At 43.7% G+C, this 115343-nt stretch carries 106 protein-coding genes and 1 pseudogene (1 of these 107 running past the window's edge); 60 read left to right on the top strand and 47 right to left on the bottom strand.

Annotated features, from left to right (window positions below; genetic code table 11):
- Positions 1 to 62: 62 nt before the first annotated feature.
- The 4 genes from EHO59_RS17715 to EHO59_RS17700 form a co-directional block, all read right to left on the bottom strand.
- Entirely contained in the window at positions 63 to 1334 is a 1272-nt protein-coding gene (locus tag EHO59_RS17715; RefSeq protein WP_135589764.1) for an LIC11270 family surface protein, read from the bottom strand.
- Positions 1331 to 2176: a hypothetical protein gene (locus EHO59_RS17710; protein ID WP_135589763.1), complete on the bottom strand. Its 846-nt coding sequence runs from the start codon at positions 2174 to 2176 to the stop codon at positions 1331 to 1333. The genes EHO59_RS17715 and EHO59_RS17710 overlap by 4 nt, the downstream gene beginning before the upstream one ends.
- Complete coding sequence (truA, locus tag EHO59_RS17705; RefSeq protein ID WP_135589762.1) at positions 2173 to 3000, bottom strand: tRNA pseudouridine(38-40) synthase TruA; 828 nt, start codon at positions 2998 to 3000, stop codon at positions 2173 to 2175. Before truA ends, EHO59_RS17710 begins: the two co-directional genes overlap by 4 nt.
- Before the next feature lie 77 nt (positions 3001 to 3077).
- Complete coding sequence (locus tag EHO59_RS17700) at positions 3078 to 3959, bottom strand: DUF2225 domain-containing protein (RefSeq protein ID WP_135589761.1); 882 nt, start codon at positions 3957 to 3959, stop codon at positions 3078 to 3080.
- A gap of 134 nt (positions 3960 to 4093) precedes the next feature.
- On the opposite strand from EHO59_RS17700, the gene EHO59_RS17695 reads away from it, so the two are divergent.
- The 8 genes from EHO59_RS17695 (at position 4094) to lsa25 (EHO59_RS17660) (ending at position 13035) form a co-directional block, all read left to right on the top strand.
- The gene (locus EHO59_RS17695) at positions 4094 to 5209 is read left to right on the top strand and encodes an LIC11274 family protein (protein ID WP_135589760.1); all 1116 of its coding nucleotides are present in this window, start codon (positions 4094 to 4096) and stop codon (positions 5207 to 5209) included.
- 150 nt (positions 5210 to 5359) lie between these two features.
- Positions 5360 to 6157, top strand: coding sequence for a lysophospholipid acyltransferase family protein (locus EHO59_RS17690; RefSeq protein ID WP_135589759.1), 798 nt, complete (start codon positions 5360 to 5362; stop codon positions 6155 to 6157).
- Positions 6154 to 7629 (top strand): acetyl-CoA carboxylase biotin carboxylase subunit, encoded by a 1476-nt coding sequence (locus tag EHO59_RS17685; protein WP_135589758.1) that lies wholly within the window; start codon positions 6154 to 6156, stop codon positions 7627 to 7629. The genes EHO59_RS17690 and EHO59_RS17685 overlap by 4 nt, the downstream gene beginning before the upstream one ends.
- Complete coding sequence (locus EHO59_RS17680) at positions 7626 to 8102, top strand: acyl-CoA carboxylase biotin carboxyl carrier protein subunit (protein ID WP_135589757.1); 477 nt, start codon at positions 7626 to 7628, stop codon at positions 8100 to 8102. The genes EHO59_RS17685 and EHO59_RS17680 overlap by 4 nt, the downstream gene beginning before the upstream one ends.
- A gap of 237 nt (positions 8103 to 8339) precedes the next feature.
- Positions 8340 to 9860, top strand: a complete 1521-nt coding sequence (gene omp85, locus EHO59_RS17675) for an Omp85 family outer membrane protein (protein ID WP_135589756.1) — start codon at positions 8340 to 8342, stop codon at positions 9858 to 9860.
- An 11-nt stretch (positions 9861 to 9871) separates the two neighbouring features.
- The gene (lsa25, locus tag EHO59_RS17670; protein WP_135589755.1) at positions 9872 to 10540 is read left to right on the top strand and encodes a surface adhesin Lsa25; all 669 of its coding nucleotides are present in this window, start codon (positions 9872 to 9874) and stop codon (positions 10538 to 10540) included.
- 297 nt (positions 10541 to 10837) lie between these two features.
- Positions 10838 to 12355 (top strand): Omp85 family outer membrane protein, encoded by a 1518-nt coding sequence (gene omp85, locus EHO59_RS17665; RefSeq protein ID WP_135589754.1) that lies wholly within the window; start codon positions 10838 to 10840, stop codon positions 12353 to 12355.
- 11 nt (positions 12356 to 12366) lie between these two features.
- Complete coding sequence (gene lsa25, locus EHO59_RS17660) at positions 12367 to 13035, top strand: surface adhesin Lsa25 (protein WP_135589753.1); 669 nt, start codon at positions 12367 to 12369, stop codon at positions 13033 to 13035.
- 12 nt (positions 13036 to 13047) lie between these two features.
- Here the strand turns inward: lsa25 (EHO59_RS17660) and nadB are convergent, their stop codons facing one another.
- Positions 13048 to 14664, bottom strand: coding sequence for an L-aspartate oxidase (gene nadB / locus EHO59_RS17655; protein WP_135589752.1), 1617 nt, complete (start codon positions 14662 to 14664; stop codon positions 13048 to 13050).
- A gap of 45 nt (positions 14665 to 14709) precedes the next feature.
- A complete protein-coding gene (locus EHO59_RS17650; protein ID WP_210413098.1) occupies positions 14710 to 16521 on the bottom strand; it encodes a S41 family peptidase in 1812 nt (603 codons plus the stop codon).
- 106 nt (positions 16522 to 16627) lie between these two features.
- Here EHO59_RS17650 and EHO59_RS17645 point away from each other — a divergent pair, with 106 nt between their 5' ends.
- Entirely contained in the window at positions 16628 to 17578 is a 951-nt protein-coding gene (locus EHO59_RS17645) for a hypothetical protein (protein ID WP_246053035.1), read from the top strand.
- Positions 17579 to 17633: 55 nt separating this feature from the next.
- Here EHO59_RS17645 and EHO59_RS17640 read toward each other — a convergent pair whose 3' ends face one another.
- Complete coding sequence (locus tag EHO59_RS17640; protein ID WP_135589750.1) at positions 17634 to 18389, bottom strand: pyridoxine 5'-phosphate synthase; 756 nt, start codon at positions 18387 to 18389, stop codon at positions 17634 to 17636.
- A gap of 126 nt (positions 18390 to 18515) precedes the next feature.
- On the opposite strand from EHO59_RS17640, the gene EHO59_RS17635 reads away from it, so the two are divergent.
- The 8 genes from EHO59_RS17635 (at position 18516) to EHO59_RS17600 (ending at position 25467) form a co-directional block, all read left to right on the top strand.
- Positions 18516 to 18950, top strand: coding sequence for a TIGR02300 family protein (locus EHO59_RS17635; protein ID WP_135589749.1), 435 nt, complete (start codon positions 18516 to 18518; stop codon positions 18948 to 18950).
- A gap of 17 nt (positions 18951 to 18967) precedes the next feature.
- Positions 18968 to 19846 (top strand): tRNA (adenosine(37)-N6)-dimethylallyltransferase MiaA, encoded by an 879-nt coding sequence (gene miaA, locus EHO59_RS17630; protein WP_167882144.1) that lies wholly within the window; start codon positions 18968 to 18970, stop codon positions 19844 to 19846.
- A gap of 13 nt (positions 19847 to 19859) precedes the next feature.
- Positions 19860 to 20111, top strand: a complete 252-nt coding sequence (gene hfq, locus EHO59_RS17625; RefSeq protein WP_008592014.1) for an RNA chaperone Hfq — start codon at positions 19860 to 19862, stop codon at positions 20109 to 20111.
- Entirely contained in the window at positions 20112 to 20990 is an 879-nt protein-coding gene (locus EHO59_RS17620) for a hypothetical protein (RefSeq protein ID WP_135589747.1), read from the top strand.
- A 3-nt stretch (positions 20991 to 20993) separates the two neighbouring features.
- Positions 20994 to 22055 (top strand): mannose-1-phosphate guanylyltransferase, encoded by a 1062-nt coding sequence (locus EHO59_RS17615; RefSeq protein WP_135589746.1) that lies wholly within the window; start codon positions 20994 to 20996, stop codon positions 22053 to 22055.
- Positions 22056 to 22336: 281 nt separating this feature from the next.
- Positions 22337 to 23068: a hypothetical protein gene (locus EHO59_RS17610; protein ID WP_135589745.1), complete on the top strand. Its 732-nt coding sequence runs from the start codon at positions 22337 to 22339 to the stop codon at positions 23066 to 23068.
- Between the two features lie 9 nt (positions 23069 to 23077).
- On the top strand, positions 23078 to 23542 hold the full coding sequence (locus EHO59_RS17605; protein ID WP_135589744.1) for a chemotaxis protein CheW: 465 nt from the start codon (positions 23078 to 23080) through the stop codon (positions 23540 to 23542).
- Positions 23539 to 25467 carry a hypothetical protein gene (locus EHO59_RS17600; RefSeq protein WP_135589743.1) on the top strand — a complete coding sequence of 643 codons (1929 nt, stop codon included), beginning with the start codon at positions 23539 to 23541 and terminating at the stop codon, positions 25465 to 25467. Before EHO59_RS17605 ends, EHO59_RS17600 begins: the two co-directional genes overlap by 4 nt.
- Here the strand turns inward: EHO59_RS17600 and EHO59_RS17595 are convergent.
- The 3 genes from EHO59_RS17595 to EHO59_RS17585 form a co-directional block, all read right to left on the bottom strand.
- On the bottom strand, positions 25464 to 25967 hold the full coding sequence (locus tag EHO59_RS17595) for an LIC_12238 family plasminogen-binding lipoprotein (protein ID WP_135589742.1): 504 nt from the start codon (positions 25965 to 25967) through the stop codon (positions 25464 to 25466). The two genes, EHO59_RS17600 and EHO59_RS17595, sit on opposite strands and share 4 nt — an antisense overlap.
- Positions 25964 to 26149: a hypothetical protein gene (locus EHO59_RS17590; RefSeq protein ID WP_135589741.1), complete on the bottom strand. Its 186-nt coding sequence runs from the start codon at positions 26147 to 26149 to the stop codon at positions 25964 to 25966. The genes EHO59_RS17595 and EHO59_RS17590 overlap by 4 nt, the downstream gene beginning before the upstream one ends.
- 288 nt (positions 26150 to 26437) lie before the next feature.
- Positions 26438 to 26878: a CBS domain-containing protein gene (locus tag EHO59_RS17585; RefSeq protein ID WP_135589740.1), complete on the bottom strand. Its 441-nt coding sequence runs from the start codon at positions 26876 to 26878 to the stop codon at positions 26438 to 26440.
- Between the two features lie 341 nt (positions 26879 to 27219).
- Between EHO59_RS17585 and EHO59_RS17580 the strand changes: the two genes are divergently transcribed.
- The 3 genes from EHO59_RS17580 to EHO59_RS17570 all read left to right on the top strand — a co-directional run bounded on the left by EHO59_RS17580 (position 27220) and on the right by EHO59_RS17570 (position 31008).
- The gene (locus EHO59_RS17580) at positions 27220 to 28716 is read left to right on the top strand and encodes an ATP-binding response regulator (RefSeq protein ID WP_135589739.1); all 1497 of its coding nucleotides are present in this window, start codon (positions 27220 to 27222) and stop codon (positions 28714 to 28716) included.
- 103 nt (positions 28717 to 28819) lie between these two features.
- Positions 28820 to 29875 (top strand): class I fructose-bisphosphate aldolase, encoded by a 1056-nt coding sequence (locus tag EHO59_RS17575; RefSeq protein WP_135589738.1) that lies wholly within the window; start codon positions 28820 to 28822, stop codon positions 29873 to 29875.
- 152 nt (positions 29876 to 30027) lie between these two features.
- The gene (locus EHO59_RS17570) at positions 30028 to 31008 is read left to right on the top strand and encodes a cysteine synthase A (protein WP_135589737.1); all 981 of its coding nucleotides are present in this window, start codon (positions 30028 to 30030) and stop codon (positions 31006 to 31008) included.
- On the opposite strand, the gene EHO59_RS17565 is transcribed toward EHO59_RS17570, so the two are convergent.
- The gene (locus EHO59_RS17565) at positions 31005 to 32000 is read right to left on the bottom strand and encodes an LA_0442/LA_0875 N-terminal domain-containing protein (protein ID WP_246053033.1); all 996 of its coding nucleotides are present in this window, start codon (positions 31998 to 32000) and stop codon (positions 31005 to 31007) included. The genes EHO59_RS17570 and EHO59_RS17565 overlap by 4 nt on opposite strands.
- 152 nt (positions 32001 to 32152) lie before the next feature.
- On the opposite strand from EHO59_RS17565, the gene EHO59_RS17560 reads away from it, so the two are divergent.
- On the top strand, positions 32153 to 32437 hold the full coding sequence (locus EHO59_RS17560) for an LIC_11321 family protein (RefSeq protein ID WP_246053031.1): 285 nt from the start codon (positions 32153 to 32155) through the stop codon (positions 32435 to 32437).
- A gap of 82 nt (positions 32438 to 32519) precedes the next feature.
- Here the strand turns inward: EHO59_RS17560 and EHO59_RS17555 are convergent, their stop codons facing one another.
- From EHO59_RS17555 to EHO59_RS17525, 7 genes are all read right to left on the bottom strand, one after another.
- A complete protein-coding gene (locus tag EHO59_RS17555; protein ID WP_246053029.1) occupies positions 32520 to 33470 on the bottom strand; it encodes an LIC11086 family outer membrane transporter in 951 nt (316 codons plus the stop codon).
- 41 nt (positions 33471 to 33511) lie between these two features.
- A complete protein-coding gene (locus tag EHO59_RS17550) occupies positions 33512 to 34375 on the bottom strand; it encodes a hypothetical protein (RefSeq protein ID WP_246053027.1) in 864 nt (287 codons plus the stop codon).
- 193 nt (positions 34376 to 34568) lie between these two features.
- On the bottom strand, positions 34569 to 35717 hold the full coding sequence (locus EHO59_RS17545; RefSeq protein ID WP_135589734.1) for a methanobactin export MATE transporter MbnM: 1149 nt from the start codon (positions 35715 to 35717) through the stop codon (positions 34569 to 34571).
- 44 nt (positions 35718 to 35761) lie between these two features.
- Positions 35762 to 36715: an MbnP family copper-binding protein gene (locus tag EHO59_RS17540; protein WP_135589733.1), complete on the bottom strand. Its 954-nt coding sequence runs from the start codon at positions 36713 to 36715 to the stop codon at positions 35762 to 35764.
- Between the two features lie 140 nt (positions 36716 to 36855).
- Positions 36856 to 37308 carry an LIC_11090 family protein gene (locus EHO59_RS17535; RefSeq protein ID WP_135589732.1) on the bottom strand — a complete coding sequence of 151 codons (453 nt, stop codon included), beginning with the start codon at positions 37306 to 37308 and terminating at the stop codon, positions 36856 to 36858.
- Positions 37305 to 37616 (bottom strand): hypothetical protein, encoded by a 312-nt coding sequence (locus EHO59_RS17530; RefSeq protein ID WP_135589731.1) that lies wholly within the window; start codon positions 37614 to 37616, stop codon positions 37305 to 37307. Before EHO59_RS17530 ends, EHO59_RS17535 begins: the two co-directional genes overlap by 4 nt.
- A gap of 68 nt (positions 37617 to 37684) precedes the next feature.
- The gene (locus tag EHO59_RS17525; protein WP_135589730.1) at positions 37685 to 41053 is read right to left on the bottom strand and encodes a methylmalonyl-CoA mutase family protein; all 3369 of its coding nucleotides are present in this window, start codon (positions 41051 to 41053) and stop codon (positions 37685 to 37687) included.
- Between the two features lie 240 nt (positions 41054 to 41293).
- Between EHO59_RS17525 and EHO59_RS17520 the strand changes: the two genes are divergently transcribed.
- From EHO59_RS17520 to EHO59_RS17510, 3 genes are read left to right on the top strand one after another with little or no spacing between them, the layout of a single operon-like run.
- On the top strand, positions 41294 to 42265 hold the full coding sequence (locus tag EHO59_RS17520; protein ID WP_135589729.1) for a phosphatase PAP2 family protein: 972 nt from the start codon (positions 41294 to 41296) through the stop codon (positions 42263 to 42265).
- Between the two features lie 3 nt (positions 42266 to 42268).
- On the top strand, positions 42269 to 43564 hold the full coding sequence (locus EHO59_RS17515; RefSeq protein ID WP_135589728.1) for an oligosaccharide flippase family protein: 1296 nt from the start codon (positions 42269 to 42271) through the stop codon (positions 43562 to 43564).
- Positions 43561 to 45015 (top strand): hypothetical protein, encoded by a 1455-nt coding sequence (locus EHO59_RS17510; protein WP_246053025.1) that lies wholly within the window; start codon positions 43561 to 43563, stop codon positions 45013 to 45015. The genes EHO59_RS17515 and EHO59_RS17510 overlap by 4 nt, the downstream gene beginning before the upstream one ends.
- Here EHO59_RS17510 and EHO59_RS17505 read toward each other — a convergent pair.
- From EHO59_RS17505 to EHO59_RS17490, 4 genes are all read right to left on the bottom strand, one after another.
- Positions 45012 to 45911 (bottom strand): ATP-binding response regulator, encoded by a 900-nt coding sequence (locus EHO59_RS17505; protein ID WP_135589727.1) that lies wholly within the window; start codon positions 45909 to 45911, stop codon positions 45012 to 45014. The genes EHO59_RS17510 and EHO59_RS17505 overlap by 4 nt on opposite strands.
- Before the next feature lie 101 nt (positions 45912 to 46012).
- Positions 46013 to 47380 (bottom strand): PDZ domain-containing protein, encoded by a 1368-nt coding sequence (locus EHO59_RS17500; RefSeq protein WP_135589726.1) that lies wholly within the window; start codon positions 47378 to 47380, stop codon positions 46013 to 46015.
- A complete protein-coding gene (locus EHO59_RS17495) occupies positions 47377 to 48861 on the bottom strand; it encodes a S1C family serine protease (RefSeq protein WP_135589725.1) in 1485 nt (494 codons plus the stop codon). Before EHO59_RS17495 ends, EHO59_RS17500 begins: the two co-directional genes overlap by 4 nt.
- A complete protein-coding gene (locus tag EHO59_RS17490; RefSeq protein ID WP_210413097.1) occupies positions 48854 to 49750 on the bottom strand; it encodes an LIC11113 family protein in 897 nt (298 codons plus the stop codon). The genes EHO59_RS17495 and EHO59_RS17490 overlap by 8 nt, the downstream gene beginning before the upstream one ends.
- Before the next feature lie 184 nt (positions 49751 to 49934).
- Here EHO59_RS17490 and EHO59_RS17485 point away from each other — a divergent pair, with 184 nt between their 5' ends.
- The 5 genes and pseudogenes from EHO59_RS17485 (at position 49935) to EHO59_RS17465 (ending at position 55609) form a co-directional block, all read left to right on the top strand.
- Positions 49935 to 50786: a sulfurtransferase gene (locus EHO59_RS17485; RefSeq protein WP_135589723.1), complete on the top strand. Its 852-nt coding sequence runs from the start codon at positions 49935 to 49937 to the stop codon at positions 50784 to 50786.
- Between the two features lie 62 nt (positions 50787 to 50848).
- Positions 50849 to 52999 (top strand): annotated as a pseudogene (locus EHO59_RS17480) (alpha-glucosidase); the annotation flags it as partial.
- 135 nt (positions 53000 to 53134) lie between these two features.
- A complete protein-coding gene (locus EHO59_RS17475; protein ID WP_135589721.1) occupies positions 53135 to 53554 on the top strand; it encodes a thiol-disulfide oxidoreductase DCC family protein in 420 nt (139 codons plus the stop codon).
- A gap of 413 nt (positions 53555 to 53967) precedes the next feature.
- Positions 53968 to 54780, top strand: a complete 813-nt coding sequence (locus EHO59_RS17470; RefSeq protein ID WP_210413103.1) for a M23 family metallopeptidase — start codon at positions 53968 to 53970, stop codon at positions 54778 to 54780.
- 4 nt (positions 54781 to 54784) lie between these two features.
- Positions 54785 to 55609, top strand: a complete 825-nt coding sequence (locus EHO59_RS17465; protein ID WP_135589719.1) for an HAD family hydrolase — start codon at positions 54785 to 54787, stop codon at positions 55607 to 55609.
- Between the two features lie 134 nt (positions 55610 to 55743).
- Here EHO59_RS17465 and EHO59_RS17460 read toward each other — a convergent pair whose 3' ends face one another.
- On the bottom strand, positions 55744 to 56586 hold the full coding sequence (locus EHO59_RS17460) for an SDR family NAD(P)-dependent oxidoreductase (protein ID WP_135589718.1): 843 nt from the start codon (positions 56584 to 56586) through the stop codon (positions 55744 to 55746).
- A gap of 33 nt (positions 56587 to 56619) precedes the next feature.
- Positions 56620 to 57336 (bottom strand): RluA family pseudouridine synthase, encoded by a 717-nt coding sequence (locus tag EHO59_RS17455; RefSeq protein ID WP_135589869.1) that lies wholly within the window; start codon positions 57334 to 57336, stop codon positions 56620 to 56622.
- A gap of 95 nt (positions 57337 to 57431) precedes the next feature.
- Here EHO59_RS17455 and EHO59_RS17450 point away from each other — a divergent pair, with 95 nt between their 5' ends.
- Positions 57432 to 58046: a helix-turn-helix domain-containing protein gene (locus tag EHO59_RS17450; protein WP_016544611.1), complete on the top strand. Its 615-nt coding sequence runs from the start codon at positions 57432 to 57434 to the stop codon at positions 58044 to 58046.
- The gene (locus EHO59_RS17445) at positions 58027 to 59037 is read left to right on the top strand and encodes a hypothetical protein (RefSeq protein WP_425460252.1); all 1011 of its coding nucleotides are present in this window, start codon (positions 58027 to 58029) and stop codon (positions 59035 to 59037) included. Before EHO59_RS17450 ends, EHO59_RS17445 begins: the two co-directional genes overlap by 20 nt.
- 38 nt (positions 59038 to 59075) lie before the next feature.
- On the opposite strand, the gene EHO59_RS17440 is transcribed toward EHO59_RS17445, so the two are convergent.
- Positions 59076 to 60551, bottom strand: a complete 1476-nt coding sequence (locus tag EHO59_RS17440; protein WP_135589867.1) for a sodium:proton antiporter — start codon at positions 60549 to 60551, stop codon at positions 59076 to 59078.
- 228 nt (positions 60552 to 60779) lie between these two features.
- Between EHO59_RS17440 and perRB the strand changes: the two genes are divergently transcribed.
- Positions 60780 to 61232 carry a peroxide-responsive transcriptional repressor PerRB gene (gene perRB, locus EHO59_RS17435; protein ID WP_135589717.1) on the top strand — a complete coding sequence of 151 codons (453 nt, stop codon included), beginning with the start codon at positions 60780 to 60782 and terminating at the stop codon, positions 61230 to 61232.
- On the opposite strand, the gene lpdA is transcribed toward perRB, so the two are convergent.
- Complete coding sequence (gene lpdA, locus EHO59_RS17430; protein WP_135589716.1) at positions 61233 to 62651, bottom strand: dihydrolipoyl dehydrogenase; 1419 nt, start codon at positions 62649 to 62651, stop codon at positions 61233 to 61235.
- 72 nt (positions 62652 to 62723) lie between these two features.
- Positions 62724 to 63467 carry a class I SAM-dependent DNA methyltransferase gene (locus EHO59_RS17425; RefSeq protein ID WP_135589715.1) on the bottom strand — a complete coding sequence of 248 codons (744 nt, stop codon included), beginning with the start codon at positions 63465 to 63467 and terminating at the stop codon, positions 62724 to 62726.
- A gap of 67 nt (positions 63468 to 63534) precedes the next feature.
- On the opposite strand from EHO59_RS17425, the gene EHO59_RS17420 reads away from it, so the two are divergent.
- From EHO59_RS17420 to EHO59_RS17405, 4 genes are all read left to right on the top strand, one after another.
- The gene (locus EHO59_RS17420; RefSeq protein WP_135589714.1) at positions 63535 to 64659 is read left to right on the top strand and encodes a hypothetical protein; all 1125 of its coding nucleotides are present in this window, start codon (positions 63535 to 63537) and stop codon (positions 64657 to 64659) included.
- Positions 64650 to 65162, top strand: a complete 513-nt coding sequence (locus EHO59_RS17415; protein WP_135589713.1) for a chemotaxis protein CheX — start codon at positions 64650 to 64652, stop codon at positions 65160 to 65162. Before EHO59_RS17420 ends, EHO59_RS17415 begins: the two co-directional genes overlap by 10 nt.
- A gap of 52 nt (positions 65163 to 65214) precedes the next feature.
- Entirely contained in the window at positions 65215 to 66240 is a 1026-nt protein-coding gene (locus EHO59_RS17410; protein ID WP_135589712.1) for an alpha/beta hydrolase family protein, read from the top strand.
- A gap of 251 nt (positions 66241 to 66491) precedes the next feature.
- The gene (locus EHO59_RS17405; RefSeq protein WP_135589711.1) at positions 66492 to 67982 is read left to right on the top strand and encodes a flagellar assembly protein A; all 1491 of its coding nucleotides are present in this window, start codon (positions 66492 to 66494) and stop codon (positions 67980 to 67982) included.
- Between the two features lies 1 nt (position 67983).
- On the opposite strand, the gene mtnA is transcribed toward EHO59_RS17405, so the two are convergent.
- Complete coding sequence (gene mtnA, locus EHO59_RS17400) at positions 67984 to 69063, bottom strand: S-methyl-5-thioribose-1-phosphate isomerase (RefSeq protein ID WP_135589710.1); 1080 nt, start codon at positions 69061 to 69063, stop codon at positions 67984 to 67986.
- A 162-nt stretch (positions 69064 to 69225) separates the two neighbouring features.
- Between mtnA and EHO59_RS17395 the strand changes: the two genes are divergently transcribed.
- Both EHO59_RS17395 and EHO59_RS17390 read left to right on the top strand, forming a co-directional pair.
- Positions 69226 to 70245: a rhomboid family intramembrane serine protease gene (locus tag EHO59_RS17395; protein ID WP_135589709.1), complete on the top strand. Its 1020-nt coding sequence runs from the start codon at positions 69226 to 69228 to the stop codon at positions 70243 to 70245.
- Positions 70246 to 70383: 138 nt separating this feature from the next.
- A complete protein-coding gene (locus tag EHO59_RS17390) occupies positions 70384 to 70821 on the top strand; it encodes an LIC11177 family protein (RefSeq protein ID WP_135589708.1) in 438 nt (145 codons plus the stop codon).
- Between the two features lie 149 nt (positions 70822 to 70970).
- Here EHO59_RS17390 and EHO59_RS17385 read toward each other — a convergent pair whose 3' ends face one another.
- Together EHO59_RS17385 and EHO59_RS17380 are read right to left on the bottom strand one after the other, a co-directional pair.
- The gene (locus EHO59_RS17385) at positions 70971 to 71960 is read right to left on the bottom strand and encodes an HpcH/HpaI aldolase/citrate lyase family protein (protein WP_135589707.1); all 990 of its coding nucleotides are present in this window, start codon (positions 71958 to 71960) and stop codon (positions 70971 to 70973) included.
- 99 nt (positions 71961 to 72059) lie between these two features.
- Entirely contained in the window at positions 72060 to 72992 is a 933-nt protein-coding gene (locus EHO59_RS17380) for an ornithine carbamoyltransferase (RefSeq protein WP_135589706.1), read from the bottom strand.
- Positions 72993 to 73287: 295 nt separating this feature from the next.
- On the opposite strand from EHO59_RS17380, the gene EHO59_RS17375 reads away from it, so the two are divergent.
- Positions 73288 to 74913, top strand: a complete 1626-nt coding sequence (locus EHO59_RS17375; RefSeq protein ID WP_135589705.1) for a peptide chain release factor 3 — start codon at positions 73288 to 73290, stop codon at positions 74911 to 74913.
- A 328-nt stretch (positions 74914 to 75241) separates the two neighbouring features.
- The gene (locus EHO59_RS17370) at positions 75242 to 75856 is read left to right on the top strand and encodes a CsgG/HfaB family protein (protein WP_135589704.1); all 615 of its coding nucleotides are present in this window, start codon (positions 75242 to 75244) and stop codon (positions 75854 to 75856) included.
- A 185-nt stretch (positions 75857 to 76041) separates the two neighbouring features.
- On the opposite strand, the gene EHO59_RS17365 is transcribed toward EHO59_RS17370, so the two are convergent.
- Together EHO59_RS17365 and EHO59_RS17360 are read right to left on the bottom strand one after the other, a co-directional pair.
- Complete coding sequence (locus EHO59_RS17365; RefSeq protein ID WP_135589703.1) at positions 76042 to 76323, bottom strand: hypothetical protein; 282 nt, start codon at positions 76321 to 76323, stop codon at positions 76042 to 76044.
- A 262-nt stretch (positions 76324 to 76585) separates the two neighbouring features.
- The gene (locus EHO59_RS17360; RefSeq protein WP_135589702.1) at positions 76586 to 78667 is read right to left on the bottom strand and encodes a heterodisulfide reductase-related iron-sulfur binding cluster; all 2082 of its coding nucleotides are present in this window, start codon (positions 78665 to 78667) and stop codon (positions 76586 to 76588) included.
- Between the two features lie 212 nt (positions 78668 to 78879).
- Between EHO59_RS17360 and mqnC the strand changes: the two genes are divergently transcribed.
- Positions 78880 to 79980: a cyclic dehypoxanthinyl futalosine synthase gene (gene mqnC / locus EHO59_RS17355; protein WP_135589701.1), complete on the top strand. Its 1101-nt coding sequence runs from the start codon at positions 78880 to 78882 to the stop codon at positions 79978 to 79980.
- 31 nt (positions 79981 to 80011) lie between these two features.
- A complete protein-coding gene (locus tag EHO59_RS17350) occupies positions 80012 to 80422 on the top strand; it encodes an LIC11299 family lipoprotein (protein WP_135589700.1) in 411 nt (136 codons plus the stop codon).
- Here the strand turns inward: EHO59_RS17350 and EHO59_RS17345 are convergent.
- The 3 genes from EHO59_RS17345 to EHO59_RS17335 all read right to left on the bottom strand — a co-directional run bounded on the left by EHO59_RS17345 (position 80358) and on the right by EHO59_RS17335 (position 83411).
- Positions 80358 to 81620: a GGDEF domain-containing protein gene (locus tag EHO59_RS17345; protein ID WP_135589699.1), complete on the bottom strand. Its 1263-nt coding sequence runs from the start codon at positions 81618 to 81620 to the stop codon at positions 80358 to 80360. The two genes, EHO59_RS17350 and EHO59_RS17345, sit on opposite strands and share 65 nt — an antisense overlap.
- Positions 81621 to 81847: 227 nt before the next feature.
- Positions 81848 to 82684, bottom strand: a complete 837-nt coding sequence (locus tag EHO59_RS17340; RefSeq protein WP_135589698.1) for a GerMN domain-containing protein — start codon at positions 82682 to 82684, stop codon at positions 81848 to 81850.
- 55 nt (positions 82685 to 82739) lie between these two features.
- Positions 82740 to 83411 (bottom strand): HAD family hydrolase, encoded by a 672-nt coding sequence (locus EHO59_RS17335; RefSeq protein ID WP_135589697.1) that lies wholly within the window; start codon positions 83409 to 83411, stop codon positions 82740 to 82742.
- A gap of 98 nt (positions 83412 to 83509) precedes the next feature.
- Between EHO59_RS17335 and EHO59_RS17330 the strand changes: the two genes are divergently transcribed.
- The 3 genes from EHO59_RS17330 to EHO59_RS17320 are packed head-to-tail and all read left to right on the top strand — an operon-like array spanning position 83510 to position 86582.
- Positions 83510 to 84781 carry a KamA family radical SAM protein gene (locus EHO59_RS17330; protein ID WP_135589696.1) on the top strand — a complete coding sequence of 424 codons (1272 nt, stop codon included), beginning with the start codon at positions 83510 to 83512 and terminating at the stop codon, positions 84779 to 84781.
- On the top strand, positions 84781 to 85908 hold the full coding sequence (locus tag EHO59_RS17325; RefSeq protein WP_135589695.1) for a D-alanine--D-alanine ligase family protein: 1128 nt from the start codon (positions 84781 to 84783) through the stop codon (positions 85906 to 85908). The genes EHO59_RS17330 and EHO59_RS17325 overlap by 1 nt, the downstream gene beginning before the upstream one ends.
- Positions 85905 to 86582, top strand: a complete 678-nt coding sequence (locus EHO59_RS17320; protein ID WP_135589694.1) for an iron-containing redox enzyme family protein — start codon at positions 85905 to 85907, stop codon at positions 86580 to 86582. The genes EHO59_RS17325 and EHO59_RS17320 overlap by 4 nt, the downstream gene beginning before the upstream one ends.
- On the opposite strand, the gene EHO59_RS17315 is transcribed toward EHO59_RS17320, so the two are convergent.
- The 5 genes from EHO59_RS17315 to bfr form a co-directional block, all read right to left on the bottom strand.
- Positions 86579 to 86926 (bottom strand): DCC1-like thiol-disulfide oxidoreductase family protein, encoded by a 348-nt coding sequence (locus EHO59_RS17315; RefSeq protein ID WP_135589693.1) that lies wholly within the window; start codon positions 86924 to 86926, stop codon positions 86579 to 86581. The two genes, EHO59_RS17320 and EHO59_RS17315, sit on opposite strands and share 4 nt — an antisense overlap.
- Positions 86923 to 88107: an acetylglutamate kinase gene (locus tag EHO59_RS17310; RefSeq protein WP_135589692.1), complete on the bottom strand. Its 1185-nt coding sequence runs from the start codon at positions 88105 to 88107 to the stop codon at positions 86923 to 86925. The genes EHO59_RS17315 and EHO59_RS17310 overlap by 4 nt, the downstream gene beginning before the upstream one ends.
- Positions 88108 to 88125: 18 nt before the next feature.
- On the bottom strand, positions 88126 to 89040 hold the full coding sequence (locus EHO59_RS17305) for a THUMP domain-containing class I SAM-dependent RNA methyltransferase (protein WP_425460251.1): 915 nt from the start codon (positions 89038 to 89040) through the stop codon (positions 88126 to 88128).
- Positions 89041 to 89258: 218 nt separating this feature from the next.
- Complete coding sequence (locus tag EHO59_RS18220) at positions 89259 to 90212, bottom strand: hypothetical protein (protein WP_167882122.1); 954 nt, start codon at positions 90210 to 90212, stop codon at positions 89259 to 89261.
- A 286-nt stretch (positions 90213 to 90498) separates the two neighbouring features.
- On the bottom strand, positions 90499 to 90966 hold the full coding sequence (bfr, locus tag EHO59_RS17300) for a bacterioferritin (RefSeq protein ID WP_135589691.1): 468 nt from the start codon (positions 90964 to 90966) through the stop codon (positions 90499 to 90501).
- A gap of 131 nt (positions 90967 to 91097) precedes the next feature.
- Here bfr and EHO59_RS17295 point away from each other — a divergent pair, with 131 nt between their 5' ends.
- The 4 genes from EHO59_RS17295 to EHO59_RS17280 all read left to right on the top strand — a co-directional run bounded on the left by EHO59_RS17295 (position 91098) and on the right by EHO59_RS17280 (position 95217).
- Positions 91098 to 92222, top strand: a complete 1125-nt coding sequence (locus EHO59_RS17295; RefSeq protein ID WP_135589690.1) for a thiolase family protein — start codon at positions 91098 to 91100, stop codon at positions 92220 to 92222.
- Positions 92219 to 93247, top strand: coding sequence for a lipopolysaccharide heptosyltransferase II (waaF, locus tag EHO59_RS17290; RefSeq protein WP_135589689.1), 1029 nt, complete (start codon positions 92219 to 92221; stop codon positions 93245 to 93247). The genes EHO59_RS17295 and waaF overlap by 4 nt, the downstream gene beginning before the upstream one ends.
- A gap of 2 nt (positions 93248 to 93249) precedes the next feature.
- Complete coding sequence (locus EHO59_RS17285; RefSeq protein ID WP_135589688.1) at positions 93250 to 94539, top strand: aminopeptidase P N-terminal domain-containing protein; 1290 nt, start codon at positions 93250 to 93252, stop codon at positions 94537 to 94539.
- Positions 94540 to 94749: 210 nt separating this feature from the next.
- A complete protein-coding gene (locus EHO59_RS17280) occupies positions 94750 to 95217 on the top strand; it encodes a hypothetical protein (RefSeq protein WP_135589687.1) in 468 nt (155 codons plus the stop codon).
- Here the strand turns inward: EHO59_RS17280 and EHO59_RS17275 are convergent.
- Positions 95214 to 96392, bottom strand: a complete 1179-nt coding sequence (locus EHO59_RS17275; RefSeq protein ID WP_135589865.1) for a M20 metallopeptidase family protein — start codon at positions 96390 to 96392, stop codon at positions 95214 to 95216. The genes EHO59_RS17280 and EHO59_RS17275 overlap by 4 nt on opposite strands.
- A gap of 135 nt (positions 96393 to 96527) precedes the next feature.
- On the opposite strand from EHO59_RS17275, the gene EHO59_RS17270 reads away from it, so the two are divergent.
- On the top strand, positions 96528 to 97748 hold the full coding sequence (locus EHO59_RS17270) for a PQQ-dependent sugar dehydrogenase (RefSeq protein ID WP_135589686.1): 1221 nt from the start codon (positions 96528 to 96530) through the stop codon (positions 97746 to 97748).
- 2 nt (positions 97749 to 97750) lie between these two features.
- On the opposite strand, the gene EHO59_RS17265 is transcribed toward EHO59_RS17270, so the two are convergent.
- Entirely contained in the window at positions 97751 to 99325 is a 1575-nt protein-coding gene (locus EHO59_RS17265; protein ID WP_135589685.1) for an FAD-dependent thymidylate synthase, read from the bottom strand.
- A gap of 205 nt (positions 99326 to 99530) precedes the next feature.
- On the opposite strand from EHO59_RS17265, the gene EHO59_RS17260 reads away from it, so the two are divergent.
- Together EHO59_RS17260 and EHO59_RS17255 are read left to right on the top strand one after the other, a co-directional pair.
- Positions 99531 to 100520: an aldo/keto reductase gene (locus tag EHO59_RS17260; protein WP_135589684.1), complete on the top strand. Its 990-nt coding sequence runs from the start codon at positions 99531 to 99533 to the stop codon at positions 100518 to 100520.
- A gap of 4 nt (positions 100521 to 100524) precedes the next feature.
- Positions 100525 to 101124: a TetR/AcrR family transcriptional regulator gene (locus tag EHO59_RS17255; RefSeq protein ID WP_135589683.1), complete on the top strand. Its 600-nt coding sequence runs from the start codon at positions 100525 to 100527 to the stop codon at positions 101122 to 101124.
- Between the two features lie 3 nt (positions 101125 to 101127).
- On the opposite strand, the gene EHO59_RS17250 is transcribed toward EHO59_RS17255, so the two are convergent.
- From EHO59_RS17250 to EHO59_RS17235, 4 genes are all read right to left on the bottom strand, one after another.
- Complete coding sequence (locus tag EHO59_RS17250; protein ID WP_135589682.1) at positions 101128 to 104433, bottom strand: efflux RND transporter permease subunit; 3306 nt, start codon at positions 104431 to 104433, stop codon at positions 101128 to 101130.
- 125 nt (positions 104434 to 104558) lie between these two features.
- Positions 104559 to 105287, bottom strand: a complete 729-nt coding sequence (locus tag EHO59_RS17245; RefSeq protein WP_135589681.1) for a class I SAM-dependent methyltransferase — start codon at positions 105285 to 105287, stop codon at positions 104559 to 104561.
- Between the two features lies 1 nt (position 105288).
- Positions 105289 to 106593, bottom strand: a complete 1305-nt coding sequence (locus EHO59_RS17240; protein ID WP_135589680.1) for an adenylate/guanylate cyclase domain-containing protein — start codon at positions 106591 to 106593, stop codon at positions 105289 to 105291.
- Positions 106594 to 106690: 97 nt separating this feature from the next.
- Positions 106691 to 107959, bottom strand: a complete 1269-nt coding sequence (locus EHO59_RS17235) for an MptA/MptB family glycosyltransferase (RefSeq protein ID WP_484177326.1) — start codon at positions 107957 to 107959, stop codon at positions 106691 to 106693.
- Here EHO59_RS17235 and EHO59_RS18215 point away from each other — a divergent pair.
- The 4 genes from EHO59_RS18215 (at position 107958) to arsS (ending at position 110125) form a co-directional block, all read left to right on the top strand.
- Complete coding sequence (locus tag EHO59_RS18215; RefSeq protein ID WP_167882133.1) at positions 107958 to 108119, top strand: hypothetical protein; 162 nt, start codon at positions 107958 to 107960, stop codon at positions 108117 to 108119. The two genes, EHO59_RS17235 and EHO59_RS18215, sit on opposite strands and share 2 nt — an antisense overlap.
- 38 nt (positions 108120 to 108157) lie before the next feature.
- On the top strand, positions 108158 to 108643 hold the full coding sequence (locus EHO59_RS17230) for a DUF4395 domain-containing protein (protein WP_135589678.1): 486 nt from the start codon (positions 108158 to 108160) through the stop codon (positions 108641 to 108643).
- A 77-nt stretch (positions 108644 to 108720) separates the two neighbouring features.
- Positions 108721 to 109062 (top strand): arsenosugar biosynthesis-associated peroxidase-like protein, encoded by a 342-nt coding sequence (locus EHO59_RS17225; RefSeq protein ID WP_135589677.1) that lies wholly within the window; start codon positions 108721 to 108723, stop codon positions 109060 to 109062.
- Between the two features lie 19 nt (positions 109063 to 109081).
- Entirely contained in the window at positions 109082 to 110125 is a 1044-nt protein-coding gene (gene arsS, locus EHO59_RS17220) for an arsenosugar biosynthesis radical SAM (seleno)protein ArsS (protein ID WP_135589676.1), read from the top strand.
- On the opposite strand, the gene EHO59_RS17215 is transcribed toward arsS, so the two are convergent.
- Positions 110122 to 110715, bottom strand: coding sequence for a TetR/AcrR family transcriptional regulator (locus EHO59_RS17215; protein ID WP_135589675.1), 594 nt, complete (start codon positions 110713 to 110715; stop codon positions 110122 to 110124). The two genes, arsS and EHO59_RS17215, sit on opposite strands and share 4 nt — an antisense overlap.
- Positions 110716 to 110821: 106 nt before the next feature.
- Between EHO59_RS17215 and EHO59_RS17210 the strand changes: the two genes are divergently transcribed.
- The 4 genes from EHO59_RS17210 to kdpB all read left to right on the top strand — a co-directional run.
- Positions 110822 to 111535 carry a nitroreductase gene (locus tag EHO59_RS17210; RefSeq protein ID WP_135589674.1) on the top strand — a complete coding sequence of 238 codons (714 nt, stop codon included), beginning with the start codon at positions 110822 to 110824 and terminating at the stop codon, positions 111533 to 111535.
- A gap of 151 nt (positions 111536 to 111686) precedes the next feature.
- Positions 111687 to 111770 (top strand): K(+)-transporting ATPase subunit F, encoded by an 84-nt coding sequence (kdpF, locus tag EHO59_RS18405; RefSeq protein ID WP_135589864.1) that lies wholly within the window; start codon positions 111687 to 111689, stop codon positions 111768 to 111770.
- Between the two features lie 9 nt (positions 111771 to 111779).
- Complete coding sequence (gene kdpA, locus EHO59_RS17200) at positions 111780 to 113456, top strand: potassium-transporting ATPase subunit KdpA (protein ID WP_135589673.1); 1677 nt, start codon at positions 111780 to 111782, stop codon at positions 113454 to 113456.
- Positions 113457 to 113470: 14 nt separating this feature from the next.
- Positions 113471 to 115343: the 5' portion of a potassium-transporting ATPase subunit KdpB gene (gene kdpB, locus EHO59_RS17195; protein WP_135589672.1), read on the top strand. The gene runs 218 nt beyond the window's last position; the window shows 1873 of its 2091 coding nt (coding positions 1-1873); it begins with the start codon at positions 113471 to 113473; its stop codon lies off the right edge, out of view.

Below are 115343 nucleotides of genomic sequence, written 5' to 3'. Positions count from 1 at the left end.
TAAAACAAAAAGGCCGAGTATGAAACTCGGCCTTTTTTATAAAGAAATCATTCAATCGGATATCAAGGGCAGGAATAAGTAAGAGAAATCGTTCCCATATTTCCGTTTTCCGGAGCAGAGAATGTGAGGGGAGTTCCGACGATAGTGTCCGGAAATCCGTCCACATAGGCTGTATCCGCCAAGCAATACATTGTATGCAATCCTGGATTGATATATTTGAATTTAACCACTCCGTTCCTCGCAGGAGAAGCGATCAAAGGAAGTTTTTTGAGAAGATCTGCATGAGGTTCCGCAGCTCGATAGATCGCAAGATAATGAGTTAAACTTCCTGTTCCGTTCGTGACTTCCAAAGAAGAGGCGCTGCTCGGATAAATTGTTCTGGATCTAGATAAAAGTCCTCCTCCTATATCGGATTGGCCTGCGTGATTCGTATGCCAGTCGCTGATGGAGATTAGAGTTGCAGCATTCGATCCATCCGTTGCAGCGATGGAATGGATCATTAAGTTTTCCTTAAGGTTCATTCTTACTTCGAAGATATAAGGCTCATATCCAGGCTTGAAATCCATATCTGCCTCTCCAGTTTGCATGGAATACAAAAGAGGAAAGATCAAAGGATAGGTGGACTTATCTACTGTGCCAGCAGGATACGCTAATCTAGGCACAATATTGAATCCGTTGATCCCATAGTTATCGAAGAAGGTTACAGTGGAAAGAGTCACCCCTGGAGAATTTCCCCAAACAGTGACTAGATTTCGGATATATGTTCCTGTATAATAATACTGGCTCGGCTGCCCGTCGCTTGTTCCTGCAGTCGGATCGTTAGAAGGATACTCGGCTCCTTCTCCATTTAGGAATTGGATCATTTTATAGATCCCATTCTGCTGGCTACAGGTATTGGAGTTCAATGTATAAGGCTGAGTACAGAACACCTCTCGGTTGGGTGCGATATAATTCCAGAATGCCTTTGCTTGTGCAGCAGTTCGGATCTGAGAGAGGCCTCCCACTCCTTCTTGTAGTTTGGAGGAGATACGCACCTCACCTATATCGATATAGATAGGTAAGTTATACGCCTTTGGAAGACCAGCCAAATTGAACGCTGGATCTCCGGAAGGATCCTTATAAAAAGTACCTGTCCCATTATTATACTCCGTGAAATCCAAAGGATTATCCGTAGCATAAGTTCCTTTCATCAGTAAAAGCATTCTTGTATTGAATAAGGTACTGACCACAGGATCGCTGGTGGCATTTCCCATCCAATGGCCTACTTTGCAATTCGCCCCGTAAGCGATAGTGAGGAGATACAAGAATAGAAGTTTCAGACTCTTTTGCTTCATAAGAATACACTCACCATCAAACCAAAATGAAAGAACTCAGTATTTACCGTTTTATAATAATAAGGATCGTTTAACCTGGATTCTACGGTTGGACCCACATAAGGATACTTGGTACCTGCAGGAGCATTCAAGTCGGATTCATAAATTTTATTATAGTCTACTCGGACACCAATTCGAATTTTCTTTCCGGCAATAAAACTCGCCTCAAAGCCAGCATACATCATGTGGTCCCAACGAGACGTATTGGCAGGTCTTGCCACAACGTATGCTTCTCCCATTCCCGCCTTGGCCATGAACGAGATCGGAAGTTCGATCGGGATCTTGTAAACGAGAGCACCGTAAACTGGAATTGTGGTAAGTGCTCTCTCTGATCTAGAAAGATAATTAGAATAAGAAGAACCGAACTCAAGATAGAAGAGCCAAGGCCAAGGAACTCGAAAGAATAATCCTCCGCCCAAAGTTGTATTCAAGACTTCTTGGGCAGCGGAACCCGGAAATGGATTCGAGGCACCGATCCAAAAACCAAGTTCCGGTTTTCGGTTATCGTAGAAAGTAGGAGCGGATTCCTCTTCGAGGGCTTCTTCGTCCTCATCATCCGTTTTTTCTTTTTTCTCAGTACGAGATAGACCGGAAGAAGGCAGATTTCCTCCACCTCCACCGCCCTGTGCTAGGACAATTAGTTCACCGTTCTTGAAGCTATTTCCCATCTTCAAGTAATCCATGGGTCCATCTATCTTATTGCCTCCCAGATACTTTACGGTTTTCTGATCCAATTCCGTAGGAACTGAGAAGATAGCCGTCCAAGGCAAAAATAAGAAGGTGAGGGGAAGGAAACGTTTCATCGAGGTACTCCCTCGAATTCGTTCCTTTCCTTATAGAGACGATCGATTTGAGGATAGGAATCGTAATAGGCTCGTAAGAAATACAATCCATAAGGAGGCAGAGTGATACCGGCGATTGTTCTGTCTTTGGAGGAAAGTATTTTCAATATATTCGTCTCTTTGCGCTTCTCAATGGCAATTTCAAAAAGGGTCCCGGTCAAAATGCGGACCATATTATGTAGAAAACCGTTGGCCTTGATCCTCAACCTAAGAAGCCCAGGTTCCTCTTGGCTTTCGATCACGCTTGCATCGTAAATGACCCTGGTAGTTGTCCTACGGTTCCGCATAGAAGTCGCTTTTGCGAGGCTTCTGAAGTCGTGTTCTCCCTTTAGTAGTTCCAGTTCTTCCCTTAAGCGAGAAACGTCAATCCGATGTTGGTACCAAAAAGCGCGGTTTTTCCAGATAGGACGTGGGAACCTTGCGTTAATAAGTAGGTACTCATATTCCCTTGCGCTGCAGGAGAATTGGGAGTTGAATTCGAAAGGAACTTCAGTGATTCCTAAGATGGACAGACCCCGGTCGGTGAGTGCGTTCATTCCTAGAAGGAACTTGGAGAGATTCTCGATTGGAAAATCCGTTTTAAAGTTCACGATCATTCCCCGAGCATGAACTCCTGTGTCCGTTCTTCCTGCTCCCCAGATGCGAACAGATTTTTTAAGAAGAACTAAGAGTGCCTTTTCGATTTCTTCCTGAACGGTCGGAGACTGTTTTTGGCTTTGGTAGCCGAAGAAACAGCCGCCGTCGAACTCGATGAGTAAGGCGTAATTTCTAGGATCTTCCGTCATAGGGCAGGGAACGATTTCGTATTAGAGATTCCAAATAAAGAAGGCACAAACGGAAGAATATTCAAAAAAGCGAATGCTTATTTTTCTCCGCCCATCTCTTCGATGATCTTATTATATTCATCGTAGAGTTCTTTGGCCATATCGATAATGACGGAAGGTTTGGACTTGGAAGCCTTTCCTGATCCATACAATCTGGAAAGAGTTCGTTTTGCTCGAATGAGAAGATTCAATTTAGAAGCTTGGTCTGTGGACAATTCTTCCTTGAACTTCATAGTAAGATAAGCGGAAAGATAAATGACTCCGTCAAATCCCCAGTTCTTGTCCGTATCAGGACCCAATAGATAAGAAGCTGCATCCACTGGTTCGGATCCGGACTGCATGATTTCCATTGTATCCGTGTACCAGCCTGCCGATTTTTGGTAGAGAAGATCCCGTACCTTATCGTAACCCATGCCCGGAAATTCGGTATTCACATCATCGAAGTACCAGGCGCCACGCACTGCACAGACTGCCTTTTTAGGAGTAGGGGCCACAGTGACCTTGCGGCTTTGGTAACATTCAATGGCTAAAAGATAGGAAGCGGCTCCGAGGATCAGGTTTCTTTCTTGGTAGAAGTCGACCGGTCCCATGATGAGCTCTATATTCTTGCGACGGACCTCTGCGGACTCTCGGAGTTTTGCGAGTTCATCCGCATCCATGCTGCTCCAGTCCTTAGGAAAACTGGTATAAAGACAACGAGGGCAAACATTCAGAACGTAATCGTTCGGCGAAACCCGTCCGAATTTCTTGTTTTTCTCGTAAAGGCGACGTAATTCCTGGGTGAGCTTGCCTGCGATCAGCCTTCCCCCGCCCTGGAACATGCTCTCCCTTTGGTGCACTTCGTTGCAGATTGGACAAACGGTATCTTCTTTGTTTCGGAAGGAGATTTTTTTGCCTTGGGCTAATGCAGTTGCTGTCATAGGAAGAAATTCCGGAAAAATGCATCCGGAAGCGTCAATTCTCACCGTATTCTAACCGATAGACTAAGAAGAAAAGCACGATTTTCGGGTTGAACCCGATCTCCGCACGGAGAAGCTAAGGAAAAGGTCCGCCAATGAAGAAACTTCTCGTTTTCATGATTGCGATGTTAGTCGCACCCGCTCTATTACACGGCGAAGCCGTGTCTATGAAATCGTATAAGAAGCGGATAGAGTTATTAACCTATTTGAGATCGATAGAGCCTATCGTAAAAAATTATCCCGGCGATGTAAAACAAGCCGGAGGTGGGGCCCAGAACCAAGCACAGGGAGATGGGGATAGACTCATAAAATATAAGGAGCTAAAAAGACTCTACCAAGAAGGATTATTGTACTTCTTCGAAGGGAATCATGTGAATTCCTATCGCAGATTCTTAGAGGCTCAGTTGGGAATGGAACTTCTTCTGGAAGAAATGTCCCAAGCTTACGTCGAGCGTACTGAAGAAATCTTAAAGACCGCAATCGAGAAGAAGAATCCGAATAGCCCTATGGACAAGGCGCTCGTGGATATCTCTGTCGAATACGGAAAGACTAGTTATATTCGTGCGGATATCAAAGAAAATCGTGAGGCTCCATTCACTCGTAGGATGTACAATCCTAGAGAATTCCATTACGTGGTGAATAAGTACACCATCGAAAAGAATATGGAACTAGGATATCAGTTCTTAGGAGAAGCTAAGGAAGCTAGAAATAACGCACTCAAGATCGAAAAGCATTTGGAAAAACACCAGAAGCTTCAACCTGAGCATAGAAAGCATCGCATCGAAATGTATTTGGGAGCGATCAATCTTTGCAGGGATGCAAGATCCAACGCAATGAACATCTTCAAGCTGAAGTATCCTTATGATAATTACTATCTGCAAAGATCCGATGCTAAGACCGAAGAGGTGAGAAACGAATTGGGAGAGATCACTCCTGGAGAAGTAGTTTCTATAGAAGGAGTCACTTACGATTTCTCTACGAACCCTTTGGTAAGAGCGGATGCTAAGATGAGTCCGATATTCGATAAGAGAATTCCGGATGATTATCGCAGAGACGCAGTGGATATCCTCGGAAGAGTTTATGACGACGAGGTCGATAACAAACTCTATCTTCGTTGGGATGCAGACACTCGTAAAAAACTTCTGGGAGATAAAGTCCCTCCAGGCAGTAAGAAAGCGAAGCAAAACGCGCAGCAACCTAGCAACAAATAAAACAGATTTTCAAGACGCCGGTGTTTCACCGGCGTTCTTATTTCTTCTCAAAACTTGCAAGCGAACGTCGTAAGTTATAGTCTCTTCCTTCCTATTCATCTCTCAAGAATTTGCTTTCCCTGCCTACGGGATTCGTAAAGCATAGTAAGCATGAATCCACTCAAGTTTATGGAAAGCCGATTGGGCAGGTTTTCCAAGAAGTATCGTAACCTAGTATTACGCACCTATGTTGTAACATTGAGATTGGTCCTTACGGTGGCCTTTCCTAATATGGTTGCCGGGATCTTCTACGCGATTCTAGGAAAGAGGGAAAAGCAATACAAAGCCTTCTTAAAAGGTTCTAAAACTTGGGGACGCGCCGTGATCAAAATGACAAAGACGGAACTCATCATCAAGAATGAGATCCAAGTCCCAGAAACAGGACATTTGATCTTCTTGAACCATGTGAATGAGATCGATTTCCCTTACGATTGTCTGGTCGTGAATAGACCCTATCTTGCAAACCAAGTCATTAAGAAGACCTTAATCGCGTATTGGTGGATGAAAGCAATGGGATCTCAGGTGTTCGAAACATCTAAGGCGACCACTATTGCAGTCTCCGTTCGAAATGTGATTAAAGGATTATCCACTAATTCTTATATCGTGTATCCGGAAGGTCATAATTCTTATTCTGAGATCATTCAACCTATGCAAAAAGGAATGATCAAACTTGCATTCGAGAACAAGATTCCGGTAGTTGTGATCTTAAAATCCGGAATCACTCGTTACCAGACAGAACCGATGCATACAAAGGTTGGTTATAAATTCATCGGTAGATACGAGCCATGGACCTATGGGACTTGGGAGGCGTTCAGGGACTTTCTCTACAAGACAATGAGCCAGGCCAAAATAGATCTGGACGCAGAGATCGGAACCGTTAGAGAAACTACTACAGTCGGTCCAAAGTGATCCAGAAATTACTCATAGCAAATCGGGGAGAGATCTCTCTTCGCATCCAAAGAACCTGCAAGAGGTTAGGAATCAAGACTGTTGCCGTTTATTCGGACGCAGACAAGGACGCACCTTTCGTAAAGAATGCTGACGAGTCCTATCATATAGGAGGATCGGAACCCTCCAAATCTTATTTAGCTATTCCTAATATATTAAAAGCGATCCAAGCCACTGGAGCGGACGCAGTACATCCTGGGTATGGATTTCTTTCCGAGAAAACCGAATTTGCAAAAGCATTGTCCCAAGCGAAGATCGCATTCCTCGGACCAAGACCGGAAACAGTAGATCTCATGGGAGACAAGATCCGTTCCAGAGCCGCGATGGAAAAAGCAGGAGTACCTGTTGTTCCAGGATACGAAGGAGATTCTCAAGAACCTTCCGTGCTATTAAAGGAAGCGGAGAGGATCGGTTTTCCTGTGATGATCAAGGCGAGTGCCGGCGGAGGGGGAAAAGGAATGAAAAGGGTCTTCTCCAAAGAGGAGTTCCTTCCTTCCTTAGAATCTGCGCAGAGAGAAGCAGGAAATGCTTTCGGGGACGCGCGAGTCTTCTTAGAAAAGTATATTATAAATCCTAGACATATAGAAGTGCAGGTCTTCGGTGATTCTTCCGGAAATGTGATCCATCTTTTTGAGAGAGAATGTTCCATCCAGAGAAGACACCAAAAGGTAGTAGAAGAATCTCCTGCTCCAAATTTGGATCCAAAAATCAAACAGAAGATCTGTGAGGTGGCAGTGCAAGCTGCAAGTTCCATCGGATATCTGGGAGCCGGAACGGTAGAATTCATTTTAGGAGAAGATGGGAATTTCTACTTCTTGGAAATGAATACAAGGTTGCAGGTAGAACATCCTGTGACAGAAGCCGTGACTGGATTCGATTTGGTAGAATGGCAGGTCCGGATCGCAGAAGGAAAAACTCTTACGAGTCTTATGGGTGGAAAGTCACTTGGACAAACGGGACATGCGATCGAAGTCCGTCTGTATGCAGAGGATCCTGAAAATGAATTTTTACCTTCTATCGGAAGGATAGAACTCGCTAAATTCCCGGATCTCCAAAATCTAAGAGTGGATTCTGGAGTGGTCACCGGTTCTGAAGTATCTCTATATTACGATCCGATGCTTGCAAAGCTAATCGGATACGGAAAAAATAGAGAAGAGGCAAGAAAGAACCTGATCGCAGGACTGGAACAGACTGTAGTCTTTGGTCCGATCACTAACGTAAATTATTTAAAGGGAATATTAGAACATTCTGAATTTGCATCCGGACATACAAACACTCATTTCCTGGAAAAGCACAAGATAGAATGGGAAGAAGCCGGAGAAGAGAAAGAGGCACTCGCAAAGACTGCTTCCTTTTTAGTTTCAAGAACTGTTAAGTCTTCTTCCGTTTGGGAAGCGGTTGGTCCGAAAGGACTTTGGGGAGAAATTCTTTGAATCGTACATTCAGACTTCGCTGGAAAGAAAAGGAATACGTTTTGGATCTGGGAGAAACTTCTTCTAGATTGCAGGATCCTGAGAACGGATGGGAATCCTTACTCACTCATTATTCCTGGACGAGAGAAGAAGACGGATCTTATTCCTTACCGGACGGCTCTGTTGCTCTATTAAAAAGTGGTAAATTATATATTCATACCAAAGGAAAGACGTTTCAATTTTCCATCAAAGGAAAAGAGTCTTCTAATTCCGAAACTGCACAGTTCGAGATCAAGAGTCCTATGCCTGGCAAGATCATCAAAATGGAAGTAAAGCCGGGTGATCCGGTTAAGAAGGGCCAAACTCTCGCAGTCGTAGAAGCGATGAAGATGGAGCATGCCTTAAAGGCCGGATTAGACGCGAATGTAAAAGAAGTGCATTCCCAACCGGGAGATATAGTGTCGCAAGACCAGCTCTTGGTTCTACTTTCTTAATATTCTTTTCATCAAACAAAGTCTTCCTCCAAGGAAGAAAGACAGAGCTCACCGAAAAGATTTCATTCCGGTGAAAAATTACTTTTTTATTTCGAACGATTGATCGGTGAATTTTAGAATATTGTTTAAAGATCCAAGATAGAGTTCATCCGATGAGAATCAGTCTTAGGAATAAATTTGACAGTGGTTCTTATGCTAATATAACTTGCGAATTCCATAAAAAATTCAGGTTTTTGCATGAAGCATATCCTCCATAGCATAGGGGTCATCGCTATATTGGCCATAATTTCTTTACAAGAAGCGTCTGCACAAGATGTGCTCGCTGGTTGTGAGAAGCCTCCAGAAAGAAAAGATCTTCCGTTTTACGTCAGCCCAAAAAGACAATTATGTAAGAAAGATTTAGATAAGAAGAAAGAAGGTTGGTTCCCAACTGGACTTCCTCTTTTGAACTCGGACCCGAATACCGGGGTAGGTTACGGTGTTCGCGTATTCGCTTATAATAACGGAACCAAAGATGATCCGTTTTTCGAATATACTCCGTACAAATTCAGGATCTATGCTCAGTATTTCAATACGACTAAGCATCGTCAGTACCAGGATATCGCCTTCGATGCTCCGTATGTTTTCGGAACTCAGTGGCGTTTGCGCGGGGAAGGCGTGTATGACGCAAACCCGAACACATTGTTCTTCGGAATCGGGGAGTCTTCTCTCCATACTCTGAGCTATCAGAACAGGGATCAGAATGGCGGTCAGGTTTACACTAACGCAACTTTTGCGGATCAGCAAAAGAACTTAGCGTATACTAGACCTGGGGGACCTGGGGATCCGGTCGCCTTAGGGGGAGGAGTCTATAGTGGGCTCCAAGCTCAACCAGGATTCAACACCACAAACGCATTATACAATCGTTATAATATCATTTCTCCTACTGCTAACTTAAGTGGAGAAAGAGCGTATGTAGGTGGAACTGTTCGTTTGGTAGCAGGGATGAGGGTTTCTCAAAACATCATCCGGACCTTTGACGGAACTCAGACCACAGGAACGGATCCTCTTTTAGGAGGACTTCCTGTGAACTCCAGTGGAACAGCGTTTAACGGTACTACCAAACTTACTGAAGACCAAAACGCAGGAAAGATTCTCGGATACCATGGAGGTGCAGTGAACACTCTCCGCTTGGGACTCGTATATGATACCCGAGATCTCGAGCCTGACCCGAACCAAGGGGTTTTCTTAGAGGCAACATACGAAAAATCGGCTAAGACCTTCGGATCGAATTACGATTATTCTAAGTATTTTGCCCAAGGAAAATTCTTCTGGAGTCCGTTTCCGAAAGTATTTGATAAGTTAGTTCTCGCAGGTCGCGGAGGTTTCTCTTTAACAGATGGAGATGCTCCTTTCTTCGAATATAGAAACATGTGGGGAACAGAAGGTGTGATCTCCGGTTTGGGAGGAAGAACAACATTAAGAGGTTATAAACAAGATCGTTTTGTTGGTCGCTCTATGGGCTGGGGTAATATCGAGGTGAGATGGCGATTCGCTCAGTTCACCGTTTTAGGTCAGCACTTCGCTCTGAATTTAGTTCCATTCTTTGACTTCGGTAGGGTTTGGGATGATGAGCATAAGGTCGGATTAAAAGGATATAAATACTCTAAGGGAGCAGGTTTGCGTATCGCTTGGAACCAAACTACTCTGATCATTTTGGATTATGCTGTTTCCAGAGAGGATAAGCAGCTGTTCATCAACTTTAACCACGCGTTCTAAGGAAAGGGAAAATGAGAGTATTATATTTTGTTAAATTAATCGCCTTTCTATCCATTGCAGTCCTTGGCTTCGTAGGTTGTGAGGAAAAGATAGATCATAACCGTTATGGTTTTGCTCCAGAAGACAATAATCAACTGATAGCAGGAGCCTTGTTTTTCGAGAACTTCACGAATAATGGAGATGGAAGTACAACAGACAGCATAAGCGGCTTAACCTGGAAGACCTGCTCACAAGGTCAAACTTTCAGTGGCAATGCAAGCCAGTATGATTGCCAAGGTTCTTCCGGAACAGTGATCAATCCAGGCACGTATGGAGCGAAACAACTACAATACTGTAGTGTGAACTTAGAATCTTGCAATACCTTAGGTATTCCTCAGACATTAACTGCAGGGGGTGGTGCTAGTTCCGAAGCATTTGATTCTTGTGCAGCAGATGGAACAGCGGGAGGAGGCTGGAGAGTAGCTACCTTCATAGAATTGAAGTATCTAAGCTCAAACAGCCGTAACTTCATGCTACTGAAATTTCCGAATACAATGGATGATTACTATTGGTCTTCTACAGCCAACGAGCAGGACGGAAGTGGTAAGACAGCTCGAGCGGTTTCCTTTTCTCTAAGCAACTTTGGAGATGATGAGGATTTCACCAAGATCACTCGTTACTTCGTTCGCTGCGTGAGATAGATCGATAACGCTTTAAAGAAAACTAACAGAAAGAAGATGAATGTTATAATGATCTTCTTTCTGTTAGAAAATTTCGCGTTAAGTGATCTCTTTTTTACTTATAACTCACTTATATTTCAGAGTGAACGCAGGTTTACGGATCTGTAATCATTACAAAAAGTTAAATTTCAATGCTTTGTCATGGAACTAAAGCATTTCATCCCAGGTCTCATCAACTTTTAATTCGGAATTTTCAATTGACATAAGTGAAAGCTAAACTGATAACGAACGAACTTAAAATCTTACGTCGGAGGACGCATGAGGATTAGAGGATTTCATTCGTTAGTATTAGCTGCTTGCTTTACCACAGCAGGAATCGAACTGAAAGCCCAAGAAGGACCTCCTACGCCTGGTTGTGCTAAGCCTGCCCCAAGAACGAATCTACCTTTTCCGATGGACATTACGAAACAACTTTGTTCCAAGGATTTGGCGATAAAGAAGGAAGGTTGGTATCCTACAGGTCTTCCTCTCTTGAATTCGGATCCGAATGAAGGGATTGGTTACGGAGTTAGGGTGTATGCTTACAATAATGGAAAGAAAGTAGATCCTCTTTTCGATTATACTCCGTATAGAACTCGATTCTTTGCTCAATATTTTAACACGAATAAGAACGCTCAGTATCACCAGTTAAGTTTGGACATGCCTTTTATAGGCGATACTCAATGGCGTTTGCGAGCAGATGCATTTTTAACGATTACTCCTACCACTCTGTATTTTGGAATTGGTCAGGATTCTATGAAGACCCTGAATTATACGGACAGGAACCAAGCTGGTGGCCAGCAATACACGAATGCTACGTACAATGACCAAGCAAAGAACCTGAGTTATTATAGACCGGGCGGGCCGCAGGATCCTGTTAACTTTGGTGGAAATACATACTACGGAGTTCCGAGCCAACCTGGCTTCGTGGTAACGGATAAAATGTACAACCGTTATCAAATACAAACTCCAATGGTCAATTTGAGTACGGAAAGGTCCTTCTTTGGGGGAACGGTTCGTTTGGTAACAGGTTTGAAGGTTTCTCAAAATATTATCACTACCTTCGATGGCAAAAAGGCCATGGGTTATGATCCTCTCTACGGAGTGGGTTATGGAGCAGAGGTCCCGAATGGAAAAACCCGTTTGACCCAAGACGAAGAAGCGGGTAAGATCAAAGGTTACCATGGAGGATATGTAAACTCACTTCGTTTGGGACTTGTATATGATACTCGGGACTTTGAACCGGATCCAAACAGCGGGGTTTTCTTAGAGGCAACGTACGAGAAGAATAGCAAGAGCTTTGGTTCTGACTTCAACTTTCAGAAATACTTTGCCCAAGGAAAATTCTTCTGGAGTCCGTTTCCGAAAACATTCGACAAGCTTGTGCTCGCCTCTCGATTCGGAGCTGGATTATCCGATGGTGACGTTCCCTTCTTCGAATATAGAAACATGTGGGGAACAGAAGGTTTGATCGGAGGACTCGGAGGTCTTCGTACTATACGAGGTTATAAGCAGGATCGATTCGTTGGTAGAATGATGGGCTGGGGTAACTTAGAGATCCGTTGGAAATTCGCACAAACCTCGATCGGAGGAGAGCATTTCGCATTCAATTTAGTTCCTTTCTTTGACTTCGGTAGAGTTTGGGACGACGAGCATAAGGTCGGACTGCAAGGATATAAATATTCGAAAGGGTTAGGACTAAGGATCGCATGGAACCAGGCAACCATCATCATGATCGACTATGCGAAGTCCAGAGAGGACGAGCAATTGTTCGTCAACTTCAGCCACGCGTTCTAAGGAAAGGGAAAATGAGAGTATTATATTTTGTTAAATTAATCGCCTTTCTATCCGTTGCAGTCCTTGGCTTCGTAGGTTGTGAGGAAAAGATAGATCATAACCGTTACGGTTTTGCTCCAGAAGATAATAATCAACTGATCGCAGGAGCCTTGTTCTTTGAGAACTTCACGAATAACGGAGATGGAAGCACGACAGACAGCATAAGCGGTCTGACCTGGAAGACCTGCTCCCAAGGGCAAACTTTCAGTGGCAATGCAAGCCAGTATGATTGCCAAGGTTCTTCCGGAACAGTGATCAACCCAGGCACGTATGGAGCAAAACAACTTCAATACTGCAGTGTGAACTTGGAATCTTGCAATACGTTGGGTATTCCTCAGACATTGACTGCAGGAAGTGGTGCTAGCTCGGAAGCATTTGATTCTTGTGCGGCAGATGGAACAGCAGGGGGAGGCTGGAGAGTCGCTACCTTCATAGAGTTGAAGTATTTAAGCTCAAACAGTCGTAACTTCATGCTATTGAAATTTCCGAACACGATGGATGATTACTATTGGTCTTCTACTGCGAATGAACAGGACGGAAGCGGTAAGACAGCTCGTGCAGTTTCCTTTTCTCTAAGCAACTTCGGAGATGATGAGGATTTCACCAAGATCACTCGTTACTTTGTTCGCTGCGTAAGATAGATCGATTGCTCCTTATAAAGGAGCCTGCAGATCCCCATGAACTAAATCGTTGATCAAAATAGTATCATGACGAGAAGGAGAACGATTCTCCGGATAATCCGTAGAATAATGAAGTCCTCTGCTTTCCTGTCTTGCTAATGCGGACCGAATGATCAGTTCGGCTACCAGAACTAAATTACGAAGTTCTAATAGAGGATTTGTGACTATCGTGCGATTGTAGTAATCCCGTACTTCTGCATAGATTAAATCCATTCTACGTTTTGCTCTTTCTAAACGAAGATTGGAGCGAACGATCCCCACATAATTCGACATTGTGTTCTTGATCTCGGAAAGATCGTGAGATATGAGGACCCATTCCTCCGTATTGACCAGGCCTTCTTTATCCCAGGAGGGAATCTGCTCATGTTCCGGAAGAAAAGAGGGAGGATGAGCCTTGATCTCTTCTGCAATTCGATTGGAGAAGACTAGGCATTCTAAAAGACTATTGGAAGCTAAACGATTGCCTCCATGCACTCCTGTGCAGGCAGCTTCTCCTGCAGCGAATAAATTCTCTATTCTTGTCTTTCCGAATAGATCGGTTGCAATCCCTCCACACATAAAATGGGCCGCAGGTACCACCGGGATCGGATCCGTAGTGATATCTATTCCAAGCTCCAAGCATTTTGCATATATAGAAGGAAATGCTTCTTTAATCTCTGCTGCAGGCTTATGTGAAATATCCAGCCAAACATGCGGATGTCCGGACTTCTTCATCTCTGCGTCGATTGCACGAGCGACTATATCTCTGGTTGCGAGATCTCCCATAGGATGATACTTTTTCATAAACGGTTCTCCGTCCATGGTGAGTAGCACCGCTCCACTTCCTCGTACCGCTTCCGAGATCAGGAAGGAATCTCCCTTTTCATGATAAAGAGAAGTAGGATGGAATTGGTAGAATTCCATATTTCGAATCTCAGCCCCGGCCCTATAAGCACAGGCGACTCCATCTCCTGTGGCAATCTTTGGATTCGTGGTATGGGAATATACCTGTCCGGATCCTCCGCTGGCAATAATCGTCTTCTTTGCCAGAATAGGGATCACTTCTCCGGTATGATTAGAAAGAACATAGGCGCCGAAGCAGACCAGTCCCTTCTTCTTTAAATGGTGGGGAGTGATTAGATCTACTACGGTATGATATTCTAATATACGAATATTCGGATTTTGTTTTACTACTTGTAGAAGGGTCTTTTCTATCTCATGCCCAGTGCGATCATGAGCATGCACGATCCTATTTGTGCCATGACCACCTTCTCTATGTAGATCGAATCCTCCCTGAGGATCCATATTGAAGGGAACTCCGAATTCCAAGAGCTCCTTCACTAGAGCGGGACCTTCTTCTACCAGGATCTGAACAGCTTCCGGATCACAGAGTCCTGCTCCGGATTCCAGAGTGTCCTTGATATGATCTTCGAATTTATCTCCCTGAGCGAATACGGAGGCGATCCCGCCTTGGGCATAATTCGTGTTGGATTCGTAGTCTGATTTCTTAGTGACGATTACCGTCTCCCCGACGGTAGAAAGTTTTAAGGCCTGGAAAAGTCCGGTAATACCGCTTCCTATGACTAAAAAATCGGTTTTGATTCTTGGCATTTTGATAATAAAGAAGCGGCTTCAAAGGAAACCGCTACGACGATCTTACTTGCGTTTTGCGTTTGAGTTTAAAAGCGCCTCTACGTAATCAATAGAACGAATCAGCTGGAAGTCAGGTTTGATCGGATCATTCTTATGTTCGTGAATGAACTTTTCTCCCTTACCGTTTGTCTTGACCCAAGATTCTAATTTCTTCACGTCGAAATGGCTTTTCTCTTCTGAAGCAGAAGGAAGTTCCGGCAAGTGATTCCACATATTCTCTTCTCTATAATGAAACGGAAAAGAGCCGTCTTCTTCGGAAGAAACATCCACATCCGGTTTTACTCCGACTACTTGGATGGTGTTTCCGGAAGGAGAGTAATATCTGGATTGAGTTAACTTAATATAATACGCGTTGTTTCCTCGGAGTTCCTGCAATTTCTGCACGGTCGCCTTTCCGAAGGATCTTTCTCCCAAGATTAATCCTCTACCATGATGCTTCAAAGCAGAAGCAACAATCTCGGAAGCGGAAGCAGACTTAGCATTGATTAGAACTGCAACCGGAAGATCGGTAAGATCTTTTTTGCCGGCATTGGAATCTTCAGGACTTCTATTCGGGCTTTTTACGGAAACGATGAGTCCGTTCGTAACGAACATATCCGCAAGATCGATCGCGAGATCCAGATAACCTCCAGGGTTATTTCTAAGATCCAAAACGAGAGCTTTTAGTTTGCTTCCTTTTGCTGCGGATTGTTTTTCTAATTCCTTGAAATGTTGCACGAATTCTCTATCAACTGGAGGATCGGATTTCACGAAACCTGTCAGCTTGATATATCCGATGTACGGATGATTATCGATTAGCTTGCTTGTGATATTCTTGATCTCAATCGTATCGCGAATGACTTCGATAGCAAGAGTTCCGGAGACTCCCTTTCTACGAATAGTAAGAACTACTTTGGAGCCTTTCTTTCCTTTGATCTTTTCTACTACCTTGTCCAGGATCATTCCTTTTACGGATTTTCCATCCACAGCAAGGATCGTATCTCCTGCGCGCACACCTGCATTGACTGCAGGTCTTCCTTCCAAAGGATTTTCTACGACGACTTCTTTATTTCCGCCACCGCTTAAGATGGCTCCTATTCCTTCAAAGCTTCCGTCTTCTATTTTAGCCATGGATTCTTCCCAGGCAGCTTTTAAGAAGACTTGGCTATGAGGATCTAAAGAGGAAAGATACCCGTTTGCAGCGGCAAGATACACATCCTTGATAGAGAACGGTTCTTTTTCCTTATTGTCCTCTTCGCCAAACGGATCTTTGAGGGGAGGAGTGCTGTAGTTCTGGATACTTTTTTCTATATAAGCAAGGATACGATCGAAGTCTTTCTTGGAAAAATTGGTTTGTTCCCATTTTGCAGTGAGCACTTTCTTTCTCACTCTTTCTCTTTCTACAAGTTTGAGCACTTCTTCGTTGGAAAGTTTAGGTTTATTCGATTCTTCCTTTAACTTTCTGTCTCTGATCTTTTCGACTTCCTTATAATCCGGATCGAATAGAACGAATTTGTCGTCCGGAGAAAGCTTGAATGTCTTTCCTGGAAAAATATCATCCGATTCTTCGTATTTTTCCCGATCGTTAAAATAACTTTCCGGGTAAAGATAGAGCCCGTGAGGAAGAGAGAGTAGAGCAAAGACCGCCGCGTCCTTATAGGCGCGGTTTTTATCTATGTTTTTATCTATGTAATTTCCCTCAACGGTCTTGACTACGCTGTCAAAATCTTTGAGATTGAAATCTGCCGTAGTCTTGGAGTTTCCGGAAGAAGGCTGGCAGAAGAAGATGCTCGTACATAAAATAACGGAGATAAAGGATAAAGAGAGAGATCTCATGCTTTTCAAATCGGTTCCTCTTTGTGCACGGCTGATTTTCGATCATTTTCCACTTGGAACGAGCATTGTCAATCTATTCCCCCGAAAACTAGCGTCCGACGTCGGCTTGGGGACAAAAGCCGGTTCGTTTTTTAAGTATTCTATTCTTATTATTTTTTCCATCGTGGGAACCTTGGATTGCACTTCCGTCTCGGTTCCCGGAGGGGGAAGGTTCGGTTCCGAACTCATCCAAGAACAGGCCATCTTGGATTTTTACGGTTCGGAAGAGGAAAGAAATTCTTCCCTACAACTTTTAAAATCTACCTGTAGATCTCTGAGAAAAGATAGGGGTCTCGCTTGTTATAATTTATCCGTTTTATACGATTCATTAGGAGACTCTGCCTCCGCTTGGGAATACGCTTCTAAAGCAAAGAGTTCCGATCCTAAGGATCCTCTGTATGGAGAGCTAGCCTTCTCCGCTTCTTTAAAGTTAGAGGCCGGGAAAGCGAGTCTCGCCGATTCCGAAGAAGCATTGTACAGAGAAGCATTGGATTCTTGTAAGAAAGGGAAGAAGGAAGAGGCAAATGCTTCCGTTTCCAAATTGATAGATCTCGGAAGTATTTCCAAGGAATCCTTGAGCAAGGGAATTTTTTCGGAATGCGGACTGGATCCTTCTCTTCTTACGAGAGCAAAATCGAATTCGATCAAACCTTCTGTAGAATATTATAAATCCTTGGAAAAGGATCATTCTTATAAAAAAGTCTGGGATCTTTCCGGAGAATTTGGTAGGACACCAAAGGATCTTGTCTCTTCGAACAAGGCTACCCAATCTTGGAAGGAACTGAAGAAAGCGTTAGGCACCCGAGATCAGGTTTCTGCCAAAAGGCATCTGCTTTCGTTCAAAGAAAGCCTGGATTCTATGGCCAAGGAAAATGCTCAGTCCTCTCTTCTCGCATCCAATCTGAAAAAGGCAGCATTTCTACTTTTATCAGAGGATTCGAATTATTCCGCCTTTAAAGAACTCGCTAAAGAATTGGATGCAGGATACTCTCGCTCCGCACAGCTCGCGAAACCTTAGAATTGAATTCGTTGCCCTAAATCTCGAAGAAAAGAGAAATTAGATCTTTGAATTTTTACCTTTTTTTCGAGATTGCTTGTAAGTAGACTTCTACGGATTTTTGGATCCCGACTTCTAACGCGTAGGACATGAGTCTGTGACCGATAGAGACTTCTTGCAAGCAGGGCAAATCCGAAAACAAGGGCAGATTGAATTGGTCCAGATCATGGCCGGCATTGATCCCTATCTTTTCCTTTTCTAAGAATTCCGCAGCCTGCCGAAAAGACTCGAAGATCTCCTTTCCTTTTTCGGGAGATTCATCGAACGCTTGCGCATACGGTCCGGTATAAAATTCTACTCGATCCGTTCCGGTTGATTTGACCAGTTTCAAGTTGTCTAGATCGGTTTCCATGAAGATGGAGACCCTAATTCCTGCGTCTTTGATCTTTCGGATATACTCAGTTAAGCTTTTTTTTTCCTTCTTCAGATCAAAACCGTGATCGGACGTGATCTCTCCCGGTGTAACGGGGACTAACGTTGCTTGGTCCGGCTTCGTTTTTAAAACTAAATCCAAGAATCTAGAAGAAGGTTCTCCTTCCATATTGTATTCTATGCGAGTTTTGTTTCTTTCATTGTATTTTTGGAGAAATTCCTTTAGATCGAATACGTCCTGCTTCTTGATATGCCTTTCATCCTCTCTGGGATGCACAGTGATCCCGTGGGCACCCGCTTTTAGGATCAATTCTGAGATTGCCAAAAGATCCGGATGATTTCCGCCCCTGGAATTTCTTAAAGTAGCTACTTTGTTTACGTTTACGCTCAAATGGATCATACAGAATCGCCAAATACTCGTTGTTTATTGTTTCATTTGCAAAATACGAAAATTTAGGAAGGATTTTCTCATTTTGCGAATTCCTGCTTGAATCGGAATATGTGTCTTCCAGCATGGTCAATTCCGATGGCAACAGCTAAGAAAACAGCCAAAAAAAAAGCTGCACCGAAGTCTTCCGCTTCGGCCAAAAAATCGACTCCTAAGAAAAAAACTGCGGCCAAGAAGAAGGAAGTTACCTCTTCGGCAAAGCCCGCGAGTACTAAAAAAGCATCTTCAGGCTCGAAATCTTCTTCCTTAAATCCGTTAGGCAAGAAGTTCACCTGCCATACTTGCGGAACGAAATTCTACGACCTGAATAAGGAAGAAAAGATCTGCCCTAAATGCGGAGCAGACCAAAACAAGCGTCCTGTCGTAAAAACTAGGACCCGTCCGAAAGTAGAAGAAGAAGAGTTTCCAGAAGAAACCAATGATTTCGATTCGGAAGCAGGCTTCGAAGATGAAGAAGGCATTGTAGAAGAACCTCTTGAAGAAGAGGAAGAAGAGGAAGAGGAGGAGGAATAATTCCTTCTCCAAATTCCATATTCATTCTTACGGCTCCGACCGGAGCCGGAAAAACGGCTCTTGTAAGAGAGCTGGATCCTTCTCGCTTTGAGATACTTTCCTTCGATTCCCGCCAGATCTATAAAGAACTCAGCATTGGGACCGCAGCCCCAAACGCTGAAGATGTTCAAAAAATTCCACATCATTTAACCTCTTTGCTTTCTCCGTCGGAATCGGTGCATGCAGGAATGTACACCCGACTCGCCGAAGAAGCCTTGGACGGAGTTCTTTCCAGAGGAAAGATCCCGGTTTTGACCGCAGGCACAGGGTTCTATTTGAATGCCTTTCTATTCGGAATGTTTCCGGTGCCTTCTATCAGCCAAGAGATCAAGGAAAAGGTAGAATCCCTTTCTATGGAAGAAAGGATCGAGGAATTGAAACGCCTGGATCCAAAGGCATTGTTAAAAATCTTTCCGAATGATAATTACAGATACGGACGCGCCTTGGAAGTAAACCTAATGGGAACTGTCTGGTCCGAATTGAAATTAGAAGAAGGTGGAGGGGTGATCTCTTCCAGGAATCTGAAAATCCAAGGAGCTTATTTCTTGGATCTGGATCGAAAGGAATTGTACTCCAGGATAGACGCTAGAGCCAGGCAAATGATCGAGGCGGGAATGGCGAAGGAAGCCGAAAAGGTTGCCGAGAAATATGGCGAAGATTGTCCTGGGCTTCAGTCTTTAGGTTATAATTTCGCGCTTGAAAATATTAAAGGAACGTCCAATCTTGAGACATTCTTTGGGAATCTAAGCCAATCCCATCGGAATTACGCCAAACGTCAGATTACTTGGTTTCGAAAGCAGAAGTTTTTGGAACCGATTCATCCGAAAGAAGCGTACGATAAGATAAAAAAAATATAAAACGGATAAGTCTATGTCTGCTAAAAATAATATACAGGACCAACTACTCAATACGGCTAGAAAAGAAAAATTGGAATTGACCATCTATCTTTTAAACGGAGTTCCTTTAAAGGGCAAAGTAGTCAGCTTTGATAATTTCACAATCGTCTTAGAGCAAGAAAACAAACAAAGTCTTGTTTATAAGCATGCGATCTCAACGATCATTCCTTCCAAAGTAATCAAACTTTATACAGAAGAAGCGGCCAAAGAAGCTCCTTCCGCCTAAATGTTTCGAAAGGTAGGCCGGGCTCTTTTCATTCTATGTTTGTTGGCCGGGATCGGTATCATATCCTATCCCGTTTTTCTAATACATGAAAAAGAAGCTCTGGTCGTCTGGGGAAAAGATGATCGCCTAATCTCCTTTATACGGGGACCTGGTTTCGTCTATGAACTCGGAGCCTTACAGTTTTGGGAAAAGAAGGTAACGAAAGAACCCTTAAGCTCCCTGACCCTGGATCTGGAACTTGGCTATGATCTTTCTTCCGGACTATTTCCAGATAAGTCCGATGAGGGAAAGATCAGAGCCAAGATAGACCTTTCCTTTCATTTGGAAGGAGAGGAGGCCAAGAAATTCTTTCTCTCTGGAGGAAGGAGCAGTTCTGGCCAATCTAGATATGTAAGTGGACTTTTTCTTTCTAAGCTTAGATCTGCGATCGAAGACGATAAGAATCTAAATCTGAACAAGGATGCCATCTCTCTTTTTTTGAGACGGGATCTTGGCCCTGCCTTAAGTAAGGAAACTGGATGGTTCCAAGTCGAATCCGTCCGCATCGTTAGCCTGGATGTTCCTGATCCGATACTGATCGCGAACATATTTCGTAATCCTAATTTTATACTAGCTAAAAAACTAGAGAAAATAGAAGCCCTGAAGAGGGCGGAATTGCATTTGATACAAGAAGAAGCGAAACTCTCCGTTTCTCGAAAGAAATGGGAACAATATAAGGATTTTTTAAAGAAGAATCCGGATATGAAAGAGTTTCTTCTCTACGATAATATCGGAGAAAAAACGGAGGTAATCCTTCTTCCCTCCGATTCGATTTTCGGAGATCCTAAGACTTTGAGTAAAAAGAAACAATCCGCCCCAAAAGCCAAAGAGGTGGAATAATACATGAGCCAAGAGAAACCCGTAGTACTGATTATGGCGGGAGGAAAGGGAGAAAGGTTCTGGCCTAGATCCAGGGTCTCCACTCCTAAACAACTTCAGAAAGTATACTCCAAGAACACTCTTCTTAAAGAGACCTTGAACAGAGCATATACAATCACAAGTCCTGATAGAGTTTTTATCGGAACCAACGCTACTCTAAAGAAAGCGATCCTCGCTCAGGAAAGGAATTTTCCTGAGAATAATTTCATCATTGAACCGGAAGGAAAGAATACAGCTCCCATCATCGCGTTAGCTTCTCTTTATTTTCAAGAGAAATTCGGAGATCCAGTGCAAGTGGTTTTATCCGCGGACGCTTGGGTGAACTCCGATAAGGAATTCGCAAAGACGATCCAAAAGGCTCTGACCGAAACCAAGGAACATCTAGTTCTTCTTGGGATCAAACCGAACCGCCCTGAAGTTGGTTATGGGTATATCGCAGCGGGCAAACCTACTCAAAAAGGTTTCGAAGTGAAGTCCTTCTTTGAGAAGCCGGATGTAAAGACTGCGATGAAGTATATTAAGAAATCCAACTTCTATTGGAATCCTGGAATCTTTCTCTGGAGAACTAGTTTGATCTTGGAAGAGTTCTCTTCTTATTCCCCTAAGATACTTAAACCTTTGAAAGATAGATTTCCATTCAAGAAGATGGGAGATCTGGGAGAAGCGTTTAAACTTCTTCCTTCCGAGCCAGTGGATATCGCCATTATGGAAAAGAGTGCACGTATCCGAATGGTAGAAGCAAGCTTCTCTTGGGATGATGTGGGTTCATGGTTGTCGTTAGAAAGAGTTCTTCCCGGAGATAACCAAGGTAACCGTCATATCGGTAAAGAAATTCTATTTTATAAATCCGGAAACAACGTCACTCAGACTCGAAAGGAGTTCACTGCACTTCTTGGAGTGAATGATATCGTTGTAGTCGAAGAAGAAGATGTGCTCTTTATCGCTTCTAAAGAAGGAGTAGGAGATATCAAGAGTATGGTTGCCGAGATACGTAAAAATAAAGGTTTACAAAAGTACACCGAATAATTTGCTGGCAAGTTAGGAACAGACTCAGGAGAACCGAATGCCTTCCGGTAAAAAAAGAAAGCGAAGAAAGATCGCGACTCATAAGAGGAAGAAAAAAAGAAGACAGAATCGTCATAAGAAGAAAGGCAAATAGATCCCATTTATTTGGATTCTGTTAGACCGGGAAATCGAAAGATAACCCGGTCTTTTCGCCTAACGATCGGGGGCTCCCCTCGAAATTCGCAAAACCTCCCCTCACAAGATCTAAAGCAAAATTTAAAAACGTCCGATAGGTTGGCTGTATGGCCTCCTTCCAGGATTATTCCATTCTAAGACGATGGTGGAAACCTGAGTTTCCTCCCGCCAAAGGTTACACTAAATCGTACCAAGCCAAGACCCCGGACGGAGACGTCTTACAAGCGGACTTTCATTTTCATGATCGTAAGATCAGACTTACTTTGGAAGTCGCAGGCGAGAACGGTAGGATCTACGTCGCTACGATCAGAGATGGAGCGATCTTAAAAGAAACCGATCTGACTACCGGAAGATCGTATCCTCTTTATTCCCGCTTTTCTCCATTCAGAGATCTTTTATCTTCTCTTCCTGATAAGGACGCTCTTCAAATTTTGGGGGGAGCCTATGGAGTTTCTCCCGAGCCATTGGGCGGACCCGAAAGAAGGGAGCCGAGGCCTTGGGAAGTTTCCACCAAATACGATCATATTTTCGGGATCAACAGAGGACCTTCCTACTGGGAAAGAATTTTTAGACGAGAAAGAAAAGAGCCCTTATGGACCAGGATCCGCAGAAGATTTTGGGGAGATTTCCAAGACTATACTTTAGGAGCTATCTCCGCCTTAGCGATCTGGTACGCGTACATGGATTTTTATTTGCTCGGTTTTGCCTTGGCGGTTTTCGGTTTGCTTTTTGGCGGATTGGACTGGATACTGAGGAAACGCGATCCGCTGTTCTCTAAGGTAATATTATTCTTGGGTTCCGGATCGTATTTTTATTATTACGGATTCACCCGTTTCTAAGGAGGGGGAATGTCCGCTGAAATAGAACACCAATATATTCTCTTCAGTTTGGGAGATGAGGAATACGCTCTGCCAATCGTGTTGGTAGACGAGATCATCAAGATCAGTAACCTAGTTAAGGTTCCTCGCTCCAAAAATTTCTTTGCCGGGATCATGGACATTCGCGGCAAGGTTGTTAAGATGGTGGACCTAGGCGTGAAGCTGAATATTCCCCATACTCATGAGCAAGGATACGATCGTGCCATCGTGGTCAAGATCGGTGGAGAATCCGTCGGAATTATCGTGGACAAGGTAGCTAACGTGGCTCTCTTTCCTCCGGAAAGTGTGAATCCTCCTCCCCCTTCTATTAAAGGGATCTCTTCGCGTTATATCACCGGTGTGGGAAAGAAAGACGATCGATTTATCATACTCATCGATATCGAGAAGATTCTCAGTTCGGAAGAACTTGTGGAGTTGGGTAGCGCGGCAAAATGAATTCGTTCCGTTTGAGACAAAGCGTCTCGGTCCTTCTGCTTTCTTTAGCGGGATGGACTGGCGCTCTCCAAGCGGACGAGCAAGATCAAAGGCTGGATCCCGCAGGGATCTATAGACTTCCTCACGAAGTCATTCCACCAGCAAATTTACAAAGACTCAGAGAATCACTTCTCAACGAAGAATCAGTAGCGGACCCGATCAGTTCGATCCGAGCCGTATTGGATCCGTACTACGCTCAGTTCGTGGATCCGAAGCGAACGGAAGAAGAGAGAAGGTTAGGTCGCATCTTCACGGAGAAGACAGACAGGAACACTCTTCGTCTTTTGATCTTAAAGATGATGGGAAAGATCACTCAGGCAAATGTGCTTCGAGATTCTCCCATTTTGTACGAATTGCATTGGCTTCTCAGCAAAGAATATTCTAAAAAAAAACAGAACTTCAAGGCAATGGAAGAAGCAATTACCGCCTTGAGGTATAGAGACTTTGCTCATACCGAAGATTATTTTATAGAAGAAACTCGACTCAAAGAACTCTACGATACGAATGAAATAGAAAGATCCAAGGCCCACGCTCAGGCAAAGAAGGATTTAGATAAAGCAATCGAAGAACAAAAGAAGGCAAAGGACAATGTCCATCTTTTGGAAGCAGCGAACGTGAGAGGCAAAGAACTTCTGTTCGATACCACATCGAGTGCAAGGAAAGTATCTCCGAACGATATCTCTCAAGCAAAGCAAGGTGCAAAGTCAGCAGAGGATCGTCTCAGGGCTGCCGAGAATTCTTATAAGGATTCCTTTGAAAAAAATTATTATCCTTATTTCAAACGCAAGTCCAGAGAGGATGCGGATGCAGTTCTCTTATTGGCAAACTATATAAAGACTTCGGAAAATGAGAATAAGGAAAGACTGAAAGTTGTGAACAAGGCTTCGGTAAGCGGGCAGGGGATCTTCGTATTATTCGATTATAAAAGAAATACGGACTTCTTTGCGTATGCCGCTTTGCTTGAGCTTGCGTTTCGCTTGGATCCGGAGTATTCTCCAGTTGTTTTAGCCTTGGCAGAAGAGTTGAAGGCCTCCGGCAAGAAGGGAAAGTCCTTGGACTTCTTCTTGAAATATCTAGCTCTCGCTTTGAAAGAGAACAAGACTCCCGCAGAGATCGCGTATGTTTACAGATCGATCGCTTCTCTTCATACTGAATTGAAGCAGTATGTTCTCGCGGGGGAATATTATGAAAAATATTATCTATCCGAACCGGATCCAAAGAAGAAAGGATTGTACGCGTTCGAACTGGGTGCCTTCTTCGATACTAAGGTTGGAAACCTGGAACTCGGAAAGAAATATTATACTGAATGGCTGAACGCAAGAGAGCAAGAGAAGGCTACTGCGGATCTTTCCTTTCCGGATTCGCAAGAAAGGATCCGAATGGAGACCTTGGCTTATCTTGGGATCTCAAGGCTCTATCGTTATGAGAAGAAGCCTGCATTAGAAAGAGATTGGCTTCTGAAATCGGTGCAAGCCTATAATCGTTTAAGAGAGAATTTAAGGTCGGAAGAAGAGAAGTATTCCCAAGGAAAAAAAGAATTACTCACGATCAAGAAAGGACTCTTGGAAAGAACAAACGACCAGGACATGGCCCAGTATAGATTGAAAAGCCTGGAGTTGGAAGAATCCAAGGAGAAGATCGATATTATCAGAACCAGGTTGGATACTTCTCCTGGGGCGAGAGCGATGCAGAGACTTTCTATTCTATATGAGTTCGAAAAGAATTATTCGGAATCCAAGAAGGTAAACGAAGAGATCCTGAAAGTAGGGAACCAAGTAGAGATCAATCTTGCTCTCAAGAATATTGAAAGGATCAACAAGATCTTAGAAGACGGAATTCAAAGAGATCCATATCCCAGAGATCCTCTTGCGGGAGATACGTATTAGTTAGCGTTCTTTCTTGCCTTGGTAAATTTGCCTATATCATCCGAGGTCTGCTCTTTCTCTTCTTCTTGCGGTTCCGGTTCGATTACCTTAAATTCCACATTGTCTATGACGTCTCCTTCGTAAGAGACTTTCATTAGGTATTTTCCTGGGATCAGTTCCTGAAAGCTTCCAGTAATGCTGGAAGTGGATGTTTCTGGGCGTTTGCGTTTTACTTCTATCTCGTTAAACCCGACTTGGAATCTGCTTAGGCTCACATAGATCTCCGCTTCCGGATTCGGTGTCTTGGAGAATTTGTATAAGTACACTAAGGTTTTGTCGGAAGGGAATACCAGCTTCTCTCTGGTAAGGGTAAACTCTTGTACATTGCTAAACTTCTTCTCCAATGAGCCAAGCTTGGACTCATCTAATATTGCCCAGCCGAATTCTCCAGTCATTCCCAAGCAAGAAGTGAACAAGAAGATATAACAGAAAATCGTAAAATAGAAAAACCGGATCTTCACTTGGAATCTTCTCCTTTGCCTACCACTTTTGCTCTGTCTGAAATATCTTTTTCTGCAGGAGAGGATTCTCTCTCTGGAAAGATGACTCTGAATCTAGCGTTATCCGCTTGTTTGGGATAGAAAGCATTTTGGATCAATCTGTAGGTCAAATATGCGAGTAGTATAAAAATAAGTAATTTCATGAAAAGTCTGAATCGTCGTTCCGCCCTGAGCCTAGAAAAAGGGCGATAGGCCGATACTTGCCGGAAAAGTGATTCCGGCAACCCGATTTCCAAAAAACCGACTTGCGAAACAAGGTAATGGTATTACCAATTGAGCAATTGCGGGAATACCCGAATGTGAGCCACTCGAATCCCACTCGGAACAAAATCTAAGTGGGATTTTTTTTCTACTCTCGTTTCATTTTGATCGAGTGTGAAAAGGATATTATGAATTCCGAAATAATTGTAAGGGAATAAATAGTCCGGATCTCACATGAGCCCGGATTCGCTATATATATAATTCTTTAAGTTTTTATTCTCTTCTTCCGTTTTTTCAATCTTAGCCTTTACCGCATCTCCGATGGATATGATCCCTACCAATCGGTTCCCGTCCAAAATAGGCATATGCCGAATTCTCTTTTTAAGCATGATCGCGAGAACATCATCCACTTGATCGGTCGGTTGCATGGTAGTCAATTGCGTGGACATCACATCGCCCACAGTTTTATCGAATACCCCATCCCGATCCGTCGAAGCAAAATGCAGCAAATCCCTCTCCGTAAAAATGCCTGCGAGTTTACCCGCGTTTAGCACGATCACGGAACCTATATCATACTTGGTCATAAATCGGATCGCTTCCCAAACGGTGGTTTGCGGTTCCACCGAAAGGATCTTGCGGTCCTTTTTATCCAAGATATCTTTTACCAGCATGGCTACCTCTAGGCCAATGAGTGTAGTAATTTGGGACCTCGGATTCAAGGACTTTTTCTAAAAAGAAAACCGTACTTATATATGCTTTTAGCCTAATTTAAGGTAAATTAAGGACGAAAATCTCGCAAAATTACATGAAAATCAGGCCGAATATGGAATTAGATCATTTCAATGATTTCCTGATCAGAATCGAATTGATAAAATACCATCGGTAGGTTTTGAAAATGATACGGATTTACTCCGATTCTCAAAAAAGGATTTCCCAATTCTCTCCTAACGTGGGAGCATTACGGCGTAGGGAACTTTTTCGTTACTTCAGGAATATCTTAAATTACTAACCCATGACTCTTTCTTCGTCCGAACAACCGAATATCCTGATCGTTGAAGACGAATGGTTGCTTTCCTTTAATCTTCAAAAGACTCTTCAAAACCTAGGTTATAAGATCGCCGGTGTGGCGGCTAACGGACAAGATGCGCAATCCATCTTTAAGGAAACGAATCCGGATCTCGTACTTATGGATATTTCCATCGAAGGAGATATGGACGGGATCCAAACTGCGCAAAGCATCCAAAGGATCAAAGATGTTCCTATCGTTTTCATGACGGCGTATACGGATGATTCTACGTTCATGAGAGCCATGGATGCTGCTTCTACTTACGCTTATATCACGAAGCCCTTTCAAAATCACCAACTCAAGTCTTCTATAGAGATCGCTCTTAGACAACAAAAACGCTTGGGAAGAATGAAGGAGAGCGGCAAGGAATTTAAGAACGTAATCCAAAGCATTTCAGAAGGTGCCGTCTCCTTGGACGAGGACGGTAAGATCATTTTTCTCAATCATGCTGCGGAAGATCTCACCGGTTGGAGCTTGAATGAAGCTATTGGAAAGCCAGGAGACCTGGTGCTTTCCTTTATCCAAACCCAAATCGGTTCTGCGGAACATCCGGATCATTTAGGTCATAATCTTAGATATATTCCTGCAGTTTTGATCCGAAAGGATGAGCGCAAAGTTCGAGTAGGATTTAGAGTTTCTCCCATCCGAGATGAGGAAGGAAGGATCGTAGGTAGCATCGTTACATTCTCCGAGTTGGATCTTCTTTCCGTTTCCGAGAAGAGGATCTCTGAGATGGAGAAAGTGATCCAATCCGAAATGCGTTTGGAGTCCATTCAGAAACTCGCCGCAGGGATTGCGCATGAGATCAACAATCCTCTTATGGGTGTGATCAATTACGGAAATATTATACGAAATCGGACCGATCTCGCTCCGGATATTCGAAATTATGCAAGAGTGATCATTGAGCAGGGAGAGAGGATCTCCGGAATTATCCGCAACCTGATCCTATTCTCCAGATCCGACAATGAAGAACCTAGTTGGGGAAGGCTAGACGATATCATTTTCGGCGTGGAAGGAATGATCTCCGAACTTCTCAAGACCAAGAATCTGGTGCTCGCAAAGAATATCGCCGAAGACCTGCCTGATATTTTTCTGAAGCAAAATCAGATTAAAGAAGTTTTATATTATTTACTCTATTTCTACGCGGACGGCGTAGGTTCCGATCTGAAGGGAAGCACCATTCGTATGAATGCTTTCTTGAGCAAAGGAGAGACAGAAGATGAATCCGTTTTGGAGATTCGTCTCTCCGGCTCCATGAAAGAAGAATTGGATCCAGAGAATGCCTTCCAACCTTTTGAAAGGATCCAATCGGATGATTCAAGGATAGGGATGGGACTTTCTGTTTGTTACGGGATCATTCAATCCAACCGAGGCAAATTGACAGTGCAAAAGACGAATGCAGGCACTGATTTCTGCGTTCGTTTACCGGTTCAAACCAAATAATCCTCAATGCCTTAGGCCCCTCCTTTCTTTGGAAAAGCGATGGAAATTTTAGGCTTTTCCCCAAAACTAGTCACCAGATCGATAAATCCATAAGGTATTAGGAATGTTAGATAAAATCAAGAGCGCGCTCGGCGCGGAAGCGGATTCACTGTTAAATCACGTTTCCAAAACGATCCCTAAGGAGCATCTCACCATCCCGGGACCGAATTATATAGACGAAATCTTCTCCAAATCGGACAGAAGCAACTCTGTTCTTAGAAATTTCCAATCCATCTACAATACTGGTCGTTTAGCTGGGACAGGTTATCTTTCCATTCTTCCGGTAGACCAAGGGATTGAGCATAGCGCTGGGGCTTCTTTCGCTAAGAACCCTGCGTATTTCGATCCGGAAAATATCGTGAAGCTTGCCATCGAGGGAGGATGTAACGCTGTTGCTTCCACTTTAGGAGTGCTCGGTCTCGTTTCTCGTAAGTATGCGCATAAGATTCCTTTCGTAGTGAAGATTAATCATAACGAACTCTTAAGCTATCCTAACAAATTCGATCAGATCCTGTTCGCTAACGTTGAGCAGGCTTTCGACATGGGAGCTGCAGCAGTTGGAGCGACTATCTATTTCGGTTCCGACGAAAGTTCCAGACAGATCCAAGAGATCTCCGAAGCATTCCATAGAGCTCATGAACTCGGACTGGTAACCATTCTTTGGGCGTACCTCAGAAATGATGGGTTCAAGAATGATAAGGCTGATTATCATATCGCTACTGACCTTACGGGACAAGCAAACCATTTGGCTGCTACCATCGAGGCAGATATCGTTAAGCAAAAGTTGCCTGAGACTAATTTAGGCGGATTTAGAGATCTGAAATTCGGTAAGAAGGATGATAAGATGTATACTGATCTTTCTTCCGATCATCCGATCGATATGGCGAGATACCAAGTAGCAAACTGCTATATGGGCAAAGTAGGACTGATCAACTCCGGCGGACCTTCCGGTTCCAACGACTTAGGTGACGCTGTTAAGGCCGCAGTCATCAATAAGAGAGCGGGTGGAATGGGACTCATTTCCGGTAGAAAGGCTTTCCAAAAGCCTATGAAGGACGGAGTGGCTCTTCTGAACGCTATCCAAGATGTGTATCTTTCTAAGGATGTTACCATCGCTTAATTAGAAGATTCTAATAAAGAAAAGTCCCGTTTGGCAAAACATACAAATCGAACGGGATGCGAGGGGGAAGGTTAATCGCGAAGAATTGCGGTTTGCTTTCCCTTTTTTATTTTGTGAATTTAGATTATATTATATATTTTTGAAGGAAAGACATGAAGATCCAAAAAGGTTTCGTAGACAGCATTGGAAATACTCCACTTATCCGTTTGAACTATTATTCAGATCTCACTGGTTGCGAGATCCTAGGCAAGGCCGAGTTCTTAAATCCGGGAGGTTCCGTAAAGGATAGGGCCGCCTTATTCATTATCCAAGAAGCGGAGAAGAAGGGTCTACTAAAACCGGGAGGCACTGTAGTCGAAGGAACTGCCGGAAACACCGGTATAGGTCTTGTTCATATTTGTAATGCGAAGGGCTACAAATGTCTAATCGTGATCCCGGATACTCAATCCAAGGAGAAGATAGATCTTTTGAGAGCCTTAGGCGCCGAAGTGAGGACAGTTCCTGCGGTTCCCTATAAGGATCCTGGAAACTATGTAAAGGTGTCCGCAAGAATCGCAGAAGAGACTCCGAATGCAATTTGGGCCAATCAATTCGATAACGTTGCTAATAGGCTTGCTCATTTTCAAACCACCGGCCCGGAGATCTGGGAGCAAACAGAAGGCAAAATAGATGCATGGCTCGCTTCTCTTGGAACGGGAGGAACCTTTGCAGGAACCGCTATGTTCTTAAAGAGCAAGAATCCTAAGATCAAAACGATCGTTGCGGAGCCATTCGGTTCAGCAATTTATAATTTTGTAAAGAAGGGAGAGTTATCTTCCGAAGGAAATTCTTTTACGGAAGGGATCGGGAACGGAAGGATTACCGAGAACATGAAGGATGCTCCCTTTGACGACGCGATCCGGATTTCCGACCAGGAATGTTTAGAAACGATCTATACTCTTTTGAGAAAAGACGGACTATTTGTAGGAGGATCTACTGGGATCAATGTGGCTGCTGCGGTGAAATTGGCTAAGGAGCTTGGACCGGGCCACACTCTTGTGACTGTTCTTTGTGATAGTGGAGCCAGATACCAGTCCAGGCTATACGACAAGGACTGGTTGGCTTCTAAAGGGTATTCGATTCCTGAGATCTAGAAAGCGCTTACGTATCTAAGTTCGCTTCGATACTCGCGCAATGCTCCACCGCCGCCAGAGGCAAGAGTGGTCATATTGCTCTTGAAATTGAATCCTTCTTGGACGGATTCTCCGGAAGGAGTTTGGATGATATTATGAGTGGCCCATTGTTTTCCTAAGAAGTAACTTTGTGCCAACTGTGCTAGATACAATCCTACTGCGAGTCCAAGGCCTGTATGGCTATAGGTCTCGTATTGGTGTTGGTTATGTTTATCCTTATTGTATTCGGAAAATGCATCCGTCTGTAGCTTAGCAATGTATACGGAAGAATTCGGGATCCCTGCCGCTTGGATCTGAGCATACGTAACAGGATCTTCGAAGAGCATTTTGCTCATTCTGTTTTCTGCCTTATTCTTTTGAACGGTGGCTGCTTGGCTGCCTCCGATAGCTACGATGATGGAAAGTCCGATGATCACCTGATATGTTCTTGCATAGGTATCTTTCTTCATGAGAGAAAGTCCCCAGCCAGGGAGGATCGCAGATTTCCAAACAGGTTCCCAAGGATTGCGGTTCTTAGAGATGTACTCTTCCCAACCGCCGTCTTGTTCATCTATATATTTTTCGATGAGTGCTAATCTCTTTTGAACAACCTTATAGCTGTTCTCTTTGATCATTTGCTCGAGCACTAACGTATCTAGTTGCTCTTCTTTCTCCGTCTTCTTTCCATCTTTGTTTAATTTCTTTTTCTCCGCCTCGAAGATCTTTCCGAGTTCACCTTCGTCCTTGATGTCTTTGAAGATGATTTTTAGGATCTGTGATTTCGGGATGGTTTGTCTTTTAGTATCCTTTAATATCGTAACCGCGTCTGTGGATTGGTCTATGACCGTTCCGTAGGTTTTTTCTCCGTTCTTGAATAGAACGGTTTCCGAAAATATTTGTCCGGAAGAAAGAAGCACAAGTAAAGTACCGACCAGGGTGGCCCTTTTTCCCAGAATGGAACTGCGAGGATTCATTATTTTATTTCCTATTTGTGAATAAGTTTAGCTTTCGCTTTTCTTTTTCACCTTCGGAAGCGGGGAGAGTCAACGTAAAAATAAGATCCTATTTTTGGAATTCAGGGATTTTTCCTTGCCTAGGCAAGCTCTTGAGAAATAAATTCATTCGTATGAGACGAGTCTCGGCGTTTTATCCGATCTTGCTATGCTGTTTACTCCCCATCTGGCTTTTCGCTCAGGGTTCTTCCCCAAAAAAAGAAGCGGGACCTAATCCTTCGGAGAATTCTAAACCTAAGAAGGAAGGAAAAAGCCAAAAGCAGGGATGTTGCAGGATCAAATACGAAGGCGGCGGCATCGATTATTTTCCTGCAACGGAAGAAGAATGCGTGGCTAAGCCCGGCTTTCAGAGTTTTCAGCAAGATTCGGCTCTTTGCTTTCAATCTCTCTGGGATTGATTCCACTACTTAGAGTTCCGATCGGGATCGGATCACGCGACTCTATTAAATAGTTATTTTCTATATTATAATTTACTTTTTGTTAAAGTTTCTCCGAGGCTTCTTTATCTACCTTAGAAACCTTGTATTCGGGAAGTTCAAACGAGATAGAAGCTGTGATCGCATAATCGTAGAGTCTGATCTCAGGATCTCGGATCAGAGGAAGTCTTCCTACAAGTGTTCCATAGACTCCTTTTACGATTCCTAAGTTGAATCCAAGGCTTGCTTCCTGAACGGATTTAGGAAAAGTTCTTTTGTTATTCTCTTTTTCTTCCAAAAGACTCCCGCCTCCGATCACATTCACATAGGGAGTTCTATAAAGATATCCTGCGAGAAGGCTGAAATCCTTATTTACGAAATATGTAATGTAAGCAAACCATTGGGTCACTTTTTCCGTACTAGGGTTTGTTTCTGTTTGAGATCCGGGAGGATTTTGGGCCCAATAAGGAAGTCCTGATTGTGCTTCGAGACTTGCATGATCCTTAGAAAGAGGAAAGATGCCCGAAGCTCGTACCAAGAATAACCATTGCTTCCAAGTGGCACCCAGGGTAAGATTCGCAATCCCTGAATAATAATCTCCTCCAGCGAATCTATCTGTATCAGCTCCCGAAGGAAATCCTAGTCTTCCCTCCAATAAAAAGAAGAATGGCCAGCCCGTATCTATCAAAGGATTCCATTTTGCTCCTAGATATGCTTTTCCGTATCTCGCGGCATCTTGTCTGTCCTTCTGTTCATAATACGTCCAAGGAACGCTGAAGTTCATGGCAAACTTTCCTTCTGCGAAATTCAATTCTGTAAATGCAGTAGTAGTGTATAGGTTCGAATTATCTAAGGTCCCTTTTTGAAAATCTTCCGTGATCGTTACGTAGTCCGCGGGCCTTTCTTTCTTTCCTGCAAAAGGATCGATAAATCTCGTAGAGGAGGTTATATTTTGTCCTTCTCCTGCATGGTGAGCGAATAAAGCAGAACTTCCCAATAGAAGAAGGGGAAGCAAAATGATTCGATATGATATGAGATTTGCTTTGTGTATATTTTTTAAAGACATGAATAAAATACCAGAGTTTGGCCTTCGTATCCTAGGTTATTTAGGATTTCAGAATATAGGTTAGAGTTTTGAAAGTCGTTGATGGTGAGTTCTGAAATTCCTAAGGAATAAACGGAATCCAAAAGAGAAAAAGAAGAGCTTGGTCTGGATTTTAAGAGTCCATCTACTCTAAATCCCAACGATAAAGGGACAGACTGTTTATACGGAGTTTCTAAATTACAAGAAGGTTCTATTTGAAAACTCACATCTCGCAGTTCAATATGGATCTTTCTTGTAGAAGAATCGGATATCCGAGTGATTATTAGGTCGAGAAAGACTGCAGAATATTCCCCATAAATATGAGAGATACTTCCGTACGGAACTGGAGGGAAAGGGGAGAGATTCTGTGATTTTACAGGACCAGTGAGAGATTCGAAATCAGAAATGGAAATATCTCCTGATTCGAAACTACCGCGAATCCCATATCTCTTTGCATACGAACCTGTTCCAACACTTCCGGATCCTTCCGAACCTCCTGAATGCAAGGAATGAAAATCTGCCTGATTCGAATGAGAGAGACCGAATAAGGTATCAGGAGCTTGGAATAGAAAATACAAACTCTTTAACACCAATGTATTCTCAGCGATACTCACTGAGTAGTTTGTAGAATTTCCGGAGATTTGAAATGAGGAAAGATCGGTATCTCCTTGGTCATCCGAATAATAGATCCAGGGAGAAATATTCGTCCTCCTTTCATCTACAAGTCGCAGAAAGGATTGGAATATTTCCGAACGTTCTTCCGTTGCATTTCCCAAGTTTCCGAACGCGCAGTTCTGGAGAAGAGTTGCTGCTAAGATCGATTTGCCAAACGTCAAATAAATCGATTTTGAAAAATCTAAAAATATCGCTTTCGCTAATCTAAGAAGGATTGGTTTTGTAAATTTAAAGAAAGGCAACCCTTCAAATTTTAATAAAGCCTTCCTTTTGAGCGAAATAGATATTGCTCTGCTAAGAGCAAAGATCCATTTTAAAATTATATCAATAAAATTGAATATATTCTTCTTCATGTCAAAAAGGGCTCGCAAATGCCGGGTTCGTAACGAAGTTCTCGTCTGTGAGACTTTTTAAGAATTCCACAAGGTCCAGTTTCTCCGATTCTGATAAGGAAAAGCTCCTTACGAAAGGATCCTTGTTTGGATTTAAGGTTCCGTCCCCACTTCCTCCGTTTGCATAATGGTTGATCACTGATAGAAGGTCCGGAAGAGAACCATCATGCATATAAGGAGCGGTTAGCTCCACGTTCCTAAGAGAAGGTGCTCTGAATTTTCCTCGATCAGCTTCGGAGAATGTGAACTCATACAGTCCTCCGTTCGGACTCGTGAAGTTAGAAGAATCTAAGCCGTTATTATGGAATGTAACTTCTTCAAAAACCGTTCCGGTATGTAAGATTGTATCCGTAAAATTAAAGCCTCCATGGCAATGAAAGCATTCTCCTCTTTCTCCGAAGAATAGGTTCTTTCCTCGGATGGCAGATGCGCTGAGGGCGCTTATATCTCCGGATTGAAATCTGTCATACGCTGAATTCCCGGAGATCAAACTTCTTTGAAAGCTAGCTAATGCTTTTGTAATATTCAAAATAGAGAATGGGTTTGGATCTTTCGGGAATGCTGCATGAAATAGGGAAGGGTAGATAGGGTCGTTTTCTAGTCTGGAAAGCAAAAGATCTTCCTTGTCCTTCATTCCTAATTCGATCGGATTGTCTCCGAACATGGGAACTCTCGCCTGATCCTCTAAATTCTTTAAGAGAGGATTTGCCCAAGTTAGTCTTAGATTATAGACGGCATTGGAAAGATGCTGCGCATTTCTGGGATGAGACTGTCCAGTAGAGCCCGAAGAGACAGCAAGTCCGTCCGTAAATGCCTTGTCTTGCTGGTGGCAACTGGCGCAGGCCTGGCTCTTATTCTCTGAGAGTTCTGTTTCGTAGAAGAGATGCCGCCCTAAGTTCACCTTCTCCAGAGTCATTGGATTATTCTCCGGGATCTTTGGCCTGGGAAATCCGTTGGGAAGATCCCAGATATAAGGAGTTCCTTCCGAAGATTCTTGGCCCAAGAGCAGTAAGCCTGCCTGCAGATCTTTTCCTTGTTCTTTACCTATGCCTATGGATCCGCATCCTATGACAGAAAATAATAATATTGTAATGAGTAATATTTCTTTCATCCTGGGTTTCGCCTCGGCCGCATTTTAAAGACCGAGGCTCTCCTTTATTTGGAAACTATGCTGAATACGGATTGGGCCGTGGAACCGGAGTTGCCGCTAGAATAATCCAATCCGAAATTAGGATACACAACAGAGCAGTTGCTATCCATGGCTCCCATGGAATGACAGGACTTGCTTCCTCCTCCGGAAGTGCTGATATCCCATCCTACAAATGCTTTCTTGAGATCGAATTGGATCTCTTGCGTGATAGGATTGAATCCTTCGATAGGACTGAGTTCAATCCGAGCTCGATTGGAATTCGCACAGCTATAAGTTCCCGGAGAAGGTTCTGTGCAACCCGAGGATCCTAAATGAAGAACCGCAGAATTTCCGGGAGAGAGGGAATCGTTGGAATAGAATTCTCCCACGAAGAATCTGTATCCCATGGTCCAGCCCCAGGCCATTCCTGAAATATTCAAAGGACTAGGAGATGTGCTATAGTCGATATGATTCAGACTTTCGGGAACTCCTAATGTGAATCGGATGGTCTTGTATTGTTTATTCTCCAGTGCCGTTTGCACGATCTTGTTCATATCGCTTGTGCCGGTGCAACTTCCTGTTGCATTCTCGAAATCTAATAGAGTCACTCCAGAGTATTGCCAGGTACCGTTATCCGGAATGTTTAGAACGATAATATTATCATTCTCATCCACTAACTCGAATTCGGAAACGTAGAATCTCAGATCCTTGAGCCCGATCGGCATGACCCCAGCCACATGCAACGCATGTACCGTAGAACTCGAATGGCTTTCACCATGCCCGCTGATTTCCTGTCCGCAAACTGCTTCGCTATCTCCTACAACGGCGTGAAAGGAAATGCCTGTGGGTTTGGAAGATGAGCCTAAGGCCTTACTTCCGGCTAAGAGAGCTAAGCTTGCATTAGAGCTTGAAGATCCCTCGCAATTTTGAAAAAAGAGCGCGAAAGAAAATACAAGCGCGCAAATATATATATATTTCATAATATTCTCCTGATGTGGGGGAAGGTATGTTTCTTCCGCCACGCAATAGTTGCATGTTAGGAGGTTCCAATAGGTAGAATAGGTATATGAGGCCCTTCCCATCCAAAAAGAACCGTTCTATTTTATATCTTTATAAAGGGTTAGGAGAATCGAGGGGGCTTTTCTAGATCGGAGGTGAGTTCTATTCCCAAATCTCTTGGGATCCAAGAAAGAAGATCCGAATGAAGAGCGATCGGAAGTAGAGAACTTCCTTTTTCATAAGAAGAATAGAATTGAGCACAGATCGTTCCGGTAAATAGAGCAAACTTATCCTTTGCTTTTTTACAAGCGCATTTATGAGTCTCTCCGGACTTAGCGGAATGGCAGTCGGGCAAGCTCTTGGAATGATGATCATGATCTTTGTGATCATCTGCGGATGCTAGTTTGGACTTGAATTTGGAATCTTCTTCGCTTGCGTGTTTTTCTGTTCTGCTGGCGTGATTGCATTCGCAGAGTTTGATCTCTCCTGCGAGAAGACCAGAAAACCAACCGCTACCGAAGACTAAACTTTGAAATATAAGGCAATTTGTTAGAACGGCGCAGATTCCCTTCATTGTAAGGAGATCTTTAGCCTATTGAGGACTGCTTTGAGTCCCTCGCTCGTTTTGATTTCTACCGGGATGGATTTGGACTTCAACTCGGCGAGCAGTTTCAGGATCCGATTCAATATGAGAGAAGGAATGGCAACGACGCTTTCTAGATCCAATTCAACCAGGCTCGGTTGGGTCTCCTGGATCTTTTGTAGGATCAGGCTGATCTCTTCTGTTTCTACCGCGCAGACATTCCTGACAAAAACCACTCTAAAGCGCTTTTTGTCGGCATATACATGAGTCTCGGTAAACTGTATCGCGGAGGAAGTCATGGCCACTTACCAGATTTTGCATTTCGAATTTCCAAGGGAAACAAAAAAAGAACTAGTTCTTTTGATTTCTACATGCTTCTTCTGTACTGACCGCCTACTTCGTACAGTGCGTTGGTCATTTGTCCGAGGGAGCAAACCTTGCCTGTTTCCATTAGGGCTTCAAATCCGTTCTCTCCGGAGAGGCAGGACTCTTGCAATTTCTTGAGAGCATCCTGAGAGTTTGCCTTATTCCTAAAATGGAAGGCCTCCAATTCGCCGATCTGAGCCTTCTTCTCTTCTTCCGTAGAACGAATGACTTCGTCAGGAAGAATAGTTGGAGAGCCGTCTTTCCCGAGGAAGGTATTCACCCCAATGACAGGAATATCTCCCGTATGTTTCTTATGTTCGTATTCCAGGGACTCTTCTTGTATCTTATTTCTTTGATACATTCTCTCCATAGCGCCCAAGACTCCTCCTCTTTCGGAGATTCGCTTGAACTCGGTAAGAATTGCATCTTCTACTAGATCGGAAAGCTCCTCTATGATGAAGGAACCTTGGATAGGATTTTCATTTTTTGCCAAGCCCAGCTCTCGGTTGATGATGAGCTGGATCGCCATTGCCCTTCTTACGGATTCTTCCGTAGGAGTAGTGATCGCCTCGTCATACGCATTGGTATGAAGGCTGTTACAATTGTCATAAATAGCGTATAATGCTTGAAGTGTAGTTCGGATATCGTTGAAGGCGATCTCCTGAGCATGTAATGAGCGTCCTGAAGTTTGGATATGATACTTCAGCATTTGAGAACGCTCTCCAGCCGCATACTTGTACTTCATACTCTTTGCCCAGATCCTTCTCGCGACTCTGCCGATCACAGCATATTCAGGATCGATCCCATTCGAGAAGAAGAAGGAGAGATTCGGAGCGAAGTCGTCTATCTTCATTCCTCTGGAAAGATAATATTCCACAAACGTAAATCCGTTCGCAAGAGTGAATGCAACCTGAGTGATCGGATTTGCTCCCGCTTCCGCGATATGATAGCCTGAGATGGAAACAGAGTAGAAGTTACGGACCTTATTCCAGATAAAATATTCCTGGATGTCTCCCATGAGTTTGAGAGCAAATTCTGTGGAGAAGATACAAGTATTCTGGGCTTGGTCTTCTTTCAGAATGTCTGCCTGCACAGTTCCTCTCACAGCAGTAAGAGTTTCTAATTTAATTTTTTCGTATGTATCTTTGGGAAGGATCTGATCTCCGGTCACTCCCAAGAGCAAAAGTCCCAATCCGTCGTTACCGTCAGGAATACTTCCTTTATAAATTGGTACTGGTGCTCCTTTTTGAGCGTAGATCTCTTTGATCTTTTTCTTGGCTTCTTCTGCTTTTCCTTCTGCGTGCAAATACTTCTCACAGGTTTGGTCTACAGCAGCATTCAAGAAGAAGGAGAGTAGCATGGGAGCCGGTCCGTTGATCGTCATAGAGACGGATGTGGAAGGATTGCAAAGATCGAAACCGGAGTATAATTTCTTAGCATCATCGAGAGTCGCAATACTCACTCCTGAGTTCCCGATCTTACCGTAGATGTCGGGGCGAAGTCCTGGATCTTCTCCGTACAAGGTGACAGAGTCGAAGGCAGTACTCAAACGTTGTGCGGGCATTCCTTTGCTTACATAATGGAATCTAGCGTTTGTTCTTTCGGGTCCACCTTCTCCCGCAAACATACGAGTTGGATCCTCTCCGGTGCGCTTGAATGGGAATACTCCAGCCGTATAAGGGAACTCTCCCGGAAAATTCTCGGAATAAGACCATTTTACGATCTCTCCCCAGTTCCTAAACTTGGGCACTGCAACCTTGGGAATATTCAGATTACTTAATGATTTTGTAAAGTTCGGGACCTTGATCTCTTTGTCCCTTACAGTATAGCTAAAGAATTCGCCCGAGTATTTAGCAACCTTCGCATCCCAATTTTTTAAGATTAGTCTAGTCTCAGGATGCAATTTGGATTCTAGTTTGGAATATTCCTCTTCCAGATCGGAAGAATTTTTTCCTCTTTCTTTCAATACTTCGATGGCGCCATGGATTCGATAGAGGATTTCAGCGTTTTTAGATTCCTTCTGGACAAATGTATCGAACTTCTCACATTCTTCTGCGATCTCGGATAAGTATCTTTGTCTGTCTGGGGGAATGATATGGATCTTTTGGCTGGATTCAGCACTCGATTCCAAAGAGGATTTCCAACCCAGATCGAATTTCTTATTTAGCTCTCGGATCAATGAAACGTATAGATTATTCGTTCCCGGATCGTTGAATTGGGAAGCAATCGTTCCGAACACAGGCATTTCTTCCGGTCTTTGTTCGAATAATTTGCGGGATCTTTGGAATTGCTTTTGCACATCCCGAATCGCATCCTGAGCTCCTCTCTTGTCGCATTTATTGACCGCGATAAGATCTGCATAGTCGATCATATCAATTTTTTCTAATTGAGTTGCCGCTCCGAATTCAGGTGTCATCACGTAAAGTGAAAGATCCGAAACCTCGGTAATCTCAGAGTCGCTCTGGCCGATTCCTGCAGTCTCTACGATCACTAAATCAAACTCGGAACTTCTTAATACTTCTAGACTTTTCTTTACGTTTCGATTGAGAGCGATATTTGCCTCTCTGGTAGCAAAGGATCTCATGAATACTCTTGGATGAGAGATTGAATTCATTCGGATCCTATCTCCGAGTAATGCTCCTCCTGTCTTTCTCTTAGAAGGATCTACCGAAATGATCGCGATGGTCTTGTCTTCGAAGTCATGAATAAAGCGTCTGACTAATTCGTCAGTAAGAGAGGATTTTCCTGCTCCTCCTGTTCCTGTAATTCCTAAGATAGGGATCTGTTTTTTGGAAGTAGGGAAGTCCAGCTTTTCTGGATTCGTAGGATTCGATTCTGAAAGAGTGTTTTCAACGAGAGTAATGGATTCCGCAATCGCTATCGGATTTCTTTTCTTCAACTCGGCAAATAAGTTCCCATTGAATTTATTGGGAGGAAGGAAATCGGATTTGAGAAGAAGATCGTTAATCATTCCTTGCAAACCCAAGGAGCGTCCATCGTCCGGAGAATAGATCTTTGCTACTCCATAGTTTTCTAATTCACGGATCTCACTCGGAAGAATTGTACCTCCTCCGCCTCCGAATACCTTGATATGACCGCATCCTCTCTCTTTCAAAAGGTCTATCATGTATTTGAAATATTCTACATGCCCGCCTTGGTAGCTTGTAACAGCAATCCCTTGCACATCCTCTTGGATCGCGCAATCGACTATTTCCTGAACGGAGCGGTTATGGCCCAAATGTACCACCTCTGCTCCGGAGGATTGGAGTATCCTTCTCATAATATTGATGGAAGCATCGTGTCCGTCGAATAGAGAAGCTGCGGTCACGAACTTTAATTTGTTCTTAGGGATGTAGATTTCTGGTTCCATATTAAAAACTCCTAATGTATTCGGTAAGGACTTTGGGATCTTTTGATCCGTTCTACCGGATTTTCACATTAGCTGAACTTTGTTTGTTTTGTTCTTTAGAAAACGATCGTTCAATAATTTCAGTGCTTATTTCTATCTTGTAATAAGAATCCGAATCTATCAACCGAGATTTTGGTTTCGGGTGTCTTTGCCCTTAAATACTTTTTGCAATGAGAAGCCGATCCTTATACTTTCGTTTTTATGAATTGGGAACAAGTTTTATGGAAAGAGTATCTCTTCTCCAACTCTCCTTTGGAAGCGCTTCATATTTCTTTTTTGAAACCGCTTTTAGATCCTCTAACTATAACATTTCATTATTTGGGATCCAGCCTATTCTTCATGGCCTTGGTCTCCATTGTTTATCTTTGCATAGATAGAAAGCTTGGGATCAGAATGACTTTAGGCCTTCTTCTTGCCGGGATCTTGAATGGGACCTGCAAGGCGCTACTTACTTCTCCCAGGCCGATCGGTTTGCCTTATCCTGCCGAGTTAGGTCTCATGGAAAGTTCGTATGGATTTCCATCCGGACATGTGCAGACTGCAGTGGTTCTATACGGAACTTTGTTCCTTCATCTTAGAATAGGTTGGGTCCGTGGCGTCACTGGATTTGCAATCCTGTTCATGCCGATTGCAAGGATGTATGCCGGACTTCATTTCTTAGGAGATGTGATTGGGGGATTCCTTCTCGGATTATTTGTGTTATTCGGACTTGAGTTCTGGTTCCAAAGAGATTCATCCTTATTAGAAGCTTCTTATCAAGGAGAAGGTCCAAGCTCGAGTAGACTCAAGTCATATCTCCTTCTTCTCATTGCACTGACTTTTCCAACAGTGCTTCTGCAAGATGTAAACTTGCCGGAATCCACAAATAAATCTTGGGAGCAGGTGATCGCAGCCGCCGGTTCTCTTGCAGGCTTTGGGATCGCAATTCTGCAAAATAAAAAGTCAGGTGTGGACTGGAAGAATGTGACCGGAGTCTTAGAATTTCTGGTTCGGATCGGGGTAGTGATCCTGGGAATCATCGTCTTTTACGTAGCGATCGGAAAACTTCTCTCCGTACTTCTACCGGAAAATCCGGTTGCCAGATACCTGAGGTACGGGATCGTATGCTACTATATCGGCTACCTCTCTCCCTTTCTCTTAAAGAGAATTCGCGGAGGAACCTATTTGATTTGAAGAATGGTCCGGCTCTCTACTCCCTTACAATCCTTTACGGAAACCTTCAAAAGACTAAGGGCGTCCGGATTCATCCGCAGCTTCTTTTCGGTAGGCTCATCCAAGGTAGTAGCCTCTCTACTGAACTTCGTTTTCATGGTGTATTCCGTTCGCATTCTGAGCAAGAATGAGAACGGATTCTTCCAATATTATTCAGGCTTTCTTCCCGTATTATTAGCGATCGCCGAGTTCGGACTTCCTGCTGCGATGGTCCGTTATCTCTCTCCGATGACGGAGGACAAAAGACGAATAGGAGTACTACTCGCTTCTTCTCTTTGGATCAAATGGATGGCACTATTCGTTTTGATCGTGGTAACAGTGGTTGCTGCATTTTTCTTGAGAGAGAATGCGTTAGCCGCCTTTCTTTTAGTATTCGGGAGCTTTGTTCTTTCTTTCAATTCTTACTTTGAAAGTATCTTTGTTTCCTTCGGACAATACCAATCTCTTTCCATTTGGTATCCTCTTCCGAACTTGATTCGGCTTTTGATCCTATACTTTGCGGATCAGTTTAGCGCTCGTGCTCTGAATCACTTGGATATCTTGGCGGTCTTTTCGATTGCACCTGCATTCACGATCGTACTGTTCTTTTTCTTATTCCCTCGCGAAAAATTGAATTGGTCCGGGGATCGAGCTGAGATCCAACAGCAAACCAAGGACTTAGCCTCTTTCAATCGGTATGCGTTTCTTGCCTCCTTGTTTGCAATCGTATCCGACAGAATGGAATTATTCTTTTTGAATAAATATCATTCCAACGAATCCGTTGCCGCTTACGGAGTTGCCTTGCAACCATTCAGCGGGTTTGTGATCTTATTCTCCGTATTGAATTCGATCATTTATCCGAAATTATCTAGGCTTACTGAAAATAAGGAATTCACCGGATACTTGGCCAAGTCTATGCTAATGGCCTGCGGTTTCGCACTTGCTCTTGCGCCTTGGGTTTTCTTGGGAGATTGGTTTTTCTCCGCGCTCTTTTCCGGAAAGTACCCTGAATCTGTTCCTGTCTTTCAATTGCTCTATCCGAATTATCTATTTCAGTTGATCTTCTCTCCTTTGGGCATGGCTCTTTTTGCCCTGGGACAGCCCAGACTTCTTGCCATGCTTGCATTGGTGAGATTAGTATTCGGATTGGTATTGGATAATTTGCTGATTCCTGAATATGGGACTATGGGTGCCGCAGGTGCATTCTTCTTAGGGCAAATCCCTTCTTGGCTCTTGCTGAGTGGGTATTTCTTGGCGTACTATAGACCTTCTCAAAAGTGAAGCCTGATCTAAATTTAAAATTCATAATATTCTTATGTATTCTCGGAACTGTTTCTGAATTAAGCGCAGATTCCTATCCTAAATACAGGATGGATGACTCCTCCTTATTGGGCGACGGGATCATTAACGTTAAGTCGAACGGAAGAGCCGCAAATACCACGGCCGACTCCAAGAGTTTTTCCTCTCAATCCGGATTCTATACATCTCTCTATGTTTGGGGAAGGAGCTATTCCCAGAAAGGTGGAGTGAAGGAAGACGCAGCCAGAAAATGGTATGGAAGAGCGACGTTCAGTCCGGAGTTCGGTTGGCAGGGAAAAACAGATCGTACGGAAACATTAGTTCTGGTGTCGCCTATCGTTACCTACGCGGAGAAGGACGATACTCGACTGAATACGTATCGGTTGAGTGACGGAGAAGCATTGGTTTCTTCTCGAATTACTATTTCAGAGTTTCGTTTTCGTGCAGAAGGGGGAAGGGGATTCCAGCGTTTGGACAAGAACGGATTTCTATTCGCTAACCTTGCTAATTACGGAGAGATAGGTTGGGAATACATGCCTTGGAATATAAGAGGCGCATTCATCGGAGCGGAGTTCCAATCTTCTATCGCTTATTCCAATCGAGACAGAACGGAAGCTCCTTTAAGGATCCAAGGTGGAGATATCGTCTGGGAACCTAAAAAAATCCTCAGTCATTTGAGAGCCTTTCATTATCAATATTCGGAGCCGAGGCAAGAGGCACAGAGAGCGGACTTGTTTAGGAGAGAAGAGCCGTTTCGTCCCTACGGATTTTTTAGATATTCCGGATTGGAATGGGAATCAGAGACATTTTTGAAAACGAAATTAGAAGGCTCGGCCATCCAAGTAGAAGGAAGAAGAGAGAACGGAAACGGTCCGTTTAATTCCCAAAATTCAAGACAGAATACGAACGCTTGGCTTGCTACTTTGGGAGCAACTTGGAAGGAAGAAAGTTACTCTATTTTCTTAAGAGCGTTATACGCCACCAAGGACCCTACATTTCATACGGACCAAAACTCGAACGGATATGCGGGAATAAAAGGAGATCCGAGAGGATACCTTGCGCCTTTTTCTATTCTTCTATTAAGAGATTGGAATGCGAAGCAAGATGCAGTATTCTCGGGAGTGGATTCTCCTAGAAAGCCGATCTATGAGAACTCAGGCCTGCAATACTACCAAACCGGAGTCTCTAAAGAATGGGGAAAGGGTTGGTCCACCACACTCGGAACTGGTTTAGGAATTTCTTATATAGGAAGAGGACTAGAGATTATTGCCGCAAGCGGTTGGAAATCCGAGTCGGGGTATCTGGTCGCAGGAGCAGCGTATGCTTGGGTCCGTCCCGGAATGGACGAGTCGGTAATCTTGGATGAGATTCGAAGGCCGATCCCTACGAGAGAATATTTCAGATGGTATGCTTCCGCAGGGATTCGATTTTAGGCCGGCTGTTCTTTTAGTGCCTGCAATTTTTTAGTGAAGCTGACTTGGTTTCCCTTTTCGTTATAAGAAAGAGAGTCTACATTCATTCTCACGAGGAAAATTCCTCTTCCTGAAAGTTGACTCGCATTCGGATCCTGAACAGGATCTGGAACTCTCGAAGGATCGAAACCTTCTCCCCCGTCTTCTAAGACCACAGTGACCATTGTATCATCATAATCCACTTCTACCTTGATCCATTCTTCTTTTTGTTCGCAGATCTTATCCACATAAGAGAAGTAATCATTTTCTTGGAACATTAGCTCTTGCTTTTGATGATAGGTAATTCTCGCACAACCGTGTTCGATCGCATTTCCGATCAATTCGTACAGGGCAACTTTCAAGGAAAGAAGATCCTCGTTATGCAAGCTTGGAAGATGAGCTAAGGATTTTAGGATCAAATGAACATATTGATTTAAATTACCGAGCCTAGGAAGAAGAGCGAATTTCTGCTTCGATTCTTTGACCTGGAAGAATCTCTTATCCACCAGGTCCTTGCCGGAATAAAATAAATTCTTAAAGCGTAAGAGAGAGTAACGGATCGCCTCCATTCTGAACGGCTTCAAGAAGAAATCGATCGCACCCAGGCGTAATGCGTTGATGGAGATCTGGATATCCTGATTTCCTGTAATGACTATAAAAGGAGTTTCTACTCCTTTCTCTCTCAATTTAGTGATGAATTCTATACCGTTCATCCTGGGAAGGCGGATATCGGTGATGATCAGGTCGAATGTTTCGGATTCTGCCAGACTTAAACCTTGTTCGGCAGTTCCTGCGAGAACTAATTGGTACTCGCTTCCGAAAATTTCCTGGAATAGATCGCGTATGACTTCTTCGTCATCGACGAATAGGATTTTCATAACAAATTCCTAATTCAGAACTTTCGCCTTGCGAAGCAGTTCAGAAACATTTAATGGAAACATAAGGAAAACCTCAAAAGGAAATCCAGTCAAGGATTTTGTCAGCGAATATTGTCTAACGAATCCAGAGAATAAGAGGACTTAATCTTCTCGTCCAGAGTCTTGAGTTCCGATTTGTCAAAGACTGCCAATTTATTTCCTGAGAATCGGAAGACTAAAAAATTCTCCTTATTCTCTAAAATGGCAGCTTTTAAGCCTTCCACGGAGTCCACAGTCTTATCATTCACTGATTCTAAGATCAGATCTTGGAATTCTTGGTATGCTTTGTTTTTTTCATCGGGGAAGGTCCTGGAAAGTAGAACGATCCGATTCTTTTCCGGATGCATTTTACGAGAAAAACTTTCTGTTAAATATACAAGCTTGCGATCGCTAGAGGATTTATATTTTTCACCGTATTCTTTCAAATACGCACGAGTAAGTTCAGTGAACAATAGACCTCCCGAGATCAGATATTTGGGAGCCATTTTATCGGAGCTATCCGGGATCAGAAAAGAATCTTCGTTATAAGGTCTGAGAGGATAACGGATATTTCTTCTTGCTCCGTCTCTGTAGAGAGTTAGTTCAACATGATCTCCTGAGTTTATATAATTTCCGTTTCTAGTCAGAAGTAGATCATACAAAACCTGTTTGTGTTTGGATGCCACAGGAGTCCCGTTCACTGAAATAATGGAATCTCCCGGAAACAGATTGTGCATGGGTCCTATGCCCGGTAAAACTTCGGAAACCACGGCACCGATACTTCCTTTCGGAAAATAATAATCTTCTTCTGCAGGAGTGAGAGAAGCCTCTGCAGAAAAGCCAGGATGCGGGAAGGGGGAATACGAAGAGAATCTACTTAGAGAAAATCTTTTGAGAAGATCAGAGTCTCCGTTCCAAGAACCGTCTGTGAAACCGCAAACTTTCTTGCCTGCATACAGAAAGCTTCTCGCTCCATCGTTATTTTCTTTTCTTGCAAGCTTAGAAAGAGGAAGAATCGATTTAGAAGATTCTAAACTAGCCCATTCTAAATTCGGAAAAAAAGAAGAGCATGCAGAATTAGAGCGAGGCTTCTCCTCTAAGAATGCCAAAGGAAAGATCCTTTTTGTCCTACTTGTATCTTCTGGAAGAAGAAGGATCCCTAGTCCTGTATCCAAATCCACTTTTTGGAAATAGGCCTTTCTTCCTGCAGAATCATCAGGATGAATCTCGGCAAAGAGAGGAACTTCACCCGGTTTTAAGAGTGCGATCGCAGTTCTATCGTCCACTCGGATCGCCGGAACCTTTCTTTGAAAAGGAACTCCTTTTTGAAAAGGATTGTGATGAGAATACTTTCTGAAATGGACAAGAACGCCAAACTCAGGCTCTCCTTTTGCTTCAAGGCCGGAAAGAAGAAGGAAAGGGAATAAAATGAGAAGAAGGAGTCGATTCATTTGGATGCCTCCTGGTATTCGTCTGACTTAACGTCGAAACGTTTTCGTACTCTCGCATCTATGGTCCGGATCGTCTTGGTATCCAAAATTAAAGGGAGGCCTACTCCTCTAAACTTCAAAACGATAGTGCCGCCTGAATATCTTTTCCAGAAGTCCTTGAACTCCTCAATATTTTGGGGAGTCTTTCCATTAATGGATTCTAATATTTTAAAACGATAATTCATGTATTTTGAATTGAGTGGATCCGGAAAGATCGTAGTCAGAATTAAATCTCTTTCTGTGAACTTGAAGAGATCATCCTGAATAAAATAACTATAATGATATCTAAGAGAGGTCTCTACTCTTTGGCTTTCCTTGCCGAATAAGGCTCGATTTACCGGTTGAAAGAGTAGGCCGGCCCCCAAGAAATTCCGTACCTGTCTATCCCGATAGAGCTCGAGAGAGTCTGTGCGTTTGAGTTCTGCCTGGGTTTTAAAATTCTTTCCGTTTCTATAGAAATATAGAGTCAGTTTTTGGCCGACGAATCCGGGCTCAATCAGATCCACTACGGTTCTTCCCGTAAATTCCAGAAGCCCACCTTCGTTATTCAAGTACGCATCATCAATCTTGTAGAGAAAGTCATCTGTTTGCAAGACGTCGGAGAAAGAAGAATTCGGATAAACCTTATTCACTAGAATTCCTTGCAAACCGTCAGGGATCTTGAGGTACTGTTTGATCGCTTCTGATGTTCCGTTTTGAAAGGTGAATCCTACGAAAGGAAAACCGTCGTACTTTCCATCTTGGATATCTTTTAGGAAATGTTGCACTACCTCGGGAGGGATCAGATAAGCGGTACTTCCTTGTACTTGGCTCACCTCGAAAATAATCCCGGCCACCTTGCCGTTTTGCAAAGCAGGCCCGCCAGAATAACCTGGAAGGATGTTCGCACCCACTCGGATCACTTTACGATAATCTAATCCGGTGAAAGAATACCTGAGACGTTCTATTCTATTGACAAGACCGTTTTCGAGAGTGAGATTTTCTCCTCCTTCCGGATAACCTAACATAAGCAGGTTACTTCCGAGAGAAGGAGAATCATCCGCTATCTCCAGGGGCTCTACTCCTGCAAAAAACTCATCATCTTCTACCGATATCAAAGCTAGGTCACAATCGAAACCCAGAAATTCCACTTTCGCATTATAGTATTTGCTGCTATTGAAATGTTTTACTTTCAGATATTTGGATTCAGAGATCACGTGCGCATTCGTGAGTATCTTATTTCCTGCAATGATGAAACCGGAGCCTACATCTCTAGAAAGATCTTGGTCTCCGAATTCTAAAGGATCCGTTGGATCGGGATAGATATCGCTTCGAACGATGACCACACTTCCTAATAGATTCTTAAGATCCGGAGTCGGAGTGTTTTGAGAAAACAAAGAACTAGATCCTAATATCAATATTGAAATCAGAAAAGAAAGACGAAGAAGTTTCAATTTACTCATGGAATAACTCCGCGTCCGACCAAATGATCTTATCCTTTTCGATGGACTGTAATTTTAATTTAGCCAAAAATCTCGCACCTTGCTCTAGACTTTCGAAAGGCTTATTATCCACTTGCACATTTCCAGCGGCGTCTGCCTTGATACGGATCCAAGAATAAGGAGAACTTGGAATGCAACTGGCTTGGAAGGAGAAATACAATACCTTATCCCAATAAAAGTCAGCATCCTTACCTAAATACAATAAGGGGCAAGAAGAATCGAAAAAGATTTCCTTACCTACCGGTGCTGGGCGAGACGCAGGATGTCTTGCTATGCTTAAGAAATATTGCAGGCCGAAATTTTCAGTAGAGGCTTTATCATTGATCTTGGATTTCTTGTCGTTCGCACTAACGGAAGAAAATTTACCGGTAGCAAGACGAAGAGTGTCGGAAGAAAAACCCAATTGCCAGTACACCATATTGCCCATCTTCACGGGACCCTTTACATGAAAAGAAGTGATCTTGTCTGGATAGAGTATCTTATCCTTCCCCGCAAAAAAGAAACCTGGGAGTTTTTTGTCGGCGCAATCCAAAGAAAAATACTGAGGACCCTCCAGATCGGGCAAGGATCTGAATTTGCAATCTCCGGTCAGCACCTTCGGATAGGTTTGGAACCATTGTTTTAAAGGCCTTGCATCCTTTTCTTGGGAATATTTTTTCCAACCGCTAACGAAATCGGGATCATTCAGATCCCCAAAAGAAGAATCTTGAGAAACAGTTTCCTTCTCCTCTGCTTCAGGATGCAAAAGAGGAAAAGAAATCAAAGAAACCGCAGCAATCAGCCAAAGAGCTAGAGAAAAACGATGCACAAGGATACTCGGTCCGAAATATTTTAGGATCGGGGAAAACATTCTATATTAGTATCGGTTTTCCAAAAACTGGATTTTACAGATCCTGAAATAGAAGGCGAATTTATGTGGAATCTTTCTCATTATGTCTCGAATTCGCGGGAACACGAAAAAAAAGTTAAACTCTGAAACGGTAGTCTGGAATATGGTTAAAACTAAGAGTAAAAATATATAACGGTAGCTTATCTTGTCTCACTGGAGTTTTCTTAAAACAGACCTGAACGAACAACAGGACTTATATGTTGATTGTCGTTCACAAACACAATATCAGGAATCCACTATAAAGGGTGCCTACTATTTTCCATTTGTAAAGAAGGCGTTTGCCTCCGATCCGGATTCATTTAAGAAATTATTAGGACCGATCGAAGAGATACTTTCTCTCGCTAAGAAGGAAAATAAGTCCAGGATCATAGTCTTTGACGAAGGAATGGGGATGTTTGCCGCTAGGCTAACTCTTCTTTTAAGAGCCGCCGGATTTCAGAATACATTTATCTTAGGCCAACGTTGGCCAGTCGAGAATTCGAAAGAAAAGGGAAGCAAGGAACTAGATATAGGTCCTTCTCCTAAGATCAGAAAGTTAGAAGGGATCATCGACAAGGCCTTCTTGGAAAAGAATCTAACTCGTCTTCAGATCTTTGATACTCGTACTCCCGAAGAATACGATGGCAAACTACCTCGTCTTACTGCTCCTGAGCCTGGGAGTCTTTGCGGAAGATTGCCTGGCGCTTTCCTTTGGGATTGGAGAATGCTGTATGACGCGAATGGAGAGCTCGTAGATAAGACTTTCTTTAACAAGAAGTTAAGAGGCTTTCCTTTCATGCCTGAAAGAACCACTGTCATTTACGATTATAATGGCGCTCGTTCTTCTCTCTTAGCGCTTATGCTCAAAGAAGTTGGATATAACGATGTAAATGTCTATGTCGGTTCCTGGTTCGAGTGGAGAAAATCCAATCTTCCAAAGCAAGCAGTTAGCATTTACGGTCAAACAGGTGCCGGTGCCACAGCTCCGAGAGTCGGAGGAGTGGACAGAAAGGGTTAAAAACGAGAAGACGCCAAAACCCTTTCTGAAAGGATCTCATACAATCTTTCTTAGGAAATTGTATGAGATCTCTTATCGCCTTTCTAATTTTCTTTTCCTTCTTTCATTCCTGCCAGTTTAGATTTCAAAAAATCGCACCTGTTTCCCTAATTCCCAAGGAATTCGATCTGGGAAATGGAATCAAAGCGATTCTGGTCCCTTCTGAACTATCGTTCATTACATCGAAGGGCAAAATACTCGAGTTTGATCTGACTTCTCCCTTTCTTTCCTCCGCGAAAGGAGAGCAGATCGTAGGGTATCGTAAGGCAACCTTCAAGATCAAAGATAAGCTTCTCTATTCTTGCAATGAGCAGATTCTTGAAAACATTATAGTCGAATCCAGATCCTTAGTCATACAAGGGAGATTAAGTGGGGAAGGTTGTGAGACCAATTACTCCATTCGTTTCACTACGAAAGAAAATTCTAATATACAATGGACAGTAGAGATTTCAAATCCCGAGTTGAATCGAAGCTATATCCGCTTTAGATCTGATAAGGAAGAGGCAATCTACGGCCTTGGGGAACAATTCTCCCATCTCAATTTGAAAGGAAAGAAACCCTTTCTATTCTCTGAAGAACAAGGAGTGGGCAGGGGAGACCAACCGATTACCTGGGGAGCCGAATTATTGGAAGGTGCCGGTGGAAATGAATACAGCACCTACACTCCCATTCCATTTTTTCTTACTTCTAAAAACAGAGGATTCCATTTCGAACATAGTGCGTACTCCGTTTTCGATTTTGAAGAAGATTCTGAGATCAGAGTAGAGATCCGAGAAAGAGGATTTACAGTAAATTCTTGGAAGGCAGAGGATCCTAAGGAAATCCTGAAATTATACACTCAGAAAACGGGAAGATTCCCGGAGCTTCCGGATTGGGCGTATGGGACTTGGCTTGGAATCCAAGGCGGAAAAGAGATCGTTCTCCAAAGGATCGAAGAGGCAAAGAAGGCAGGAAATCCGATCACTGCGCTTTGGATCCAGGATTGGGTTGGACAGAGAAAGACATCCTTCGGTTCTCAATTATGGTGGAAGTGGTTCCCCGATGAGACTCGATATCCTGAATGGAAGAAATTTGTAAAGGACCTAAATGGGCAAGGGATCCGAGCGTTGGGATATATCAATCCAATGCTTGCAACAGAGGGGCCTCTCTTCGAAGAAGCTGTCCAAAAGAATTATTTAGTAAAGAATAAAGAAGGAAAAGATTATATAGTTCAGACCGCAGGATTTCCGGCAGGACTATTAGATTTAAGTAATCCTAAGACAAGAGTTTGGATCAAGACAGTGATCAAGGAGAATCTGATCGGTAATGGTCTCAGCGGATGGATGGCCGATTTTGGAGAATGGTTGCCTACGGATGCAGTACTTTTCTCAAAAGAATCCGCAGAACTCTATCACAATGTATATCCGGTAGAATGGGCCAGATTGAATCGAGAGGCAATCCAAGAGGCTCGTAAAGAAGGAGAGATCGTATTCTTTACGAGAGCTGGATTCAGCAATTCCAATCGATATTCCACCTTGTTTTGGGCAGGAGACCAAATGGTAAGTTGGGGAAGACATGATGGAATCATCTCTTCTTTAGTGGGCATATTGAGCGGAGGACTTTCAGGTCTTACTTTAAATCACAGCGATATAGGAGGCTACACCACGATCCCTAGCCCGATAAAGGACTATTTCCGCTCTAAGGAATTGTTCCTACGTTGGTCCGAATTGAATGTATTCTCTCCCGTATTTAGGACTCATGAGGGAAATCGTCCTGCCCAGAATCATCAGCCATATTCCGATTCTAAAACCGTTCGTGAATTTGCTCGCTATGGGAAAATGCATTTTGCATTAAAAGAATATTTGAAATTTCTAAATAAGGAAGCGAGCGAAACAGGCTTACCCATCCTTCGTCCACTCATGTTGTCCTATCCGAACGATGCCAAAACTAAAGATCTGCAGAATCAGTTCTTGCTCGGAGAGGACTTACTCGTAGTTCCTGTGTTGGAAAAAGGAGAAGATTCCGTAGAAGGATATCTTCCCGAAGGAGAGTGGGAACATATTTGGAGCGGGGTCACATATAAAGGCGGCGACTGGGTAGAAGTAGATTCTCCTTTAGGATCACCTGCAGTCTTCTTACGGAAAAAGGGAGCTTGGTATGAAAAATTGAAGTCCGCTCTCCTTCCTTTTAAACGGATTCCAATAAACCCTTCTTCGGAGTCGACTCCTCCTAAGAAAAAAGAGAATTCATCCAAGAAGATGATCTTGTTTTCAGTCGGTTGATTTTGGTTTTTTCTCTCGAGCGGAACCTGTCTAAAGAAGGAAAGGAAAATGATCTTGGAAGAAGCAAGGGTTTCCATTCTACTCTTTGATGGTGTTTGCAATCTGTGTAACGGAACAGTGAATCTTCTTCTGGATCTGGACACGAAGAGAAGATTGAAATACGCGAGTCTCCAATCCGAATTTGCAAGAAATCTAATTTTAGAACATCATTTGGAAGAAGAAACCCGCGGAATCGACAGCATCCTGTTCTGGGATGGCGCAAGGATATACAGCAAGTCCAATGCAGTCCTCAAAATTGCCTCTTCCCTCGGAGGGATCTGGAGGATTTTCGGGCTTGGGTATCTCGTTCCTGGATGGATCCGTAATAAGATCTATGATCTGGTCGCCAAGAACCGATATCGTTGGTTCGGAAGGCAAGAGGCCTGTAGAATGCCGACTCCTGAGTTGAAAGATCGGATCCTCGGGTAAGGGTGTTACGACTTCGGGGGAATTCTCCTCGAAAAGGGTGGTTTTCGACTGAAAATAGGGCCCTTGAGGGATTCAGCTTATGTCCAAGATCTTCGAAAATTGCCAAGGACTGCCGACGTTTTCTACTCAGATTTTCTGAAAACTTTTCGGAAACAGGCAATTTTTTCCCTTTAGTCGAGCCTCTCGAGCCCAAAAATTTCTAAAATTAAAAGAAAAATAGCATAATTTATCATAATAGATAGATATTTATTTGATTTTGTTGTTTTTCGTCATGATTCGTTTATTTTCGCAAATTCTCTTAGATTTAGGTGGTGAAAAATCCTTGTCCCAAGATTGTGGACAGGGAGGATAGGTTGAACTTTCGGAAATTAACTGCCGATCTTAAAAACAGTAGTTTTGTTTTAAGAGATTTTTTGGCGGCGCAAAAAGGAAAGAACCAAATGAAAAAGACAACGATTCTATCCATAGTGGGCGCATCTGCTCTTATCTTCATTTCTTGGAAGTCCTTCGCAAATACATATTTAGAAGAAGTAAAGGTAGATAACCAGTTTATCCAAACCTATCAATCCAGAGAAGGCATCTGGATCGTACCAGGAAAAGTAAAAGAATCCCTCGAAGATCTATATCATAAGTTCGGAACTTCTGAAAGAGAGGTTCGTCTTCTCAATGGGATTTATGACGGAAGCAAAATCCAAAATTCAGAGCCTGTATTCTTCCCTTATAATAGCAATTATACAAGAAATCTTCTCTTAGAAGACAAGGGTCGCGAGATCTTTAACTCCGATTCCAGAGAGTTGATCTGGCCTTTGAGCTTTAAATATTCCAGAGTAACTTCTCGCTTGGGAAGAAGATGGAACGCATTGCATGCAGGAGTGGATATTGCCTGCCCGAATGGTTCCATCGTAATCGCTGCGGCTGACGGAGTTGTGGTTGATTCCAAGAGAGACGGAGGCTATGGACTCAGAGTAGTGGTTCAGCATCCTCAGATCAACGGGATCCAAACCTTATATGCCCACAATTCACTCCTTTTTGTGAAGCAAGGAGATAAGATCAAGAAAGGACAGGTTCTTGCTCTTTCCGGAAACACAGGACATACGACTGGGCCTCATGTTCACTTCGAAGTCAGATACCAAAACGTGGTTCTGAATCCGGAGCATTATCTTCCTCCTTTCCTCGCAGACAAAGAAGCTCAAGTCGCGATTGCGAAAGAGACCATCCAACAATAACCCCTTGTTGCAATCTTCCGATTGGAAACCAGAGATCTATTCTTTCTTAGAAGAGATCTTGGGTGAGGGGAAACCCTTAGTCGCTGTATTCGATTTTGATAATACGTTAGTCCGAGGCGATTTCGGAGAAGCAGTGTTTTGTGACCTTCTTCTGAAAGGATTGCCTTGGATCAGAGACATTTCTCCCTTTTTTCCGGAACCTCCCATTGCGGAGAAGATGGATCTGCTTCGAAAGACGAAGCCTTCTTCCTTTATGGACGAGGTTTGGAAATATTATGAGGCAAAGATAGAGGCACAAGGATTAGAAGCGGCGTATCGCTGGTCCACCTGGATCTTTTCCGGCAGATCTTCCGAAGAATTGAGAGAAACCGCGAGAACAGTTTGGCAGGCACACCAGAAGGAACTCCTAAAAGAAGTTGTGCGCCCTTATAAGCCTCTTTTCGAATTTATCAAAGAACTCCAAGGTTTAAAGTCGGAGCTATGGATCGCAACCGCTTCTCCCAAAGAAGTGATCCAAGAAGTCTCCGAACTCTGGGGAATCTCCAGGCAAAATGTTCTGGGTATGAGGCTTATCGAAAAGAACGGAATTCTCAGTTCTGATCTGGAAGAACCGTTTACCTATGGAATGGGAAAGGTGAATTTTTTCCGTTTAGCGAGTGGAAACAAGAGTTACGATCTCGCCTTTGGAGATACGGAAAATGATTATCCTTTATTGCAGAACGTTAGTCGGAAGGGGATCTTTTTCGATCGAGGAAAGAATAAGATCCCGCCCCAGGGAACTCTCATCCAGCCGGTAGATAGTTGGGAAACGATAGAGATTCCTCTTTAGTAGGATGAGGACGGCCCCCACCCTCATCGGGTGGTGGAGGTGGGTCCCCCGTGGGAGAAGCTCCGGGACTCTATATCACAAAAACCTCATTTCCTCAACCCGAAAATTCATCGAACTTTTTTCTGTGGGAACTCTTATCTCGCCTTCAAATAGTCCGGCATTTCGGGTAACTTATCTTCCGTCCAAACCCAGTCTCCTACGAGAGAAACGATTGGTGACTTTTCTCCTTTTAGGATCTTGATAAGTGCATTCTTTAGATCTCTCGGCTCAGTGATCCTATAAGGCACGTTCGGAAAATTCTTTTTGAAACTCGAGTTTTCTCTATCTTGTATATAATCTATAAAGAAATCTCCGAATTTCTTTCCGGAAGCTTTTTGCTCTTGTATAAGATTTTGTAAGTCAGGATGAGGAGAAGATTTTGCAAGTCTCTGTAGGATCAGTGTGATCCCTCGAACGCTTTGGCTAAAAAATGTGCCTGCACGGATAATCTTACGTGAATCTGGTTTTTGAAGCGCCCATTCTTCCATTTTCTTTTTGATGAAGGCAAGAGATCCGTAAAACGTAAGTAAGTGAGGAAGATAATAATACGCGGAGTATCCTATTGTGATCTTAGGAGAGAGTGCCTTTTCCAATTCCACCATAGGATCCAGACAAAATTTAGCAGTTGCAATAATGTCTTCGTCGGGAGTTTCCGAAACAGGATAGCCTAGATTTCCTCTCGCGGGAGTATAGATCAGGATATCTACATTTCCTTTTCCACTTAATGCTTTTTGAATATTCTCAATTGCTGAATTCGATTCTTCTAACGTTATAGAATGGATGGTTTCGTCGGCGCCGGTCACTTCTCCTTCTCCGGAAGTAGTGGCTATGATCTTATAGGTTTTTCCTGTTTCTTTGCTGAATTCGTGAAAGGCTTCTATAGCACTTTGTCCCGCCGCTCCGGAACCGCCTACGATCAATGCAATGGATTCGCTCATTCTTTTTTCTCCTAGAAGCGGGGACCAGAATACTCATTCTGGAAATCTCAGGCCAGAAAAAAAGTGTAAGTACGACTCGAAATCGGAAGGTAGCTTGGATACGATTCGGATCTCTTCTTGGAATTCGTTTTTGAATTGGAGAAGATAAGAGTGCAGTAGGAAACGGTTTGGCTCTGGAACTAAATGTTTCTTCTTCTCTCGGAATGATTCTCCGTATGTTTCATCTCCTAGGATAGGAGTTCCTACCATAGAGAGATGGAATCGGATTTGGTGCCTTCTTCCCGTAAGTAGCTTGGCAGCAAGAATAGAAATTCCTTTTTCAGGATTAGAAGAAAGGATCTTAAAATCTGTGATTGCTTTTTTTCCTCCGGAACGAACCGAGCTCACTCTTCCTTTTCCATCTTTTAAGAAGCATTCCACTCTAAATTCTTTTTGAGAAGGAACTCCTCTCGTAATACAAATATAGGTCTTCTCCGATTCGGATAGGATCTTATCTGCTTCCTTGTTTTGAGTCGGATCTATGCATGCGAGTAGAAGTCCGCTCGTATCCAAATCCAATCTATGGACAAGGCGGAGGCTCGGGTTCTTCTCCTGTTTGCGAAGAAGATCTTCCAGATTGGGCCGGTTCGGATCGAAGGTTGCGTGAGAAGGAATTCCGGGCGGCTTTTCTACTACGAGTAGGAACCCCTTCTCATAATGTTTCTGGATCGGGGACTTAGGGATCTCCCAGCGAGTCTTAGAGCTCATCATTTTGCCCGGAGGAAAAGGGCGCACAACTCTTCTCCAAGTTCTGAAATTCTTGAAATTGGATTGACACTTCTTCCGTTATATTGGATGAATCAGGTATGAAACAGGCAGATGCCGAAGAGCTGGACGGGAAAGAACTCATCTCCAGCGAACATATAACAGAAGTCGTTAAAGAAAACCTAAAATTAATTCGCCATACTAAAGGACTTTCTTTGGACAAGCTGGCTTCCCGTTGCGGAGTAAGTCGTGCCATGCTTTCTCAGATCGAACAAGGTAAGAGTGTTCCTACAATTGCAGTTCTCTGGAAAATCGCGACCGGTTTGAATGTTCCTTTTAGCGAACTGCTAAAGGAAAAAGGAACAGAAGGTGTTTTTCTTCTTAAAGCAGAGAATACTAAGGTACTATATTCCAGTTCTAAGGTATATTCCAGCCGAGCTCTCTTTCCTTTTATCGGAGGCAGACGGGTGGAATTCTATGAATTGATCCTGAAGCCGGGTGGTATTGAAGTTGCAGAGCCTCATAAGGCGGGAACGACTGAGAACCTGGTAGTGGTCCAAGGAAAATTGCGCCTCAGAGTTGGGGACAAGGTGGTAGAACTGGATGCAAAGGATTCTGTTTATTTCAGAGCGGATGTTCCCCACGAATACATCAATCCAACGGATACTGAGACCCTTATGTATCTCGTTATGGAATATACGGACGAGGCCTCCTAAGCTTTTTCCAGTATCTTTTCTATTACTATTTTTCTCGATCCATTTCGGTTTGGCAGCGGAAACTAAGGTTCCCGTCTCCGGATATTTCGGAGTGGATCGATACGAAGAACAGATCTCCTGCCACGAAGAAGATTGCATTCGCTATTCCTTGGATGAATTGAACGCCAAGGGAGGCAAGTCAGAGTTAAAGAAACTCTTAGAAGAAGGGGCCGGCAAGGTCCTTGTAGATATTTCCGGCAAATCATTAAAACTTTCTGATGAAGATCTAGACGATCTTCGAGACTTTCTATTAGAAATTTCTAAAAGAGGGGGAAAGGTCGCTATTGAAAAACTGCATATTGCAGTCCGCTCCCTGATCCTTCCGGAGCCTCCCGTTCTAAAAGATGTGGGCTTTGTAGGTTGGTCTGTATTCAAAAGAATTTATAGAGGTATTTACTTTAAACGTACCGGAGACTATAACGCAAAAGTTTTATACAATCCGACCAACGGAAGTATTTACATGATACTTTTCGTGCATAAGAGATACGGAGATATTTGCGAGACCGTATTTTCTTCCTGTAATGAGATCGAATATTTGGACGAGGACACCTTCGATCTGCAATTGTCTACTGCCATTAAGGAATCCAAAGAGAAGAAGATACCTGTGAGAGTGAATTTTAAGCAGGTAGAGGCGAATCTTCCGGACAAGAGTTTGGAATGGGAGAATATTAAGAATATAGGAAGGTCCGCAAGGATTTACAAATGGTTGGCTGTTCCTAAGGAAACCGAGATGAAGCCACTGACTCGGGCTCGGATACTACCATTGCAGATCGCATTGAGTGTGATCGATTATTCTATTTCCGTTTACGATTGGGTAAATCAGATCGTAATGTATAAGCCTGCAAAGGACACAAAAGCAGAAGTTTTATATACGCAAAGACTAACGGAAGACGGAACTCCAGGGACCCGTATTCTGCATTCTGTGGTATTTATTCCGGTTGAGGAGAAATAACCTCGCTTCGAAAAAGAAGCGAGGTTGAACGCAATTTCTTATAAAAAGAAGATCGCAGTAAGAAGAAGGAAGGTAGGGAGCAATAGAGCGAAGGAATACACGACGTATCCTCCGAAGCTAGGCATCTTGATCTTATTCTCTTCTGCAACTGATTTCACCATGAAGTTAGGAGCGTTTCCGATATAAGTCAATGCTCCCATAAAAACCGCTCCACAAGAGATTGCCTTTAGCAATTGCTCTCCGAACGGATCCGCTAAGATCTGAGTTACATCAGAAAATCCTAATAGACCTTTCGCTAAAGAAAGGAAGGTCAAATAAGTCGGAGCATTGTCCAATACTCCGGAGAATCCTCCAGTCACCCAGAAGAACTGCCATTTTTGAGTAATTCCCAATTCTTTTCCGTGATGCTCCAGAAGAAGCAATGCAGGGATCATAGTAAGGAATATACCGATGAATAGATACGCAACCTCTTGGATTGGATGAAGAGTGAATTTGTTTTTCTCTCTCAGTTTTACGTCGGAAGTGAACTTAGAAAGAGCGATGAGCCCGATCAGAACTGCTTCTCGAATAAAGCTTAGGAATGGATATTCTTTGATCGCCGGGATATAATTTTGGTTTAGGAAGGCTACCGACAGAATGACTCCGAGCAACCAGATCAGATTCACTTGTCCTTCCAGACCGATAGGTTGTCTATGGGTATGGTCGTAGCGAATATCCTTTTTGGTTTCCTTTCCGTGCATGACTGTGTCCCAGATAAAATAGATCACTAACAGCAATCCGGAAGCGATCAACATTTCTGGTAGAAGGCTGAATGTCCAAGTGAAAGGAACCCCTTGCAGATATCCTAAGAAAAGAGGAGGATCTCCGAGAGGAGTTAAGGAACCGCCTATATTAGAAACCAGGAATATAAAGAAGATCACAGTGTGGACCACATGTTTTCTTTCCGAGTTGGTCTTTAAAAGAGGACGGATGAGAAGCATAGAAGCTCCTGTAGTTCCGATGAAAGATGCTAGAAATGTTCCGATGATCAAAAAGATCGTATTATTGACTGGAGTCGCTTCGATATCACCTTTCAGTACGATCCCTCCGGAGATATAGAATAGCGCGGCTAACAGTATGATAAACGGAATATAATCGAATACCATTGTATGGAAGATCTTTCCCCACCAGTTATGGGCCATTAGGATCCCGAAAGAAACACCTCCCAGAGCAAGTGCAAGTAGAAGCTTGTTATTATTGCTCTCCCACCATTCTGCAGTGGTATGAGAAACCAATGGAAGAAGTGCGATACTAAGCAGGATCAGAACAAAGGGGATTACCGACCAAACTGGAAGATCATCTCCTTGGACTCCATGAGAAGCCTCTCCGGATCCGGAGTGCTCTTTTCCATGGCTAGAATCACTTTCTGCCTGGGCTAGGGAATTTGCAGAGGGAGAGGTCCCGGATTCCGCCCAAACGGAAACAGAAAGGACCATGGAGAGAAGGAGTAATGTAGTAAAAAATTTGTTTCTCATCATTCTCGGTCTTTAGCGAAGATTTTTCGTCAGGTTATAGACCTTTGAATAGGTTTCAAAGGAAAAACCCTAGTTTTCGGGGATTTTTAAACCCGTTTTTTTTAGATTGCAGAAATCCTTCCCTCATCTACGATCTCATTAGGAAATCGCCTCCACTAGAGTTTTTGCTTTATATTCGAGGGATCCGGACCGTCAGATAATTAGAGGCATAAAGCGCATAATACCACCATGGCTGTTTTAGGTAACCAAAAGCATTCTTGTTTAACTCCTGACGAGATAGAGAATCGTCTGAAATCGGTCTCTATCCAGCCCACTATGCAAAGGATTTCCATTTGCCAGTACGTTCTCTGCGAAGCGGATCATCCCACTGCAGAAGAGGTCAAGGAATGGGTGGATGGCCGCTCCTTGAAGATGAGTTTGGCTACAGTATACAATACACTGAACGTCTTAGTGTCTGCGGGACTTCTCCGAGAATTCAAGTTTTCTTGCCTGGGAAAATCCGTCTTCGATAGCAATATAGAAGATCATTATCATTTCTTTGATGAAAAGACTGGAAAGTTCCATGATCTGGATCATTCCCTTCTTAGCATCGACTCTAAGCTTCCTAAGGAATTCAAAGTGAATAAGATGGACATCCTATTCTCCGGAACCTTGGACGAAGTCTCTTCCGAAAGAATCTAATTAGATATTGATTGCTTCGCCTAATGCCTGTGCTGCGGCTTCCATCACGGATTCCGCAAGAGTAGGGTGAGCGTGGATCCTTCCTGCAATTTCTTTTAGAGTAAGTTCAGATCCCATTCCCAGATTGATCTCTCCTAATATCTCTGTTACATTCGGTCCGATTAGGTGAGCTCCTAAGATCTCTCCGGTCTTACGATCGGCGACTAACTTTACCATTCCTTCGACTTCGCCCAATGCTTGGGCTCTGCCATTCGCTCTAAAGGGGAACTTGCCGATAGAAACGTCTATGCCTGCTTTCTTGGCTTCTTCTTCTTTCAAGCCTACGGAAGCTACTTCGGGATGGCAGTACGTGCAAGCAGGGATCTTTTGGTAATCCAAGGGTTCGTATACGAGGGAATGAGGATTTCCTTTTAGGATAGAGATTGCTTCTGCCGCTTTGATCCCTTCAGAAGAGGCGACATGCGCGAGTAGGGGAGCTCCTACACAATCTCCGATCGCATAGATATTTTCAACTTTGCTTTTGAATTTGGAATCTACCTTAACGAATCCCTTTTGAAGGAATACGCCAATCTCTTCTAAATGCATGTCTTCTGTATTCGGTGAAACACCGATTGCGACGAGCACTTTGGAGAATTTCTTTTTTTCTCCCTCTGCCGCTATTCCCGCTCCTTTGAGAAGAAGAGAGACTCCATCCGATTCGGATTTCGGTTCGGAGACTCCCACGCTTGTCAGGATCTGTATGCCTCTCTTTATAAAGGAACGATTGAGTAGATTGGATATTTCAGGATCTTCTAATGGAAGGATTCTGTCTTGCATTTCTATAATGGTTACTTCTGTTCCCATGCTAGAATAGAAGTCTGCGAACTCAACTCCGATCGCTCCTGCTCCTATGATTGCGAGAGTTTTGGGAGGAGCCTCTTGGATCATCGCATGTTTGCTTGAAAGAACTTTGTCGCCGTCAAAGGGTAGGCCCGGCATTTCTCTAGGTCTTGCTCCGGTAGCGATGATGAAATATTCGGATTGGATTTCTTCTTTAGAAGTGTCAGGAAGCCAGATTGTATTCTTATCTTTGAAGACTGCGCTTCCTTTCTTTACGGAGATTTTATTCTTCTTCATTAAGAAGTCTACTCCGTTGGACATGGTGTCGGCGACTCCTCTAGATCGTTTGACGATCCCAGGAAAATCAGGATTTACTCCTGAGACTTTCAGACCGAAGCTTTCGGATTTTCGAATGGATTCTAAGAGGTGCGCGGATTCAAGAAGAGCTTTGGTTGGAATGCAACCCCAGTTTAAGCAGACTCCGCCTAGTTTTTCTTTTTCAACTAGACAAACGTTCAATCCGAGTTGAGAGGCTCGGATCGCGGCCACATATCCTCCGGGTCCTCCGCCAATTACGGTCACGTCGTACTTCTCTGCCATCTGCTTCCTCCGGATGGCAATTCTGCATTCTAGTTTGGAACCTGGGAAGAAATTTTCAGAAATCGAAAGAAATCAGGAGCTTTTCTTTTTTAGAACGAGGATCATTCTTCCTGCGTTGCTTTTGAATTTGATCTCGCTGTAATTGGAGTAAACGTGTAGGATCTCCATCCTATGCTTTGCGAGCATTCTTTGGAATTCCGTAAGAAAATAGGCTCTCATCAAGTGCTTGTCCTTGATCTCTTTGGAATTCATATTATAAATATAATTCACTTCGACTACTGTGGATTGGTCGGCTCTGACTAGACGAAATCCTCTATTTCTCTGAATGGTTGCCGCCTTTGTCTTGATCTGAGAGACCGGGCCGATTGCTTTTCTCTTGATCTTGCGTAGAGGTTCCGCATTCCAAACTTCTAGGACTGCGATGCCCGCAGGCTTTAGATTTTGCTCCAGGTTCTTTAGAGCCGATTCTACTTCTTCGTTGGATAATAAATAATTAAAGGAACCGAATAGACTGATGATTGCGTCCCATTTTTCCTTGGACTTATAATTCTGCATCGCGCCGACTTCGAACTTACAATGAGAGTATCTCTTCTGAGCGACTTCTATCATTCTGGAAGAAGAATCTACGCCTCTAGATTTATATCCAAGACCTTGGAAATGGGTCACATGTTCTCCCGTTCCACAACCCATATCTAGAATATTGCGAACTCTGTGTTTACGGAACAAGCGATCTATGAATTGGGTTTCCAATTCGAATTTTCTCGTGTTCTTTTCTATATCGAAGTAGTATTCTGCCAGTTCGGAGTAGAGTTTCATAGAAAAATCGTTTGAGCTAAGTGGTTAAAAGCCCGTTACATATAGTAACGGAACGGAGTCCTCTAAAATGCAATTTTTCACCGCTTTTTTTCCATCTATCGGCGATTTTCCCTTAGCCTCCGCTTCCTTTTCAGTCTGGATGGACGGCGAAGTTCTCGCCTTAGGCGGAATCTCTTTCACACTTCTGTCTCTTTTCGGATACGTAGTTCACTCTCAGATCGATAAGAAAGAAGAGAATGTATCGGAAGAAGAAGGAACTTCTTCCTTCGTTGGCGAACAAGAAGTTGCAACCGGATCCGATTTAGCTGAGCAAAACCAGTTCCAGAACAAAGAAGAATTCGTCGGCTTAGAATCTTCTTCTTTTCATTTAACAAGAGCAAACGAAGAAAAGAAAATATATATAGAAGAAGCTGAGTCCCAAGAATTTCTCTGCCATAGATTCTATTTTCCGATCGGCGGAAAAACATACGAAGCGATCAAAACTTTCTTGGATTCTCTTCCTTCTTCGAGTGGTGAGAATTGGGAAGTTCTTCTTTATAATACCAAGTCCAGATTGGAGATCGTTGCCAGTAAGACAGGGACTATTTTAGTTTTTCCTTCTGAAACAAGAGAAGGCTCCGAGATTGTGCCTGGAACTGTTCTTTGGAAATTAGAATGGGAATCTTCTCCTTTAGGAGAAGTAAGAATGATTTCTCCCTCTTCTACTTCTTTAGGAGATGCGGAGATGGGACTTAGGCTCGATAAACTCGTCGAGCAATTGATACTCGCAGGAGAATCCCAGGACGAAGAGACAGGATGGGGAACTTACTCCTTCTTCTCCCAAAACTTGGAAGAGGAAAAATCGGAAGGCGAAGATCCTAAAATCCTGGTATTATTGGAATTCGAAGCGGAAGTGAATCTTCTCTCCGATCTTAAAAGTTTCGGACGCTGGTGGAATAGTAGAATGGAAGGTCGTTCTCCCTTATCTAGGATCCGTAAGAATCGGGCAGCTGGAATTCTTTCTCCAGGTGATTGGATGAGATTCCAAGAGTCTCTTTCTGGCCTTATGGAATTCTTAGGACCGGATCGTGTCCGATTGAATGTGGGAGCAGGTGTTCGTATTCGAAAAGGAGACTCAGAATGGGAGTCCCGCGCCAAAAAAGCATTACATTCTTCTAAAGAAGAAGGACCAAATCGTTTAGTATGTCTTTAAACATAGACCCGTTACTCGATGAGAAATTCATTCTCACTATCTCTCAGATCTTTCCGGAATTCTTAGAGAAGAATCTGGGAGTCCAGGCGGTGAGAGAAGCGTTCGGTCCTTCCAAGAACGAAGGGCTTTGCTATGAGAATTGCACCTCCGTTTCTTTCCACGGGGAGGCGACCGGGCAACTTTTCCTTGCTATGGATGGTTATACTAAGCTTAAACTTCTTCCTAAGATTGCCCGTTCTTTTCATATAGATCCGACCATTCGAAGCCATGCAGCATCTATCATGCTTGAATTTGCAAACCAGATCTGTGCGGAATTGATCTCCGAAATGAAATTGGGAAGATTCAAAATGGACATCCTTCCTCCGGAGAATTTGAACAATAAGTTAATTCCGATCGATTTGGAACATCATAGACAATATATTCTTATCTATTTCTTAAAGGATCAGGATGCGAAAGAATATTTGGGACGTATCTATCTCATTCTTCTGATGCAAAAATATTAACGAAAAGAACTGGAAAAAAGAAGGGGAAGAAAGAAACTCGTTTGCGCTCCTGATGTTAGGCTACGTAGTACAAGGATTTCCTTTTCTCTTAAAATATGCGGAGATGATCTCTTCTCCGCCCTCTGAGATCTCCGAACAAGAGATTTCGATTCCCGGCTTTCCAACGTTTCGCACAAAGATCTTTTCTGCTTCTCCCAATTCTCCCTCAGTCTACCTGCAACACGGGATGAGTGCCAGAGGGATAGACGATCCAAGGATACTGACCCTTGCCACACATCTGAAGAATAGCGGATTGCAGGTGTTCCTACCGGAACTTCCCGAAGTAAAAGAGCTTAGGATCGTATCCGAGACTGTCTCGAATATAAGGGCACTCTTCGATCATTTTGCAAAAAAGGAGAAGAGACCAATTTCCTTTCTTTCCGCTAGTTTTTCTGCGGGGATGGGAATGGTAGCCTTAGCCGGAAAGAAACAGCAGGAGCTTCTGGATTCGGTCCTTCTTGTGGGAACTTATTCTGATTTCAGCCAAACTCTTCCTTTCATCCTATCCAACTACGAACAGGATCCGTATGCGGTACATGTTCTTCTTTATAATTATATTTCCAAGATCCGCCCTGAGCTAAAGAATTTAGAAGAATTCTATTATCAATCAGCGTTAGACAACGGGCTCCATCGCACCGGGTCGGAAGAAAAGGCTCCTGGACTTTTTCCGAAACTAGGGGATCAGGAGAAGGAATTCGTGTCCAATGTTCGTTCGGATGCCTCTTTTCGGGAAAGTTTAGCGGGTTCTATTCTTAAGATCCTTCCCAAGGACTTTATCAAAGACAATTCTCCTTGCAATTTCTTGGAAGAATGGAAGGCTCCTACCGCGTTATTACATGGTTTTGATGATCCAGTGATCTCTCCTGCCGAATCCGAGGCCTTGTATGAGGTTTTAGGTAGGAGATCCTACATGGATTCCATCTTCTTAAAGTCCAGATTGATCACTCACGGGGACCATCTTCCCTTTTATACGCAGTTAGGGGAGATTCCTAAGCTGGCCGCTGTTTGGGGATTTTTTCTAAAAAAAACCGGTATCTAATATTGTTTACGTTATATTTTCCGAAAATATTCCGTCCTTAAGTATAGACCTCCTTTGTCTTTTTTTGGTCCTAAGACCCTTGTATAATTGGAGCAAGAGGATATAGTGAGGGAACGTAATTAAAACGCGAAAAGGAATAACCAGCCGGTTCAAATTTTTATTTCCTAAGAGCTAAACGGTTTTTAGGAACGGATTTCATCCGAACAAAAAAATGCGGATAAATCTAAGATCTGGATTGTTGGCCTGGTAGTATGGTTGTGAGTACAGAACAGACCCCGGGTGTGTCGGATCAGGAAACAAGTTGGGACAGCGTATTCAGTCTGAAGATAAGCGCGGACGGCTTATCTGCGGATTTGACAATTCGTCCCGGGATGATCAAGGGACGTGCGCTCTCGACTAGTGTTATTCTAGAGTATCTTCATAATAAGGATATTTCCCAGGAACGGATCCTCGGGGACAGTATCTACCAAAGCCTTAAGCAACTCCAAACATCCACTTCCAAAATGGATTTTTCACCTGTCTCTGCGAGAGTGGCCGAAGGATTTCCCCCTACAAGAGGAGAGGACGGCTGGGTCAAGTTCTATCATCCTCAGGCACAACGAGTCAAGATAGACGATAATGGACACGCAGATTATCGAAATATCGATCGCTATATTTATGTAAAAGCAGGAGAGAAACTCTCCACACTTTTCGAAGGGATCCCTGGCAAACCAGGAATGGATGTTTTCGGAAAGCCGATTGCTCCTCCTCCAATTAAAAGACCGAAACTTACGATCGGAAAGAATGTACAAGAGAAGGGACTGGTTGCTGACAACAAGCCTCTTATCGAATACTTTGCCACCTGCAACGGCGCGATCTTCTCTACGGAAACTTCTATCACTGTTTCCCAAGAATTGCAGATCGATTCCAATGTTGGGATCGGAACCGGTAATATCAACTACGACGGAAACGTTTTAGTAAAAGGGGACGTAGAGCCTGCGACTTCTGTGAAGACCCAAGGGAATCTGATGGTCAAAGGAAATGTGGAGACTTCTGATCTAACGATTGGAAGAGATCTAGAGGTTTCCGGCGGGATCAAGGGAGATTCAAAGACAGTCATCAAGATCAGCGGACATCTTTATGCAAAGTTCATTGAGAACGCAGAGATCGAAGTAGACGGAGACGTAGTAGTCGAAGGTTTTATTTTAAATTCCAAGATCCATTGTTTAGGAAATGTGATCCTAAATGGTTCAAGTGGAAACTTGGTTTCTTCTAATGTAGTTGCTTATATGGGACTGACTTGCGCAAGTCTTGGTTCTCAAGCAGAATTAGATACAGTAGTAGAGTTAGGATTCCATTACAGAAACGAAAGGGCATTCGAAGATTTGACCAAAAGATTGCAAGTTGCAGAGAAGGAAATGGAAAAGATTCTTCCAAGAGTGCAACAGATCAAACAGATGGTGCAAAGATCTAGAGGGCAGATCCCTGATGACAAGAAAGAAGGCTACAGAAAGGTCTTTGAAGAATACAATCAGAAGAATAAGTTCATAGAACTGGTAAAACAGAAGATAGAAGTACTTAAGTCTTCTCGCTTCAATCCGGGAGAAGTGCAACTAGTTGTTCGTAAAGGTGCCTTCAAAGGAAGCGTAGTCAAGTATAGAAGGCAGGTAGAAAAAGTGGATAAATTCCAGTCTGCCTTCATGATGAGATTCCAGCCGGGTCAAGACAAGGCCGCGATGGTTGCCATCAAACCTCAGAAATAGATTATCCGAATACTTTAGAGATATCCTCAGGCTTTACGATCCCTTTCTCTGTGATGAATGCGGTGATCAGACTCGCAGGAGTCACATCAAAGGAAGGGTTGAGTGCTTTTACTCCTTTCGGTGCAATGACTCCTTCTTCTAAGATGGGTTGTCCGTTTTCCTTTTTTAAAAAGTTCAATCGGGTGACCTCATCTTGGGTTCTCATTTCGATCGGGATATGAGAACCGCTCGGGATCCTGAAATCAAAACTCTTTTCTGTCGCAGCGATATAAAAAGGAACTCCGTGGTACTTTGCAAGAACCGCTAAGGGATAAGTTCCGATCTTATTCGCAGAATCTCCGTTAGCCGCGACGCGATCGACTCCTACTATCACTGCGTCTATTTTCTCGGATGCCATGACCCAACCCGCCATACTGTCCGTGATGAGAAAACTTGGGATCTCTTCCTCCATCAATTCCCAGGCAGTAAGTCTTGCTCCTTGTAAATAAGGACGGGTCTCATCCGCGTATACGGTTAGATCGTGTCCCGCTTCTTTCAGAGAACGAATGACTCCTAGGGCGGTTCCATGTCCTGCTGTAGCTAAGGCACCGGTATTGCAATGAGTGATGATCTTTAGTTTAGAAGGAGAAGAAGGAAATAAACTCACTCCGTTCTTTCCTAATTGTAAATTGTTTCTCAAGTCTTCTTCGTAAACGGAGATCGCGAAGGATTCTGATTCTTCTTTAAATGTTTCCCAAGAGATGGATTCGTATTTTTTTTCCGGAATTCTCTGCGCAAGTTCATCGAAGGCTCTTCTTAGATTTACCGCAGTAGGGCGCGACTCGATAATCTTGGAGAATACATTTTGTAATTCAGAATAACTAGGCTTGGACGAGAATTTTCTAAGCTCCAAGACCGCGCCAAAGAGACCAGTGATTGCAATTGCAGGAGCTCCTCTCACCACCATCTCTCGAATTGCGAAGATTGCGTCTTCTGCATTCTTTGCAACGAACCATTCTTTCTTGCCTGGGATCTGTCTTTGGTCTAGGAGTCTTAGATTTTCTCTTTCCCAGAAAATTGGGCGCAGATTCTCTTTTTTCATTTTTTTTACTCCCTCAGGCTAAAGCAGGCCTATCGATTCTACGATGATTAGAATGTGATTGAAATCATCACCCAACTCCCTGGGGATGAGGACGAACCGGGGCCATTCCCGCCCCGGCTTTGCCTACTTGACTAGGATACCAGTTCCTTTAATCCTTACATAATGGCAAAGAGAAATCCGATCACAGGTCCGAAGCTTTTCGGGTTCTCACTGATCCATCCCCTAAATTTAGTTCTGCTCTTCAATATTTTCGTCTGGGTCCTTCTCATGTTAGAAGGAGGAAGGGGAATCATTACCTACTATTTCGGCCTGAACCCTAGCCTAGTGGTAGAAAAGGGAATGTACTGGCAGGTGTTCACGTACGGATTTCTTCATGTAGTGGGAGAGGATTTGTTTTCTTCCCTAATGCATATTGGGATGAATATGTTCGGTCTCTATACAGTCGGATTTTGGGTCTGTCGATATATAGGCGCCTGGAAATTCCTGGGCATCTACCTTCTCTCTCAACTAGGGGGAGGGATCTTTGTAGTCCTTTTTTCTTATATAGGATGGACGACTGGACTCGTGCCGGAACATTCCATCTGGGACAGCTATCATTCTTCTACAGTGGGAGCGAGCGGCGGAGTCTTCGGAGTATTGGCTGCGTTCAGTATCTTATTCCCAGAGGCAAGATTTGCATTCCCACCTGTGAGAGCCAAATTTGCTCCTTGGCTTTTGATCGGGATAGGATTCGCTTTCGACTCTTATTCCCTTCTTCAATTCTATAAGACTGGAGGAAGTTCCCAAAGTATATTCGGGATGATGAGTAATTCAGGACACTTGGGAGGAGCAGTATTCGGCCTATTCAGTCTTCTTGGTCTTAGGAAAATTTGGGGAGAAGGAAAATCTCCTTTGTTCGTTCGCCGTTGGGAAGAAAAAGAAATTTCAGAAGAGCCAAAGCCTCAGCAAAAAACAGGCGATCCTTTTGAAGCACAGATCCGAAAGAACAGAGAACTATTAAGTAAGCTGTATGGGATCTCGGATGCGAAAGAGAAGGAGGATGTTTTGGCGCCCATACAATCGGAGAATGCGAACCTATGTCCTCCTGGAGATTACAATCCTGAGGATATGTTTTGTCTGCGCTGCGAATGGCTTCAAAACTGCGAATTGAGAAAATTAAAAAGAAGTCTTCCGGAGTCTTGAAAGTATTTACGTCTTTGGGACGTCTATCTTCTATATAACAAGAGTAGAACGGAAATTTCTGGACATAAATTTTATAAGTCCTTAGAATAGGTTCCGTTCGAAGATTCGGACTTAATTCCTTTGGGGAACTCGGTAACATTGGCAGATAAAAAGAAAACGGTTCTTCCCGACGTACTGATGCGGGAAAAGCTACTCAAAGTTGCACTAGACGAGAAGGCAAAAGCGGCACGGGTCATAGGGTCGGAAAAGAAAGATATAGATCCTAAGAAGGACGACGGACCAGGTTCTAAGATTTATAAAGCAATCGAAGAAGCCTTGGTCGATTTAAGATATTATTTTTTAGAAGGCGAATACAGAGACAAGGTCGCCGATTTATTCAATAGGAACGAGGCTCAGTTCGATAGATTGGGGATCACTCCTAGACGATTCTTGGATTTCGCAAGAGAATCCTTTGATCGGTTCAAACAACTCCAGAAAAAAATGCCTTTGGAACCGATGAACAAAAAAGGTTGGGATTATCTGGAGAGAAGCTTGCTCGAACTCATCGGCAAGTTGAACGAAAAGTTCAATAAGTAAGCTGTAGATAAAGACTATATATAAGCTGTTACGAACGAATCGATAGAGTGGGATCTAAGAACTCTAACAAAGACTTCGAATGCTCTCTCTAAAAATAAAAAAGCCGCGAAACACTCGCGGCTTTTTCGTTTTTGATCCTGGATAAAAGATTAGAAGAATCTTTTTGCAGCTTCTTCCGGAATTGCAATGCCGGTAAGCTTTGCTTTTTGAAGAACTTCCCAGAAGTAACGGTAAGTTGCTCTGTCGTGAAGATCTCCGTCGTGTTGGATCGGTCCCCATTCTGCGTCTTGTGCTTTTACAAGGATAGCAGCAGAGGTTTGTACTTCACTATAATCAGGAGCCATCGCATCCAAGATCGCTTGGATCTGAGTTGGATAGATAGACCACATACGAAGGAATCCGAACTCGTCATGAGCTCTCTTTGCATCTTTATACGTTTGGTATTGGTTTTTCAGGTCGAGGGTTACGTTGTGAGCAGGGATCACACCGTGAGCCAGTGCAGCTGCTACGCAGCTAGCTTTTGCTCTTCTTAACAATTCGTGGTCGAATTGTCCTGGGCTCTTCATACAAGAAGCCGGAATTGCTCCGTGGTGTCCTGAGATGAAGTCCATCAGACCGAAATCCACAACTTGCATCCAAGGAAGCGCAGCAATCTTGTCCACATCAGCGAGTGCTCCGTGAGTCTCGATTAGAACGTGGATTGGGATCTCTCTAGTGATTCCGGCTTTCTTAGCAGCACCTTGGATATAGGTGATCATTTCTTCTACTTGAGAAGCTTTGGTAGGCTTAGGAATGGTGATGTATGCGATCTTGTTTCCTGCACCTGGAACGATAATGTCTACGTCTTGTTTCCAGAAAGCGTTGGTGTAGTCATGAATTCTCACACCGCTCATATTGTGCTTGTTCAGCTCGGAGTTTTGGATGCGAACGATCATCTCCGCATGTTCTTTCTCTTTTCCGGTTTGAGCGCCGTCTTCGCAGTCCATGGTGATGTCGAATAGACCGCCCAGCTTATTTTGGAATTCGAGTGCTTTGGTGATCAGCTTTTCCGATCCGGCAAAATGTTCGCAGGCTGGAATAATGGGGAAGGGTTTTTCTCCTTCGAATAATGCATCCTTAGGATGGGGTAATTTGGACATACAAGTACCTGTGTTTCCGATTTTTAGCCAAGCTCGGCTGTCTCAGAACAGGGTTTTCGGGGAAGGCCTTCCAGGCAACGGATTTTTGGAGGCTTTGTCCTAGGCTTCGAGGAGCTGTAGGATGACTGCCTTCTGCGCATCCAAACGGTTCTCTGCCTGTTGGAAGATGATCGACCTGGGACTTCTCACCACTTCTCTTGTGATCTCGTAACCTGAATGGATAGGCATATCGTGCATCACCTTTGCCTTGGTCTCCTTGAGTAAGGCCTCGTTGATCTGGAATGGCATCATGAGTTCCATTCTTTCCTTCTTCTTATCCGCAAATGCAGGATCGTTGAAGAATTCCATGTCCACCCAAGTATCTGTATAAATATAGTCCGCATTTTTGACTGCACGGATCAGATCCGTTTCCCAATGGATGGTTCCTTTCTTCTTAGCTCGTTCCATTGTTTCTGCATCTATATTCTCTTGCTCTGCAATTGGAGTGAGAAGGGTCAGTTCGATCCCGAGTGCAGAAGTGATCCCGATGAGAGAGTTCACAACATTATTATGGACGCCTATATAGGTCACCTTCACCTCTTTGAGAGGCTTGGTATTGTCCATGGCGATGGTCAATATATCCGCAAGGGATTGGCAGGGATGGAATTTATTGCAGCAACCGTTGATGACTGGGACTTGAGAACCTGACTTGAGTTGCAATAGGTCCTCGTGCTTTCTCATCCTTGCCATGATCACGGATACGTTACGTGAAAGATATTCTGCCTCTAGATCTATATCAGAAAGCTGGAAGTTAGAAGACATCCAATCCAAGTAGATTGCATGTCCTCCCATCTCGGTCATAGCGACCTCGAAGGATACCCGAGTACGGGTGCTTGTCTTTTGGAAGAGCATAGCCAGAGTACGACCGGTCATGTGGCCTAGATAATTGGCTCTGTGGTTCTTGACATAGGCTGCAAATTGCAGCAAGTCCAGGACCTCAGCGTCGGACCAATCGTTCCAGGAGATAAGATGTTTGATTTTAGGACTTTCCATGACTGTCGTACGGTTCAGTCTAGAAAATCATTCGGTCCTCTTTCGACAATCTGAAAACCCAAGGGAAGAAGGAGAGAGGAAAAAGGGGAGGGAAACAAACTCCCTCCCTAAGTGTTTTCCGGGGAAAAAAGCGGTAGTAACATGTCCTGGATCCAGGATCAAGAGTGCCGAAATATACAATCGGACGGTTACGAAGTTTTTACTGTAGGAATACGAATCCGTGAATATTCCAGGGGGTTTTCGTGCTGACAAGGGCCGAAGTTCCAAAAACGTATTCCTAAGAGAGAGGAGCACCGTGTCGGAAACCGCAACAGGCCAGAAAACCGTAGAGGATGAGACAAAGCGTCGTAGGACCTTCGCTATCATAGCCCACCCGGATGCGGGAAAGACAACTCTAACTGAAAAGCTGCTTCTATACGGAGGCGCTATCCAGCTCGCAGGAGCAGTAAAGGCCCGTAAAAACAGAAAGGCCGCTACTTCCGATTGGATGGAAATGGAGAAGGAGAAGGGGATCTCTATCACTTCTGCGGCACTCCAATTCGAGTATAAGAATCATGTATTAAATCTTTTAGATACTCCCGGCCACGAGGATTTCTCGGAGGATACGTATCGCACACTCATCGCAGCGGATACCGCAGTGATGGTGTTAGACGCGGGAAAGGGAGTAGAGCCTCAAACAATTAAGCTCTTTAAGGTTTGTCGCGACCGAGGGATCCCGATCGTTACCTTTGTGAATAAGATGGACAGACCCACCAAGGTCCTATTTGCGCTCTTGGATGAAATCGAAAAGGTCCTGGGGATCACTGCGATCCCAATGGTATGGCCAATCGGTACTGGAGTGGACTTCAGCGGAGTCTACAACCGAGTCGATAAGAAGATCTATACCTACGACAAGACTCCGGGCGGTTCTCAGAAATCCGCCTTCCAAAGTTCAGGAGTGGAAGATACAAGCCTCGACTCCATGTTCGAAGACTGGGTGCTCAAACAATTTAGAGAAGAAGTAGAACTCGTCGAAGACGGAATCGGTTCCTTCTCCTTGGAAGCGTTCTTAGAATCTAAGATCACTCCAGTATTCTTCGGATCCGCAGTGAACAATTTCGGGATACAGTTATTCTTAGATCATTTCTTAGAGATCGCTCCTCCTCCTCTGTACTTTCCATTGAAGAATGGAGATCGCTTAGATCCGATCACGACTCCTTTCAGTGGATTCGTGTTCAAGGTCCAAGCGAACATGAATAAGGCTCACCGAGATAGGATTGCATTCCTAAGAGTGTGCTCCGGAAAATTTGAAAGAGGATTGAACGTAAACCATGGAAGACTTGGAAAGCAGGTGAAGTTGTCTTCTTCTTTCGCTTTCTTTGGACAGGACAGAAACACTGTGGATGAGGCGTATCCGGGAGATATTATCGGGCTCGTGAATCCTGGAACATATTCGATCGGAGATGTTCTCGCTACCGGCAAGGTTCCCGATCTAAAACCATTACCTGTATTCGCTCCCGAAATATTCGCGACTCTTTCCTGTGTAGAAACAGGAGCGCTGAAGAGTTTCAGAAAAGGAATAGAGCAGCTCGCAGAAGAAGGGATCCTTCACTTATTCACTTCTCAAACTGTGGGAGGAGGACTTCCTGTCATAGGCGCCATGGGGCAATTGCAATTCGAAGTCTTTCGAAGAAGATTGCAGGACGAGTATGGAGCTCCTACAAATATCAATGTTCTACCATACCAAGTCTCTTGCTGGCTATTAGAAGAAGATCTGCCAAAGATCCCTCTAAGTTCCAACTTAGTGACTGACAGTATTGGAAGGGCAGCTCTTCTATTCGATTCGGAATGGGAAAAGGGTTATTTTCAGAAGAAGAATCCGGAAATCCGACTCTTGGATTATCCAACTCAAGATCTTTCTGAGTTGAATCCTGAATTCTAAAGTTCGAAACAGTTCCCACAAATAAGTTCGCGATAAAAATCGCTTGTTGAGAAAAGATTTTCGTGGTAGCAAGTGCTTCCACCGCTTCGCTCCCGGCCCCCACCCAATCAAGGGTGGGGCTACCTTCATTTCACATCAATGGCGTTTTTGCTTCGCTTTGCTCAGCAACCCTTTCGGGTTTCTCGCTCTCTACGGGTCGCGAGAAAGGGCGGGGCTACCTACCAATAACAGTTCCCACAACTTCCACGAATTTACTTGAAGAAAAACCGCAAGAGAGATATTTCTCCTCCGACCCTTTATATAAATATCAACTGAATAGGTAATTCAAATGCGACGTTTTGTACAATTCACCCTTATGTTCGGGGTGCTTTTGCTTTTCGGTTTCGGAAATTGCAAAAGTCTCCCGCGTTATGATGCTCAACTTACTGCGAATGCAGAGATTAGCAAGGCAACCAATGCCAAATACATAGTCTTTCCTTTCGAGTTTGCCGAAGGATTGAGCCTCAAGGAAGTTCAGGAAAATAATCAAAAGATCGTTTCTCAAAGAAATAGAGAGAAAGCTGAGGCAGCGCTTTTTGCGGCAGGTGCTACGGTTTTAGAAAGAAGCAAGGTAGATAAATTACTAAATGAGATCACCTTGAGTAAGACCGGCATCACTGAATCTGATGGTCTGAACATCGGTAAATTGCTGAATGCAAACTATGCAGTCTTTGGAAAGGTCACGAACTACGGAGTCGCAAGAAGAAGGTTGCGTCAACATTTCGCGGCTGAAATTATCCTTAAAGGGGTGAATATAGAGACCGGAGTCATTGTGTGGGAATGTATCTTAAAAGGACATTCTCCTTATAATAACGGGCAGCAAACATTGTTAGATACTGAAAACAAGCTCTATGAACAGTTTACCAAGAAATTCAAAGAAAAAGCTGCCAATCCGACCAACTGAACTTTTTTGAAAATAATTAATTTCCAGTTGGGATGACATATATCCCTTCGTCGGATATACTGTATTTGCACCAGATGATTCAGGGCGGGATGGAAACATTCCGCTATTTTTTTGTCTGCGCAGTCCGCCTTTATAGAATTCTTAAAGTAGTCTCTACTTTTTAGAAATAGAGACTACTTCATATCCTAACGTTTAACCGGCACTGCGGAATTATTTACCCAACCTGCACCTTGCGCTGCAACATAAGCTGCTTTCTTATTGCAACCAGTCACACCGACTTGTCCATTCCCAGTGTTCAATTCGGACAACACTCGAACTTGGATTTGGTCTTTTGGACAGTCCATATCGAAGGAAGCTCTTTCCAGTCCAAAGCGGCGAAAATGTTCTTCCGTATTCATCGTAACACAGCCCGAAAACATCAGCCCCACAATGGATAGCTTGATGATCATTAATAATTTATTGTTCATATCAATATCGATTTATATTACTTAGTCGTGAACAATAAATAAACTATCATGAGTTGTATAAAAATTAGGATCAGAAAATTTATCAGCACAAGAAATTGTGAGCAAAAGTCTGATTGAATGGTTGTCGTAATATATTATGATTTCTTAAATTATATGGTTATCAAAACAAACTAATTGGCGCTTTGAAAATCTTCTCCGAATAATAAAAAAGCCCCGGATTTTACTCCGAGGCTTTTTGGATCTCAATCGATCAGTGAGAAAACTATTTCAAGTTTTCTGCAACTAACTCGGCGATATCTTTCACTTTTACTTCTTCGATCTTTCCTTCTTGTTTTACGCCGTCTGTGATCATAGTGATACAGAAAGGACAAGCGGTTGCGATCGTAGTCGCTCCAGTATCCAGTAGCTGATTAGATCTCTTGAAGTTGACTCTTTCGCCATGCTCTTCCATCCACATCTGAGCTCCGCCGGCGCCGCAGCAGAGTCCTTTTGTATGGTGGTCGACAGGCTCGGCCAATTTTCCGCCGGAAACTTTTTTGACCAGGTCTCGAGGATTCTCGTAGTTGTCGTTATATCTTCCGATATAGCAGGAGTCGTGGTAAGTGAACTTGCCTGCATTTGCATCTTCTGCAACACCAACTTCGATCTTTCCGTCTTTTGCAAGATCGTTGATAAATTCTGAGTGGTGAACCACTTCGAAGTTACCGCCGAACTGAGGATATTCGTTTTTGATTGTGTTGTAGCAGTGAGGACAAGCGGTTACAACTTTTTTCACGTTGTATCCGTTCATGGTGTCCACGTTCGATTGTGCAAGAGTTTGGTAGAGATACTCGTTACCACCTCTACGCGCCGAATCTCCGGAACATCCTTCTTCAGTTCCTAAGATACCGAACTTAACATCGGCCTTCTGCATAATTTTAACGAAGGATTGTGCGATTCTCTTGTTACGATCATCGAAAGCTCCAGCGCATCCTACCCAGTAGAGAACATCCACATTGGAATCTTCTGCCATGGTTTTCACGCCTAAGCCTTCTGCCCAATCTGCTCTTGAGTGAGCCGCAACTCCCCAAGGGTTGGAGTTATTCTCCATGTTTACGAATGCGTTTTGAAGTTCTGCTGGGAATTTGGACTCAGCCAATACCAAGTGTCTTCTCATTTCCATGATCGCATTCACTTGGTTGTTTCCTACTGGGCAAGCTTCTACGCAAGCATAGCAAGTAGTGCAACCCCAGAGAGCTTCTTCGGAAAGTCCTTCGTAAGTGTTGATGACTCCTGTATCCAATGCGGCAACTGCGTCTGCAGCTCCTTCTGGATTGGATACTCTGATCTGTGCGACCTCAGGCATTTTGTCCATAAGGGCATGTTTGAGTTCAACAATGATTGCTTTAGGATTTAGAACCTTGCCTGTGCGGTTTGCAGGACATTGCACTTGGCAGCGTCCGCACTCGATACAGGAAAGTCCGTCGAGTAGGTTCGGCCAAGGGAAGTCCTCTACTCTGTTCACTCCCCAAACTGCAGTCTCATCTTCCAGGTTGAGTTTGGAAAGAGCGCCTTTAGGAGTATCTGATTGTAAGAAGTAGTTAAATGGTGCGAAGATTAAGTGAGCATGCTTGGAAGTAGGAACATAAAGCATGAATGCGAATACGGAAAGAATATGCGTCCACCACATGATCTGGAAGACCAGGTCAGCAGAAGAATATTCGATGCCGATTGCTTCCCACACGGAACCGATTGCGGATGCGATCGGAGCAGCGTCATGGAAAGGATCAGCGTAGATTGCACCTACAGATCTTGCTCCTTCTCCCAAGAGAGTAGAGAGCATAAGAATGGAGATCATTCCGATCACTACTGCGGATGCAGGAGAATGAACATCTAAGCCTTTTGCTTTTTGGATCCAACGTCTCCAAGCAAAGAAGCCAAGGCCAACGAGCACTAGAACCGATACGAATTGCAGAGCGAATTCGTAGTAATAGTTCGCAGTCTCGCCGAAGACGCTTCCGACTAAGGTGAATTTGTAAGGATCATCCAAAGCATAACCGAATACGCCTGAGATAAACTGGCTTGTGGTATGCAGTAAGTATGTTACGAATCCGTAAAATACGAATGCGTGCATGATACCGCGTAAAGGTTCTTTAAAATTCTTCTTTTGTAGAATTACGTTTACTACGAAGCTTTTGATCCGAAATCCCCAGTTGCGGTGCTCTAGGAAATTTTCGGTGCCTTGGGCCTTTCTTGCATTAAAAACCAGATTCAGTCTGTAAAGAACGGCGCGCACGAACACAACGTTCGCTACGGCAAACAAGGCCGTGAAGATCACATGGAAGGCGATTTGAGAAATAGCCATAGTTTTTCAGGTTACCCTTTGTATTTGGATGGTCTTTCATAGCACCCTAAAGACGGGGAAGCGCGCTGTCCAGGAAAAAAGCGATTGCAGTCGCATGCATCCTATCCAACTGCGACTCTGTCGCAACAAATAAGAATCCAATCGAAAAAGGAGGTGCATTTTTGCGGAAATAGAAAATCTTGAAGACTAAGGAAGAAAACATTCCAGTTCAGATGAGCCAAATATTCCCGAAACACTCTACAGATTCTATATTAGAAAAAGCCTTAGACGGAGAAAGGATCTCTCCTCAGGAAGCCTTAGAATTATATAAGGAAGGGGACCATCTCAAGATCATGGCAACTGCCAGAGCCTTGAGAGAAAGGATCCTTCCTGCTACGAGCGCGAGTTATACGATGTTTAGGGTCGTAAACTATACAAACTATTGCAATGTAGAATGCAGCTTTTGCTCTTTCATGGATGAGATCGGGAATGGAAAGGGCTATGTTCTTAGCAAAGAAGAGATCTTAGAAAAGATGGACTACGCGGTTTCGGAAGGAGCCGATCAGATGTTCTTGCAAGGCGGGGTCTATCCGGATCTTCCTTTCGATTATTATTTGGATGTGATCTCTTCCGTAAAGGCAAAGTATCCGGACATGCATATCCGTGCCTTCTCTCCTGTTGAGATCATCAATTTGGAAAAGATCACAGGCAAACCTCTCTTTGAAGTATTACAGATCTTGAAATCAGTCGGGTTGGATTCCGTTCCCGGAGCAGGAGCTGAGATCTTAACCGATAGAATGAGAAACATCATCTCTCCTAAGAAAGCGACAACGGAAGAATGGGTAAGAGCCATGGAGACTTGCCATGAGGCAGGACTTCCCGGAAGTGCGAACATAGTATTCGGTTCCGAAGAAACTCAGGAAGAAGTTATCGAGCATCTTACTGTAGTCCGAAATCTGCAGGATAGAACGGGAGGATTTCTCTCTTTCATTCCTTGGACTTTTCAACCTCAGACGAAACGATTCAAAGTGCGTGCGGTGTCCACCATGGAATACCTGAAAGTTCTGGGAATCTGTAGAATCTTCTTAGATAATATTAAGCATATTGAAACTTCTGTGATGGTTCTCGGAAAAGGTGTGGGGCAGCTTGCTCTTGTGAGCGGTGCTGACGATATTTCTTCTGTTGTGATCGAGGAGAATGTTCTTCGTTCCTTCGGATTGAAAACGGAGAAAGAAGCGGTCAAGTTCCTGAAAGAGGGCGGCTTCACTCCGAAGCGCAGAGACCTTATGTACAATTATGAAAGATATGAGGGAAGGGAATTATCCGCAGTTTAATTCCGAAAAGTCCGTTTTAAAAGAGGTTAGAATGAGAAGTTCTAAGAATTATAAAATTCTAATGGGGATCGGGCTTAGCGTTCTAATCTCCTTGTCCTTGAATTGTTTGCCGGCACATCACGAAAGAGTGCTTATGGAAACTGGAGTGAGTGTAAAGACTCTCGGACCGCATAAATACCAGTTCATCGCAATCGGAAAGGCATCCATTTCTTCGGTAGAGGATCAGGATTTGTTTAAGATGAAAAAGACTTCCTGCGAAGCGGCGAAATTACAGGTCACCCAGAGATTGGATGAACTGGAGCCGGAGCAGAAGCATAGGCTCTTCTTCTTAGAGCAGAAAGAACAGAAGTATTTCGGGGACGGAGAATTCTGCGAGCTTACTTATATATACGAACTTCCTCCCGCCAAGAAGACGACGACTCCGGCGAAGGAACATTCTTAAAGTTCTGTTTAGAAGCTTCTACGATCGTAACTCTGTTTCTACCTGCTGCCTTGGACTTGTAAAGCCCGCAGTCTATGCTTTGGTAGAGATCGTCGAAGCTAAATTCCTCATCATAGGATAGAATTGTAGCACCGATAGAAACGGTAATCCTCACTTGTTTTCCGTTCGCATCCAGAACGGAAAGTGGATGATTCTCTACTCCCATACGAAGTGATTCGCAAAGAGTTTTTAAGCTCTTAGGATCCACAGAATCCAAAAGAACACAGAATTCATCTCCTCCGATCCGAGCGCAAATATCAGTGGAACGAACTCTGGATTTCATTACGGCGGAAAGAGTATGAAGTGCCTCGTCTCCGACCCTATGGCCATATCTATCATTGATATCTTTTAAATGATCCAGATCCAAGATCACGAGCGCCATTTGGAACTTATGACGTTTCGCTCTCTTCTTAAAGATATCGAATTGCTCGATCAGATATCTACGATTGTAGAGATCGGTCAGATCGTCTAGATTGGAGATCATACGGATCTGAAGATTCTTAGCCTTCAATCTGAGAATGGCACCGGAAAGCTTTCTCTTATCCCGGTAATCCATGGTTCTCCAATAATTCATGACCACATTCCCGAAGGTTCCCACAAACAAATAGGTGAGAAGAATAGGGAATTCCTTAAAGGACTCTACCTTGGACTCCCCCAGATAGCAGATCCCAAAGAACATCAGGCAGAATACTAAGTTAGTTGCCACAGCTGTAGTAGTCGTCAGCCAGAGGAGCAAGTTCATACTAAGAAGAATTGCGGTGGCCTGATGAAGATAGATATCGTAATGAGCCCTGTCCAAATACAAGAATGGAAAGAAGGAGACGAGTAAAGTAGAGGAAGTCCAAACTTTGTAGAATTCTAATTTTTTAGGGACCCAATCCTTTTTGCGTGCATGTCTCCAGAGAAATATCAGAGAAAGAACGATTAACGTAACTCTACTGGATTGAAGAAGTATAAGCGAATCCCCGTTGAATGTGCGTGAATCCGGTAGAAAACAAGTGAAAAGACTGATCAGGATACAGAAGGAATAGTGGGCTACCAAGGATTGCCGGATTTCACTCCAGTTCGTCTCTAAAAATCCTTGGGGATATCGATTGAAAAAGATCCGTTTAGATAGAAGACGGATTCTTCGGTCTATGCCAGGGAACCACTTGAACATTAGCTTTCATTTCCGCATGGAAGATCATCTAAGGATAATCTCCATAATAAGACCACGAATCGAATATAACGTTACTCGGAGCAAGAAAGAATCAAAAATAAGGAAAAAAATTCTGGCTAAAAGATTGTCGTCTTTGGCAGAAGAAAGGAAATATATATCTCAAGTGATAAATAAGGAACTTGGAAAGAGAGAAGTAGTCGTATCAAACCTTTATCTCCGAAGTCGGATTAGAGGATTGCTATCTTTCTCGGGTTCTTTGTCAAAACTTCAGGGATAGGAAGTCCCACTCCTCCCAACGAACGAACCTGCTTTCCATTGATATAGAGACGGATCCCTTTTAGGTTCAGGTTTTCTAAGAGGCTATAGCAGATCTCATCCACTCTATCTTTCAAAAGTTCGGGACCGGCTCCTGCTTCGAATTCAGGACTGAGAGAAAGTTTTAAGATCCCATTCTCCACAGCATACTCTTTAGAATAATCCATTTTGGAAGGAAGAGCATTCAGCACTCCTTGGCTTTTTTCTTCTGCCAAAGGACCTTTTGTAAGTTCCTTCAGGATAAAGAGCACCTTATCACCTTGCGTATGTTTTCGTTTTACTTCTACAAGTCTAGAGTGGCTCTTGTTTCCCTTTCCAAAGAATTTCAGATAATAGAGTTTTACTTCGCCTGGAGAATGATCCAGTCTAGAGACAGCAGTTGATGTGCTAGGCCTGGTTTCTTTCGGATTATCTACTACAGGAATAAAGAGTTCATCTGGATCGGAGGAATCTGCCTGGGAGGTCTCGTCGGAAGGGTGGTCTCCGTTTTGTAGTAACTCCGACAGGATTTCGTCCTCTGCCTGGTCCATGATCTGTTCATGGGATTGTTTTCCCGGGTTTTGTGCGTTCGGAGGAAGCGGAGTATTCTTTCCGGTAGTTCTAAAATGAGAGAAGAAGGAAGAAGAAGATCCTTCTGTTTGCTGGCCGGAAGAAGAGACTCCTCCTGTGGACTTATCCAATAAGACCAGTACGAATAGGGCTCCCGTCAGGATATACAAGAGTGATTTGAGTTTATCCGATTCGGGCACAATGTAATTTTCGGCCGAAGCGTGAAGGGCCTTCTCTCTTTTTCGGAGAAAAGGCTTAGAATAGGCGGTCTAGGTCTTCTAATTGGGCCAGACTGACTTCCCAGTCGGGGATTTCTCCCTCGGGTGCGTGGCCATAGGCGCAAAATGCGAATGGGACCTGGTTCTTTCTGGCAGCCTCGTGGTCTGAGCTTCTATCCCCGATCATAAGGATCTCGTCTGGTGAGAGAGAATAATCTTTCAGATACTTTGCCACGATATCCGGCTTGGTCTTGATCTCTGAATTGTCCAGGACCACTACCGGATCGAATAATTGCAGAATGTTCGCGACTTTGAGAATGGTTTCGACGTAGGGTCTTCTTCCATTAGAGGCAGCCAGGATCTGATAGCCCTTATTCTTGAGGGAAGTGACCGTCTCTGTGACCTTAGGATAGAATTCTCCTTCTCCTTGTAGTATCTTCGACACTAAAAGTTCCAGAACAGAATCGGAGATTTGATCTCTTTCGGATTCCTGGAGTTGAGGAACCAGGTTCAAGAAGATGGTTTTGACAGGTTTACCGATTTCCAGCATGATCCTTTCTCGGTCAGGGACCTCGATCGGGATCCCGGAGTTGATGGAGAATCTGCGGATCGCTTCCGCATAGGTTTCGAGTATGATTCCTTCAGAGGAAAACAGGGTTCCGTCCACATCGAAGGCGAGGGCACGGATTCGTTTAGGATTCCAATCCATTGGCAATACCATCCTTTTGTCAGGGGAAATCGGGGCATTCCTTTTTTCCTTCGCTTGATTTTCCCCGGCGACAGAGGAGGATGGGAAAAGAGTTCCGGATGGAAGAGATCGTAAAGAAGGAAGGGGTTCTGGGCTTAGAGTCTCCCGAGCAAGAGAGAATGAATCTATATTCTTCTCTGGATTGGAAGGACTATAAAAGCCAACTCAGGAATCGGGTCCGTTCTCAGGACTTACATAAATACTTTCATCTCACTGAATCCGAGAAGCTGGGTATCCAAGATACCATTCGATTGAATGTCGGAGCGACTCCTTATTATCTTTCTCTTTCCGATCCGAATGATGAGAACTGTCCGATTCGCAAGATAATCGTTCCTAGGCAAGAAGAGGCATTCTTTTCTCCCGAAGAAGCCATGGATCCCCTTCACGAAGAGGATCTTTCTCCTGTAAAAGGGCTTACTCATATGTATCCGGATCGAGTATTACTTTTTTCTAATCATGAATGTTCCGTGTATTGCAGGCATTGCATGAGGGGAAGGAAGGTCTCCGATAGTTCCGAAAGAATGGAAAGCGAAGACCTGGAGCGTTGTTTTGAATATATCCGAGATCATAGCGAGATCTCTGATGTGGTGATCTCCGGAGGAGATCCTTTGAATCTTTCGGATGCAAAGCTAGATTGGATCTTGGAAAATCTCGAAAGAATTCCTCATATAAAGATCTGTAGGTTGGGAACCAGGAACCCGGTCACTCTTCCTATGAGGATTACGGATGAACTTTGTAAGATCATAGAGTCGCATAATACGGATCGATTATCAATTTTTTGTAATACTCAATTCAATCATGAGAAGGAATGCACCACTGAGGCCAAGGAAGCCATCCTTAAACTCTTGAAGGCTGGAGTCAGTATAGGAAACCAATCCGTAATTCTGAAGGGAATTAACGATGACGGAGAATCCATGCTTCGATTGCACCGAAAGCTGTTGGAGATGAGGATCAGAGCGTATTATATGTATGATCCGGAACTCATTCCAGGTTCTCGCGGGTTCCGAACTCCTCTTGCAAAAGGCATTCAAATTATTGAATATATGAGGGGAAAGATCGCTGGAATGGGGATCCCTCAGTTTGTGAACGATCTTCCTGGTGGTGGGGGAAAGATCACTCTAAGCCCGAATTGGTATCTCGGATTTCATAGAGATAGCCGTAATCACGTGTTTCGTTCTGCAGTTCGAGGAACATATCATCTCAGCCCAGAGCCAGTCGGAAGTGAATATGATGATTTTTATCCTTCTCTGGATTTGGAAACTTGGGAAAAGATCCGAGAGAATTTGTATTCTGTGACTCGAGGGCTTCGTCTTGAAGAGGAAGGATTTTAATGTCTTCTTCTTATCCGAATGTTATCATCGTAGCAGATATCCAGGATCCTCAGTTCGAGAAGAAAAATGTTCAGGAATGGGAGGATTTGGAATCCGTTTTAGAGATCCGTTCCCGTTTGGAAGAATTAGGAGAGAAGGTGGAGATCATAGAATCTCCGTCGACGTTACTACAAAGACTCTCCGAATTTTCGAACCTTTCTTTCCAAGAGCGTCCTGTTCTATTTCATTTGGTAGAAGGATTCCAGTCTAGAAACAGGGAGGCATTGTTGCCCGGAGTTGCCGAATTCTCAGGCTTTCCTCATACCGGATCGGATGCTTACGCACAAACTCTGAGTTTGGATAAACATCTTTCCAAGTTAACCGCTTCTTCCCTTGGGGTTCCAACCGGCTCTTGGGGAATTTTGGATGCGAATCTTGTCGAAGATACTACAAAGATCGCGGACTTCCAATCGACTTCCGGCAAGTTTCTCGCGACAAGAGGCTTCCAAGGCTCTCGACTTCCTTTGGAATCGGAATTTCCTGTTTTTATCAAGCCAAGGTTCGAAGGTTCTAGTTTAGGAATCGGAGAAGAGAATCTGATCTTAGGCCCTTCTTCTTTGCAGGATTTTTTGGAATCTAAATTTCAAACTCATTCTTCTTGGATCTGGGAATCTTATTTGCCGGGAGAAGAATGGACTCTTGCGGTGATCGGTTCAGCCAAGTTAGGTTACAAGGTAAGTTCCGTGGCAAGAATCGATTTGCAAGATTCTACCGAGGATATTTACGGAGAGATCACTAAGACGAAACTCTCCATGCCGGAAAAATTGCATTTCGATCTGGACAAAGAGAGAAGTCTTCATATGCAAGAAGCCTCTTTGGAATTATGCAAATTTGTGGGAACTTCGGGCGCTGTCCGTTTGGATTGGAAATCGGATAAGAAAGGAAATCCGAATTTCTTAGAATGGAATCTGACTCCCGGACTTTCTTCGTATTACAGCAGTTATCCGATTTGTTACTCTCATGACTTCGGATCCTATTCAAAATTACTTTCTGAATTATTAATGATCGCTAGAGAAGATTTCACTACGGAAAGGTTTTCCTATTCCAAACAAAAAATAGAAAAAGAAACGGGGCGATATTCCAGATGAACGCTTTTAGAGAAGAATTAATCCTCCAAGTTACCGAGCATCCTGTTCTTACTTCTAATTCTTGGTTAGAAGAAAAAGAAGAAAGAATGGAGAGATCCGATCTATTGCTTTGGCTCAAGCAGGAATATTTCGTTTCAGTCGCCTTCGTGAATTGGTTCTTAAATACCGCATCTTTGACAGATCATGTTCCTTCTAAGATTGTACTCGTGCATAATATTTGGGAAGAATTAGGAGAAGGAAAAGAAGAAGATTCCCATGTTTCCATCCTACGAAAATTTCTCTCTGAAATGGGAGAAGTTGCAACTGACCAAGACCTTCTTTCCGAAACTGAAAATTATCTTTCTTTAATGAAGAAGATCACTACTACCGATTTTTATGCCGCTCTCGGAGCACTCGGGCCTGCAAACGAATATCTCTTGAAATTGGAATATTCCAGAATGTATGCCTCGTATCGAGATCTAAAAACTCGAGTTCCTCTCCCAGAAGGAAAGTTTTTCCAAGTAAATCTGGAAGCGGACGAATCTCACGCGGAGAAATTGTTTCGTCTGATTGAATCAGTGGCAACCGATTCGGAAAAACAGGAAAGAGTGAGAGAAGGCAGTCGATTGGCCTTGGATGCGAGACTTGTATTCTACGAAGGCTTGCAGAGAGTGAGTGGCAAGGTTCTCTATTAAGATCTTGTTTTGAATGCTTTTAGAAGGCTCATTACGAGCATTCCTAAGATTGGGACAAGAGGCAAATAGAGAAGGGGAGAAAGCCATCTCCAACCTCTAAGAGAATGAGAAAGTCTTCGCACCGCAAAGAATCCCGGATATCTCATATTTCCAAACACATACTGCACATTCCCTTGCGCGATAGATCTGTCCAAGCTTGGGTGGATCTCTTTTAATTCTTCCGTAGAAAGATTACGAAAACTTAAAAAACGGATCTCTTGGTCTAAGGATTTTTTGGAAAGCCCTGATGCAAGGTCGGAGCAGAAGGAGCAGTCTCCATCATATAAAAAAACATTTTGTTTCATATCTGAACTGTGCTTTGTTTTTTAGGCTCCAGGTCTTCTGGAAGATTTCTAAGAAAATCGCAGACTGCCGGGATCTCTTTCTCGTTTAGACCGATCCAGAAATAGATCCAGATGCCTTCTTTTTGAAGACCGCTACATTCTTTTGCATACCATTTGGAGATAGTGTTTTCTGCTCTTGCTCTCCAAAAAAGGACCGGAGCCTTTTTTCTCATTTCGTCCCAGATATCTCGGCCTACACCTTCTCCTCTTGCAATTTCGTTCACCGCAAATTTGGAGAGAAAGGTTCCCCAAGGAGTGTTCTGCAAGAGAGCGCAGCCTTTGTATTCGGATTCGAGAACTATGCCTGAGAATTGCTTCTCCCAGAATCCTCCTTTCAATCCTCTTCCAAAGGAATCTTCGATCAAAAGGTTTAATCTGGTTTGGTCTAAGCTTGAAAAATCAGAATGATATTCGATCTTATTCTTTTTTCTGACAAGGGTCCCGCTTCCCTTGATGGTAAATAATTCCTTTAATAATCCGGGAGCAGAAGTGATCGCTATCTGTAAGTTTGGATCACTTGAGAGAGAGAATATCTTTTTGCATTCCTGGAATAGTTCCTCGTCTTCATCACCGAGTTTTTCCTCGGATTCGAAATCCAATATTGATATTTTCTTATTTTCTAATGTATGTAAACCGCTTCTCGCAGTAAGAAGGATAAGTTTCTTTGTCTTAAGTTCCTTGCAAAGATTTCCTAAATAAGGATATATCTCCGCTCCTCCTTGGTCTGTTACAAAGACTGGGATCTTTTTTTCTTTTAAGGAAGATCGAACCGAATCCAAAGCCTGGCTCGGGTTTCGGAACCATTTTGCAGGAAGATTTCTGGAGCCAGGAAGACTTTCTTCCTCCGTCATGGAATCCTTGATGGACTCTAGGCTGATCTTAGAAGAAGGGGAGCGATAGAATAGATTTGCATAAGAGACTCCGTCCTTCTCTAAGACTACGACAGGGAACAATTGCAGTTTTTGTAATAGCTTAAGATTGTATAAGAAAGCTTCCGCTGACTCGGTCAGTGTCTCGGAACTAGCATGGATCACCGCAAACTTCTCCGGTTCCAAGGAGCGAAACAGTTTTAAGAACTGAAAGCTATCCTTGGAATTCTCGGTAACTTCTAAGAGTTTTAGGAGGATCTCCTGGTGGTTCATCTCTCCCGGGATTCTCGTTCAGTCGATCTGGTAGGCAACTAATTTTCCTTTCAACTTGGCGATCGTAACTGACTGTTCCTTATCGGATTTCAGTTTTAGATAGCCTAAGAGAGAAGGATCTCCAGCAACTATGGAGATATAAGAGCCTTGAAAATTCTTCTTCAAGGATTCGCCCCAGCTCGCATAGAGTTCCGAAGCAGATTCTCTATCTCCGATTCGGACTCCATAAGGAGGATTCGTGACTATCTTGCCTTGTTTGAATTCGAAATCTTCCGAAGGCTCTTCTGCAGAAGCGACAGTCCATTGGATCAGATCGGCAACCCCAGCTTCCTTTGCATTCTTCTTAGCGAGTGCAATTGCTTCTTCTGAAATGTCCGAGCCGAACAATAGGACTTCTCCTTTGGATTCCCATTCTTCTTTAGCTTTGCAAGGTCCGAATAATCTAGTAAATATGCTGGATCTAGAAAGGCTTTTGTAATTTACCCAACCGCCGTTTCTCATTCTGAGTGCCGCTTCGATAAGTAGAGTGCCTGAACCGCAGAATGGATCGTAAAGTTTTTCTCCCACTTTCCATCCGGAGAAACGAAGAAGGGCCTGAGCTAATGTTTCTCTAAGCGGAGCCTCTCCTCCCTCTCTTCCATGTCCTCTTCTTTGGAGAGGCTGAGGGTGAAGTGCCAAGAATAATTTCACATGGTCCGTACGAGAACGTAGATAGAATAATACTTCTGGCTCTTCTCTGTCCGCTTCCGGCAATTCCAGGCCTTGGGCTCGGAATCGATCAAAGATAGCGTCCTTTAGTCTGTATGTCGCGTAACGTGAATCGGTCAGATTGTCTTTCGTGGTCGCGTCTATTCTGAATTTAGTCTTAGGAGAAAGTAACTTCTCGAACGGGAACATTGCCGCGACCTCGTACAGATCGTCCGGTCCTTGTATATCCTTCCAAGAGGAAAGTTCGAAGCTGATCCCCGAGGCAATCCCAGAGCTTAAACAAAAATCCCGTACTTTCTTAGCGGGCCCTTTGAAGTAGACTCCGCCTCGATTTTCGGATACTAGTTCCAGTCCCGCTTCTTTTACTTCTTCTGTAAGAAGGAAGGAGAGTCCATCTCCGCAAGATGCGTGATATATAAGAGCTTCCGGTCTATCGAATTCGCTTAACGATAATTTGGCGGATTGCCAGCCTGCACGAATTCCTTCTCTATGAGAATCTTCTTCGAATCTGGAATAAGATTCTCTTTCGAAACCTGGTTTGCCTTTCGATCGAAAAGGTTTTCCTTGGTCGCCGCCTCTTCCCGAACGTCCGGAAAATTCTCCAGCGCCTCTTGGACCTTTTCTTTCTCTGGAAAAGGAAGATTGTTCTCTATCGGAAGAATAAGGTCGTCTTTCATCCGATCTGCCTTCGCGAGAAGAGTATGGCTTTCTATCTCCGGATCCACCTTCGCGAGAAGAGTATGGTTTTCTACCTTCGGGTCTGCCTTCTCTGGATGAATACGGTTTTCTGTCTTCGGATCTACCTTCGCGAGATGAATACGGTTTTCTATCATCCGATCTTCCTTCTCGAGACGAGTATGGCTTTCTATCTCCGGATCCGCCTTCTCGAGACGAGTATGGCTTTCTATCTCCGGATCCGCCTTCGCGAGAAGAGTATGGTTTTCTACCTTCGGGTCTACCTTCTCTTGATGAATAAGGTCTTCTCTCATCCGACCTACCTTCTCTCGAAGAGTAGGGCTTTCTGTTTCCGCGGTCTTGGTCACCACGAGATTGATATGGCTTTTTTTCTCCGCGTTCGAAGTCTCTTCTTGGTCTGCGTTCGTCGGAACCTTCTGATTCGCTTCTGCTTCGATGCGGTCTTCTGGTTTCGGAAGATTCGGACCTTCTATTTCCGCGTCCTTGGTCTCGATCGTTTCCTCTATCGAAGTCTCTGCTCGGTCTTTTCTCGCCTCGCTCGAAATCTCTCTTAGGTCTACGCTCTCTTGAACTATCTTGTTCGTTCTTATCTCGAAACGGTCTTTTATTTTCGGAACCTTCTGATTCGTTCCTTCTTTGATAAGGTCTTCTTGGTTCGGAAGAATCTGATCTTCTGTTTCCGCGATCTTGGTCGCGGTCATTTCCCTTGCCGTATTCTCTTTTTGGTCCTCTTTCTCTACGAGAAGAAGAATCTTGGTCGTCTCTATTTCTGTAAGGGGAAGGTCTGCCGGAATCGTTTCCGGTGCGATAAGGTTTGCGAGTGCCTTCTTCTTTAGAGCGGCCAGACCTAGGGGATTCGCTTTCGTCTCCTTGGGGAGAGCGTTTCGGTCTTTGCGGTTTGGAGAATGATGAGCCGGACTTGTTGCCGGACCCCTTCTTTCCGAATCCGGATGAAGGGGATTTCTTAAATGGCTTTTTGTTCAATGTCTAGGAAAGTTGTTGGGCCAAATAGTTTTGGACGCCTATGGTTTTGATGATCTCTAGCTGGGCCTCGAGCCAGTCGATATGCTCCTCCTCGGAAACGAGGATCTTCTCGAGCAATTCACGTGTGCCGTTGTCTTTATTTCTGGTCGCGATCTCTATGCCGCGATTCAGACGTTCCACTGCGTGGTATTCAACCTCCAAGTCGTTCTTGAAGATGCTTTCAATATCCTTACCCACATTGATCTTCATGTATCTTTGAAGATCGGGAACTCCGTCTAAGAAGAGAATGCGCTCTATGACTTGGTCCGCATGGTTCATCTCTTCGATAGATTCTTTCTTCATGTAACTAGCGAGCTTGTCGTAACCCCAGTTTTTATTCAGCTTTGCATGAATAAAATACTGATTGATCGCAGTTAGTTCGGCGGAGAGTACTTCCGCTAAGATTTCGAGGACTTCTTGGTTACCTTTCACGTCGTTTCTCCTACCTGAGATCACTATAAACGAGAGTGCCTATTTTGAAAAGCGAGTTTCTAAAATTCAATCCTTTCCTATTCCTATTTTTGACTTTGCCCTAAATTCTAAAATGAAAACTTAGTTGGATTATGACCTTGGCCTACGTGCTGGACTCTCATTTGAGTAAATTCGGCAAGACTGATTTTGACTATCAGTCGCTCTCGTATGAGACTGCGAATCATTTACTTAAAAGGAATCCTGAGTTCCATCCTGAGTTCTTGGTCTTCAGTTCCATGGCCCCGGAACGTTATACGGGAGAGATTTTTCTTCCTGCAAAGATCAAGGAGGATCTGGGACTTCCTTCTTTATTCGCGATCCGATCCGAAACCGCTTCTTCTAGTGGGGCGTCCGCATTGCATCTTGCAAGATTCTTGATATTGTCCGGCAAGTTCCAAAGAGGAATGGTGCTTGCAACCGAGGTCATGAGCAAGCTTCCGAGAGAAGAAAATAATCTACTACTTGGCTCTGTGCTTTCTTCTCAGCAGAGGTCCTTGGCAATGTCTATGGCCCAGGGCGGGGCTCTGACTGCTACTAGATACTTAAAGGATTTCGGATATACTAGAAAGGATCTCTTCCGTTTATCAAAAAAATTGCATGATAACGGTTTGGAGAATCCGATCGCGCATATTCAAAAAAACTTAAATGAAGAGGAATATTTCTCTTCTCCCATGTTTTCTAGTCCATTCTGTTTATATGATATATCTCCTCTGTCTGACGGGGCCTGCGGGTTATTGTTAGAGTCAGATTCTTCCCGCTTGAAGAAGGGAAACAAAAAAGTATTTATCTCCGGCACAGGTTTCGGCCTAGGTCAGGTCAATGGAACTCCCGGGGGCCTAAGCTTTCCTGCTTCTAAAATGGCATTCCAACAGGCATACCAAGAATCTGGAAAGACTGCAAAGGATATTCAGGTTGCGGAACTGCACGATGCATTTACTATCTTCGAGATCATAGCGGCCGAAGACTCGGGGCTCTTTGAACAAGGTAAGTCATTAGCAGCAGTCGCTGAAGGCATCACGGATAAGAGAGGAAGACTCCCGATCAATCCTTCGGGAGGTTTGAAAACCAGAGGACATCCTGTTGGAGTTTCGGGTCTCGCACAAGTGGCGGAACTTTCCAATTATTTACAGTCGAATTCTGCAAACACTGCACTCTCTCTTTCTATCGGAGGCTTGGGAGTGAATAATTTTGCTACGATCTTAGAGGCAAAAGAATGAATCAGAAAGAGAATATTCTAGTCATCCAAACCGCCTTTTTAGGAGATCTCATCTTAACTACTCCTTTGTTCAGAGAAATTAAGAAGAAGTATCCGAATTCAAAGATGACTGTGATCGTAAACAAGGGAACCGAATCTGTCTTAGAGGCCAATCCTTGGATAGATGAGATCATCCCTTTGGACAAGAAGCAGATCAAATCTTCTCTCTTTGGATTTTGGAATTTCTGCCAAGCAATCCGAAAACGTAAATTTACTCTTTGTATCAGTCCTCATTTTTCTTTTCGTTCTTCTATTATCGCTTGGATGAGTGGTGCTCGGATCCGGATCGGATATAAGAGCGCTGGATTTTCTTTCTTACTAAATGATCGAAGACAGAGACCGATACTCGGTCCTCATGAAGTGGATAAACTTTTGTCTCTTCTTTATACGGAAGAAGAACGGAAGAATGTATCTAGAAAACCTGAACTATTCTGGAAACCTGAATCTGTGGTCGGCATCCAAGCTGAAATGAAAAAGCATGGATTGGAAAAGGGGAAGTTTATTCTTCTAGCTCCTTCTTCTGTTTGGGAAACGAAACGCATGCCTGCGGAAAAGTTTAGGACCATCGGTTCAGAGCTTGCGGAGAAGACCGGATACAAAATTGTTCTCACCGGTGGAAAGGGAGATATTCCTCTTTGTGAAGAGGTGGGGCAAGGGTTCGGGATCAATCTCGCGGGAAAGACTAGTCTTCCGGAGATGAGCTATTTAATGAGCCAGGCGGCTCTACTTGTGACTAACGATTCTTCTCCTATTCATTTTGCTTCTTCTTTTAATACTCCTACTTTGGCGGCGTTCGGCGCAACGATTCCCGCATTCGGTTATACACCTCTTGCCGATAAAATATTTATTTCCGAGATCTACGGACTAGACTGCCGTCCTTGTGGAATTCATGGGGGAAGGGTCTGTCCTAAAAAACATTTTCGTTGTATGTTGGAACAAGATACGGATGCTATGGTTAGAGAGGCGATCCGTCTAATAAAAGGATAAACATGGACCAAAGTATTTTTCGCAAACGCATTCGTAATGTCCAAGACCTATTGAAGGAATCCGAGGTCTTACTCCTTTTTGCAGCTCCTCAAAGAATTCGGAACAGAGACGTAGAGTATAAGTTCCGACAAGATTCCGATTACTATTATCTGACAGGCATCGAAGAAGAGGACGGGATCCTTGTTCTGAGACGAGATTATTCGGCTCACTTTGCACTTCCGAAAGACAAGGAAAGAGAAATCTGGACCGGCATTCGTTTGGGCAAGGACGAGATCAAAAATAGATTAGAACTCGATGAGAGCTTCTCTTTGGAAGAATGGGATGCAAGGATCCATCAGATCTTAACGAATCAATTCACTCTCTATCATTTTTTTGGAAAGGACAAGGAGAGGGATGCAAAACTCTTAGAGTTGATTAGCACCTTGAATCTCAGATTGAGAGAAGGAAAATTCGGTCCTCAGAGATGGGAGATCCCGAACTTTCTACATGAAATGAGAATGTTCAAGACTCCCGAAGAGATTGAAAAGTTAAAAGAGTCTTCTCGCATTACAGCTTTAGGTCACGAAAGATTGTTTAGAGAAACTCGAGTAGGGATGTACGAGTTTGAATTAGAGTCCATTCTGGAATCCGAATATTTAAAACACGGCGCCTGGGGTGGAGGCTACGGTCATATCGTTGCAGCAGGAAAGAATGCTACGATTCTACATTACACTACGAATCGAGCAAAGATAGGAGAGAACGAGGCAATTCTCGTTGATAGCGGAGCGGAGAAGGATTATTATACTGCAGACGTTACTCGCGTTTTCCCTTCCGGAAAGAAATTCACTGCCGAGCAAAGGACAATCTACGAACTCGTTCTGGATGCGCAGAAAAGAGCGATCGAAGAGACAAAGGCAGGAGTAGAATTTAATTTCGTTCATGAAAAGACGATCCATAATCTAGTACTTGGTCTCTTGGATCTCAAGCTTTTGAAAGGTACCGCTGCCGAAGTGATCGAGAAGGGAGAATATCGTAGATTCTATATGCATCGAACTGGTCACTATCTAGGAATGGACGTGCACGATGTGGGAAGATACTTCGAGAATGGAAAGAGTAAGCCGATGAAAGACGGACTTGTCGTGACCGTGGAGCCTGGCTTATATTTTGATCCTACAGATGAAACTATACCTGCCGGATTTCGTGGGATAGGCGTAAGGATAGAAGATGATATTCTTGTGAACGGAAATTCTCCTGTGGTCTTAACTTCTATGATCGCTAAAGAAGTGGATGATATAGAGGCGATGAGAAGCTAAAGCCGAAGCAGGCTCTTTTGTCGCTTACAATACGCATCCGGTTTGATTTAAGACCAAAGCCTTTTCTATATTAAGTCTCTAAAATTTATGCTCTAAGCCCGTTCTTTGGCTTATCGCGTAATATTTGCAAAAATTTTAATATTCTATTCTATTTCTGATTGTGAGAAGAAGTTCTCCTATCTTCCATGCACTTCGTAAAATGGAGGAAATATGAGAGAAAAATTCTCAACCAACGAGCAAGAAGAGAAGGGCATGATCCAAATTGATTGGAGGATGCCAGAAGAATGCGAACAAGCCTGGAAAGATTCTATCCAAGCCTTCGGTGAACCTAAGAAGATACTCAAATATATCGTGGGAAGTTTTAGGAGAAGGAAACGCTTCGGTAAAATCTCTGCATTAAAATTCGATAAAGTACATGTAGAGGATTCACGTAAAAGAGTGAAAGTACTGGGATTCGATTATTGGGAGGCCCAGAGTTTTGCCAGAGGATTTAGCGTGTCCGTAAGCAGTTTCTTGTCTTCTATTTTGTATGCAGAATGGAAGGAAACTTCAGGATTTCGTTCCGACAAGATCAAGACAGAATTCTTGGAAGAGAAAAGCGAAGAAGAGAAAAATTTAGAAGAAAAGATAAAAGACTTCCCTATAGGAAAGGGAAGTCTTTTGCCGAAGGGAGCTTAATTTTCTTCTAAATAGATACGGATTGCTTCTTTCATCACAGAGAGTCCGATGGGAAGGGAGTTTTCATCTAGATCAAACTTGGAACTATGATGAGGATGTACAAATCCCTTCTCTTCGTTCATGGAACCTACAAAGAAATAGCAACCGGGAACTTTCATGAGAAATGCAGAAAAGTCTTCTCCGCCCATTGTCTTTGCATGTTCTTCTGTAACCGAATCTGGTCCTAGGATATTCTGAGAGGCTCTTCTGACTAGGTTTGCCATTCCAGGATGATTGATTGTAGGAGCGTTCGTTCTTTCGTATTGGATGATTGCCTTGGCTCCGAATGCCGCTGCAGTATTCTCGACTACTCTTTTGAAAAGTTCGGGAGCCTTATCGAACATTTCCTTTGTGAATGTGCGAATGGTTCCTTTCAATTCTGCCGTCTCAGAAATCACATTGAATGCGTGGCCTGAATGAAATGCGCCTACTGTGACCACACAAGAATCCAGAGGATCCGTATTTCGGGATACTATGCTTTGGAGAGCTGTCACGATATGGGCCCCGACTAAGATGGGATCCACAGTATGTTGCGGCATTGCTCCATGCCCACTCACTCCTTGGACAGTGATCTGGAATTCGTCGACTGCAGCCATCATCGGGCCGTCTACGACTCCTACCTTTCCTACAGGAATATGATTCCAAACATGAAGAGCAAGCGCAGCGGATACATTGTATTTTTCTAATATACCTTCTTCGATCATTTTGTCGGCGCCTTGTCCTCCCTCCTCAGCGGGTTGAAAGACTAATAATACTCTGCCTTTTGGGACGATCGATTTGATATCTTCTTTTAGTTCGGAGGCCAAACCCATTAGAACGGAAGTATGAGCATCATGACCGCAGGCATGCATGACCCCGCTATGAACAGACGCGTAATCTACTTTGTTTTCTTCCACAATGGGAAGTGCGTCCATGTCCGCTCGAACGAGTAATGTTTTGCCCGGCAAACCTGAATCGATCAGACATGCGATCCCAGTCTTAGCGATCCCTTCTTGGAAAGAGTATCCTAAAGAGCGTAAATGGGCTGCCACAAAGTCGGCCGTTCCCTTTTCTTCGTATTTTAATTCCGGATGTTTATGGATGAAGCGTCTATACTTGACTAATTCTGCATGTCTGGAAGAAGTTTGAGCGGTCATGGGTAAAGTGTATTCGAATGGAATCTTTCCAGTCTCTTCTTTTTTAAAGCAGATAGCCTTTTTCATCCGGATATGCGCAAATCATGGATGCTTGGATTTGTTTTTATTAAAAGAGAGAGTAAGATGAGAACACGAATGGTCTTCAGGTTTCAGAAAAGTCGATTTTTACCCATCGGATTTTTATTCGCTGTTCTTTTACTCGAATGTAAACCTCCAGCGAATTCTTCCCTGCTTCCTCTGCTCTTCTTGGGAGAAAGCAAGTGCTCTGAATCCAGGGTTCCTTCTTGCCTTAAGACTACTGAGATCGCTTCCGGTTTCAATGCCCCACTTTTTGTAGGAGCTCCTAATGGAGATACGAGCAGACTCTTCGTGGTGGAGCAGGGCGGAAAGATTCGACTGATTAAGAATGGAGCTCTGTTATCGACTCCTTTCTTGGACATTGGATCGGAAGGAACGGATCTCATTGATTACTCCGGAGAGAGAGGGTTACTCGGACTGGCCTTTCATCCCAGTTATTCTTCTAACGGAAGATTTTGGGTGGATTATACTCGCAAGTCGGATGGGGCCATCGTGCTTGCAGAATATTCGCGCTCTGCAGGAGATCAAGACCAAGCGGATCCTTCTCCTGTAAAAGAAGTATTCAATATTTCTAAACCGTTTGCAAATCATAACGGTGGAATGATCGCATTCGGTCCGGACGGATTCTTGTACATTGCAACTGGAGATGGAGGAGGCGCAGGTGATCCGAATGGCAATGCGCAGAATGTGGAATCCTCACTCGGAAAGATCCTAAGGATAGATGTGGATTCCTATCCGACTCCAGCTCCCGGAAACAGACCTGCCACCGGTTCTGAGAATCCTCATATTTGGGATTGGGGACTCCGAAATCCTTGGAGATTCAGTTTTGATAGAAGTTCGGGCGATCTGTACATCGCAGATGTTGGGCAGAATCTATACGAAGAATTGAATATAGAAACTTCGGGACAAGGATTGAAAAACTACGGATGGAAGATCACCGAAGCGAAGCATTGTTTTAGTCCTTCTGTCGGATGTTCCGTAACTGGAATTACTTTGCCTCAATTAGAATACAGTCATTTTTCAGGAAAGGCAATCACCGGTGGATATGTGTATCGAGGAACTAATCTGCCAGATTATGCAGGAAGATATTTCTACGGAGACTTTATAAACCAAAGGGTTTGGTCCCTAATTTGGGACGGAACCAAAATAGACAATATCATAGAGCATACCCAGGAGATGGGATTTCACTCTCCGCTTCCTTCTTTTGGAGAGGATGCAAACGGAGAAGTGTATATCGTAGATTATAATGGAAGGGTGCTAAGAATTGATGCTCAATAGGATTATAAGGTCCTATCGTACTCACTTAATTCTCTTTTCCACACTTGAGTTCCGCAGTAATGATCTCCTTCCGGGCAGTAAGGCTTTACATCTCCTTGCAGGCGGATCCAGCAAGGCGCTTTGATCCATTTCGCGATCTGAGGATGGACTTTGCTTAGATCCGTAAGCTCATTGATAGAAGCCTGAAAGATCTCTTCCTGAGCGTTGTAACAGGTGCGGGCTCTCCATTTATGGTGCAGGTTCAATAGATCCCCGCCTTCATAAAAGCGAATTGGGAATGCATTCGGAAGAAGATAAGAAGCATATTCCGGTTTTCCGCCGGCTTCTAAGAAGCGATTCAGGTTCTTGAAGATGCCGTCCATCTTTCTTCTATATGTTTCTTCTAATTGAGAATATTTTAATACTACTTTCGGAACGATATAATCCGGCATTCCGGTATACTGAGACATGAGTACCGGCCTTGCACCTGGGACCATTCTGTGTCTCTGGTCTTGGCTGTCCGCTGTATGTGAGATCCTCTTTTTAAAGGAATAATGCACATTGAACATGGCTCTTGCAAGTGGACTCATGGTTGTTTCATTCAGAGTAGAAGTCAAATGCTTGTTCTTAGATGGATCCAGAACTAATCGGATCGCTTCCTCGTCGTTTAAGGCCGATTTGGTTGCTCCAATAACGGAACGAACAGCGGATGCCAAGACTTCCGGGCCACTGGAGGAATAAGAAGCCAAGCGAGAATAACGTGTATCTATATCCTCATCAAATTCACGCACGAAATTCTTGGCCGCCTCCGGTCTAAATTCGGAAGAACCGTCCTTATAGAATTCATGAAAGAATTGATACTCTGCAGTTTCTTCCAAAGGAATCGGATCGTCCATCTCATCTACATAGAGAGGATCTACTTCTCTTACTTTTTCGATCATTGCTTCGACTACGAGGCGTTGCTCTTCAGGGACATCGAAGGAGTTCATCAATCGATGGTATCTATGCAGGGTAAGACCGTTAACAGTATGATATAAGTAGGTAAATGTTCCCAAAGGAAGAAGGTAACGTGCCACTTCTAAGCATTTCTTCTTGATCGGTTGCTGCCATTTTTCCGGATAACTCGCTCTCGCCTTATAGACCAGGAAATACTCGTCTTGGATGAAAGGATGCAATAGCTCCACATATTCGAAATACGCGTTAGACGCATATTCGATCGCTTCCAAATACAATTCCTTCTGCTCGCCGCTAAGAGAAGGGGGAATATAATAATTCTCCTTCTTCACTTCCACATATCTTTGGCTCACTTGTTCGGAATTATAATAAGGATGAGAATGAAGAAAGGACCAAACGAATTGGCGGGACACCTTGTCCAAGGTAAAAATAAAATGAGGATGCTGACGGGTTGTTAGGTGGCCTGCCTTTTTCGTGGACTTGGCAACCTTGTCTCGGATCTCCAGAGACTTCTCCGTGCGGACCATGTCCTCCGGCAAGAGCACCCCTTTGGAAGAGTAGCAGGTTCTCGCAGAAGCGATCGCGAGATTGAATGGCTCTTTCGTTGCGTCTAGAAGTTGGACAATGGGTTTCTGGCTTTCCATAGGGGTTTGGCTACTCCGGAGCACTAACTTGGAATTCGGACTAAAAGCGGAAAGCAAATTTCGGACATAATTCGCTAGTTATGTCTCGTATCTGGGATATTCTGGGGGGTGTAGGAACTCCCTCCGTAGGAGATCCTACAAAAAGTACTTGCGTTTAGTTACAAATTACAATATATATAATTTGAAACTAAATGGAGGTTTCCAAATGCAATTACGAAAACTAGGTAAGAATGGCCCCATGGTATCCGAGCTCAGCCTGGGCTGTATGGGAATGTCAGACTTCTACGGCACCAAGGAAACGAGGGATCGAAAGGAATCCATAGCTACGATCCATGCTGCCTTGGACGCAGGGGTGAATTTCCTGAACACGGGAGATTTTTACGGAATCGGTCACAATGAGCTTTTGATCTCCGAGGCTCTCAAGACCAGACCAGATAAGCCTTTGATCAGCGTGAAATTCGGAGCGCTTCGAACTCCTTCGGGAGATTTTATCGGATACGACGCACGACCTTCTTCTGTGAAGAATTTTGCGGCCCATACCCTAACCAGATTGGGAACAGATGTGATCGATATTTACCAACCTTCTCGTGTGGATCCGAATGTTCCCATCGAAGATACGGTTGGCGCAGTAGCGGAGCTGATCAGGGAGGGAAAGGTGCGTTATCTCGGACTCTCCGAGGCTTCTCCTGAAAATTTGAGAAGGGCTCATAAGGTGTATCCGGTCACCGCTCTAGAAGTAGAATATTCTCTGGCGACACGTGTAATCGAGAAGGAACTCCTGCAGACTGCGAGAGAGCTCGGGGTCAGCGTCGTTGCTTATGGAGTGGTGGGAAGGGGGCTTCTTACCGGAACCATCGAGACTAAGTTGGGAGTCGCGGATTTTAGGGCCAATTCTCCTCGCTTTCAGGGAAAAAACCTTGAAGCGAATTTAGAACGTGTGAGTCTGCTTCAAGAGCTTGCCAAGAAGAAGGGTTGTAGTACTGCTCAACTCGCAATTGCTTGGGTCCTCCACAAGGGAAATGATATCGTTCCTCTGATCGGTTCTACGAGAAGAGCGAGTCTGCAAGAGAATTTGGAAGCGCAGTCAGTGAAGCTGAGCGCAGAAGAAATCGAGACTCTGGACGCGACATTCCCCGAAGGAACCTTCCAAGGAGACAGATATCCTGCCCATGGGATGCAGCTCGTAGTTAAATGAACGAATGCCTAAGACAGGTCTGAAACCGGAAGAACTGCAAGAGAAAGTGCTCGATGCCGCCGAAGCCGAAATTCGTCGAAACGGTGTCGAGCGTCTGAAGTTAACCGATGTGGCTCGGACCTTAAACGTAAGCCACGCAGCACTCTATAAACATTTCACCGACAAGGAAGCGTTGCTCGATTCTATTTCCAGAAGATGGTTGGATCGGATCGATACCACTTTAGAAGAAGTCACTTCCCGCAATTTACCTTTAGAACAAAAAATAGAAGAATGGTTTGTGGTTCTCCATAAAATGAAACGGGAAAAGGTGCAATCCGACCCTAGGATCTTTTCCGCATTCAATATGTCCGCAGAAAAGACTAGACCATTCGTTCAAAAGCATATCAAGACAATGTATGATCAGTTGGAGAGGATTGTAGGCGACGGGATCAAAAACGGATTATTTTTTTGTAATACTCCAGAGAATGGCGCAAAGATATTATTCGAAGGAACTCTTTCGTTCCATCATCCTCGTATCGTATTCGAAAAGATCTCCGAGGATCGGATTGATCTTTTGAAAAGCGTTATCCGAGCCTTGATCGTAGGCTTAAAGGAAAAGAAATAATTCTTAACGTTTTGTCTTTTTCTTTAAGCCGTTCTTAGTGCGTTTGGATTTAGAGAAGAAATTTTTAACTTCTTCTTCCTCTGCGATCTCCTCCGAATCCCAAGAGATTTCTTGGACTGGCTGTGCAGGCTCGGAGATCCTTTCTTGCACTCTGGATGCTTGGAACTCTGCTTCTAATTTTCTTTTCAGAGCGTCCTTTCTTCTCTCTTGGTGTTGGTAGATATTCAGAAGGAACTCCATCACGATCGGAAGAAGTACCCTAGAAAGCACAGTTGCTACTATGACCCCGAAGATAACGACTGTAGCTAATGGTCTTTGCACTTCCGCGCCCGCCATTGTGGAAATTGCCATCGGAATGAATCCCACTGCCGCAATGATCTCAGTAGTCATTACCGGACGAAGGGATTGCAATCCGGCAGAGATCACTGCCTTAGAGATCACTACTCCTTTTGCTAACTCTTCTTTTAATGTGGAAGCATAAACGACACCGTTCAATACCGCGATACCGCTCACTGCAATAAATCCTACACCTGCAGGAATACTAAACGGAAGACCTCGGATCACAAGTCCGATAATTCCTCCTGCCACTGCAAGAGGCACTACGATGAACACTCCAGCTGCGTAATACACGTTCCCGAAAGCTGCGATGAGCATGACGAATATGATTGCGAGTGCAATCGGGACTACTAAGAGTAATCTGTTCTTTGCTCTTTGGAAGTTCTCGAACTGTCCTCCCCAGTCCGTTCTATATCCTTCTGGAAGATTTTTCTCTATGTCTTCTGTGACTTTTTGTGCCTCGTTTACGAAACCTACTAAGTCTCTTCCTCGTACGTTCGCTTCTACCATGATCCTGCGTTTCAGGGATTCTCTGTAGATAGCTGCAGGTCCTTCTACGAATTCTATGGAAGCAACCTGTCCGAGAGGGATCGTAAATCCTCCCGATGTCATAACCGGTATATTTTCTAATTTATCCAGATCGGAAACGTCGAGCTGCAAGCGAACAACCAGGTCGAAGCGTTTGAATCCTTCGAATACTTTGCCGGCCCTTCTTCCGATTCGTAAGGATTCGACTGTGGTAAGTATCTCTTCGGACTCCACTCCGTAGCGGGCCATTTTCTGTCTGTCTGCTTTGATCTGTATTAAAGGAAGTCCTAATACTCTTTGCACTCTTAAGTCGGCAGCGCCTGGGACCTTGCGGATTCTTTCTGCGAATTTTGCAGCAGTGTCCTTCAATGTTTGCAGATCATCTCCGTAGATCTTGATCACAACGTCTGCTTTGGAGCCCGAAAGAAGTGCATTCACTCTGTTCTCGATCGGCTGAGAGAGAGAAACAGTGCTCGAAGGTACTGATTTCAAAATCGCATCCTTCATTTTGTCCATGAGTTCGTCTCTAGAAGAAGCGCTCACCCATTCCTTATGGGGAGAGAGCTTGACCATCGTCTCTCCTTCTTCGGTGCCAATGGGTTCTGCTGCGGATTCTCCTCTTCCCATCTTGCTCACGATGCTCACTGCTTCAGGGAATTGAGCGATTACCTTCTCCATTTCGGTATTCGTATCTCTGGAATAATTGATAGAAGTAGAAGGGAGACGTTTGATATCGATTGCGAATTCTCCCTCATCGATACGAGGTAAGAATTCGGATCCTAATGTTGATCCTAATATTAAAGAAGCTGCAAATACTCCGAGGCCTGCTCTTAAGAAAAGCTGTTTGTTCGCCATTCCGAAATGCAAGAGTTGTAGATATTTTTCTTCTGCCTTATCCCAGAACTTACTATGGTGGAAGATCGGCTTTTGGAAAAGAATACTGACCGCTGCCGGAAATGTGGTAAGAGAGAACAGAAGTGCCATTGCGAGAGAGATCGCAACTGTCATGGCCATCGGTTGGAACATTCTTCCTTCTACACCTTCTAAGGTCATGAGGGGAAGATACACGAGTAGAATAATTCCTACGGAGAAGGTGGCAGCTCTTGCAACACGCACGCAGGCTTCGGTGATGATTTGCTCCGCGGCAAGCTTTCTATCTTCTTGAGAATTTTGTAATTCGTAGAATGCTTTTTTTAGAATGAAACCATGGAGTACGGATTCGAGCATTACGATCGTTCCATCGACTAAAAGTCCGAAGTCCAAGGCTCCAAGAGACATTAGATTTCCGACGATGCCGAACATTCTCATGAAAATAGTAGCCGCAAGCATAGGGATCGGAATGGCTAAGCTGACTAGCAATGCACCTTTAACAGTGCCGAGCGCGAAGATTAAAACGATGATCACTAGGACTGCAGCTTCCGCTAAGTTAGTAAAGATGGTTCCTAACGTTCTTCCGATGAATTCTGAACGATCGTAAAAGGTGACGATCTTCATTCCTTCGGGAAGTCTGGATCGCAATACTTCTATTTTTTCCTTCACTCTTTTTACGACTTCCAAAGAGTTTTGGCCCATGAGCATCATCGCAGTGGCACCGACGACTTCTCCCTTGGCGTCCTTGGTCATAAGCCCGAATCTAAGTGCAGGTCCTGTTTCTACAGTTGCGATCTGTCCGAGAAGAAGGGGAACTCCGTCTCTTTCGGTTTTGACAGCTACGTTACGTATTTCTTCTACTGTTTTGAATTGGCTCTCTCCTCGGATTACGATCTGTTCAGAGCCTTTGGAGATATAGCCGCCTCCGGTGTTTTGATTGGAGCTCTCCAATTTTTCACAAAGTTGGGAAAGTGTAATATTATGAACTGCTAATCTTTGAGGATCGATCTTGATCTGGTATTGTCTTGCATCCCCGCCGATAATGTTTACGTCGATGATCCCTTCGGTGGACTTGATCTCTCTCGCAAGTTCCCATTCCATATAAGTCCTGAGTTCTTCGGGAGTATGTCTGTCGCTTGTAAGAACGAACTCGTAAATATCCCCAAGACCGGTAGCAATAGGAGAAAGTTCAGGAGAGCCATATCCCTTAGGAATGACTGCCTCTGCCGCTCTCAATCTCTCATTGATAAGCTGCCTTGCAAAATAGATATCAGTGCCATCCTTGAAGATGACAGTTACGCTACTCACGCCGGTTCTAGAAATAGAACGGATCTCAGTCACGTGAGGAACGCCTGTGAGTTCCATTTCAATCGGAAAGGTAATGAATTGCTCCACCTCTACAGGAGAGAGTCCTGGAGATTGAGTCACCACGGAAACTTGCACGTTGGTAATATCCGGAATGGCATCGATGGAGAGTTGATACGCGTTATAAAGACCCACAATGGTAATGAGTCCGGTCAAGATCAGAACGATGATCCTGCTTTTGATGGAGATACGTATCAGTTTATCGATCATGGAGGAGTCCCGTGCAAGGATACATACAGATTCCTAGTCTCAATTTCGTTGTCGAATGGTTTTTCCTAAAAACCGCTTCTTAAAAATTGAGGAAGAAGGGAACTAGATCGAATGAAAAGGGTCCTTTAAGTTCGTTTCAGAAGAAGGAAGCGCATTCCTCTTTTCTCATCCTGTTTTTGCAGTTCGAATTTATGAATAGAAAGAGTTTGTAATATTCTATCGATAGGAAGCACTAATTTGTTATACGAACTCATGGCCATATCCCAATGATTCTCATTTTTATAATGGAATACATCGGTGACCTCCGTCTTTTCCTTTCCAAAGGAAAGAATGCAGGAAAAGATCTGGGATTCTTCGGCCCTCACTACGAATCCGGTTTTTTCTCCCGGGGTTCCATAGCTCAGATCTCTATAACCTAAAAATAATAGACTTCCCGGTTTCAAAAAGGAAGACCAGAGTTCGACTAGCGCTTCCCATTCTTTTTCGGATTCTAAATGTGTAATGGTGTCTCCCATGCAGAGTAGAATTTCGGGAGCTTCTCCTTTGTACAACTCAGTAGATCTGATGTCGGCGATCTTAGTTTGGATAAGAGTTCCCGGCTTTCGTGCGGGAATTTCATCTAAGAGTTCTTGGTTGAAGTCGATTGCTAAAACTCGAAAGCCCAAGTCTTCTAACGGAATAGATTGGATCCCGCTTCCAGCTCCTAAATCCCAAGCAATGGAATTGGACTTGGGAGAGATCCCAAAAGATTGAAATAAGGAATGATGTTCTTTATCTTTTTCGGAAAGATCTCCAAGCATCCAAGAATATCTTTTGGCTAGAAAACTTTCGTAATGTTCTTTGGGAGATCTCATATTAATGCAGTTTGTAAATGAATACTTCTTTGTCTCTTCCTTTTACTTTCACGGGAGGAAGGGACTCTCCTTGCACTGCATGCTTCACTTGTTCATACACAGAATCCGTAACGAGTAGGACCGAGCCGAAGTCTTTATTCAATTGTTCCACTCTGGATGCGAGATTGACCGTGTCTCCTATGATGGTATATTCCTTCCTTTGAGACGAGCCTACGTTGCCTGTCATTGCTTCTCCCGAATGAAGTCCGATCCCGATCCTTGTCTCCGGGATCTTTCCTGAAAGATTTAGTTCTAAAACCTTTTGTTGGATCTCGATGGAAGCCTGAACTGCATTTTCTACATCTCTTCCGTTATCCGAAATGGGTGCGCCGAATACCGCCATAAATCCGTCTCCTAGAAACTTGTTTATGATTCCGTTATGTTTATTTACGATCTCTATCATATCTTCGAATAGAGTGTTCAAATATTCGATTACTTCTGCCGGGCTTTTGTTTTCCGAGAATTTAGTGAAATTTCGAATGTCCAAGAACATCACGCAAACATCTTTGTTTTCGGAAACTGTTTCCGTTTTTTGGCTCATTAGTTTGTCTACTACGGAAGGAGAAACGTATTGACCGAACATTCCCAGGACCTCGTTTCTTTCTTCCAAGTGGCTTACTGAGTTTTTCAATACATTCTTCAATCTCATTGCTACGAGTCCTGCGACCAAGCCGGAGCCCAAGAACATTGCGGAACGGATGTACATAGGTATCTTGGAATAGAAGAAATTGTATGCATAGTCTCCATTCGGTATGCTATCCGGGACAAAGAACAAGGAAAGAAGAAGATACTGGGTTCCTGCAATCGCGCCGGTAAAGAAAGAAATCCCGAATTCCATTCTGAGTACTGACAATATTACGAAAACAATATATAGATTCGGAATCGGAGAGTTGAGAGGAACAACCGGATACAAATGCTTTTGGACTAAGAAGAGAAGTATAAAGCCCGGCAAGGAAGTCTCAATCAATGCGTTTCCATATCTCGGGAGAGAAGGAACCCTGCGTCCTGTCTTCTGGAGAAATCGCAAGAGATGGAGAAATCCGAATTCGTAGGCGGATCCGAAGACCAATGTGCCTATTAGTAAATGAAACGGGAATTGTATCCCCATGCTCTCATCGAACTCTTTCTGGAAAAAGATAAAGACTCCGATCCAGATCACACTTGCTGACAAAAGCACTGCTAAGAGTATTTTGCTGCGGATTTGTTCACTTTTTAAGATCTCCTTTTCCAAAGTATTGGCTAAGGTGTCGAAATGTTTCAAAAGCATTTTCGTTTTTCCTCATATCCTAGAAGAACGGTGATTCGGTGGAACTAAATAAGTCCCGCAGCAGTTTCTTCTCCCGTTTGACAAGGGCAAGAGAAAATTATGGGACTTCTTTCGACTTACGGATTTTAGAATAGAAGAGTTGGTAGCCCAAGGCGACAAAGATGATTAGATTCTCCAAGACCATTGCCCAGACTTGGTCTTGGAACCTTGGGGTAGAGTAGGTGGAATACGAAAGGATCCAAGCCATTCCCGCAACGAGTGGCCAAAGATCCTTGGAGAATAGGGAGGCGCCTATCATCGGAAGAATGTACCAAGGATGAATGGTGCTGGATAGAATATAATAGATCCCGCATATACTTACCCAAACATGGGGAAGAATCGCAAATTTGTTCCGATACTCCTTCTTAGATACAAGAAAGGAATAGAAACAGATCCATAGAAAACTAATACATCCTAGAACGGGAGCGGCCGAATACGGATACCAAGTATACTTCATAGGGATCTTGGCGAGATAGTAGACCGCGCCGTGAAATTCGAATAAATTAAAATAGACCCCAAGTCCCTTGGTCCATTGTTTTCTTAAAAGTTCATTTTCCAGAAAATAGAAGAAGAAGTAATAACCGAAGCCTATCAAAGCGATCGACCCGATCGTAAATAGAATCAGGATCTCTTTGCGTGACCTGGTCCGTATCCAAGAAAAGAATAAGTAAGGAGCAAGGATCAAAGGAAGGATCTTGATCAAGATGGACCCGAGATAGAATAAAAATGCAAAGACAGACTTTCCTCTTTGCCAGTAGACCAAACCCAAGAGCAAGAATAAGAATAGGATCGGTTCCGAATGTCCGTTAGCAACTCCTTCCCACAAGACTAATGGGTGGAGCCAGTATTGTAAGAAAGAAGCCTTATCTTCTTCCCTTCCCCGCAATCTAACTATAAAATAAATTCCTAATTCTGAAAGGAGAACTATGATTTTCCATGAGAATATACCTAAGAATACGGAGCCGCTTGATCTCAATACCCAGGAAGGAAGTAGGAACAAGATCTGGAGAAGAGGAGGATACACTGAGTAGTATCCGGGAGAATTCATCTGAGTGAGTAATTCTTTTTTCCAGGCCTCGGTTTCGAATAGGCCTAGTTCTTTCGGAAGAATAGAATACGGGGAAATTCCTTCCTGGACCAAGAGCCCGTCCCATAAGAATCGGAATACATCTTCCGAGAGAAAGACTGGTGTGAATAGGAACCAGATCCGGAGACAGATCCCTGCTCGGATTGCGATGGAATATGAGTTCTCTTGGTAGGAACTCCTTCTTACCAACAGAAAATAGCCGACTAAGCTTAGAGAGAAATGGCCCCAGAGTGCCCAAATGTCTGATCTTTGGAAGAAACAGGGGAAAATAGCAAGAGGAAGGGCCCAGAGGATTAGGGCTGTCGAAGTTACTACAAAACCTCTGGGTTTAAAATATTCTCCATTTGCTAAATTGGACGAATTGTTTGATATAGTGAAAATATTCTTGCCATCCATCTGATTCTGTCTAAGCTAGGAAAAAGGTTTAGAAGAAGAAACATGATTCGAATCGGTAATTTCCCGGATACTGTCAATGAATATGCGGCGAGAAGCGTGGCTGCCCTCGTGGTTATCCTTAGTTTATCTACAATTTTTACTCAGTCCCTTTGGTTAGCGGCGGCCTTGGCCTATGGGTTTGCGGCGAGAGTTTTATATGGGCCTAAGTTTTCCGTATTCGCGAAGTTAGCCATCCATGGGATCGTGCCCATTTTTGGTTTGGGAAACAAAACGGTAGCAGGTCCTCCCAAGAGATTCGCGCAATTGGTAGGTCTCGTCTTTAGCGGAACTGCGTTTGCACTTCTTTATTTCGGGCAAATTTTCTTCTTTCAAATCGTTCTCGGTATCTTAGTATTTTTCGCGACTCTGGAAAGCGTCTTGGGTTTCTGCGCAGGATGTTTCGTCTTCGGATTTCTTATCAAGTGGGGACTAATTCCAGAAGAAGTTTGCGAAAAATGTAATCAACTAGACTTTGCTACGAAGAAGTAAGTAATGCTTCTTCTTATATTCTAAAAAGCGAAAATAAGAAAGCGTATCTAACTCTAAAGAAATACAGGAGAACTATAGTGTCTCAAAATAATACTTATTATCATCCGGAAGATCTAAAGAAATTCGGGAACATAGGCGAATTTGGACCCGATTTAGCAAAGAAATTCTTCGATTATTATGGATCGGTTTTCGCAGATGGGGCTTTGAGTGCTAAGGAAAAATCCCTGATTGCACTTGCAGTTTCTCATGTCGTGCAATGTCCTTATTGCATAGACGCATACACTACGGACACTTTAGAAAAGGGTGCAACCGAAGAACAACTTTGGGAAGCGATCCATGTAGGAGCGGCGATCCGAGGTGGAGCAAGTCTGGTTCATAGCGTGCAAGCCTTGAACAAAGTAAAAGAACTCGGTATCTAATCCATAAGGTTTTCATAATATGAAATCACTTCTTGCCAGGGGAAGCGAGCTTTCTTCTTCCAAGGAACAATTTAGGATCTTGTCCGAGGTCTCGGAACGTAAGGCACTTCCTTTGTTCGCGGAGAAATTGCAGGAGAGTGGATTATTCCCTCTTTTTCCGACGGGAGTAGATATCCTACAAGTCAATGTGGGAAAGCTATGCAACCAAACCTGTAAACATTGCCATGTGGATGCCGGACCGGATAGAAAGGAGATCATGTCCAAGGAGACCATGCAGGAATGTCTGGTTGCACTTGCCAGTCCTAAGATCTCTACCTTGGATATTACGGGAGGAGCTCCCGAAATGAACCCGAATTTTAGATGGTTTGTAGAAGAAGCTTCTAAGTTGGGCAAGAAGATCATGGTCCGTTGCAATCTAACCATTGTTCTTGCGGGAGAGAAATACAGGGATCTACCTGAGTTCTTTGCAAAACATAAGGTGGAAGTTGTTTCTAGTCTTCCTTATTTCCAGAAAAGAAGAACGGATGCGCAGCGTGGAGAAGGTGTATTCGATCGTTCCGTAGAAGCATTAAAGAAATTGAATGAAGTCGGATACGGTGTTCCTGGATCCGGTATAGTCCTGAACTTAGTATACAATCCTGGAGGAGCCTTTCTTCCAGGAGGACAATCTACTTTAGAATCCGACTTTAAGAGAGAGTTGAAGGAGAATTTTGGGGTCCAGTTTAATTCTCTATTCGCTATTACGAATATGCCTATCAGTCGTTTCTTGGAATTCCTTTTAGAAAGCGGAAACCTGGATTCTTATTTGGAAAAGATTGTGACTTCTTTCAATCCTTTGGCCGCGGCTGGAGTGATGTGTAGAAATACTCTTAGCGTTGGTTGGGATGGTAGTCTATACGATTGCGATTTCAACCAGATGTTGGATATGCAATTAGAAGGAGAAGTGACTAAGATCTCTGATTTCAACCAGGCTAGTTTAGACAAGAGAAAGATCCGTCTAGAACAGCACTGCTATGGTTGCACTGCGGGAGCCGGTTCTTCTTGCGGAGGATCGTTAGCCTAATCTTTGGCTGGATTCTTTAGAATTGCGTCTGTCATTCCTGGTAGATCGTCTAACGCGGAAATCTTTCCGGTGAGTTTCCAGATCTGCAATACTCCTTCGTAGCAGGCGAACACTCTTCTTGCGAGTATCTGAGCGTCCGAGGATTTTGGGACCTGTCCTTTTGCTTGGGATTCCTTTAGATAGACAGCAAGAAAGTCGATCGTCTTTTGAGTTAGCTTTTTCACTTCTTCCGAGATAGGAATAGAAGTAGAAGCGATCTGGGCTGCAATATTTGCCATTGGGCAACCTGCAAACTGACTCTTTCTTGTTTGTCTTCGTAAGATTTGGGTCCAGGCCTGGATGAATTCCTTAGCATTCTTGGACCTTGCTTTCAATTTTTCTAATAGAATGATCTGCTCTTTTCCATAAAATTCTATATAGGCCCTTCCTAACGCGTCCTTGGAAGGAAAGTAGTCATAGAAGCTTGCCTTGGCAGTTTGGGATTCTTGGATGATCTGATTGATCCCAGTATTTCCGTAGCCCTGTAATTGAAAGAGTCGGACTGCTGTTTCTAAAATCCTGTCCTTGGGGCCGGTTTCTCTGCTTGACATTTTGGTTTTCATGGGTATAAGCAACAGACAGACTTGTCTGTTCGTCTTCTATACATTGAGGAGACTACAAGATTGATTAAAAAGCAAGTCCAATTCGGAGGTTTATATGTCTTCCTTTTCCTCGGAAATAGAATCCATCGATATATCTGGGATCTCTTCCTCAGTAGAAGATGCTGTCCTAACCAGGCATAGTATTCGTGATTACGAGCCAAGGGCAATCGAGGCGTCCGTCCTAAAGGATCTTTTCTCTAAATCCTTACGTTCCCCAAGTTGGAAGAATAGCCAACCTTGGAAGGTGCATGTGGTCAGCGGAGCAAAGAAAGATAAATTGGCGAATCTCATGACAGAAAGAGCCAAAGAAGACTCCGCTCCGGTTCCTGATACGATTTGGCCTAGCGGTTTTCCTTCGGATGCAAAGAAGAGAATGTTCGATCTTGGAATGAAGATCTACGGAGCAGCAGGTATTGAGAGAAAGGACAAGGAGGCTCGGGATAAATTCATGCTCCGCAATTTCGAATTTTTCGGAGCTCCTACCGGAGTGTTTATCACCACTGAATTTGAGCTGAATTTTTATATCGCATTGGACATAGGTTGTTATCTGAACACAATCATGCTTCTTGCTAGGAGTTATGGATTAGGAAGTGTTCCTCAGGCTGCCCTCTCTGCGTTTCCGGAAGTGGTGAGAAAGGAATTGGGCCTTTCGGATTCAGAGAAGGTGGTCTGCGGTCTGAGTCTGGGCTATCCTAAGGCCGACTCGAATTTGAATCGCTTCCATACTCCAAGAGAAGAAATTTCGAATTTAGTAAAATTCTACGAGTGAAGAGTTGAACTGCGGTTTTTGAATTCGCGGATCTTAACGCGAAATTAACGCGCAGAGTGGTTCTTCTAACTCAGCTTGGCATTGACGAATTCGTAAAAAATCGATAGGTTTTTCCTACCTGGCGGTCCTATATCCGCCAAGGAGGAACAACTTGTCTTATCCTTTTCTTGTTGTTTTAGTATTCGCACTCTGCGGGTATCTAACGTTCGCGATTATCCGGCCGGAAAAATTTTAGGAGATCGTTATGAACGGTAACGACTCGATCTTCTTCTTTCTTTATTTTGCGGCTCTCTTTCTTATCTCTCCATGGCTGGGAATTTATATCGCCCGTGTTATGGAAGGTGAATATCCAAGAGTCTTTGGGCCAATCTCTAGTTTCGAAAACTTCTTCTATAGAATCACTAAGACTGGAGAGGAGCCTTCCGATGTTCGAAGATATTTCTGGGACCTGATCTCGTTTACTCTACTCTGTTTATTCTTCGTAACCCTCGGACTTCACTTCCAAGAATATCTACCTGGCAATCCGGAGTCCAAGTCGGGGCTTCCTTGGGATCTTGCTTGGAATACTGCAGTTAGTTTTGTTACGAACACGAATTGGCAAGCGTATTCGGGAGAAGTATCTCTTTCTTATACAAGCCAAATGCTTTTGTTAGGAGTTCAAAACTTCGTGAGTGCAGGAGTAGGAATTTCTGTGCTTGTAGCCTTGGTGAGAGGAATTGCATCCAAGCCGAATGAATCAAAAGGTCTTGGGAATTTTTACCAAGACCTAACTCGAAGTATATTATATATTCTTTTACCGATTTCATTTCTCGTGGCTATCATTCTCGTTGCGCAAGGTGTGGTCATGGACTTCTCACCGTATGTGAGTGCAACAGGATTAGAAGGGTCTTCCGTAAAGATCCCTTTAGGACCTGCTGCTTCTCAGATTGCAATCAAGCAATTGGGAACGAATGGAGGAGGATTCTTCGGAGTGAATTCTTCTCATCCGTTTGAAAATCCCAGTTCTTTTTCGAGTTGGATCCAATGTCTTTTGATCCTTCTCTTGCCGGGAGCTCTTCCGTTCGCTTACGGAAAATGGGTAGGATCTTGGAAGGCAGGACTCTCTATCTTTCTTGGCATGGCGATCTTATTTGCGATCAGTCTAGGAGTGGGTCTCTCTTCGGAACATTCTTTTGAAGGTGCTTGGGAAGGGAAGGAAACACGATTCGGAATCTCTCAAAGCATTCTTTGGGGAACTGCAACCACAGCAGCGTCTAACGGATCGGTCAATGCGATGCACGATAGCTTCTCTCCTTTAGCAGGAGGAGTTGCAGTTTGGAATATACTTCTCGGAGAAGTTGTCTTCGGAGGAGTTGGAGTTGGACTTGTAGGAATGCTCTTCTACGTGATCCTCACAGTCTTTATCGCGGGCTTGATGGTTGGTAGAACTCCTGAATATTTCGGCAAGAAGATTGAATCCAAAGAAGTGAAGTTCGCTTTGTTTGGAGTATTGGCACCGGGACTCAGCATTCTCGTTTTCACCGCAATCGCTCTAGTATCCGATCTTGGTCTCTCTTCTAGAGCGAACCAGGGACCTCATGGTTTGACGGAGATCTTATACGCTTTCGCATCTGCTGCAGGGAATAATGGGTCGGCATTTGCCGGCTTGAATGCGAACACTCCCTTTTACAACTTTGCACTTTCTTTCTGCATGTTGCTCGGAAGATTTGCGGTGATCCTTCCCGCATTAGGGTTAGGAGCGGCATTGCTTGGTAAAAAACAAACACCCAAGGGAGAAGGGACCTTCTCCACGGAGAGCCCTCTCTTTGTCTTGCTTCTACTTTCCATTATATTTCTAGTAGGAGCTCTTACATTCCTTCCATTGCTAGTGCTCGGACCAGGGACGGAGCATATTCTTCTCCCAACAGGAACTAAGTTTTAAGGTTTTATAATAGTATGAAAAATCAAAATACTTCTTTTTTCCAAGACCCGAAACTCATCCTACGTGCGGTCTTGGATTCCTTTTTAAAATTGGATCCAAGGGTCCAATGGAAGAATCCGGTCATGTTCCTTGTATATGTGGGAGCGATCCTCACGACTGTGGATCTATTTTTACAAGAAGCGAATTTTTCTTTCGGATTGCAGATCACTCTTTGGCTTTGGGCAACAGTTCTTTTTGCGAACTTTGCAGAGGCTCTCGCAGAAGGTAGAGGAAAGGCAAAGGCAGAGTCTTTGAAGAAAACTAGAAAAGAATCCCAGGCTAGAAAATTAAACGGATCTTCCGTTGTTACGCTTGCTTCTTCCGAATTGAGAACGGGAGACAAGGTGATTTGTGAGTCTGGAGATTTGATCCCGGGAGACGGAGAGGTTGTGGAAGGGATCGCTTCTGTAGACGAATCTGCGATTACGGGAGAATCGGCGCCTGTGATCCGCGAATCCGGTGGAGATAGATCCGCAGTTACCGGAGGAACCAAGGTTCTAAGCGACAAGATCATCGTGCAGATCACTACGGATCCGGGAAAGACCTTCTTAGATAAAATGATCTCTCTTGTGGAAGGAGCTTCTCGTCAGAAGACTCCGAACGAGATCGCGCTCTCTATCCTATTATCCGCATTATCCTTAGTGTTCTTAGTGGCGATCACAGCACTTGTTCCTGCTGTCTTCTATAGCCAAAAAGAAGGAGGAGGGAGTTTGGGACTTGCAGGTTCTTTTCCTGCGTTAGTCGGTCTTTTGGTATGTCTTATTCCCACCACGATTGGAGGTCTTCTTTCTGCCATCGGTATCAGCGGCATGGATCGGCTAATGAGAAGGAATGTGATCGCTAAATCAGGCAGGGCAATTGAAGCAGCGGGAGATATAGATGTCCTTCTTTTAGATAAGACAGGAACAATTACTCTTGGAAATCGAATGGCAACTAGGTTCGTGCCTTCTCCAGGAATCAGCGAGCGGGTGTTAGCCGACGCAGCTCAGTTATCTTCTTTGTCGGACGAAACTCCGGAAGGAAGATCTATCGTTGTTTTGGCAAAGGAGAAGTTCGGGTTAAGAGCTAGAAATCTGTCCGAGTTAGGAGGCAGGTTTGTTCCCTTCACTGCGAAGACTAAAATGAGTGGAGTAGACTTCGACCCGGGCCCCGATGGAAAATCGAAACCTGGAATTAGAAAGGGAGCCGCTGAATCCATTCGAAATTATATCGTAAGCTTGGGCGGTGAATTTCCGAGAGAAGTTTCCGATATCGTCGAAGAGATCGCAAGAGAAGGAGGAACCCCTCTCGTAGTCTCGGAAGGAAGAGAGATCCTTGGAGTTGTGCATCTCAAAGATATCGTGAAAGGCGGCATTCGAGAAAGATTTGCAAGGCTAAGACAAATGGGAATTCGCACCGTGATGATTACTGGAGATAACCCATTAACGGCTGCAGCCATTGCTGCAGAAGCTGGAGTGGATGATTTTATCGCAGAAGCAACACCCGAAACAAAGCTAAAGAGGATTAGAGAGGAACAGTCCAGCGGAAAGCTTGTGGCAATGATAGGGGACGGAACGAATGACGCGCCTGCCCTTGCTCAAGCGGACGTAGGGGTTGCTATGAATACTGGGACTCAAACTGCAAGAGAAGCAGGAAATATGATCGATCTGGATAGCAATCCTACCAAGCTCATAGAGATTGTAGAGATCGGAAAACAGCTTCTGATGACCAGAGGATCTCTTACTACTTTTAGTATCGCAAACGATGTTTCCAAATATTTCGTGATACTTCCTGCGATGTTTGCCGGACTCTATCCTGTATTCGGAAAAGGTGCATTATCGATTCTGAATATTCTGGGATTTGAAAGTC

It is taken from the genome of Leptospira semungkisensis (genome assembly GCF_004770055.1).
Taxonomy (GTDB): Bacteria; Spirochaetota; Leptospiria; order Leptospirales; family Leptospiraceae; genus Leptospira_B; species Leptospira_B semungkisensis.
Note: the sequence above shows the minus strand (reverse complement) of the source record. Positions and strands in the feature narration are given on the sequence as shown.

Coding starts and splice junctions, on each gene's coding strand:
- EHO59_RS17715 (WP_135589764.1), bottom strand. CDS start 1,334: ATGAAGCAAAAGAGTCTGAAACTTCTATTCTTGTATCTCCTCACTATC.
- EHO59_RS17710 (WP_135589763.1), bottom strand. CDS start 2,176: ATGAAACGTTTCCTTCCCCTCACCTTCTTATTTTTGCCTTGGACGGCT.
- truA (WP_135589762.1), bottom strand. CDS start 3,000: ATGACGGAAGATCCTAGAAATTACGCCTTACTCATCGAGTTCGACGGC.
- EHO59_RS17700 (WP_135589761.1), bottom strand. CDS start 3,959: ATGACAGCAACTGCATTAGCCCAAGGCAAAAAAATCTCCTTCCGAAAC.
- EHO59_RS17695 (WP_135589760.1), top strand. CDS start 4,094: ATGAAGAAACTTCTCGTTTTCATGATTGCGATGTTAGTCGCACCCGCT.
- EHO59_RS17690 (WP_135589759.1), top strand. CDS start 5,360: ATGAATCCACTCAAGTTTATGGAAAGCCGATTGGGCAGGTTTTCCAAG.
- omp85 (WP_135589756.1), top strand. CDS start 8,340: ATGAAGCATATCCTCCATAGCATAGGGGTCATCGCTATATTGGCCATA.
- lsa25 (WP_135589755.1), top strand. CDS start 9,872: ATGAGAGTATTATATTTTGTTAAATTAATCGCCTTTCTATCCATTGCA.
- omp85 (WP_135589754.1), top strand. CDS start 10,838: ATGAGGATTAGAGGATTTCATTCGTTAGTATTAGCTGCTTGCTTTACC.
- lsa25 (WP_135589753.1), top strand. CDS start 12,367: ATGAGAGTATTATATTTTGTTAAATTAATCGCCTTTCTATCCGTTGCA.
- nadB (WP_135589752.1), bottom strand. CDS start 14,664: ATGCCAAGAATCAAAACCGATTTTTTAGTCATAGGAAGCGGTATTACC.
- EHO59_RS17650 (WP_210413098.1), bottom strand. CDS start 16,521: ATGAGATCTCTCTCTTTATCCTTTATCTCCGTTATTTTATGTACGAGC.
- EHO59_RS17640 (WP_135589750.1), bottom strand. CDS start 18,389: ATGATCCATTTGAGCGTAAACGTAAACAAAGTAGCTACTTTAAGAAAT.
- EHO59_RS17635 (WP_135589749.1), top strand. CDS start 18,516: ATGGCAACAGCTAAGAAAACAGCCAAAAAAAAAGCTGCACCGAAGTCT.
- hfq (WP_008592014.1), top strand. CDS start 19,860: ATGTCTGCTAAAAATAATATACAGGACCAACTACTCAATACGGCTAGA.
- EHO59_RS17620 (WP_135589747.1), top strand. CDS start 20,112: ATGTTTCGAAAGGTAGGCCGGGCTCTTTTCATTCTATGTTTGTTGGCC.
- EHO59_RS17615 (WP_135589746.1), top strand. CDS start 20,994: ATGAGCCAAGAGAAACCCGTAGTACTGATTATGGCGGGAGGAAAGGGA.
- EHO59_RS17610 (WP_135589745.1), top strand. CDS start 22,337: ATGGCCTCCTTCCAGGATTATTCCATTCTAAGACGATGGTGGAAACCT.
- EHO59_RS17605 (WP_135589744.1), top strand. CDS start 23,078: ATGTCCGCTGAAATAGAACACCAATATATTCTCTTCAGTTTGGGAGAT.
- EHO59_RS17600 (WP_135589743.1), top strand. CDS start 23,539: ATGAATTCGTTCCGTTTGAGACAAAGCGTCTCGGTCCTTCTGCTTTCT.
- EHO59_RS17590 (WP_135589741.1), bottom strand. CDS start 26,149: ATGAAATTACTTATTTTTATACTACTCGCATATTTGACCTACAGATTG.
- EHO59_RS17585 (WP_135589740.1), bottom strand. CDS start 26,878: ATGCTGGTAAAAGATATCTTGGATAAAAAGGACCGCAAGATCCTTTCG.
- EHO59_RS17580 (WP_135589739.1), top strand. CDS start 27,220: ATGACTCTTTCTTCGTCCGAACAACCGAATATCCTGATCGTTGAAGAC.
- EHO59_RS17575 (WP_135589738.1), top strand. CDS start 28,820: ATGTTAGATAAAATCAAGAGCGCGCTCGGCGCGGAAGCGGATTCACTG.
- EHO59_RS17570 (WP_135589737.1), top strand. CDS start 30,028: ATGAAGATCCAAAAAGGTTTCGTAGACAGCATTGGAAATACTCCACTT.
- EHO59_RS17565 (WP_246053033.1), bottom strand. CDS start 32,000: ATGAATCCTCGCAGTTCCATTCTGGGAAAAAGGGCCACCCTGGTCGGT.
- EHO59_RS17560 (WP_246053031.1), top strand. CDS start 32,153: ATGAGACGAGTCTCGGCGTTTTATCCGATCTTGCTATGCTGTTTACTC.
- EHO59_RS17545 (WP_135589734.1), bottom strand. CDS start 35,717: ATGAAAGAAATATTACTCATTACAATATTATTATTTTCTGTCATAGGA.
- EHO59_RS17540 (WP_135589733.1), bottom strand. CDS start 36,715: ATGAAATATATATATATTTGCGCGCTTGTATTTTCTTTCGCGCTCTTT.
- EHO59_RS17535 (WP_135589732.1), bottom strand. CDS start 37,308: ATGAAGGGAATCTGCGCCGTTCTAACAAATTGCCTTATATTTCAAAGT.
- EHO59_RS17530 (WP_135589731.1), bottom strand. CDS start 37,616: ATGACTTCCTCCGCGATACAGTTTACCGAGACTCATGTATATGCCGAC.
- EHO59_RS17525 (WP_135589730.1), bottom strand. CDS start 41,053: ATGGAACCAGAAATCTACATCCCTAAGAACAAATTAAAGTTCGTGACC.
- EHO59_RS17520 (WP_135589729.1), top strand. CDS start 41,294: ATGAATTGGGAACAAGTTTTATGGAAAGAGTATCTCTTCTCCAACTCT.
- EHO59_RS17515 (WP_135589728.1), top strand. CDS start 42,269: ATGGTCCGGCTCTCTACTCCCTTACAATCCTTTACGGAAACCTTCAAA.
- EHO59_RS17505 (WP_135589727.1), bottom strand. CDS start 45,911: ATGAAAATCCTATTCGTCGATGACGAAGAAGTCATACGCGATCTATTC.
- EHO59_RS17500 (WP_135589726.1), bottom strand. CDS start 47,380: ATGAATCGACTCCTTCTTCTCATTTTATTCCCTTTCCTTCTTCTTTCC.
- EHO59_RS17495 (WP_135589725.1), bottom strand. CDS start 48,861: ATGAGTAAATTGAAACTTCTTCGTCTTTCTTTTCTGATTTCAATATTG.
- EHO59_RS17490 (WP_210413097.1), bottom strand. CDS start 49,750: ATGTTTTCCCCGATCCTAAAATATTTCGGACCGAGTATCCTTGTGCAT.
- EHO59_RS17475 (WP_135589721.1), top strand. CDS start 53,135: ATGATCTTGGAAGAAGCAAGGGTTTCCATTCTACTCTTTGATGGTGTT.
- EHO59_RS17460 (WP_135589718.1), bottom strand. CDS start 56,586: ATGAGCGAATCCATTGCATTGATCGTAGGCGGTTCCGGAGCGGCGGGA.
- EHO59_RS17455 (WP_135589869.1), bottom strand. CDS start 57,336: ATGATGAGCTCTAAGACTCGCTGGGAGATCCCTAAGTCCCCGATCCAG.
- EHO59_RS17450 (WP_016544611.1), top strand. CDS start 57,432: ATGAAACAGGCAGATGCCGAAGAGCTGGACGGGAAAGAACTCATCTCC.
- EHO59_RS17440 (WP_135589867.1), bottom strand. CDS start 60,551: ATGAGAAACAAATTTTTTACTACATTACTCCTTCTCTCCATGGTCCTT.
- perRB (WP_135589717.1), top strand. CDS start 60,780: ATGGCTGTTTTAGGTAACCAAAAGCATTCTTGTTTAACTCCTGACGAG.
- lpdA (WP_135589716.1), bottom strand. CDS start 62,651: ATGGCAGAGAAGTACGACGTGACCGTAATTGGCGGAGGACCCGGAGGA.
- EHO59_RS17425 (WP_135589715.1), bottom strand. CDS start 63,467: ATGAAACTCTACTCCGAACTGGCAGAATACTACTTCGATATAGAAAAG.
- EHO59_RS17420 (WP_135589714.1), top strand. CDS start 63,535: ATGCAATTTTTCACCGCTTTTTTTCCATCTATCGGCGATTTTCCCTTA.
- EHO59_RS17415 (WP_135589713.1), top strand. CDS start 64,650: ATGTCTTTAAACATAGACCCGTTACTCGATGAGAAATTCATTCTCACT.
- EHO59_RS17410 (WP_135589712.1), top strand. CDS start 65,215: ATGTTAGGCTACGTAGTACAAGGATTTCCTTTTCTCTTAAAATATGCG.
- EHO59_RS17405 (WP_135589711.1), top strand. CDS start 66,492: ATGGTTGTGAGTACAGAACAGACCCCGGGTGTGTCGGATCAGGAAACA.
- mtnA (WP_135589710.1), bottom strand. CDS start 69,063: ATGAAAAAAGAGAATCTGCGCCCAATTTTCTGGGAAAGAGAAAATCTA.
- EHO59_RS17395 (WP_135589709.1), top strand. CDS start 69,226: ATGGCAAAGAGAAATCCGATCACAGGTCCGAAGCTTTTCGGGTTCTCA.
- EHO59_RS17385 (WP_135589707.1), bottom strand. CDS start 71,960: ATGTCCAAATTACCCCATCCTAAGGATGCATTATTCGAAGGAGAAAAA.
- EHO59_RS17380 (WP_135589706.1), bottom strand. CDS start 72,992: ATGGAAAGTCCTAAAATCAAACATCTTATCTCCTGGAACGATTGGTCC.
- EHO59_RS17370 (WP_135589704.1), top strand. CDS start 75,242: ATGCGACGTTTTGTACAATTCACCCTTATGTTCGGGGTGCTTTTGCTT.
- EHO59_RS17365 (WP_135589703.1), bottom strand. CDS start 76,323: ATGAACAATAAATTATTAATGATCATCAAGCTATCCATTGTGGGGCTG.
- EHO59_RS17360 (WP_135589702.1), bottom strand. CDS start 78,667: ATGGCTATTTCTCAAATCGCCTTCCATGTGATCTTCACGGCCTTGTTT.
- mqnC (WP_135589701.1), top strand. CDS start 78,880: ATGAGCCAAATATTCCCGAAACACTCTACAGATTCTATATTAGAAAAA.
- EHO59_RS17350 (WP_135589700.1), top strand. CDS start 80,012: ATGAGAAGTTCTAAGAATTATAAAATTCTAATGGGGATCGGGCTTAGC.
- EHO59_RS17345 (WP_135589699.1), bottom strand. CDS start 81,620: ATGTTCAAGTGGTTCCCTGGCATAGACCGAAGAATCCGTCTTCTATCT.
- EHO59_RS17335 (WP_135589697.1), bottom strand. CDS start 83,411: ATGGATTGGAATCCTAAACGAATCCGTGCCCTCGCCTTCGATGTGGAC.
- EHO59_RS17330 (WP_135589696.1), top strand. CDS start 83,510: ATGGAAGAGATCGTAAAGAAGGAAGGGGTTCTGGGCTTAGAGTCTCCC.
- EHO59_RS17325 (WP_135589695.1), top strand. CDS start 84,781: ATGTCTTCTTCTTATCCGAATGTTATCATCGTAGCAGATATCCAGGAT.
- EHO59_RS17320 (WP_135589694.1), top strand. CDS start 85,905: ATGAACGCTTTTAGAGAAGAATTAATCCTCCAAGTTACCGAGCATCCT.
- EHO59_RS17315 (WP_135589693.1), bottom strand. CDS start 86,926: ATGAAACAAAATGTTTTTTTATATGATGGAGACTGCTCCTTCTGCTCC.
- EHO59_RS17310 (WP_135589692.1), bottom strand. CDS start 88,107: ATGAACCACCAGGAGATCCTCCTAAAACTCTTAGAAGTTACCGAGAAT.
- EHO59_RS18220 (WP_167882122.1), bottom strand. CDS start 90,212: ATGACCGCGACCAAGATCGCGGAAACAGAAGATCAGATTCTTCCGAAC.
- EHO59_RS17295 (WP_135589690.1), top strand. CDS start 91,098: ATGACCTTGGCCTACGTGCTGGACTCTCATTTGAGTAAATTCGGCAAG.
- waaF (WP_135589689.1), top strand. CDS start 92,219: ATGAATCAGAAAGAGAATATTCTAGTCATCCAAACCGCCTTTTTAGGA.
- EHO59_RS17285 (WP_135589688.1), top strand. CDS start 93,250: ATGGACCAAAGTATTTTTCGCAAACGCATTCGTAATGTCCAAGACCTA.
- EHO59_RS17280 (WP_135589687.1), top strand. CDS start 94,750: ATGAGAGAAAAATTCTCAACCAACGAGCAAGAAGAGAAGGGCATGATC.
- EHO59_RS17275 (WP_135589865.1), bottom strand. CDS start 96,392: ATGACCGCTCAAACTTCTTCCAGACATGCAGAATTAGTCAAGTATAGA.
- EHO59_RS17270 (WP_135589686.1), top strand. CDS start 96,528: ATGGTCTTCAGGTTTCAGAAAAGTCGATTTTTACCCATCGGATTTTTA.
- EHO59_RS17265 (WP_135589685.1), bottom strand. CDS start 99,325: ATGGAAAGCCAGAAACCCATTGTCCAACTTCTAGACGCAACGAAAGAG.
- EHO59_RS17260 (WP_135589684.1), top strand. CDS start 99,531: ATGCAATTACGAAAACTAGGTAAGAATGGCCCCATGGTATCCGAGCTC.
- EHO59_RS17255 (WP_135589683.1), top strand. CDS start 100,525: ATGCCTAAGACAGGTCTGAAACCGGAAGAACTGCAAGAGAAAGTGCTC.
- EHO59_RS17250 (WP_135589682.1), bottom strand. CDS start 104,433: ATGATCGATAAACTGATACGTATCTCCATCAAAAGCAGGATCATCGTT.
- EHO59_RS17245 (WP_135589681.1), bottom strand. CDS start 105,287: ATGAGATCTCCCAAAGAACATTACGAAAGTTTTCTAGCCAAAAGATAT.
- EHO59_RS17240 (WP_135589680.1), bottom strand. CDS start 106,593: ATGCTTTTGAAACATTTCGACACCTTAGCCAATACTTTGGAAAAGGAG.
- EHO59_RS18215 (WP_167882133.1), top strand. CDS start 107,958: ATGTCTGATCTTTGGAAGAAACAGGGGAAAATAGCAAGAGGAAGGGCC.
- EHO59_RS17230 (WP_135589678.1), top strand. CDS start 108,158: ATGATTCGAATCGGTAATTTCCCGGATACTGTCAATGAATATGCGGCG.
- arsS (WP_135589676.1), top strand. CDS start 109,082: ATGAAATCACTTCTTGCCAGGGGAAGCGAGCTTTCTTCTTCCAAGGAA.
- EHO59_RS17215 (WP_135589675.1), bottom strand. CDS start 110,715: ATGTCAAGCAGAGAAACCGGCCCCAAGGACAGGATTTTAGAAACAGCA.
- EHO59_RS17210 (WP_135589674.1), top strand. CDS start 110,822: ATGTCTTCCTTTTCCTCGGAAATAGAATCCATCGATATATCTGGGATC.
- kdpA (WP_135589673.1), top strand. CDS start 111,780: ATGAACGGTAACGACTCGATCTTCTTCTTTCTTTATTTTGCGGCTCTC.